The 101,945-nt window shown below is 71.9% G+C and carries 89 protein-coding genes and 1 tRNA gene (1 of these 90 only partly in view); 50 read left to right on the top strand and 40 right to left on the bottom strand.

The genetic code is table 11. The features are described from left to right. The 3 genes from P3X83_RS30890 to P3X83_RS30880 form a co-directional block, all read left to right on the top strand. On the top strand, nucleotides 1-666 hold a 666-nt coding region (locus P3X83_RS30890), incomplete at its 5' end, for a trypsin-like peptidase domain-containing protein (RefSeq protein WP_277308810.1). Between the two features lie 9 nt (nucleotides 667-675). Next, nucleotides 676-1,350, top strand: coding sequence for a response regulator transcription factor (locus P3X83_RS30885; protein ID WP_277308809.1), 675 nt, complete (start codon nucleotides 676-678; stop codon nucleotides 1,348-1,350). Next, the gene (locus P3X83_RS30880) at nucleotides 1,347-2,567 is read left to right on the top strand and encodes a HAMP domain-containing sensor histidine kinase (protein ID WP_277308808.1); all 1,221 of its coding nucleotides are present in this window, start codon (nucleotides 1,347-1,349) and stop codon (nucleotides 2,565-2,567) included. Before P3X83_RS30885 ends, P3X83_RS30880 begins: the two co-directional genes overlap by 4 nt. Nucleotides 2,568-2,570: 3 nt before the next feature. On the opposite strand, the gene P3X83_RS30875 is transcribed toward P3X83_RS30880, so the two are convergent. Genes P3X83_RS30875 through P3X83_RS30860 form a run of 4 tightly spaced genes read right to left on the bottom strand, consistent with a single transcriptional unit; the run spans nucleotide 2,571 to nucleotide 6,244 of the window. Beyond that, entirely contained in the window at nucleotides 2,571-3,221 is a 651-nt protein-coding gene (locus tag P3X83_RS30875) for a response regulator transcription factor (RefSeq protein WP_277308807.1), read from the bottom strand. Next, nucleotides 3,214-4,536 (bottom strand): sensor histidine kinase, encoded by a 1,323-nt coding sequence (locus tag P3X83_RS30870; RefSeq protein ID WP_277308806.1) that lies wholly within the window; start codon nucleotides 4,534-4,536, stop codon nucleotides 3,214-3,216. The genes P3X83_RS30875 and P3X83_RS30870 overlap by 8 nt, the downstream gene beginning before the upstream one ends. Continuing rightward, the gene (locus P3X83_RS30865; RefSeq protein WP_277308805.1) at nucleotides 4,533-5,273 is read right to left on the bottom strand and encodes an ABC transporter permease; all 741 of its coding nucleotides are present in this window, start codon (nucleotides 5,271-5,273) and stop codon (nucleotides 4,533-4,535) included. Before P3X83_RS30865 ends, P3X83_RS30870 begins: the two co-directional genes overlap by 4 nt. Beyond that, the gene (locus tag P3X83_RS30860) at nucleotides 5,270-6,244 is read right to left on the bottom strand and encodes an ABC transporter ATP-binding protein (RefSeq protein ID WP_277308804.1); all 975 of its coding nucleotides are present in this window, start codon (nucleotides 6,242-6,244) and stop codon (nucleotides 5,270-5,272) included. Before P3X83_RS30860 ends, P3X83_RS30865 begins: the two co-directional genes overlap by 4 nt. 317 nt (nucleotides 6,245-6,561) lie before the next feature. Between P3X83_RS30860 and ppdK the strand changes: the two genes are divergently transcribed. The 3 genes from ppdK to P3X83_RS30845 all read left to right on the top strand — a co-directional run bounded on the left by ppdK (nucleotide 6,562) and on the right by P3X83_RS30845 (nucleotide 11,782). Continuing rightward, nucleotides 6,562-9,207, top strand: a complete 2,646-nt coding sequence (gene ppdK, locus P3X83_RS30855; RefSeq protein WP_277308803.1) for a pyruvate, phosphate dikinase — start codon at nucleotides 6,562-6,564, stop codon at nucleotides 9,205-9,207. A 58-nt stretch (nucleotides 9,208-9,265) separates the two neighbouring features. Further along, the gene (locus tag P3X83_RS30850; protein WP_277308802.1) at nucleotides 9,266-10,498 is read left to right on the top strand and encodes a deoxyguanosinetriphosphate triphosphohydrolase; all 1,233 of its coding nucleotides are present in this window, start codon (nucleotides 9,266-9,268) and stop codon (nucleotides 10,496-10,498) included. Between the two features lie 90 nt (nucleotides 10,499-10,588). Next, the gene (locus tag P3X83_RS30845) at nucleotides 10,589-11,782 is read left to right on the top strand and encodes an FAD-dependent oxidoreductase (RefSeq protein ID WP_277308801.1); all 1,194 of its coding nucleotides are present in this window, start codon (nucleotides 10,589-10,591) and stop codon (nucleotides 11,780-11,782) included. A 27-nt stretch (nucleotides 11,783-11,809) separates the two neighbouring features. On the opposite strand, the gene P3X83_RS30840 is transcribed toward P3X83_RS30845, so the two are convergent. Further along, the gene (locus P3X83_RS30840; protein ID WP_277308815.1) at nucleotides 11,810-12,760 is read right to left on the bottom strand and encodes a M23 family metallopeptidase; all 951 of its coding nucleotides are present in this window, start codon (nucleotides 12,758-12,760) and stop codon (nucleotides 11,810-11,812) included. Between the two features lie 171 nt (nucleotides 12,761-12,931). Here P3X83_RS30840 and dnaG point away from each other — a divergent pair, with 171 nt between their 5' ends. Next, on the top strand, nucleotides 12,932-14,854 hold the full coding sequence (gene dnaG, locus P3X83_RS30835; RefSeq protein WP_277308800.1) for a DNA primase: 1,923 nt from the start codon (nucleotides 12,932-12,934) through the stop codon (nucleotides 14,852-14,854). A gap of 956 nt (nucleotides 14,855-15,810) precedes the next feature. Here the strand turns inward: dnaG and P3X83_RS30830 are convergent. After that, nucleotides 15,811-16,746 carry a LysR family transcriptional regulator gene (locus P3X83_RS30830; RefSeq protein ID WP_277308799.1) on the bottom strand — a complete coding sequence of 312 codons (936 nt, stop codon included), beginning with the start codon at nucleotides 16,744-16,746 and terminating at the stop codon, nucleotides 15,811-15,813. A 139-nt stretch (nucleotides 16,747-16,885) separates the two neighbouring features. Between P3X83_RS30830 and P3X83_RS30825 the strand changes: the two genes are divergently transcribed. Beyond that, a complete protein-coding gene (locus tag P3X83_RS30825; RefSeq protein WP_277308798.1) occupies nucleotides 16,886-18,133 on the top strand; it encodes an MFS transporter in 1,248 nt (415 codons plus the stop codon). Between the two features lie 64 nt (nucleotides 18,134-18,197). Next, complete coding sequence (locus tag P3X83_RS30820; RefSeq protein ID WP_346742764.1) at nucleotides 18,198-18,425, top strand: isochorismatase family protein; 228 nt, start codon at nucleotides 18,198-18,200, stop codon at nucleotides 18,423-18,425. 427 nt (nucleotides 18,426-18,852) lie between these two features. On the opposite strand, the gene P3X83_RS30815 is transcribed toward P3X83_RS30820, so the two are convergent. Continuing rightward, the gene (locus P3X83_RS30815) at nucleotides 18,853-20,127 is read right to left on the bottom strand and encodes an erythromycin esterase family protein (RefSeq protein WP_277308797.1); all 1,275 of its coding nucleotides are present in this window, start codon (nucleotides 20,125-20,127) and stop codon (nucleotides 18,853-18,855) included. 503 nt (nucleotides 20,128-20,630) lie between these two features. On the opposite strand from P3X83_RS30815, the gene rpoD reads away from it, so the two are divergent. The 3 genes from rpoD (at nucleotide 20,631) to P3X83_RS30800 (ending at nucleotide 24,061) form a co-directional block, all read left to right on the top strand. Then, a complete protein-coding gene (gene rpoD, locus P3X83_RS30810; protein ID WP_277308796.1) occupies nucleotides 20,631-21,734 on the top strand; it encodes an RNA polymerase sigma factor RpoD in 1,104 nt (367 codons plus the stop codon). 498 nt (nucleotides 21,735-22,232) lie between these two features. Then, nucleotides 22,233-23,591, top strand: a complete 1,359-nt coding sequence (locus tag P3X83_RS30805) for a hypothetical protein (RefSeq protein WP_277308795.1) — start codon at nucleotides 22,233-22,235, stop codon at nucleotides 23,589-23,591. Continuing rightward, entirely contained in the window at nucleotides 23,588-24,061 is a 474-nt protein-coding gene (locus P3X83_RS30800) for a hypothetical protein (protein WP_277308794.1), read from the top strand. Before P3X83_RS30805 ends, P3X83_RS30800 begins: the two co-directional genes overlap by 4 nt. Here P3X83_RS30800 and P3X83_RS30795 read toward each other — a convergent pair. Next, nucleotides 24,049-24,396: a YtxH domain-containing protein gene (locus tag P3X83_RS30795; protein ID WP_277308793.1), complete on the bottom strand. Its 348-nt coding sequence runs from the start codon at nucleotides 24,394-24,396 to the stop codon at nucleotides 24,049-24,051. The genes P3X83_RS30800 and P3X83_RS30795 overlap by 13 nt on opposite strands. Before the next feature lie 159 nt (nucleotides 24,397-24,555). On the opposite strand from P3X83_RS30795, the gene P3X83_RS30790 reads away from it, so the two are divergent. From P3X83_RS30790 to P3X83_RS30780, 3 genes are all read left to right on the top strand, one after another. Further along, nucleotides 24,556-24,628 (top strand) — tRNA-Asn (locus P3X83_RS30790). A 277-nt stretch (nucleotides 24,629-24,905) separates the two neighbouring features. Beyond that, a complete protein-coding gene (locus tag P3X83_RS30785) occupies nucleotides 24,906-26,129 on the top strand; it encodes a nitric oxide synthase oxygenase (protein ID WP_277308792.1) in 1,224 nt (407 codons plus the stop codon). 104 nt (nucleotides 26,130-26,233) lie between these two features. Beyond that, complete coding sequence (locus P3X83_RS30780; protein WP_277308791.1) at nucleotides 26,234-28,777, top strand: M14 family zinc carboxypeptidase; 2,544 nt, start codon at nucleotides 26,234-26,236, stop codon at nucleotides 28,775-28,777. Nucleotides 28,778-28,793: 16 nt separating this feature from the next. Here P3X83_RS30780 and galK read toward each other — a convergent pair whose 3' ends face one another. After that, nucleotides 28,794-29,915, bottom strand: coding sequence for a galactokinase (galK, locus tag P3X83_RS30775; protein WP_277308790.1), 1,122 nt, complete (start codon nucleotides 29,913-29,915; stop codon nucleotides 28,794-28,796). Nucleotides 29,916-29,962: 47 nt separating this feature from the next. On the opposite strand from galK, the gene P3X83_RS30770 reads away from it, so the two are divergent. Then, nucleotides 29,963-30,880, top strand: coding sequence for a pyridoxal-phosphate dependent enzyme (locus P3X83_RS30770; protein WP_277308789.1), 918 nt, complete (start codon nucleotides 29,963-29,965; stop codon nucleotides 30,878-30,880). A 67-nt stretch (nucleotides 30,881-30,947) separates the two neighbouring features. Continuing rightward, nucleotides 30,948-31,937 (top strand): acetylxylan esterase, encoded by a 990-nt coding sequence (locus P3X83_RS30765; RefSeq protein ID WP_277308788.1) that lies wholly within the window; start codon nucleotides 30,948-30,950, stop codon nucleotides 31,935-31,937. Here the strand turns inward: P3X83_RS30765 and P3X83_RS30760 are convergent. Continuing rightward, entirely contained in the window at nucleotides 31,899-33,437 is a 1,539-nt protein-coding gene (locus P3X83_RS30760; protein ID WP_277308787.1) for a fatty acid--CoA ligase family protein, read from the bottom strand. The genes P3X83_RS30765 and P3X83_RS30760 overlap by 39 nt on opposite strands. Nucleotides 33,438-33,569: 132 nt before the next feature. Here P3X83_RS30760 and P3X83_RS30755 point away from each other — a divergent pair, with 132 nt between their 5' ends. Both P3X83_RS30755 and P3X83_RS30750 read left to right on the top strand, forming a co-directional pair. Then, complete coding sequence (locus P3X83_RS30755; protein WP_277308786.1) at nucleotides 33,570-34,988, top strand: MFS transporter; 1,419 nt, start codon at nucleotides 33,570-33,572, stop codon at nucleotides 34,986-34,988. 82 nt (nucleotides 34,989-35,070) lie between these two features. Continuing rightward, nucleotides 35,071-35,487 carry a hypothetical protein gene (locus P3X83_RS30750; protein WP_277308785.1) on the top strand — a complete coding sequence of 139 codons (417 nt, stop codon included), beginning with the start codon at nucleotides 35,071-35,073 and terminating at the stop codon, nucleotides 35,485-35,487. Between the two features lie 25 nt (nucleotides 35,488-35,512). Here the strand turns inward: P3X83_RS30750 and P3X83_RS30745 are convergent, their stop codons facing one another. The 3 genes from P3X83_RS30745 to P3X83_RS30735 form a co-directional block, all read right to left on the bottom strand. After that, nucleotides 35,513-35,746, bottom strand: coding sequence for a hypothetical protein (locus tag P3X83_RS30745; RefSeq protein ID WP_277308784.1), 234 nt, complete (start codon nucleotides 35,744-35,746; stop codon nucleotides 35,513-35,515). Nucleotides 35,747-35,935: 189 nt separating this feature from the next. Then, nucleotides 35,936-36,685: a lytic polysaccharide monooxygenase gene (locus P3X83_RS30740; RefSeq protein WP_277308783.1), complete on the bottom strand. Its 750-nt coding sequence runs from the start codon at nucleotides 36,683-36,685 to the stop codon at nucleotides 35,936-35,938. An 88-nt stretch (nucleotides 36,686-36,773) separates the two neighbouring features. After that, entirely contained in the window at nucleotides 36,774-37,304 is a 531-nt protein-coding gene (locus P3X83_RS30735) for a GNAT family N-acetyltransferase (protein WP_277308782.1), read from the bottom strand. 81 nt (nucleotides 37,305-37,385) lie between these two features. Here P3X83_RS30735 and P3X83_RS30730 point away from each other — a divergent pair, with 81 nt between their 5' ends. Together P3X83_RS30730 and P3X83_RS30725 are read left to right on the top strand one after the other, a co-directional pair. After that, nucleotides 37,386-37,979 (top strand): GNAT family protein, encoded by a 594-nt coding sequence (locus P3X83_RS30730; protein ID WP_277308781.1) that lies wholly within the window; start codon nucleotides 37,386-37,388, stop codon nucleotides 37,977-37,979. Next, nucleotides 37,976-38,821 carry an aminoglycoside phosphotransferase family protein gene (locus P3X83_RS30725; protein ID WP_277308780.1) on the top strand — a complete coding sequence of 282 codons (846 nt, stop codon included), beginning with the start codon at nucleotides 37,976-37,978 and terminating at the stop codon, nucleotides 38,819-38,821. Before P3X83_RS30730 ends, P3X83_RS30725 begins: the two co-directional genes overlap by 4 nt. Here the strand turns inward: P3X83_RS30725 and P3X83_RS30720 are convergent. Further along, complete coding sequence (locus P3X83_RS30720) at nucleotides 38,791-39,645, bottom strand: helix-turn-helix transcriptional regulator (protein ID WP_277308779.1); 855 nt, start codon at nucleotides 39,643-39,645, stop codon at nucleotides 38,791-38,793. The two genes, P3X83_RS30725 and P3X83_RS30720, sit on opposite strands and share 31 nt — an antisense overlap. A gap of 578 nt (nucleotides 39,646-40,223) precedes the next feature. Then, the gene (locus P3X83_RS30715) at nucleotides 40,224-40,814 is read right to left on the bottom strand and encodes a YbhB/YbcL family Raf kinase inhibitor-like protein (protein ID WP_277308778.1); all 591 of its coding nucleotides are present in this window, start codon (nucleotides 40,812-40,814) and stop codon (nucleotides 40,224-40,226) included. Nucleotides 40,815-41,198: 384 nt separating this feature from the next. On the opposite strand from P3X83_RS30715, the gene P3X83_RS30710 reads away from it, so the two are divergent. From P3X83_RS30710 to P3X83_RS30700, 3 genes are all read left to right on the top strand, one after another. Further along, nucleotides 41,199-41,783 (top strand): MFS transporter, encoded by a 585-nt coding sequence (locus P3X83_RS30710; RefSeq protein ID WP_277308777.1) that lies wholly within the window; start codon nucleotides 41,199-41,201, stop codon nucleotides 41,781-41,783. Nucleotides 41,784-41,951: 168 nt separating this feature from the next. Next, on the top strand, nucleotides 41,952-42,578 hold the full coding sequence (locus tag P3X83_RS30705; protein ID WP_277308776.1) for a copper resistance protein CopC: 627 nt from the start codon (nucleotides 41,952-41,954) through the stop codon (nucleotides 42,576-42,578). Nucleotides 42,579-42,713: 135 nt separating this feature from the next. Beyond that, entirely contained in the window at nucleotides 42,714-44,051 is a 1,338-nt protein-coding gene (locus tag P3X83_RS30700; protein WP_277308775.1) for a hypothetical protein, read from the top strand. 19 nt (nucleotides 44,052-44,070) lie between these two features. Here P3X83_RS30700 and P3X83_RS30695 read toward each other — a convergent pair whose 3' ends face one another. Further along, nucleotides 44,071-45,375: a serine hydrolase domain-containing protein gene (locus P3X83_RS30695; RefSeq protein ID WP_277308774.1), complete on the bottom strand. Its 1,305-nt coding sequence runs from the start codon at nucleotides 45,373-45,375 to the stop codon at nucleotides 44,071-44,073. Nucleotide 45,376: 1 nt separating this feature from the next. Further along, nucleotides 45,377-46,597, bottom strand: a complete 1,221-nt coding sequence (locus P3X83_RS30690; protein ID WP_277308773.1) for an MFS transporter — start codon at nucleotides 46,595-46,597, stop codon at nucleotides 45,377-45,379. Nucleotides 46,598-46,669: 72 nt separating this feature from the next. Here P3X83_RS30690 and P3X83_RS30685 point away from each other — a divergent pair, with 72 nt between their 5' ends. Further along, nucleotides 46,670-47,719 (top strand): ROK family transcriptional regulator, encoded by a 1,050-nt coding sequence (locus P3X83_RS30685; RefSeq protein ID WP_277308772.1) that lies wholly within the window; start codon nucleotides 46,670-46,672, stop codon nucleotides 47,717-47,719. 105 nt (nucleotides 47,720-47,824) lie between these two features. Then, nucleotides 47,825-49,030: an endonuclease/exonuclease/phosphatase family protein gene (locus P3X83_RS30680; RefSeq protein ID WP_277308770.1), complete on the top strand. Its 1,206-nt coding sequence runs from the start codon at nucleotides 47,825-47,827 to the stop codon at nucleotides 49,028-49,030. Between the two features lie 192 nt (nucleotides 49,031-49,222). On the opposite strand, the gene P3X83_RS30675 is transcribed toward P3X83_RS30680, so the two are convergent. The 4 genes from P3X83_RS30675 to P3X83_RS30660 all read right to left on the bottom strand — a co-directional run bounded on the left by P3X83_RS30675 (nucleotide 49,223) and on the right by P3X83_RS30660 (nucleotide 53,593). Further along, entirely contained in the window at nucleotides 49,223-50,395 is a 1,173-nt protein-coding gene (locus P3X83_RS30675; RefSeq protein WP_277308769.1) for a DUF6585 family protein, read from the bottom strand. A gap of 72 nt (nucleotides 50,396-50,467) precedes the next feature. Continuing rightward, nucleotides 50,468-51,217: an IclR family transcriptional regulator gene (locus P3X83_RS30670; protein WP_277308768.1), complete on the bottom strand. Its 750-nt coding sequence runs from the start codon at nucleotides 51,215-51,217 to the stop codon at nucleotides 50,468-50,470. Next, a complete protein-coding gene (locus P3X83_RS30665; protein WP_277308767.1) occupies nucleotides 51,214-52,647 on the bottom strand; it encodes an MFS transporter in 1,434 nt (477 codons plus the stop codon). Before P3X83_RS30665 ends, P3X83_RS30670 begins: the two co-directional genes overlap by 4 nt. Nucleotides 52,648-52,699: 52 nt before the next feature. Further along, entirely contained in the window at nucleotides 52,700-53,593 is an 894-nt protein-coding gene (locus P3X83_RS30660; RefSeq protein ID WP_277308766.1) for a TIGR03620 family F420-dependent LLM class oxidoreductase, read from the bottom strand. 78 nt (nucleotides 53,594-53,671) lie between these two features. On the opposite strand from P3X83_RS30660, the gene P3X83_RS30655 reads away from it, so the two are divergent. Together P3X83_RS30655 and P3X83_RS30650 are read left to right on the top strand one after the other, a co-directional pair. Further along, nucleotides 53,672-54,241 carry a TetR/AcrR family transcriptional regulator gene (locus P3X83_RS30655; RefSeq protein WP_277308765.1) on the top strand — a complete coding sequence of 190 codons (570 nt, stop codon included), beginning with the start codon at nucleotides 53,672-53,674 and terminating at the stop codon, nucleotides 54,239-54,241. Between the two features lie 87 nt (nucleotides 54,242-54,328). Next, nucleotides 54,329-54,592 (top strand): hypothetical protein, encoded by a 264-nt coding sequence (locus P3X83_RS30650; RefSeq protein ID WP_277308764.1) that lies wholly within the window; start codon nucleotides 54,329-54,331, stop codon nucleotides 54,590-54,592. Nucleotides 54,593-54,601: 9 nt separating this feature from the next. On the opposite strand, the gene P3X83_RS30645 is transcribed toward P3X83_RS30650, so the two are convergent. Beyond that, on the bottom strand, nucleotides 54,602-56,815 hold the full coding sequence (locus P3X83_RS30645) for an alpha-galactosidase (RefSeq protein WP_277308763.1): 2,214 nt from the start codon (nucleotides 56,813-56,815) through the stop codon (nucleotides 54,602-54,604). Nucleotides 56,816-56,908: 93 nt separating this feature from the next. Between P3X83_RS30645 and P3X83_RS30640 the strand changes: the two genes are divergently transcribed. Then, the gene (locus tag P3X83_RS30640; protein WP_277308762.1) at nucleotides 56,909-57,730 is read left to right on the top strand and encodes a hypothetical protein; all 822 of its coding nucleotides are present in this window, start codon (nucleotides 56,909-56,911) and stop codon (nucleotides 57,728-57,730) included. A 567-nt stretch (nucleotides 57,731-58,297) separates the two neighbouring features. Then, entirely contained in the window at nucleotides 58,298-58,612 is a 315-nt protein-coding gene (locus tag P3X83_RS30635) for a hypothetical protein (protein ID WP_277308761.1), read from the top strand. On the opposite strand, the gene P3X83_RS30630 is transcribed toward P3X83_RS30635, so the two are convergent. Beyond that, nucleotides 58,596-60,428, bottom strand: coding sequence for a M14 family zinc carboxypeptidase (locus tag P3X83_RS30630; protein ID WP_277308760.1), 1,833 nt, complete (start codon nucleotides 60,426-60,428; stop codon nucleotides 58,596-58,598). The genes P3X83_RS30635 and P3X83_RS30630 overlap by 17 nt on opposite strands. Nucleotides 60,429-60,798: 370 nt before the next feature. On the opposite strand from P3X83_RS30630, the gene P3X83_RS30625 reads away from it, so the two are divergent. Beyond that, a complete protein-coding gene (locus P3X83_RS30625; protein ID WP_277308758.1) occupies nucleotides 60,799-61,110 on the top strand; it encodes a hypothetical protein in 312 nt (103 codons plus the stop codon). 54 nt (nucleotides 61,111-61,164) lie between these two features. Here the strand turns inward: P3X83_RS30625 and P3X83_RS30620 are convergent, their stop codons facing one another. Genes P3X83_RS30620 through P3X83_RS30610 form a run of 3 tightly spaced genes read right to left on the bottom strand, consistent with a single transcriptional unit; the run spans nucleotide 61,165 to nucleotide 63,554 of the window. Continuing rightward, nucleotides 61,165-61,626, bottom strand: coding sequence for a hypothetical protein (locus P3X83_RS30620; RefSeq protein WP_277308757.1), 462 nt, complete (start codon nucleotides 61,624-61,626; stop codon nucleotides 61,165-61,167). Next, a complete protein-coding gene (locus P3X83_RS30615) occupies nucleotides 61,619-62,215 on the bottom strand; it encodes a sigma-70 family RNA polymerase sigma factor (protein WP_277308756.1) in 597 nt (198 codons plus the stop codon). The genes P3X83_RS30620 and P3X83_RS30615 overlap by 8 nt, the downstream gene beginning before the upstream one ends. 52 nt (nucleotides 62,216-62,267) lie before the next feature. Beyond that, nucleotides 62,268-63,554, bottom strand: a complete 1,287-nt coding sequence (locus P3X83_RS30610; protein ID WP_277308755.1) for a S8/S53 family peptidase — start codon at nucleotides 63,552-63,554, stop codon at nucleotides 62,268-62,270. 101 nt (nucleotides 63,555-63,655) lie between these two features. On the opposite strand from P3X83_RS30610, the gene P3X83_RS30605 reads away from it, so the two are divergent. The 3 genes from P3X83_RS30605 to P3X83_RS30595 all read left to right on the top strand — a co-directional run bounded on the left by P3X83_RS30605 (nucleotide 63,656) and on the right by P3X83_RS30595 (nucleotide 69,001). Then, nucleotides 63,656-66,301, top strand: a complete 2,646-nt coding sequence (locus P3X83_RS30605) for a CHAT domain-containing protein (protein WP_277308754.1) — start codon at nucleotides 63,656-63,658, stop codon at nucleotides 66,299-66,301. Nucleotides 66,302-66,391: 90 nt separating this feature from the next. Continuing rightward, on the top strand, nucleotides 66,392-66,817 hold the full coding sequence (locus P3X83_RS30600) for a hypothetical protein (protein ID WP_277308753.1): 426 nt from the start codon (nucleotides 66,392-66,394) through the stop codon (nucleotides 66,815-66,817). Nucleotides 66,818-67,105: 288 nt separating this feature from the next. Continuing rightward, entirely contained in the window at nucleotides 67,106-69,001 is a 1,896-nt protein-coding gene (locus P3X83_RS30595; RefSeq protein ID WP_277308752.1) for a hypothetical protein, read from the top strand. Between the two features lie 101 nt (nucleotides 69,002-69,102). On the opposite strand, the gene P3X83_RS30590 is transcribed toward P3X83_RS30595, so the two are convergent. The 6 genes from P3X83_RS30590 to P3X83_RS30565 all read right to left on the bottom strand — a co-directional run bounded on the left by P3X83_RS30590 (nucleotide 69,103) and on the right by P3X83_RS30565 (nucleotide 74,353). Continuing rightward, a complete protein-coding gene (locus P3X83_RS30590; protein ID WP_277308751.1) occupies nucleotides 69,103-69,390 on the bottom strand; it encodes a Dabb family protein in 288 nt (95 codons plus the stop codon). Nucleotides 69,391-69,451: 61 nt separating this feature from the next. Continuing rightward, on the bottom strand, nucleotides 69,452-71,149 hold the full coding sequence (locus P3X83_RS30585; protein ID WP_277308750.1) for a methyltransferase: 1,698 nt from the start codon (nucleotides 71,147-71,149) through the stop codon (nucleotides 69,452-69,454). A gap of 37 nt (nucleotides 71,150-71,186) precedes the next feature. Next, nucleotides 71,187-71,906 (bottom strand): HAD family hydrolase, encoded by a 720-nt coding sequence (locus P3X83_RS30580; protein ID WP_277308749.1) that lies wholly within the window; start codon nucleotides 71,904-71,906, stop codon nucleotides 71,187-71,189. A 7-nt stretch (nucleotides 71,907-71,913) separates the two neighbouring features. After that, nucleotides 71,914-72,453, bottom strand: coding sequence for a DJ-1/PfpI family protein (locus tag P3X83_RS30575; protein WP_277308748.1), 540 nt, complete (start codon nucleotides 72,451-72,453; stop codon nucleotides 71,914-71,916). Nucleotides 72,454-72,468: 15 nt separating this feature from the next. After that, a complete protein-coding gene (locus P3X83_RS30570) occupies nucleotides 72,469-73,143 on the bottom strand; it encodes a cupin domain-containing protein (protein WP_277308747.1) in 675 nt (224 codons plus the stop codon). A gap of 298 nt (nucleotides 73,144-73,441) precedes the next feature. Continuing rightward, entirely contained in the window at nucleotides 73,442-74,353 is a 912-nt protein-coding gene (locus tag P3X83_RS30565) for a LysR family transcriptional regulator (RefSeq protein ID WP_277308746.1), read from the bottom strand. Between the two features lie 194 nt (nucleotides 74,354-74,547). Between P3X83_RS30565 and P3X83_RS30560 the strand changes: the two genes are divergently transcribed. Genes P3X83_RS30560 through P3X83_RS30530 form a run of 7 tightly spaced genes read left to right on the top strand, consistent with a single transcriptional unit; the run spans nucleotide 74,548 to nucleotide 80,168 of the window. After that, complete coding sequence (locus P3X83_RS30560; RefSeq protein WP_277308745.1) at nucleotides 74,548-75,234, top strand: type 1 glutamine amidotransferase domain-containing protein; 687 nt, start codon at nucleotides 74,548-74,550, stop codon at nucleotides 75,232-75,234. Nucleotides 75,235-75,268: 34 nt separating this feature from the next. Next, nucleotides 75,269-76,003, top strand: a complete 735-nt coding sequence (locus P3X83_RS30555; protein ID WP_277308744.1) for a DJ-1/PfpI family protein — start codon at nucleotides 75,269-75,271, stop codon at nucleotides 76,001-76,003. Continuing rightward, a complete protein-coding gene (locus P3X83_RS30550; RefSeq protein WP_277308743.1) occupies nucleotides 76,003-77,148 on the top strand; it encodes a ferritin-like protein in 1,146 nt (381 codons plus the stop codon). The genes P3X83_RS30555 and P3X83_RS30550 overlap by 1 nt, the downstream gene beginning before the upstream one ends. A gap of 2 nt (nucleotides 77,149-77,150) precedes the next feature. Then, on the top strand, nucleotides 77,151-77,924 hold the full coding sequence (locus P3X83_RS30545; protein ID WP_277308742.1) for an antibiotic biosynthesis monooxygenase: 774 nt from the start codon (nucleotides 77,151-77,153) through the stop codon (nucleotides 77,922-77,924). Nucleotides 77,925-77,928: 4 nt separating this feature from the next. Then, complete coding sequence (locus tag P3X83_RS30540) at nucleotides 77,929-78,600, top strand: SDR family oxidoreductase (RefSeq protein WP_277308741.1); 672 nt, start codon at nucleotides 77,929-77,931, stop codon at nucleotides 78,598-78,600. Continuing rightward, nucleotides 78,600-79,430, top strand: coding sequence for an oxidoreductase (locus tag P3X83_RS30535; protein ID WP_277308740.1), 831 nt, complete (start codon nucleotides 78,600-78,602; stop codon nucleotides 79,428-79,430). Before P3X83_RS30540 ends, P3X83_RS30535 begins: the two co-directional genes overlap by 1 nt. Nucleotides 79,431-79,469: 39 nt before the next feature. Further along, nucleotides 79,470-80,168: a type 1 glutamine amidotransferase domain-containing protein gene (locus P3X83_RS30530; RefSeq protein WP_277308739.1), complete on the top strand. Its 699-nt coding sequence runs from the start codon at nucleotides 79,470-79,472 to the stop codon at nucleotides 80,166-80,168. A gap of 96 nt (nucleotides 80,169-80,264) precedes the next feature. Here P3X83_RS30530 and P3X83_RS30525 read toward each other — a convergent pair whose 3' ends face one another. Both P3X83_RS30525 and P3X83_RS30520 read right to left on the bottom strand, forming a co-directional pair. Further along, a complete protein-coding gene (locus P3X83_RS30525; protein WP_277308738.1) occupies nucleotides 80,265-83,180 on the bottom strand; it encodes a BTAD domain-containing putative transcriptional regulator in 2,916 nt (971 codons plus the stop codon). A gap of 233 nt (nucleotides 83,181-83,413) precedes the next feature. Then, nucleotides 83,414-84,208 (bottom strand): enoyl-CoA hydratase/isomerase family protein, encoded by a 795-nt coding sequence (locus tag P3X83_RS30520; protein ID WP_277308736.1) that lies wholly within the window; start codon nucleotides 84,206-84,208, stop codon nucleotides 83,414-83,416. A gap of 273 nt (nucleotides 84,209-84,481) precedes the next feature. Here P3X83_RS30520 and P3X83_RS30515 point away from each other — a divergent pair, with 273 nt between their 5' ends. From P3X83_RS30515 to P3X83_RS30500, 4 genes are all read left to right on the top strand, one after another. Further along, entirely contained in the window at nucleotides 84,482-85,003 is a 522-nt protein-coding gene (locus tag P3X83_RS30515; protein ID WP_277308735.1) for a hypothetical protein, read from the top strand. Nucleotides 85,004-85,133: 130 nt separating this feature from the next. Next, nucleotides 85,134-85,682 carry a snapalysin family zinc-dependent metalloprotease gene (locus tag P3X83_RS30510; RefSeq protein WP_277308734.1) on the top strand — a complete coding sequence of 183 codons (549 nt, stop codon included), beginning with the start codon at nucleotides 85,134-85,136 and terminating at the stop codon, nucleotides 85,680-85,682. Between the two features lie 102 nt (nucleotides 85,683-85,784). After that, entirely contained in the window at nucleotides 85,785-87,113 is a 1,329-nt protein-coding gene (locus tag P3X83_RS30505; RefSeq protein ID WP_277308732.1) for an MFS transporter, read from the top strand. 106 nt (nucleotides 87,114-87,219) lie between these two features. Next, a complete protein-coding gene (locus tag P3X83_RS30500) occupies nucleotides 87,220-88,461 on the top strand; it encodes a M28 family metallopeptidase (protein ID WP_277308731.1) in 1,242 nt (413 codons plus the stop codon). 6 nt (nucleotides 88,462-88,467) lie between these two features. Here P3X83_RS30500 and P3X83_RS30495 read toward each other — a convergent pair whose 3' ends face one another. The 4 genes from P3X83_RS30495 to P3X83_RS30480 are packed head-to-tail and all read right to left on the bottom strand — an operon-like array spanning nucleotide 88,468 to nucleotide 93,042. Further along, nucleotides 88,468-89,673, bottom strand: coding sequence for an Nramp family divalent metal transporter (locus P3X83_RS30495; protein ID WP_277308730.1), 1,206 nt, complete (start codon nucleotides 89,671-89,673; stop codon nucleotides 88,468-88,470). Next, complete coding sequence (locus P3X83_RS30490) at nucleotides 89,670-90,635, bottom strand: amidohydrolase family protein (protein WP_277308729.1); 966 nt, start codon at nucleotides 90,633-90,635, stop codon at nucleotides 89,670-89,672. Before P3X83_RS30490 ends, P3X83_RS30495 begins: the two co-directional genes overlap by 4 nt. Continuing rightward, complete coding sequence (locus P3X83_RS30485; protein WP_277308728.1) at nucleotides 90,632-92,065, bottom strand: 4-hydroxyphenylacetate 3-hydroxylase N-terminal domain-containing protein; 1,434 nt, start codon at nucleotides 92,063-92,065, stop codon at nucleotides 90,632-90,634. The genes P3X83_RS30490 and P3X83_RS30485 overlap by 4 nt, the downstream gene beginning before the upstream one ends. Further along, nucleotides 92,062-93,042 carry a flavin reductase gene (locus P3X83_RS30480; RefSeq protein WP_277308727.1) on the bottom strand — a complete coding sequence of 327 codons (981 nt, stop codon included), beginning with the start codon at nucleotides 93,040-93,042 and terminating at the stop codon, nucleotides 92,062-92,064. Before P3X83_RS30480 ends, P3X83_RS30485 begins: the two co-directional genes overlap by 4 nt. Before the next feature lie 210 nt (nucleotides 93,043-93,252). On the opposite strand from P3X83_RS30480, the gene P3X83_RS30475 reads away from it, so the two are divergent. Genes P3X83_RS30475 through P3X83_RS30455 form a run of 5 tightly spaced genes read left to right on the top strand, consistent with a single transcriptional unit; the run spans nucleotide 93,253 to nucleotide 99,210 of the window. Then, nucleotides 93,253-94,272: an amidohydrolase family protein gene (locus tag P3X83_RS30475; protein ID WP_277308726.1), complete on the top strand. Its 1,020-nt coding sequence runs from the start codon at nucleotides 93,253-93,255 to the stop codon at nucleotides 94,270-94,272. Further along, nucleotides 94,265-95,266 (top strand): hypothetical protein, encoded by a 1,002-nt coding sequence (locus tag P3X83_RS30470; protein WP_277308725.1) that lies wholly within the window; start codon nucleotides 94,265-94,267, stop codon nucleotides 95,264-95,266. The genes P3X83_RS30475 and P3X83_RS30470 overlap by 8 nt, the downstream gene beginning before the upstream one ends. Next, entirely contained in the window at nucleotides 95,257-96,990 is a 1,734-nt protein-coding gene (locus tag P3X83_RS30465; protein WP_277308724.1) for an iron ABC transporter permease, read from the top strand. Before P3X83_RS30470 ends, P3X83_RS30465 begins: the two co-directional genes overlap by 10 nt. Nucleotides 96,991-96,994: 4 nt before the next feature. Then, nucleotides 96,995-98,104: an ABC transporter ATP-binding protein gene (locus P3X83_RS30460; RefSeq protein WP_277308723.1), complete on the top strand. Its 1,110-nt coding sequence runs from the start codon at nucleotides 96,995-96,997 to the stop codon at nucleotides 98,102-98,104. Continuing rightward, nucleotides 98,101-99,210: an extracellular solute-binding protein gene (locus P3X83_RS30455; RefSeq protein ID WP_277308722.1), complete on the top strand. Its 1,110-nt coding sequence runs from the start codon at nucleotides 98,101-98,103 to the stop codon at nucleotides 99,208-99,210. The genes P3X83_RS30460 and P3X83_RS30455 overlap by 4 nt, the downstream gene beginning before the upstream one ends. Before the next feature lie 59 nt (nucleotides 99,211-99,269). Here the strand turns inward: P3X83_RS30455 and P3X83_RS30450 are convergent, their stop codons facing one another. Next, nucleotides 99,270-100,886: a thiamine pyrophosphate-dependent enzyme gene (locus P3X83_RS30450; RefSeq protein WP_277308721.1), complete on the bottom strand. Its 1,617-nt coding sequence runs from the start codon at nucleotides 100,884-100,886 to the stop codon at nucleotides 99,270-99,272. A 319-nt stretch (nucleotides 100,887-101,205) separates the two neighbouring features. Next, nucleotides 101,206-101,945, bottom strand: the 3' portion of a protein-coding gene (gene hisC, locus P3X83_RS30445; RefSeq protein WP_277308720.1) for a histidinol-phosphate transaminase. 313 nt of this gene lie beyond the right edge of the window; the window shows 740 of its 1,053 coding nt (coding positions 314-1,053); the start codon falls outside the window, past its right edge; it ends in the stop codon at nucleotides 101,206-101,208.

Below are 101,945 nucleotides of genomic sequence, written 5' to 3'. Positions count from 1 at the left end.
GCCGGGGCCCGCCTCACCGGAGGCCCGCCGTCCCCGGCCGCGCTGCCGAGGTCCACGGCCGGGCCCGTGGCCGCCCAGGCGGGCGGGCTCGGCGCGGTCGCCGCCAGGGTGCTGCCCAGCGTGGTCTCGGTGGAGAGCGGCCGGGGCGCCGGCTCCGGCTTCGTGATCGACGCCGCCGGGCACGTCCTCACCAACGAGCACGTGGTCTCCGGGCGGAGCCGGGTCACCGTCGTGTTCGGCGACGGCCGCCGCGCCCCGGCCAGGGTGGTCGGCTCCGACGCCGGGAACGACCTCGCCGTCCTCGCCGTGGACGGCACGACCGGCCTGACCCCCGCCGTGCTCGGCCGCTCGGCCGATGTCGCCGTCGGCGACCAGGTGCTCGCCGTCGGCTCGCCGCTCGGCCTGTCCGGCACCGTCACCTCCGGCATCGTCAGCGCGGTGGACCGGCGGGTGCCGTTCGGCGCGGGCGGCGAGACCACCGCCGTGCAGACCGACGCCTCCATCAACCCCGGCAACTCCGGCGGCCCGCTGGTGAACGCCAGGGGCGAGGTGATCGGCGTTAACACCGCGATCCTGTCATCAAGGAGCGGCGGATCCATCGGCATCGGGTTCGCCATCCCCATCGACCGCGCCGCGGACGTCGCGGAGCGCATCATCCGGAACTAGGTTCATGCCATGCGACTGCTTGTGGTCGAGGACGAAGAAGACCTGGTCGACGCGCTGCGGCTGGGGCTGGTGCGCGCCGGCTACGCCGTGGACGTCGCCTACGACTTCGCGGAAGCCGAGGAGAAGCTCCAGATCAACTCCTACGACCTGGTGCTGCTCGACCTGAACCTGCCCAGCGGCGACGGCTTCGAGCTGTGCCGGATCGTGCGCGCGGGCGAACAGGGCCAAAGCGTGCGGATCATCATGGTGACCGCCCGCGACCGGCTCGACGACCGCGTCCGGGGGCTCGACGAGGGCGCCGACGACTACCTGGTCAAACCGTTCGCCTTCCCCGAACTGCTGGCCCGCGTGCGCGCGCTGCTGCGCAGGGACGCCGTGGCCGGCCGCACCGCGGTGCTGGAGGTCGGCGCGCTGCGGCTGGACACCGCCAGGGTCGAGGCCCAGCACCGGGGGCGCCCGCTGAGCCTCACCCCCAAGGAGTTCGGCGTGCTGCACTACCTGATGACCCGGCCGGGCCACGTGGTCTCCACCGAGGAACTCCTCGAACACGTCTGGGACGAGCACACCGACCCGTTCACCAACACCGTGCGGGTCACCGTCGGCAACCTGCGCCGCAAGCTGGGCGCCGACGGGGTGATCGAGACGGTCATCAGCCGCGGCTACCGGCTCAGGGAGGCCGGGTGAGACACCTGCCGCCGTTCATGCAGACGATCCGCTTCCGGCTGACCGTGCTGTACTCCGGCCTGCTCTTCCTGCTGGCCGCCACCGTGCTCGGCGCGGTCTACTACGGCGTGGCCGCCTCGACCGACGAGCGGCCCGTGTCCAAGGAGTACGCCGAGGTCGTCAGCAAGGAGACCGGCACCGTCCTCGGGCGCGAGCCGGTCGTGCGGGTCAGGGAGTGGGAGAACCTGATCAACCTGAAGACTTTGGCCACGCTGCGGCGCTACGCCTTCGTCACCCTCGGCGGGCTGCTGGTGGCGAGCCTGGGCATCGGGTGGATGCTGTCGGGGCGGGTGCTGCGCCCGGTGCGCTCGATCACCCGGGCCGCGGCCGAGATCCAGGCGACCGATCTGTCGCGGCGCATCCGCCTGCGCGGGCCCAAGGACGAGCTGCGCGACCTCGCCGACACGGTGGACACCATGCTGGACCGGCTGGAGGCCGGGTTCCGCGCGCAGCGGCAGCTCATCGACGACGCCTCGCACGAGCTGCGCAGCCCGCTGGCGATCATCCGGGCCAACGTGGACACGGTGCTGACCTCGCCGGACAGCACCGAGGAGGAGCGGGCGCGGGCCTCGGCGATCGTGGACCGGGCGACCACGCGGATGACCCGCCTGGTGGAGGACCTGCTGGCCACCGCCCGCCGTACGGCCCCGGCCCTCGCCGACGCCGACGTGGACTTCGGCCGGGTCGCCCTGGAGGCGTGCGACGACTTCGAGACCCTCGCGGCCGGGCGTGCCATGCGGATCGTCCGCGAGGCGCCCACCGGGCTGATCGTCATCGGCGATCACGACGCGCTGCGCCGCGCGGTGGGCAACCTGCTGTCCAACGCGGTCCGCCTGGCCCCGCACGGCAGCGCCGTGGGCGTGGCAGCGGGCCGCGCCGAAGGCTGGACCTGGGCGGCCGTCCGCGACCAGGGGCCAGGCCTGGCCGAGGACGACCGCCACCGGGTCTTCGACCGGTTCTGGCGCGGCGAGACCGGCAGGCGAGACCGCCACTCCGGCCTCGGCCTGGCCATCGTCCGCCAGATCGCCGAGTCGCACGGCGGCCACGTGCGGCTCTTCTCCCGCCTGGGCGTGGGCAGCACGTTCGTGCTGTGGCTCCCGGACCGCGACGCCAAGGCCAGAACCCCTGTCGTGCCCGCCTTCGACCCGACCGAACCCGCCCGCACGGCCCCCCGGTAGTGCTCAGCCGCCGGGGGTGGACGGGCCGAGGATGCCACGGTCGTAGGCGGTCGCGACGGCGGCGGCGCGGTCCTTCACCCGGAGCTTGCCGTAGATGTGGGTGAGGTGGCTCTTGACCGTGGCCTCACTGATGAACAGCACGGCGGCGATCTCGCGGTTGGAGGTGCCCTTGGCGACCAGGCGCAGCACCTCGCGCTCGCGGGTGCTCAGCGCCTCGTTGCCGGGGGCGCGCACCCGCGAGACCAGCCGGGCGGCGATGGCGGGAGACAGCACCGTGCGCCCCTCGGCGGCGGCCCGGACGGCGGCGAACAGCTCGTCGCGGGGGGCGTCCTTCAGCAGGTAGCCGGTCGCGCCCGCCTCGATGGCCGGAACCGTGTCGGAGTCGGTGTCGTAGGTGGTCAGCACCAGCACCTTGGCCCGGACACCGCGTCGCGACAGCTCCCCGATGGCGGCCACGCCGCCGCCCCCGGGCATGCGCAGGTCCATCAGCACCACGTCGGGGTCGAGCCGGACGGCCAGCTCCACGGCCGCCACGCCGTCCGCCGCCTCGCCCAGCACGGTGAAGCCCGGGGCGGCGGCGAAGATGCCGAGCAGGCCGTGCCGCACGATCGGGTGGTCGTCCACGATCACGAGTGTGATCGGCCGCTCAGTCATGGCGCACCAGCGGCACCCGGGCCGAGACGGCGGTGCCCGCCCCCGGCTCGGACTCGATGTCCAGCTCCCCGGCGATGCGCTCGGTGCGGGCCCGCATGCCGCGCAGCCCGAAGCCGGACACGGGCACGCCGTCCGCCGGGCGGACGGCCGCGAGGTCGAAGCCGCGCCCGTCGTCGCGGACGTCGAGGCTCACCTCGTCGTCCATGTAGGAGAGCGTGACGCCGGCGCGGGTGGCGGCGGCGTGCCGTCCGACGTTGGCCAGTGCCTCCTGGGCGATGCGTAGCAGGGTGGCCTCCACCTCGTCGAGCAGCGGCTCGGCGTGCCCGGTGACGGTGAACGCGGCGGGAACCCCCGTCTCCGCGGACCAGGCCACGACGATCTTCTCCAGCGCCTCCGGCAGCGCGTCATGTTCGAGCTGGCCGGGGCCGAGGTCGTGCACGGAACGACGGGCCTCGCCGAGGCTGTGCCTGGCCAGCGCGGTGGCGCGGGCGATGTGGTCGCGGGAGGCGGCCTGGTCGGCGCTGTCGGCCGCCGCCTCCAACTGGGTGACGATGCCGGTCAGCCCCTGCGCGATGGTGTCGTGGATCTCGGCGGCCAGCCGGGTGCGCTCCTCGTTCACCCCGGCCTCCCTGGCCTGCGCCAGCAGGCGGGCCTGCAGCCCGGCGTTCTCGGCGAGCGCCTGCTCCAGGCGGGCGTTGGCGAGCCGCAGCTCGGAGATGGTGGCCGCACTGGCCGCGGTGTGCTCGGTCTCCTTGGCGGTGAGGCCCTCGAAGAACAGGGAAAGCGAGGCGTTGATCACGAAGATCGCGGCCAGGGCGGGCCACTGGCGGTCGCTCGGCGGCAGCCCCCCGGACTGCGAACCGGACATGGTCACCGCGGTGGCCACCAGCCCGGCCCGGACCAGGCGCCGGGGCAGCAGCGGGCCCGCGTCGAAGTAGCCGAGCAGCGCGTAGATGGCGAAGAACGGGTTGAGCCAGGTGAGGGCGAAGCCGATCAGGTAGCGCAGCGCGTAGTAGACCTGGCTCGCGGCGGAGGGCACCGGCCGCCGCTCGGGGCCGGTGCTCCACCACACGTGCAGGGTGAGGGCGAGGGCGATCAGCACCATGGCGATGACCACTTCCGTGCCGGTCATCAGCAGGTCCATGGTGAACGCCGCGCTCACCGAGGCGAGCGCCAGCAGCACGTACGGCCCGCGGCGCAGGAAGTACCCCCACCAGGTGTCGGCCACCGACGGCGCGTCCTCCGGCCCCCGCACGCCCGGGGCGGGCGGCGCGGCGCCGTACGTGGCGCGCTTCGGCGCCCTCGGCAGCCTCACTCCCAGCGGAACCATCGGGCCGCCGCGGCCGACAGGACCACCGTCCAGGTCAGCATCACCACGATGTGGGCGAGCCCCGGCCACGAACCGCCGGCCGCCTCGTCGAGGGCCTGGGTGGCGGCGCCGAACGGGGTGAACTCGATCACCCGCCGCATCGTCTCGGGCAGGACCTGGATCGGCACGTAGACGCCGACGCTGAACATCGCGGGGAAGAAGATGATCGTGCCCACCGCGGTGCTGACCTTGGTGTTCGGCGTCACGGCGGAGATGGCCGCGCCCAGGGCGAGCGCGCAGAGGATGGTCAGGAGCAGCACCAGCAGGCTGCCCGGCAGGTGGCCGGTGGGGCGCACGCCGTACAGGATGCCGCCCACCGCGACCACCAGGGCGCACGCGACCAGGGCGGCGGCGCCGTGCAGCACCATCTGCGCGTTGAGCAGCGCGGACGGCCGCACCGGAGTGGTGGACATGCGGCGGAGAATACCTTGTTCCCGGTATCCGGTGAGGACAGGTGGCATGGCCTGAATCCCGGCCATGATCGCGCCGAGCAGCGCGGCCACCGGCATGTAGAGGTCGATGACGCGGCGTCCGCCGAGGCCGGGGTCGGCCACCTGGAACGAGGGGATCAGGCCGAGGATCCCGAGGAGCAGCGGGGGGAAGGCGATGATCCAGAAGATGGCGGACGGCTCGCGGGCGAACAGTCGCGCCTCCGCCCTGAGCACGGCACCGGCCCCGGTCATCGGGTGACCTCCTTCGCCTTGTCGTTCGCCTTGTCGTTCGCTCTGTCGTTCGGGTCGTCGTTCCCCTCGTCGGTCAGGTCGAGGAAGGCGTCGTCGAGGGTGCCCGCCTCCACGCGCAGCCGCCGCGGGGTGACACCGCGCCCGGAGAGCAGCGCGATGACCGGCGCGGCGGTGTCGTCGGTGCCGGTGATGCTCACCCGCCCTTCACCGTCGGTGCGCGTCGGCCCGGCGCCCGGAAGGGCGGCCAGCTCTGCCAGCTCGTCCCCGGTCAGCGGGCGCGACGGGACGAAGGAGATCTCCGTGCCCCCGGCCGCGGCGTCGATCAGCCCGGTCGGGGTGTCGAGCGCGATCACCTTGCCCGCCCGGATGACGGCGATGCGGTCGCACAGGTGCCGGGCCTCCTCCATGAAGTGGGTGACCAGCAGCACGGTGACCCCGGTGTCGCGGATCTCCTCGATGAGCTTCCAGGTGTCGCGGCGGGAGCGCGGGTCGAGCCCGGTGGTCAGCTCGTCGAGCACGACCACCTTCGGCGCGCCGACCAGCGCGAGCGCGATGAACAGGCGCTGCTTCTGGCCGCCGGAGAGCTTGCCGAACCGGGCGTCGAGCCGGTCGCCGAGCCCGAGGCGCTCGGCGAGCGGACGCCAGTCGGCGGGGGTGGGGTAGAAGGCGCTGTAGAGGGTCAGCGCCTCGCGCACGGTCAGCTTGGCCTGCAGGTGGCTCTCCTGGAGCTGCGCGCCGAGCACCTCGGTGAGCCGGGCGCGGTCGGTCGCCGGGTCGATCCCGGCCACGCGCACTCGCCCGGCGTCGGGGACGCGCAGGCCCTCGACGCACTCCACGGTGGTCGTCTTGCCCGCGCCGTTCGGGCCGAGGACGCCGAAGATCTCGCCCTCCTCGACCGCGAAGGAGACGCCGTCGACCACGGGCCGCCCCGCGTAGGACTTGCGCAGTCCGTCGACTTCGATGATTGCCATACGAAGAGCTTCCCGGCCGGGCGCCTGGCGCCGCATCGCCCGACCCGCTCGGACGTGCATCATCCGATCGGTGGATACGGGCCCTGGACCATCGGCTGCACCGGGGCGGGCCCAATTGGTTTACACCAATTGGTATAAACCAATTCGCTGGAGCTCTCGGATTTGATCCAACTTGAATTGGATTAGACCTCCTTGAGTGCTCTGACCTGGGTAAACGTATTATTTCCAGATGGGTGACGTTTCGTCATCAACTTCATCGGTACAGTCCCACTAAGGCGGATCGATGCGTTCACAAGACGCGCGTAGAAGGAGTCGCGGTGCCGAAGTTCGTCTACGACTTCACCGAGGGCAACAAGGATCTCAAAGATCTTCTTGGGGGCAAGGGGGCCAACCTGGCCGAGATGACCAACCTCGGGCTGCCCGTCCCTCCGGGCTTCACGATCACGTCCGAGGCGTGCCGTGGTTACCTCGCCGACGGCGCGTTCCCCGCCGGTCTCGACGACGAGATCGCCGCCCACCTGTCGGCGCTGGAGACCCGGATGGGCAAGCGTCTCGGGCAGCCGGACGACCCGCTGCTGGTGAGCGTGCGCTCGGGCGCCAAGTTCTCCATGCCGGGAATGATGGAGACCGTCCTCAACATCGGCCTCAACGACGAGTCCGTCCACGGGCTGGCCAAGCAGGCGGGCGGCAACGACCGCTTCGCCTGGGACTCCTACCGTCGCCTGGTCCAGATGTTCGGCAAGACCGTGCTCGGCATCGACGGCCGCTTCGAGGACGCCCTCGACGAGCTGAAGGGCGGTCGCGACGACCTCGACCTCACCGCGGCCGACTTCCAGCGCCTGGTCGAGGTCTACAAGGGCATCGTGCGCGAGGAGACCGGCCGTGACTTCCCGGCCGACCCGCGCGAGCAGATGCGAATGGCCGTGGAGGCCGTCTTCGAGTCGTGGAACGCCCCGCGCGCCGTCCTCTACCGCCGCCAGGAGCGGATCCCGGCCGACCTCGGCACCGCCGTCAACATCTGCACCATGGTCTTCGGCAACCGGGGCATGGACTCCGGCACCGGCGTCGCCTTCACCCGCGACCCCGGCAGCGGCCACCAGGGCATCTACGGCGACTATCTGCAGAACGCCCAGGGTGAGGACGTCGTCGCCGGCATCCGCAACACCATGCCGCTCGAACGGCTCGGCACGATCGACCCCGACTCCTACGCCGAGCTGCTGGCGATCATGGAGAAGCTGGAGAACCACTACCGCGACCTGTGCGACATCGAGTTCACCATCGAGCGCGGCAAGCTGTGGATGCTGCAGACCCGGGTGGGCAAGCGCACCGCCGCCGCGGCCTTCAGGATCGCCGTGCAGCTCGCCGACCAGGGCCTGATCGATATCGACGAGGCCGTGCTGCGGGTCTCCGGCGGGCAGCTCGCGCAGCTCATGTTCCCGCGCTTCGACACCGACGTGGCCGCGAAGAAGATCACCAGCGGCATGAACGCCTCGCCGGGCGCCGCCGTCGGCAAGGCCGTGTTCTCCACGCCGCGCGCCGTCGAGCTGGCCGCGCAGGGCGAGGACGTCATCCTGGTCCGGCGTGAGACCAACCCCGAGGACCTGGCCGGCATGATCGCCGCCAGGGGCATCCTGACCAGCCGGGGCGGCAAGACCTCGCACGCCGCCGTGGTCGCCCGGGGCATGGGCAAGACCTGCGTCTGCGGCGCCGAGGAGCTGGAAGTGGACACCCGCGCCGGCCGTGTCACCGCCCCCGGCGGAGTGGTGATCGAGGAGGGCGACGTGCTGTCCATCGACGGCACGAGCGGGGCCGTCTACCTGGGCGAGGTGCCCGTGGTGGACTCCTCGGTGGTGGAGTACTTCGAGGGCGCCGAGCCGTCCGACGAGCTGGTGCGGGCGGTGGACCGGATCATGCGGCACGCCGACTCCGTGCGCGCGCTCGGCGTGCGGGCCAACGCCGACAACCCCGAGGACGCGGCGCGCGCCCGGCGGTTCGGCGGGCAGGGCATCGGGCTGTGCCGCACCGAGCACATGTTCCTCGGCGACCGGCGGCGGCTGGTCGAGGACCTGATCCTGGCCGACGGCGACGAGGAGCGGAAGGCCGCGCTGGACGCGCTCGAACCGCTGCAGCGGTCCGACTTCGAAGAGATCTTCGAGGCCATGGACGGCCTGCCGGTGACGATCCGCCTGATCGACCCGCCGCTGCACGAGTTCCTGCCGGACATCGTGGACCTCTCGGTGAAGGTCGCCAGGGGCGAGGGCACGGACAAGGACACCAGGCTGCTGGAGGCCGTCCGCCGCCTGCACGAGCAGAACCCGATGCTCGGCCTACGCGGCGTACGGCTCGGCCTGGTAGTACCCGGCCTGTTCGCGATGCAGGTCAGGGCGATCGCCGAGGCCGCCCGCGCCCGTCAGGCCAAGGGCGGCGACCCGCGCCCGGAGATCATGATCCCGCTGGTCGGGGCCGTCCAGGAGCTGGAGCACGTGCGCGAGGAGGCCGAGGGCATCCTGCGCGAGACCGGCGTGGACGCGCTGATCGGCACGATGATCGAGGTCCCCAGGGCCGCGCTCACCGCCGCGCAGATCGCCGAGGCCGCCGACTTCTTCTCCTTCGGCACCAACGACCTCACCCAGATGACCTGGGGCTTCTCCCGCGACGACGTCGAGGCGGCGTTCTTCGGGAAGTACCTGGACCTGGGCGTCTTCGGGGTGTCGCCGTTCGAGACGATCGACCGCGACGGCGTCGGCCGGCTGCTGCGGATCGCCGCGGAGGAGGGCAGGCGCACCCGCCCCGACCTCAAGCTCGGCATCTGCGGCGAGCACGGCGGCGACCCCGAGTCGGTGCGGTTCTGCCACGAGGTGGGGCTGGACTACGTCTCGTGCTCGCCGTTCCGGATCCCCGTCGCCCGCCTGGAGGCCGGGCGCGCCGCGATCAGCGGCGCGACGACATCCGACACCCGCTGATTGTTACGTTCCTGTTGGTCATGTGATGTCGGTAATGGGGAATAGTCTCCAGTTACCGATGAGTCAGTACAACGAGCACGACCAGGAACGATGGGCGCCGGAACCTCCCGGCAACCCGGAACGAGGCGTGTTCGAACGCGACCGCGCGCGGGTGCTGCACTCCGCCGCGCTGCGCAGGCTCGCGGCCAAGACCCAGGTGGTCGGGCCGGGGGAGACGCTGGGCAACGGCCAGCACATCCCCCGGACCCGGCTCACCCACTCACTGGAGTGCGCCCAGGTGGGCCGGGAGATGGGCAAGGCCCTCGGCCGCGACCCCGACCTCGTCGAGACCGCCTGCCTGGCCCACGACCTCGGGCATCCGCCGTTCGGGCACAACGGCGAGGCGGTGCTCGCCGACCTGGCCACCGGGTGCGGCGGCTTCGAGGGCAACGCCCAGAGCCTGCGGCTGCTCACCCGGCTGGAGGCCAAGGTCGTCACCGAGGACGGCCGCAGCGCCGGCCTCAACCTGACCAGGGCCGCCCTCGACGCCGCCACCAAGTACCCCTGGCCCGCGCGCGGCGAGGGCCCGTTCGGCGTCTACGAGGACGACCTGCCGGTCTTCCGGTGGTTCAGGGACGGCCTGCCGGACGGCAGGGTGAGCTTCGAGGCGCAGATCATGGACTGGGCCGACGACGTCGCCTACTCCGTGCACGACCTGGAAGACGCGCTGCACTCCGGGCACGTCACTCTCGACGCGCTGCGCTCGCCCGTGGAGCGCGCCGAGGTCTGCGAGCGGACCGTCGGCTGGTACGCCCCCGGCGCCGACCCCGCCGCGCTGGAGCCGATCCTGGCCAGGCTGGTGGCCCAGCCGTACTGGCCACGGCACTTCGACGCCTCGCTGGCCGACCTCGCCGCGCTGAAGGGCCTGACCAGCGCCTTGATCGGACGCCTGTGCCGGTCGGCCCAGGACGCCACCGTCCACGCGTACGGCGAGCGCACCGGGCGCTACGACGCCGACCTGGTAGTGCCGGAGACCACCCGGCTGGAGTGCGCGCTGCTGAAGGGGATCACCGCGCACTATGTGATGTGCCGCGCCGACCACAACGCCAACCAGGCCAGGCAGCGCGAACTCGTCGCGGAGCTGGCCTCGGCGATCACGCTGGGCGCGCCCGGCACGCTGGAGCCCGCGCTGCGGCCCGCCTTCACCAGGGCCGGGACCGACGCGGGCCGGGTGCGGGTGGTCATCGACCAGATCGCCTCGCTGACGGACACCTCGGCCGTCGCGTGGCACGCCCGGCTCTGCCGGGGTTGAACCCCCGCTCTGGGGGATATGAGGGATACCCGGCCATCGGATGGCGTTCGGCCGTGCGTCTGCTCACGCGGAGGAAGCGAGGAGGTCCCAATGGCGGGACATGTCATCATCGGTGCGGGCCTGGCGGGGGCGAAGGCCGCCGAGACGCTGCGCGAGGAGGGCTACGACGGGCCCGTCACGCTGATCGGCGCGGAGGAACTGCGCCCCTACGAGCGGCCCCCGCTGTCCAAGGACTACCTGCTGGGCAAGAGCGAGCGCGAGGCCGCGTTCGTGCACGAGCCGGGCTGGTACGCGGCCAACGCCGTCGATCTCCGGCTCGGCGACCCCGTCGTCTCGATCGACCTCGACGGGCGCACGGTGCGGCAGGCGGGGGGCGCGGTCATGCCGTACGAGCGGCTGCTGCTCGCCACCGGCTCGTCGGCCAGGCGGCTTCCGGTGCCCGGCGGGGAACGCGCGATGACGCTGCGCACGTTCGGCGACAGCGACCGGCTGCGCCGCGCGTTCGCCGGGGCCGGCCGGGTGGTCGTGGCCGGGGCGGGCTGGATCGGCCTGGAGACCGCCGCCGCGGCGCGCGAGGCCGGGTGCCACGTGGTGGTCGTGGAGCCGGAGCCCGGCCCGTTGAACCGGGTGCTCGGCCCTGAGGTGGGCGCGGTCTTCACCGCCCTGCACCGCCGTCACGGCGTGGAGTTCCGGTTCGGGACGGGCGTCGAGGAGATCACCGCGACCGAGGTCCGCACCGCCGAGGGGGAACGCCTGCCCGCCGACCACGTGGTGGCCGGGATCGGCGCGGCCCCCAACGTGGACCTGGCCCGCGAGGCCGGGCTGGCGGTGGGCGAGGGCGTCCTGGTGGACGCGTCGCTGCGCAGCACCTCCCACCCCGACGTCTTCGCGGCGGGCGACATCGCCGAGGCCGAGCACCCCCTCTACGACCGGCCGGTGCGGGTCGAGCACTGGGCCAACGCGCTGCACGGCGGGCCCGAGGCGGCCCGCTCGATGCTCGGCCGTACGGTCGCCTACGACCGGGTGCCCTACTTCTTTACCGACCAGTACGAGCTGGGCATGGAGTTCAGCGGCGACGTCACCGGGTACGACGAGGTGATCTTCCGGGGGTCCGTGGACGACCTGGAGTTCGTCGCCTTCTGGCTGAGCGGCGGCAGGGTCGTGGCCGGGATGAACGTCAACGTCTGGGACGTGGTCGACCCGATCCAGGACCTGATCCGGCGGGGCGGCACGCCCGACCCGAAGTCTCTCGCCGACCCCGGCGTGCCGCTCGAATCCCTCTGACGATTCTGTCTCGGCTCTTCTCGGCCGCTACGGCCGGGTCGCGCCGATCGTGGCGTGCGGCGGCGACGGGTGGACGACCGGCGGCGTCGGGTCCGGCTTGCGCTTCTTCTTCCGCTCCTGCGGCTGCGGGGTGCTCACCGTCGGGGCGTTGCCCGAGCAGAGGATCTGGCAGGCGGGCTCGGCGCCCGCCTGCTTCCGGACGGCGAGCATCTCCTCGCGGGGCGAGAGGGTGCGGTTGCCGTCGCGCCAGGCGTCCAGGTAGTCCCACGGCCTGACCATGCCCCGGCGCACCCACCACGCCCCCGGCGACGCCTTCCAGGAGATGGCGAAGTAGAGGTTGGTGGCGTCGCCCGCGGCGTTGCCCGAGTTGCCGACGCGGCCGAGGGTCTGCCCGGCGTTGACCTTCTGGCCGGGGGTGAGGCCGGGGGTCACCGAGTCGAGGTGGCCGCCGAGGTAGCGCACGCCGTCCATGCCGATGATCGACACGAAGCGGCCCTCGCGGTCCTTGCCCTGGTTGGTGGCGGCGCTCCACGCGTCGCCGTAGGAGACCTCGTCGATCGTGCCGTCGATCGGCGCGATGAAGGCGCAGCCGCGCTCGGCCCAGATCGTGGTCTTGGTCAGCACCAGCAGCTTGCGCGCGTACTTGGCCTCGCAGTCCTTCACCGGGAAGGCGTAGGTGTACTTCGAGATCTTCGGCGGCGGCACGCGCACCGGCTCGTAGCCGGGCGGGCGGTTCACGCCGGAGCCGGGCCCGGTCGTCGCCGTACCGCCTTCGGCGGCCCCACCGGCCGCTTCCTCCGCCGGGGCGGGGATCGTGGCGATGACGCCAGGCGAGGACGCCGGTTCGGCCGTCGGCGAGACCGTGGCGACGCCCGCCACACCGCCGGCCGAGGCGCAGGCACCGGTCAGGAAGGCCGCACCGGCCGCCGTGGCCGCTGCGGCCAGACGTCCGAAACGTCTGTTGTGCCCCGATCTCATCTTCTCCACCCGCGTACGGTATCCGGAAAGGCCCCGCCGAGGGGCCACTACCTTTCTAACTGACTGCCACATTCGTCATGGGCGGTTCGGAAAAGTGGGTAGACGTCCCTCCGCCTCGCCAATCGGGGAACCCGTGCGCGATCTGTCGGTCCCCGCCAATAGACTCGCGGCGTGGCAGGCCGGATCAGCGACGACGACATCGCGCACGTCAGGGAGCGTTCACCGATAGCCGACGTGGTGGGCGAGCACATCCAGCTCCGCAACGCCGGCGGAGGCAACCTCAAGGGCCTGTGCCCCTTCCACGAGGAGAAGAGCCCCTCCTTCAACGTCACCCCAGCCCGCGGCTACTGGTACTGCTTCGGCTGCGGTGAAGGCGGCGACGTCATCACCTTCGTCCGGCGGCTGGAGCACCTGAGCTTCTCCGAGGCGATCGAGCGGCTGGCCCAGCGGGCCGGCATCCAGCTCCGCTACGAGCAGGGCGGCTACGTCCCCGGCCGGGAGCAGGGCGAGCGCACCAGGCTGATCGAGGCCCACCGCGCCGCCGCCGAGTACTACGCCGAGCAGCTCGGCGGCCCCGAGGCCGCCCCCGGCCGCAAGTTCCTGTCCGAGCGCGGCTTCGAGCGGGTCGACGCCGAGCACTTCGGCGTCGGCTTCGCCCCGCCCGACTGGGACCGCCTGGCCAAACACCTGATGGGCCGGGGCTTCACCGCCGCCGAACTGATCAAGGGCGGCCTCGCCAAGGAGGGCCGCAGAGGCCCCATCGACCGGTTCCGGGCCCGCCTGGTGTGGCCGATCCGCGACATCACCGCCGACGTGATCGGCTTCGGGGCGCGCAAACTGCTCGACAACGACGACGGCCCCAAATACCTGAACACGCCGGAAAGCCCCCTCTACAAGAAGAGCGAGGTCCTCTACGGCCTCGACCTGGCCAAGCGCGAGATCTCCAAGCGCTCCCAGGCCGTCGTCGTCGAGGGCTACACCGACGTCATGGCCTGCCACCTCGCCGGGGTCCCCACGGCGGTGGCGACCTGCGGCACCTCCTTCGGCGAGGGCCACATCAAGGTCCTCCGGCGGCTGCTGCTCGACCAGGCCGAGTTCCGCGGCGAGGTCGTCTTCACCTTCGACGGCGACCCGGCGGGCCAGAAGGCCGCGCTGCGCGCCTTCGCCGAGGAGCAGAAGTTCGTCACCCAGACCTTCGTCGCGGTCCAGCCCGACGGGCTCGACCCGTGCGACCTGCGGGTCAAGCACGGCGACGCCGCGGTCAGAGACCTCGTCGCCAGCCGCGAGCCGCTGTTCGCGTTCGCCATCCGCAGCGTGATCGCCCGCTACGACCTCGCCACCAACGAGGGCAGGCTCGCCGCCCTCGACGCCGCCGCGCCCATCGTGGCCTCCATCAAAGACCGCGCGCTGCGCCAGATGTACGCGATCGACCTCGACCGCTGGCTCGGCTTCCTCAACGAACAACTCGTGATCGGGCGGATCTCCGAGATGGTCGGCCAGGGCGGCGGCGCTTCCGGTGGTCCGGGCGGGGCGGGGCAGTCGCGGCGTGGCGACCAGGCCGGTCGGCGCGGCGACCAGGCCCAGCGGCCCGCCCGGCAGACCGAGCGCGTCCCCGATCCCGGCGACCCCGGGGTGCGCGTCGAGGCGGAGGTCCTCAAGCTCGCCGTCCAGCGCCCGGCCCTGCTCGGCCCCGGCTTCGACGCCCTGGGCCCCCAGGCGTTCACCCTCCCCGAACACGTCGAGCTCTACGCCTGGCTCCTCGGCGCCGGCGGCACCGCCCAGGCGGGCCCCGGCGGCCGCGAGTGGATCGACCGCCTCCTCGACGGCGTCTCCGACGCCATCCGCCCCATGATCACCCGCATGGCCGTCGAGGCCCTCCGCATCGACACCGGCGGCGAGGAACGCTACGGCGCGGCCATGCTCGCCGCCCTGGAGGCCATCGCGGTCGACCGCGCCATCGCCCAGTCCAAGTCCCGCCTGCAACGCCTCAACCCCGTGGAGCAGCAACAGGAGTACAACCGCCTCTTCGGCGAACTGGTCGCCCTGGAACAACAACGCCGAGTCCTCCGCGACCGAGCCGCCGGCAGCGCCTAGCCCACCCCTCCCGCCACCGGGCCTCGCTGCGCTCGGGCTGTTCCTCTTGGGGCCGGGCTCCGCCCGACGCGTCCCACGCTGGTCACCGCACCGCCCGTCCAGGTCGCGTTCTGGGCAGGGGGAAGGCGGCCTGCCAGAAGCCGCCGACTTGTACTTGAGCTGTAGGAACCGCCACCATTTACGCGACCTGACGGGCCACCAATCGCCGTCCTCCGCTGTTTCGTCGCGTTCCGGGCGGGCGTGTACGGCATGCGGTGGCAGTCGCCGACGCCGATCCTGGGTGCCATGGGTGTGTCCACCGTCGGGGTCGTGACGGTGACAGGCCGCGCGTTTGCGCAGATCACGGCGCTCAACTCAGGGTTCGCCCAGCAGAGCCACCGTTCCTTGAACACTCCCGGTGCCGTCGGTGCCCGGCGCGTGCAGGGTGCTTGTGGTGCTCGCCGTTGCGTCGTCGGCTACCAGGGCCTTGCCGCTGCTGCTGCCGCTGGTGCCGTCCGTTCGCTCAGGGCCAGGTGCACCCGGCCGTGCCTTCTGTTGGCTGGGCCGGGCGAAATGGCCCTCGCGATCGCGGCACGCCGTACATGCGGGGGAGTACGGCATGCGGCGGTAGCCGCTCTCGATCTTTCGTGCTCGCCGTCACGTGTGCGGCCGGCAGGGGCTTCGCACGGCTGCCGGTGCCGGCCCTTCGCTTAGGAGCAGGGCGCCCTCCGCTGATTCCGGGTGCAGTTTGCGCGCCGGCGTCGGTCGCCTACCTCCGATGGACGGAGAGGCGGGGAATCACGGGGCACCGCCCGACCTGAGGCGTGCGATGAGCGGGGGTGAGAGGGCCGCTGGTCGTGGGGGCTCGGCGGCGAGGAGCGGTGAAGGGGGCCGCGCTGGTCGGGGCGGGCGTCGGCCGTCGCGGCACCCATCCGCCTCGGCATGGACGAGAGCCTCGGTCTCGGTCCGGTCTGGGGTCAGTGGGGGGTGGCCCAGGCGGGTACCCAGGTGTCAGGCGCGCTGTGGCCAGGGGTTGTGGTGGCGAGGTGGTCGCGGAGGGTGGGGAGGGCCGGGTGGGAGTTGTCACGGTGCCATAGGAGGGAGTGTGGGTAGACGGGCGTGGGGCCGGTCACCGGGATGCGGCGCAGGCCGTAGCCGGTGGGCCAGACGAGGCGGGTGTGCTCGCCCATGAAGGTGGCCAGGGCCGGGGTGTCGGCGATCGTGTCGAGGAGCGCGTCGGAGCCGAAGTTGGGCCCCGTCGCCTCGATGGTGAGGTCGAACTCGGCGACGAGGTCGTCGTAGTAGGCGGCCCACTCCGTGCCCTGGACGATGCCGGGCATCCAGATCCGGTGCCCGGTGAGCCGGGCCAGGGGCACCGACCGACTGGACGCCAGCGCGTGCGCCGGGCCGGTGAGGAGCTGGAGCGGTTCGTCGAGGACCCTGACGGACCTGATGTCGTCAGGAAGGGGCCGGCCGGGCACGGCGACCGCGCGGAAGGACGCGTCGATCACGCCCGACCGAATGGCGGCGACGGCCGTGTCGATGTCGAACAGCATCACCACGTCGAGTTCGATCTCCGGGTGCGCGCGGTGGAACTCACGGAGCAGCCCCGACTGCGCGCCGCGTGAGGCGAGGACATCGACGCGCAGCGGACGGCTGCCCGCGCGGACGGACGCGACCGCGCGCTCGGCGACCCGGAGCAGGTCGCGGGCGTGGGGCAGGAACGCCTGCCCGTCGATGGTGAGCTCGGCGCCGCGCGGAGTGCGGGTGAACAGCCGGACGCCGAGGTCGCGCTCCAGCGCGGCGATGCGCTTGGAGACGGCCTGCTGGGTGATCGCCAGCTCGGCGGCGGCCTCCTGGAACTGCCCCGTGTCGGCGGCGGCGAGGAAGGTTCGGACGGTGTCGAGGTCCATGCGGACACCCTATCGATACAACGTTTGGTTGTGCAGAGGTGGCCTGTGGTTGTTTGATCCCCTGATGCACCGCGCGCTTTGATGCCTTTCGATCGCGAATCGGTTGTGCGGGCGAGGCGAGTGGCGAGGGGCATCGGGCATGCGGAGCGGGCATCGGCTGGGGCGGTCGTTCGGGTGGTTGTGGGGAGCGTACGCGACCAGTGCGCTCGGCACCTGGCTCGCCTTCGGCGCGTTCCCGCTGATCGCCGTCCAGGTGCTGGACGCCGGTCCGGCGGAGGTCGCGGCGTTGTCCGCCGTGGCGGCGGCGGTCGGCGCGGCCGTGGCGGTGCCGCTCGGCCCGTGGGTGGAGTTCCGCCGCAAGCGGCCGGTGCTGATCGGAACGGACCTGGTGCGGTTCGCGGCGCTGCTGACCATCCCCGCCGCGTTCGCGCTCGGGGTGCTCTCCTTCGTTCAGCTCCTGCTGGTCTCGGTCGTCGTCGCGGCGGCGGACATCACCTTCCGGGCCGCCTCCGGCGCGTACCTGAAGACGTCGCTCCCGGTCGGGGACCTGCTCGTCGCCAACGCCCGGTTCGAGTCCACGGCCTGGACGACCACGATCATCGGCCCGCCGCTGGGCGGTGCCGCGATCGGGCTCCTCGGCCCGGTCGCGACGGTGGTGGCCGACGCGGTCAGCTACCTGCTCTCGGCGCTGGGCATCCGCGCGATGGGCGGCCAGGAGCCGCGGCCCGTGCGCCGGGACGGCGTGCGCACGCGCCCCCGCGACCTGCTCGACGGCTGGCGGCACATCTTCGCCGACGCGACGCTGCGCCCGTTGTTCTTCAACACCACCGTGTTCAACGGGCTGGTGATGGCCACCGACGCGCTGCTGGCCGTCCTGATGCTCGGCGAACTCGGGTTCACGCCGTGGCAGTACGGCCTCGCCTTCGCCGCGCCCGCGATCGGCGGGCTGTTCGGTTCGCGGCTGGCCCGCCCCCTCGTCACCCGGTTCGGGCAGCACCGGGTCCTGGTCGTGGCCGGGACGCTGCGCGCGCTCTGGCCCCTCGGCCTGGTCTTCGTGGGGCCGCCGAACGCAGGGGGGCTGCCGCTGGTGATGGGCGTCGAACTCGGGCTCATCTTCTGCTGCGCGGTCTTCAATCCCGTCTTCGCGACATACCGGCTCGAACGCACCCCGGCCGACCGGGTCACCCGCACACTGTCCGCCTGGACGGTGACGACCAGGGCCTCCACCGCGCTCCTGACGGCCGTCTGGGGCGTCCTGGGCGGCCTGTTCGGGGCGCGCACGGCCATCGGTCTGGCCGGGGTGCTGCTCCTGGCGACCCCGCTGTTGCTTCCCCGGCGCGCGCCTTCGCCCGCCAGGGCGTCCTCATCACCGAAGGAGAGAACGTGACCGCCACGCCCGCGTCGCTGGACCCACGGACGGCCGCGCTGCTCGTCATGGATTCCAGGAGGGGATCCTGGCCTCGGTCACTGACGCCGCCGACCGGGACTACCGGCTCTACGTCCTCTCCGACTGCGTCGCCGGCCCGGACCCGCAGGTCCACATGGTTCTGATGACCAGCGTCTTTCCGAGGCTGGCCGACATCGTCGACACCGCCGAACTGCGGTCGTTCCTGGAGGGGAGCCGCAATCCCGACGGGACGCGGCCGGGGCTCGGTTCCGGCCGCCGACGGATCATCTGATCGCTCTCGCTCTCAGGGCCTGTTCGGCGCAAGGGTGGCCGTGCCGTCGTTTATCGACATTCGGGTGGATGCGGCGCGCCGAGTCTGGAAGACGGCGACCGAAGGCATCCCTTTCACGCGGTTCACAGCACTCACGCCCAGCCCTGGGGCGGAAGATCCATTGCCGCTCGGCAGGGGATCCGCTCCAGCCTGCGGTTCGGGGGGATCCCGAGGGTGTCCAGCGCCGGGGGCGCGGCGGGGGAGGAAACACGTTTGCGCGGATCGCGGCACCCGTCTCAGCATCCTCCCCAGCAGAGCCACCGTTGCTTGCGCGCCGCCCGCCCAGGCCAGAGCATCCGGATGTGCTGCTTACCTGTGTGGATGCACTGCAATTCGGGGATTTACTCTACTTTGTAAAGGCATGCGGTGGATGGGCGGGCGTGGGCGGTCAGCGCTGGACCACGTAGTCGGTGCCGGTTGTGTGGGATACGTGGGCGATGGCGTCGAAGGCCGCGAATACCGGCATGTCGAGGAAGTAGTCGGCCATCCGGGAGTGCTGGAAGGTGTCCGCGTCATGGATGTGGGGGCGGGCCGCGCGGAGGTCGGCGAGGGTCCAGAGGGCGTCGGTGGGGAAGGCGGCCTCGATGCTGTGGTCGGCGGGCGGCGAGAGCGGTGCGTCGTACCAGGTGCCCTCGGGGTGTTCCGGTGTCGCCTCGCCCACCGTGGTGGTGCGGCCGTGGCTCGCGGTCACGCCGATGGCCCGGTAGTCGTCTCCAAGGGCCGCGGCGAGGTGGGCTCCGGCCGGCAGCAGCGGGCGGTCGTCGCTCTCGGCCGCGGGAGTGCGCTGGATGTGCCAGTTGTGCGCGGCCAGCACGACACGAGCGCCCGGGTCCTCCTCCAGCAGGCGCAGGACCGACTCGGCCATGTAGACGTCGCGGAACGTCGACGCGGCCTCGAAGTCCTCCTCGGTGGTGGCGCGGTGGAGCTGGTCCAGGTACCAGGCTCCGCGAAGGTGCCACATCGCCGTGTCGTGCTCGCCCCCGTGGCCCCGGCCGCGCCGGACGAGGCTCAGCCGTCCCAGCCGGGCCGTCAAGCGGCTCAGTGCGCTGGTCAGCGTGTCCCGCTCGCCGGGGCCGAGTTCGTGGTAGCGGGCGAAGGCCCGCATGGTGACGGGGTCGTGGAAGCTCCGGGCCACGCCGGTCGCCGCCTCCAGGGCGGGCAGCGCGTCGGGGCAGGCCCGGTTCACGTATTCGGTGATCGCCTCCAGCGCGGGCAGGGGCGATCCGAACGCGCCGGGCAGGTCGGTGCCGGCGCACCTGAGCGGCCGCCCTTCGGTCTTCTCGTTCCGCTGCCGGATCCAGGTGAGCGCCTCGTGCATCTCCCGGCACTGCCCCAGGGACATGGCGATGCCGCTCTCGGCGATCTGTTCCACCGTCCCGGGGCCGCCCCGCACCCACTCCTGCAGAACCTGTCCCTGGGTGAAGGGGGCCTCCAGGGCGTACACCTGGAAGCCGCAACGTTCGACCAGGAAGCGCAGGATGCGGTGGCGTACCTGGTAGAACTCCCGAATGTGGTGCGAACTCTCTCCCAGCGCCACCACCCGCGCGTCGCCGACGACGTCGCGGAGCGGTTCGAGGTCGTCCAGGCGGGCGTCGAAGTCCAGGGTGTCGATGGCGGTCCCGTGGTCACGGATCCAGCTCGCCATGTTCATCCGCCCGGTCATCTATCGCCTCCATGCGCTCAGGTGTCCGCACGTCCTGCTGTCTGAGAAGACGGTTTCACGGTGCGACGGCGGCGTTCGTCCCCCTGGGAGAGGGTGTTCGCCCTACGCCGTGGGGACCGGTCGCGTCGTGGACTACTGCGCCGGTAGTAGTGCGGGGGACCAGAGGGATGAGGGAGGGCGATGGTGACGACTCCCGTGTATACGGGGTTGACCGTACTCCCGTGTAGGGCTGGGGAGCAGCAGGTGGATTAGGGGTGATTTGCGGTGAAAGTTGGGGCACCCTGCCCTGCCCGAGCGGCCAGGCCGCTCGGGAAAAGATCGCGTAATGGGCATTACTTTCCTGAAGGCGCTTGAGCCAAACCTATAGCAGATCTCGTTTTGGTAATGACCTCCGCCTTACCATCGGTGACAAAAATAGGTCTGCCGTTTTACGGGCCCAATACAGCAGACTGTGTTCCGTGGGTGCATCGGTTCTGCCAAGTGGGCCGCCATCGGTAGACCAGGTGGCGGACCTCGTCGCGAAGGGAAGGGAGCGCGGAAGCGTCACTGTCGACGACGTGGCCGCCGCGCTCGACCGATCCGAGCTGCCGTCCGACGCGCTGGAGCGCGTCGTGCGGATGCTCGCCGAGCAGGGTGTGGAGGTTCTCGAACCACAGGGTGACGAGGACACCGCTCGGGTCGATGACGAAGACACCGTCAAGCGGGCGCCAACGAGCGATCTGGTCCGCATCTACCTGCGGGAGATCGGCAGAGTGCCCCTGCTGACAGCGGAGGAGGAGGTGGAACTGGCGAAGTCCATCGAGGCCGGGCTGTTCGCGGAGGAGAAGCTGGCCGGCGGTGTCCTGCGGCTCGCTCACCCGGAGCTCCAGGAACTGGTCTGGGACGGGAACCGGGCCAAGCAGCGGCTGATCGAGGCCAACCTGCGACTGGTCGTCTCGATCGCCAAACGCTACGTCGGGCGCGGCATGCTGTTCCTGGACCTGATCCAGGAGGGCAACCTCGGCCTGATCCGCGCGGTGGAGAAGTTCGACTACACCAAGGGCTACAAGTTCTCCACCTACGCCACCTGGTGGATCCGCCAGGCGATCACCCGGGCCATCGCCGATCAGGCGCGTACGATCCGGATTCCGGTCCACATGGTGGAGACGATCAACAAGCTCGTGCGCGTCCAGCGTCAGCTTCACCAGGATCTCGGCCGCGAACCCGCGCCGGAGGAGATCGCGGTGGAGATGGACCTCCCCGTCGACCGAGTGGTGGAGATCCAGCGGATCGCGCAGGAACCGGTGTCCCTCCAGTCGCCGATCGGCGAGGAGGACTCCGACCTCGGAGACTTCATCGAGGACGCGGACGCGGTGGTGCCCATGGAGGCCGCCGCGTTCATCATGCTGCAGGACCAGCTCGACGACATCCTGGCGACGCTGTCCGAGCGTGAGCAGCGCATCATCCAGTTGCGGTTCGGTCTGTCCGACGGGCACCCTCGCACCCTCGAAGAGGTGGGCAGGGAGTTCGGCGTGACCAGGGAGCGGATTCGGCAGATCGAGTCGAAGACCCTCGCCAAGCTGCGCCACCCCACCAGGGCCCAGATGCTGCGCGACTACCTCGATTGACATCTGACATCGCGATCACACCGGTCGCGGCGATCACGACCTTTTCGTGATCGTCGCCACCGGTGCGATCGGTCGGGCCGGACACCCGGCGCACCCGGACGGCCCCTTCCGGGCGTTCGGTTGCGCGGGATCCGACACACCCGCCCTGACCAGCGGATATGTGGGTGGAAAAGCCTTGCCCGGCCGCCGTATTGGTGATCATCGGTGCGATCTTCCTTGCGATGAACCGTGCGATCATCCGCATTGATCGACGACCGTACGGCGGGACCCTGGGCGTGGGTGTAGGAAAACCAGCGGGCAATTCCCACAAATGCATGGGTATATACCGATCTTCTGTGTGTGTATTTCGGAATGTGCGGCCAGGGGCGACGGATCCGGCCAGGACGGCCGGGAGGAGGGGCGTGGCGGGTGCTTGTTGGGGGTTCGCTGACCGGTTCTGGGTGAACGCGCCGCTACGCAGGGGTGTTCACCTTGAACATAACAACGCAAACTGGATGGATGGAGGCGCGGCCCGCGGTTGACGACGCCGCGCTCGGGCGCGAGGCACTTTCCGTGCTCGACGCGAACTGGACGGGTACGGCCACCGTGCCCGCACCCGGGCTCTACCCGCACCAGTGGAGCTTCGACTCCGCCTTCGTGACGATCGGCCTGGCGCGGGCCAACCCGGGCAGGGCCAGGGCCGAGCTGGCCGGGCTGCTGGGCGGCCAGTGGCGGACCGGCATGGTGCCGCACATCCTCTTCCGGACGGCCGGCGGCTACTTTCCGGGCCCCTCGGTGTGGCGGTCGCACGACAACGCCGCCGCCCCGAGAGACGTGGCCACCTCCGGGCTGACCCAGCCCCCGCTGCACGCGCTGGCCGTCTGGTGGCTGTGGCGGTACGCGGACGACCCGGAGACGGCCGAGGGCTTCGTCAGGCAGGTCTACCCGATGCTGATCGCCCAGCACGACTACCTGGAGACCACGCGCGACCTGGGCGGCGCGGGGCTGGCGGCGATCGTGCATCCGTGGGAGTCGGGGATGGACGACAGCCCGGTGTGGGACTCCCCGCTGGCGGCGCTGCCCGCCGTCCGGTACGCCTACCACCGCGAGATGCTGCCGGGCAGGCACCCGGACAACCACCACGACCGCTACGTGTCGCTGGCGCTGAGCTACCGCGACTCCGGATACGACACGAGATATCTGCGGCAGGACCATCCGTTCGCGGTCGAGGACCCGATGTTCAACGGGATCTGGCTGGCCTCCTGCGAGGCGCTCGCCGAGCTGGCGCCGGTGGCGGGCGCCGATCCCCGGCCGCACCTGGAGGCGGCCGAGCGGATCAGGGGCGCGCTGGCCGCCCGGCTGTGGAACGGCTGGGACGGCCTCTACTACGCCCGCGACCTGCGGGCGGGGGCCCCGATCCCGATCGCGACCGTCGGGTCGTTCGCGCCGCTGCTCGACCCGCGCATGCCCGGCGAGCAGGTGTCGGCCCTGGTCGCCACGCTGGAGTCGGGCAGGTTCATGGGCGCGGCCGGATATCCGGTGCCGAGCATCGACATCCGGGCCGCGCAGTTCGACCGCTCCCACTACTGGCGCGGCCCGTCGTGGGTGAACACCAACTGGCTGCTGTGGCACGCGGCGGGATCGCACGGCTTCACCGAGCTGGCCCAGGTGCTCTCTGCCTGCACCCTGCGGCTGGTGCGGCAGGCAGGCTTCCGCGAGTGCTTCGACCCCTTCGACGGCAGCGGCCGGGGCTGCCGCGACTTCTCGTGGTCGGCAGCGCTGACGCTCGACCTGCTGGCCGACGCGGCGCTCACCGCCGGAACCGGGCCCGAGCCCGAGTCGGGCGCCGGACCCGGCCTGGGTACGTTGGGGGCATGAAGCTGCCTTTCGGCTCGCGCCGCCTGCCCGCCGGCGTGTCCGTCGACGACGGCGAGCGCGTGCTCACGCACGCCGGGACCGACGACGACGGTCACCTCGTGGCCACCGACCGCGCGCTCTACCTGCCGGGCGGCGCGCGGCTGCCCTGGTATCTGATCGACCGGGGCGAGTGGGGCGAGGACGGCCTGCGGCTGCTGACCACCGAGGGCAAGCGTCACGTGTTCCGCGTCCCCGTCCCCGGCCGCCTGCCCGAGGTGGTCAAGGAGCGGGTGACGTCGTCGATCCTGGTCAGCCGGCACGTGCCGCTGCCCGGCCGGGGCGGCGTGCGACTGGTCGCCCGCCGCGTGCCCGGCCAGGACGAGCCCATCTGGGAGTTCCTCTTCGACGAGGGGCTCGACCCCGACGACCCGGGCCTGCGGGCTCTCGCCGAGCAGGCCCTGGAGGGCGTGCGGCGCAGCTATGGGATCTGATTCCGGCTGGTTCCGCCGCCGCGGCGCCCGCTCGTGGTGTTCTCCGGCCCCCAGGCGTCCGTTCCGCCGTCATGGCCGCCCGTGTGGTCGTCGCGGTGGCCGTCACGGCCGAGGAACGGCACGTGGTCGCTCAGGACGCCGCCTGCCTTGTCCTTCGCCGCCCCCGCGGCCTGTGAGACCCGCGCGCCGAACAGGCCCGCCGCCTCCTGCACGGCGGGACTGTCCACGACCCGCTGCGTGGCCCGCTTGATCTGCTCGTAACGCTCTCGCCCGGCCCGGCTGCCCAGGACGTATCCGACCGCCAGCCCGACGGCGAACGTCACTCGATAACGCACCTTCTCCACCTCCGCCTGTCGTAGGTCTCCCCGCTACCCCGCTATCAGGCTCCCTACCCCGAGGCGCGGTTGGAGCACGCACCCGTGGATGTGCGCTAATCTAGTGCCGCGCGGTGCGAACAGGGCCGAAGGGTTTGAGATTCGCAGGTGCGCACGCGGTCCCGCGTAGCTCAATCGGCAGAGCGTCCGGCTGTTAACCGGCAGGTTACAGGTTCGAGTCCTGTCGCGGGAGCGTTGATGGCAAGGCCCTCGGGTGATCCCGGGGGCCTTGTTCGTTTGCGTGAGATCATGCCCTGGATCGCGGATTTAACCGATTAACCTGCTGTTTTCCGGGTTTGCAAGACAGATCAGAGATCATCACAGAAGATGTCATATGCCTCGCGTATGTCACGTGAGGCGTTCGCGGAATCGGATTCGGACGCGGCGGGGCAGGGCCGTCGCGTGCAGGACGCGCTCGCCGTCCCGGAGCGGCGACGCCGTCCGTGTGTCGACAGTGGGCGGTTTCTCACGTGCTGACCTGGCGAAGGTCCCGGCCGTTCGGCCCGGACCCCGACCAAGGCTTCCCAACGGACGCAATCGGAGCGGAACACGGGTGTCCCGTCACGGGCGACCCGCCGGACACGCATCCGCCCGGGACGGCCGACCTGATCGAAGCCGAGGGCTTCCTGACCTCCTACCACCGGGAGAACCCCCACGCCGGCTCGATCAGGCCCCGGCTGCGCGAGGTGCGCGCCGAGTTCGAGTCCACCGGCACCTACACGCACACCCCGGAGGAACTCGCCCACGGCGCGAGGGTGGCGTGGCGCAACAGCGGCCGGTGCATCGGGCGGCTGTACTGGAAGTCGCTGCGGGTGCGCGACCGGCGCGGGACCTCCACCGCCGAAGGGGTGGCGGTGGAGTCGGTGGAGCACCTTCGCCAGGCGGCGCCGGGCGGGAAGATCCGGCCGACCATCACCGTGTTCGCCCCCGACCGGCCTGGCAGGCCCGGGCCGCGGATCTGGAACGAGCAGCTCATCCGCTACGCGGGCTACCGCAAGGCGGACGGCTCGGTGGTCGGCGACCCCCGCAACGCGGACCTCACCGACGCGGTGCGCCGGATGGGCTGGCGCGGCGGTGAGGGGACCGCGTTCGACGTCCTGCCGCTGGTGGTCAGGGGAGCGGAGGGCGCGCCGCTGCTGTGCAGCGTGCCGGGCGACGCCGTGCTGGAGGTGCCGCTGACGCACCCGTCCTACCCGTGGTTCGGACGGCTCGGCCTGCGCTGGCACGCCGTCCCCGCGATCTCCAACATGGCCCTGGAGATCGGCGGGATCCGCTACCCGTGCGCGCCGTTCAACGGCTGGTACATGGGCACCGAGATCGGCGCGCGGAACCTGGCCGACGAGGACCGCTACAACCTGCTCCCCGCGATCGCCGGGCAGCTCGGCCTGGACACCTCCACCGACCGCTCGCTGTGGCGCGACCACGCGCTGGTGGAGCTGAACGTGGCGGTGCTGCACTCCTTCGACTCGGCCGGGATCCCGATCAGCGACCACCACACCGAATCGCGGCGGTTCCTGACGCACCTCGCCCGGGAGGAGAAGGCCGGGCGCGTGTGCCCGGCCGACTGGAGCTGGATCGTCCCGCCGATGTCGGGGGCGGCGACGCCCGTCTTCCACCGGTACTACGAGGACGTCGTGCTGTCCCCGGCGTTCGTGCCGCACGCCGATTCGCTGCCGCCGGAGCCGGATTCCTAGCCGGAGCCGAATGCGCAGAGGGTGTTGCTATTTCGAAGGGCTTTGGGATCATCTCGTGGTATCGAAGGCCTTTACCCCCCTTTGAAGGCTCTCCGGAGGTTCGCGTGGGCGGCAGGGCAAGCGTGTGGGCGGCGCTGGGCGCCGTGACGGTCGCCGCGGCGCTGCTGGCGGCCACGCCGCCGGTGGTGGCCGAGCCGGAGCCGGGGCCGCTCAACGGCCGCGAGGAGACACACGGCAACGGGCCCGATCGCAACGAGCGGGCCGCGCTGACGCGTCAGCTCCAGACGCCGGGAGTCCACCAGGGGGTGGACCGGAAACGTGGCTATCCCCGGCGGAACGTGTTACCCGTGCCGCCCGTCGTGCCGGACGACCGGTCGATCAAGCTCGGGCTGGTGCCGTACCACGGGATCGCGGCCCGGCTGAACGAGCTGCAGCGGCTCGGCGACCGGGTCAGCGCCGAGGTGGTCGGGCGCTCGGCGCAGGGCCGCGACCTGTATCTGGTCACCGTCACCGCGCCGGAGAGCGCCGCCGAGGCGGCCCGGCAGGAGGCGATGCGGGAGAAGATCGAGAACGACGCCGCGCGGGCGGCGGGCGACCGGCGGATCGCCGCCGGGTACAAGGCCCCGGTGTTCGTCAACGCCAACATCCACGGCGACGAGTGGGAGGGCACCGATGCCGTGCTGCGGATCGTCGGGGAACTCGCCACCGCGACCGACCGGGCCACCGCCGAACTGCTCGGCTCGACCCGGCTGTACTTCCACGTGACCGCGAACCCCGACGGCCGCGTGGCGGGCGCGCGGACCAACGGCAACGGCTTCGACCTGAACCGCGACTTCGTCACCGCCTCCCAGCCGGAGGTCAGGGCGATGCGCCAGATCGTGATCGACACCCAGCCCGTGGTCATGCTGGACCTGCACGGCTACGTCAACGGCACGCTCATCGAGCCCACCACGCCGCCGCACGGCCAGAACTACGAGTACGACCTGTTCATCCGCAACGCCTACGACAACGCGCTCGGCATGGAGGCCGCGGTCAAGGCGCTCGGCACCGGCGGCCCGGACGGCGTGCTGCCGCCGCAGATCCCGTTCCGCGACTCGGTGGACGGCTGGGACGACTGGCCGCCGATCTTCGCCCCGCAGTACGCGCCGTTCCACGGAGCGGTCGCCTCGCACACCGTCGAGATCCCGTTGCAGGTCAACGGCGGGGAGTACACGGCCCGCCCGGAGTCCGTGCTGCGCCGACGGGCCGCGTTCAACACCGGTGTGGCCGCCGCCGCGACGCGGGCCGCGCTGGCGTTCACCTCAGAGCGCCGGGCCGACCTCGTCGCCGACCAGATCGAGGTGTTCCGGCGTGGAGCGGCCGGTGAGCCGCGCCGCAACCCGCCGATCGGGGAGATCCCGGGGTGGGGGCCGGAGGACGTCTACTCGACCGTGTTCCCGAGGGCGTACGTGATTCCGTCGGGCGCGGGGCAGGAGTCGGCGGTGGCCGCCGCGCGGCTGGTGGACCATCTGGTCGCCAACGACGTGGGCGTGGAGCGGACGGTGCGCGACGTCACGGTGGGGGCGAGGCGGTATCCGGCGGGGTCGTACGTGGTGGACATGCACCAGCCCAAGCGCGGGCTCGCCAACGTGATGCTGGAGCCGGGGCGCGACATCAGCGGAAATATCGAGGCCATGTATGACATATCCGGTTGGAGCCATGCCCAGCTCTGGGGCGCGACCGTGGACCCGGTGCAGGGACCGCTGCCCCGGCTGCGGACCGTACCGGTGACGACGGCGTCGCCCACCGGCGACGTTGCGGGCAAGGGCGACCTGGCGCTGCGGCTCGGCGACGGCCGGGAGATCGCCGCGCTCAACGACCTGCTCGCCGCAGGCGCGGAGTTACGGCTGGCGGGCGCCTCGGCCGTGCTGCCCGCCCGCCGTCGCAAGCTGGCCGTCACCCTCGCCGACCGGTACGGCGTGCGGTTCCGCCCCGCCGCCGCCCCCGGCGAGATCCCGCTGCGCCGCCTGCGGATCGCCGCCGCCGCCGGTCCCGACGAGCTGTTCACCCTGCGCGAGATGGGCTTCGAGGTCATTCCGGTCTCCACGGCCTCGCTCAACGCGGGCGGCTTCGACTGGTCGGCGACCGACGTGCTCTACGTCTCCAGCGGCCTGTCCTACACCGCGCTCACCCCGGCCGCCAGAAGCGCCCTGGACGGCTTCCTGCCCCGCGCCGGGGTCGTGGGCAGGGGGTCGACCGGTTCGGCCTTCAACGCGGCCACGGGGCTCCTCCCGGTCACCTCGGTGGCCGGGCGCAGGGACGCCAACGGTGTGGTCCGCGTGACCGGCCAGGACGCTCCGCCGTACTCGTTCGTCTACTCGCCGCGCTGGTTCACCGGCCTCGGCCCCGGCGTCACCGCCGTCCAGTCCTACGCCACGGACGGCCCGCTGGTGTCGGGCCACTGGCGGGCCGGCGAGGACGGCAGGGGCGGCCCCGCCGACGCGGCCGGTCAGGCGGCGGTCGTGCGGGGCACGGCCGGGACGGGCGCGGCCGTCGTGCTCTTCGGCACCGAGCCGCTGTTCCGCAACCACCCCAAGGGCCTGTTCGCCCAGGTCGGCCTGGCCCTGCACTGGACGGCCGCCATGGCCGCCGCCACGGCCCCGCGCTGACCCGATGGGCCCGCCGTCAGGCCAGACGGCGGGCTCCCGCCGAGGGAACGGCGGGAAGGAACCGGGGCGCGGCCCAGCCGCGCGAGGCGTACGCGCCCGCCACGCTTTCGCGCACGGACGGCAGGCGCTCCTCCGGCACCAGGGCCACCACCGAGCCGCCGAAGCCGCCACCGGTCATCCTGGCCCCCCGCGCGCCCCCGCGCACGGCCGACTCCACCGCGACGTCGAGCTCAGGGCAGGAGACGCGGTACTGGTCGCGCAGCGACAGGTGCGAGGCGTTGAGCATCGCCCCGAGCTGGTCAACGGCGCCGGCGCGCAGCAGCCCCACGGTAGCCTCCACCCGGTGGTTCTCCGTCACCACGTGCTGCACCCGGTCGCGTTCCGCGCCGGACAGACGGCCCAGCGCCCCCGCCAGGTCGGTGACATCGCGCAGCGACTCCACGCCCAGCCGCCGCGCGGCGCTCTCGCACTCGGCCCGCCGTTCGGCGTAACGGCCGTCGGCCAGCTCGTGGCGGACCCCGGTGTCGATGATCAGCAGGCTCAGCCCGTGGGCCGCCACATCGAGCGGGATCGTGCGCCCGGCCAGCGCCCGGCAGTCGAGGAACAGCGCCCGGCCCTCCTCACACAGCGAAGAGGCGGCCTGGTCCATGATCCCGCATGGCATCCCGGCGAAGTCGTTCTCGGCCCGCCGCGCCGCGACCGCGAGGTCCATCCGGCTCAGCCCGAGGCCGTGCAGGTCGTTCAGGGCCAGCGCCACCGACATCTCCAGCGCGGCGCTCGACGACAGCCCGGCCCCGCGCGGCACGTCGCCGTCGATCACGACGTCGGCCCCGCCGACCGCGTGCCCGGCCTCGCGCAGCGCCCAGAAGACGCCCGCCGCATAACGGGCCCAGCCCCTGGCTGCCTCCGGCGTGTCGAGGACCTGTGCTTCCTCCTCGACCTGGAGCGACATCAGCCGGATCACGCCGTCGCCGCGCGGCGAGACGGCGGCGCCCACCCCCCACGGCACCGCGAACGGCAGCACCAGGCCGCCGTTGTAGTCGGTGTGCTCGCCGATCAGGTTGACCCTGCCGGGCGCGTGCCATACGCCATCGGGAGCGGCCCCGTAGGCGTCGCGGAAAGCGTCGGCAAGGCGCATGGGCGCACACTCCTCATCTGCGGGGACGTCACGTAGGTTAGCGTGCCGTGGACCCGATCCCCCTGCCGGCGCCGACGCCGGTGCCGCCCTCGGAGCTGGCCGACGACCGCCTCGGCGGCGTGCGGCTGTGGCTCAAGCGCGACGACCTGATCGATCCGGAGATCACCGGCAACAAGTGGCGCAAGCTGCGGCACAACCTGGCCGGGCTGTCCCCGGACCGGCCGCTGCTGACCTTCGGCGGGGCCTACTCCGGGCACATCCGCGCCGTCGCCGCCGCCGGGCGGCGGCTCGGCCTGGCCACCGTCGGCGTGATCAGGGGTGAGGAGCACCTGCCGCTCAACCCCTCGCTGGCCTGCGCCCGGGCGTACGGGATGCGCCTGGTCTACCTGGACAGGTCCACCTACCGGGCCAAGGACACCCCGGAGGTCGTCGCCGCCCTGCGCGCGCGGCACGGCGACTTCCACCTGATCCCCGAGGGCGGCAGCAACGCGGCGGGGGTGCGGGGCTGCGCCGAACTTCCGGCCGAGCTGGGCATGGACTACGACCTGATCTGCTGCCCGGTCGGCACCGGCGGCACCCTGGCCGGGATCGCCGCCGGGCTGCCCCCGGGGCCGCGCGCCGTGGGCTTCGCCGTCCTGAAGGGCGCCGCGTACCTGTCCGGCGAGGTGGCCCGCCTGCAGCGTGACGCCCACGGCGAGCCCACCCGCAACTGGACGGTGGACCACGGCTTCCACTTCGGCGGCTACGCCAAGGTCCCCCCGGACCTCGCGGCGTTCGCCGCCGACTTCGAGGACCGCCACGGCCTGGAGGTGGAACGCGTCTACGTGGCCAAGATGCTCTACGGCGTCTACGCGCGAGCCCGCGACGGCCACTTCCCCCCGGGCACCCGGATCGTCGCGGTCATCACCGGCAGACGCACATTCCCTCAGCCCTCCTCACCGGTGGCCCCCACCGTCCTGGACTGAAGCCTCGCCCGGCCGTCGTGGGCACCCTCCGGGGCGTGCGCCGGGCGGGGTGGACGATCATTGCGGGATGGCCCTGTTCGACATGCCGCTCGCTGAACTGCGGGGATTCGCCCCGCCACGTGAAGAACCAGCCGGGTTCGAGGAGTTCTGGGCGGAGACGCTCGCCAATACGCGGGAGCATCCGCTCGACCCCGAGCTGATCCCGCAGGATGTGCCGCTCGACCTGGTGGACGTGGCGGAGGTCCGCTTCTCCGGGTTCGGCGGGCACCGGATCGGCGGCTGGTTCATCCGCCCGCGCGGGTTGCCCGGCCCGCTGCCGTGCGCGGTGCGATACCTCGGCTACTCCATCGGGCGGGGGCACCCGCACCAGTGGCTCGACTATCCGGCGGCCGGGTTCGCCACGCTGGTCATGGACACCCGGGGACAGGGCGGCGGTTCCGGGACACCCGGATACACGGCTGACCCGGCGGGCGGCGGCGGGCCCGAGGTGGCCGGGTTCCTCACCCGGGGGCTCAACTCCCCGGAGGACTACTACTACCGGCGCGTCTACGCGGACGCGGTGCGGGCGGTGGAGACGGCGGCGGCGCTGCCCGGCGTGGACCCGGGGCGGATCCTCGTCGCCGGGGGAAGCCAGGGCGGCGGGATCGCGCTGGCGGTGGCGGGGCTGGCGCCGGGCCTGCCGCGCGCGGTGCTGCTCGACGTGCCGTCCCTGGCGCTGTTCCGGCGGGCCACGGAGATCAGCAACGTGGGGTCGCGCGCGGAGATCGCCGAGTACCTGCGCACCCACCGCCGCGACGTCGACGAGGTGTTCGGGGTGCTCGCCCACTTCGACGGCGTGCACTTCGCGGCGCGGGCCACCGCGCCCGCCTGGTTCTCCGTCGCGCTGATGGACCAGGTGTGCCCGCCGTCCACGGTGTTCGCCGCCTACAACCACTACGCGGGGCCGAAGGAGATCACGGTCTGGCCGTACAACGGGCACGAGGGCGGGGGAGGGGAGCAGGAGGCCGCGAACCTGGCGCTAGCCCGCCGGATCGCCTCCGGCGGCAAGGACGGCTAGCGCCCGCCGATCCGGTTTGCCCGCCGCCGTGAGCGGGACCTCGCGCAGCACCGTGACCGTGCGCGGCACGCTCGCCGCGCCCAGCGCCGCGCGCACCATCCCGGCCAGCACCTCGCGGCCGGGCGCGTGCGCGCCCCTGGGCACCACGAACGCGTGCACCGCCTCGCCGGTCTCCTCGTCGGGCACGCCCACCACGTACGCCTGGTCCACGTCGTCGTGGCCGCTCAGCACGCGTTCGATGGCGACGGCGTGGCAGGTCTCGGCGTTCACCATGATCACGTCGCGGGTGCGGCCGGTCAGGTGCAGCAGGCCGTGCCGGTCGAAGTGGCCGAGGTCGCGCGTGCGCAGCAGGCCGCCGTCGAGCACCTCGGCGGTCGCCGCCCGGTCGTTCCAGTACTCGCGCATGATGTGCGGGCCGCGCACGTGGATCTCCCCGATCTCGCCAGGGGGCAGCGGCTCGCCGCCGGCGTCGCGGATGGTGACCTCGGCGGCGGGCAGCGGACGGCCCACCGAGCGCAGCGCCTCCTGCCGGTGCTCGGCGATGTCGCCGGGGGTGAGCAGGGAGATCATGCCGGACTCGGCCTGGCCGTACCCCTGCCAGACCACCTCGCCGAGCAGGTCCACGGCCTCGGCCAGGCGGCGCGGGGCGGCGGGGGAGCCGGTGACCACCAGGGCGCGCAGGTGGCTAACGTCCGCGCCGGTGTCGCGGACCGCGGCCAGCAGCCGGTGCAGGCCGGGCACCGGGGTGATGACGGCGGTGATCCGGTGGCGCTCGATCACCGGCGCGAGCGCCGGGTACGGATCCCCTTCGGGCAGCACCACGGTACCGCCGGTCAGCAGGCAGCGGCCCGCGAAGGTGGTCATCACCGGCAGTGACCAGGAGCCGAAGGCGAGGAACCGGGTGAAGTGGCCGAGCAGGACGGCCAGACCGGGCGCCCACCGGCCGTGCCGGTACGCCAGGCCGATCGCGCGGTAAGTGAAGGAGCACCCCTTGGGATCCCCGGTGCTGCCGCTGGTGTAGTTCACCCGGGCGATGTCGTCCGGCCCGGCGCGGGCGGGCGGCGGCTCGTCCCGGCCGCCCGCGAGCAGCCCCGAGTGCGGGAACCTGCCGAGCGGCAGCAGGACGGCCCGCCCCGCGAACCGCCGGGCCGCGACCCCGGCGGGCGAGCCGTCGGCGATCACGGCGTCGATTCCCCGCCCGAGCACGGCGGCGAACTGGCGCTCGCTCCAGCCGGGACGCACCCCCACCACCCGGCAGCCCAGCGCGTGCGCCGCCAGCGCGGCCGCGTAGCCCTCCGGGGTCAGTGCGGTGGCGATCGCCGTCGCGCGCCCCGGCCCGAGTCCCGCCGAGGCCATCCCTCGCGCCGCCGCGCTGACGAGCGCGAGCAGCCCGCCGCGCGAGACCGTGCGCGATCCCTGCTCGAACGCCGGCGCACGTGGTGCCTCGCGCAGAGCGTCCAGCACCGGCCGCGGGTACACCGGTTCGGCGAGATCGCGCACGGCCCCTCCTCCGGAACGGCAACCTTGCCGATAGGTGATACGGCATGCGGCTTACGCCGGGATTCACCCCGTTGTCACGAGCGACGCGCCAGGGTAGGAGTTGAGCACATGGAGGTCAACCAAGCACGCTCCGTGACCGATCGGGGTCACGAGCGGCGTCGCTGGGCCGCGCTGGGCGTGGGCCTGATGGCGTCGTTCATGTCCCTGCTCGACGTCAGCATCGTCAACGTCGCGCTGCCGTCCATCCGCGCCGGGCTGCACGCGCCGGAGAGCGCGCTGCAGTGGATCGTCTCCGGCTACGCCCTCGCCTTCGGCCTGCTGCTGGTCCCCGGCGGGCGGCTCGGCGACGCGCGCTCCCGGCGCACCATGTTCATGACCGGGCTGGCGCTGTTCATCACGGCCAGCGCGGCGGCCGGTCTGGCGCAGAACGTGTGGTGGCTGGTCGGCGCCAGGTTCGTGCAGGGCGCGGCCAGCGGGCTGATGAATCCGCAGATCTCCGGGCTGATCCAGCAGTTGTTCCGCGGGGCCGAGCGCGGCCGGGCGTTCGGCGCGCTGGGCACCACGATCGGCATCGCCACGGCGGCGGGGCCGGTGCTGGGCGGGCTCATCATCGGCGTGGCGGGGGCCGAGGAGGGCTGGCGGTGGGTCTTCTACGTCAACGTGCCGGTCGGGCTGGCGGCGCTGGTGCTGGCCAGGACGCTGTTCCCGGCGGGTGAGATCAAGAAGTGCGAGAGCCTCGACCCCCTCGGCGTGGTCCTGCTCGGCATCGGGATGGTCTCGCTGCTGCTGCCGTTCGCGCAGGCGCGCCAGTGGGCGGGCTCGGGCAAATGGCTGCTCCTCGCGGTCTCGGCGGTGTTCCTGATCGCCTTCGTGCTCTGGGAGCGCCACTACGCCCGGCACGGCACGCCGCTGGTGAACCTGTCGCTGTTCCGCAAGCGCTCCTACGCGCTGGGCGCGGGGCTGATCATGCTCTACTTCGCCGGCTTCACCGCGATCTTCTTCACCTTCACGCTCTACCTGCAGAGCGGCCTCGGGTTCAGCCCGCTGGCCGCCGGTCTGGCGATCACCCCGTTCGCGCTCGGCTCCGGCACGGCGTCCATGATCGGGGGACGGATCGTGGCCAGGTACGGCCGGACCCTCGTGGCCGCCGGGCTGTGCCTGGTGCTCGCCGGGCTGCTCGGCGTGCTGGTGGCCGTCCAGTTCGCCAGCGGTCCCGACGTCGCCTACGCGATGCTCCTGCCGCTGCTGGTCGGCGGGATCGGCAGCGGCCTGGTGGTCTCGCCGAACGCGACGATCACGTTGTCGGAGGTGCCGCCCGCGGGCGGCGGCAGCGCGGCGGGCATGCTGCAGACCGGGCAGCGGATCGGCGCGGCGTTCGGCGTGGCCGCGGTGGGCTCGCTGTTCTTCGCCACGGTGGCGCAGACCGGCGGCGACTGGGCCTCGGCCTTCGAGCACGCGCTGCTCATGCTGTGCGTGTTCGTGCTGGCGGCGCTGAGCCTGGCCGGGGTGGATCTGGTCAAGGGTCGCCGGGAGGCGCGTGCGGGCGGATAGCGGAGGCTCCGGAAGCGGTCACTGACCAGCAAACACGCGACAAGGACGGCATATGCCCATATGTGGCGGGCACCGAGCCGTCATGAGGATTCTGGCTCGCGTCCACCAGCTTCCCGTCCGATGGGCGACCGGCGCCTACATCCTGAACGCCGGGATCACGATGGCGGACGCCGACGAAGAGCGGGCGCGCGGAAACGGCATGGCCGCCGGGGCCTTTCCGTTTCTGAAGGAGCTGGAGCCTCGCGACTTCGTGCGCAGGCTGTCGTTGGGGGAGATCGCGCTCGGCGCGGCGCTGCTGCTGCCGGTGGTTCCCTCGCTGGTGGCCGGGGCCGCGCTCACCGGGTTCGCCGCGGGCCTGCTCGGGATGTACTACCGGACGCCGGGCATGCGGCGCGAGGGCAGCCTGCGGCCCAGCGAGCAGGGCGTCGGGCTCGCCAAGGACGTGTGGCTGCTCGGCATCGGCCTGGGGCTGGTCGCCGAGGAGCTGCTCGCCGACTGACCCCAGGGTCCGGCCGGTCGGAGTGCTACCTGGTCTGCGTGGACAGACGGTCGAACAGGTCGAGCGCGGCCTGACGCACCGGAGCGGGCGTGAGCCCCTGGAGTACGTCCCTGGCCTGTGGGATCGTGCGCGTGGTGGCGCACGTGATGGCCACCGACGCGGCGGCGGCGTGGTCGAGCGAGCCGGACGGCATGTTGTCGGCCAATTCCCGGGCACTCGAAGCGAGGTCGAGATTGTCCCTCATAGGCGAGGTGGTCACGGGCCCTCCTTGACTTGCGGCGGCTCAGGGCCATTGTCGGCCACGTATCTCTCCAGGATCCCTTACCCAGGAGAGCGGGTCGTCGGCAGGTCCCTGGTTAGGCTCATCCGCGCACTGAACGGACGGACCCGCACCGGATCGATGCGGGTCCGCGCCAGAGCTTCACTTGGGGGTCATGGTAGCCGTGGGTTACACACGTTGCCAGAGGGAGGGAACGTTCGGCGGCTCCCAGCCGGCCAGTGCGGTGTGCCCCTGGAGGCAGCGGTAGGTCGAACCGCCGTAGGTCACCGTGGCGCCGGCCTGGTAGGCGGTGCCGGCGGCCCAGGTGCCACCGGGGTTACCGGTGGGGCCGGTCGTGGGGCCGGTGGTCGGACCGGTGGTCGGACCGGTCGTGGGGCCGGTGGTCGGGCCGGTGGTCGGGCCGGTGGTCGGGCCACCGCCGACCTGCAGGTCGACGCACGAGTAGAACGCGTTGGCCGTGTCGGCGATGTTCCAGACGGCGAGCAGCTTGATCCGCCCGCTTCTACCGCCGAGGTTCACGTTGTGCGTGACCGTCGCGGGCGGCTGCCTGCCGCTGTCGTTGATGGACGCGATCTTGGTGCCGCCGATGAAGTATTCCCACGTGCTGGTGGCGTGGCGGGCGGTCAGCGTCCAGGTGAAGGTGACGTTGTCGCCGACGGAGGTGGCGGGCCATGCCTTGCTCTCGTCGTCGAGCGGGGCCCAACGTCCGGCGCCGCAGCTGCGAAGGCCCTTGGGGCCTTCCACGCTCTGCGGCTCGTAGATGATGGGTCCGCAGTTCGACACGCGCCCTTGGGCGCACATCGCCTGCCGGCTAGGGGGCGAGGAGATGTAGCCGTGCGCCATCGCTGGTGAGGCGATGAAGACGGTCGAGCCTATGGCTATCACCGCCGTCGCCAGGAACGTGAGCGCTCTTCGCATTACTGCTCCTTTATGGCTGGGGTAAACCAAACATAAAGGAAAGTTTCCTAACAGTAAATCCCCTGGCAACCACATTTACCGCAGCCTGTCAGGGGTGATCTTCGTGGTCGGACGTGGTGTGGGCCCAGGAGTAGATGCGAACCGTACGGTCCCCCTCCCACGTCTCCGTGCGATCCAGCCGGAACCCGAGGCCCTCGGCGATCCGCCACGACGCCACGTTCGGCTCCTGGACCAGGCACACCAGCCGGCTGATCCCCAGCTCGTCTCGCGCGTGCGCGAACACCGCCTGCGCGGCCTCACGGGCCAGCCCGTTCCCCCAGTGCTCGCGGGCGAAGCGCCAGCCGATCTCGATCTGGCCGTTCTCCCACGGCGCCAGCCCGCAGTCGCCGACCGGCCTGCCGTCCGACCTGCGCTCGACGGTGTAGAGGGTGTGACCCCGCTCGCGCTGCGCGGCGATCTTCCGGTCGAGCTGCTCGCGCACGCGCTGCTCGCTCCACGTCTCCCCGCGGGCGATGTAACGGGTGACCTCGGGATCGGCGAACATCCGCACGAAGAAACCGAGATCGTCAGGCCGCGGAACCCGAACCTGGAGGCGTTCGGTGGACAAAGGCAGAGGCATCCGCCCATTCTGCCGGTCTCGCCTGCCCCCGCCCGAAATATCGACGCGACAGGGGGCGGTGGGGGCGGAAAGAATGCGGCAATGTCCGATCACGAGCGCACCGCGCGTCCCGACTTCCTCAGCAAACCGACCCTCGGTGGCGACCTCGTCGTGCTCCGGCCGCTCACCGCCGGCGACCTGCCCGCACTGATGCCCATCCTGGCCGACGCCGGGATCGCCCGGCTGACCGGCAGCCACGCCGGCGCCTTCGACCCGGACAAGCTGCGCACCTGGTACGCCACGCGCGCCGAGTGCGACGACCGGCTCGACCTGGCCGTCGTCGAGCGGGCCACCGGCGAGTGCGTCGGCGAGGCCGTCCTCAACGACTGGGACGAGCCGAACGAGAGCTGCAACTTCCGCATCGCCCTCGTCCCCTCCGCGACGAGCCGGGGACTCGGCACCGAGGCGACCCGGCTGATCGTCGGGTACGCGTTCGAGAAGCTGGGCCTGCACCGGGTCTCGCTGTGGGTGTACGCCTTCAACCCCCGCGCCCGGCGGGCCTACGAGAAGGCGGGATTCGTCGCCGAAGGAGTGCTCCGCGACTCCCTGCTGTGGGAAGGGGAGCGCGTCGACGCGACCATGATGTCGATCCTCGCCCCCGAGTGGGCCCGCCACCACGGACGGCCCGAGCTGTGAGCGACCCGCTGCCCGGCGAGTACCCCGAGGTGCGCGAAGGACAGTTCCACCGGGTGCTGATGGGAGCCGACCAGGTGGTCCATCTCGCCCGCACCGAGGCCGCCGCCGCGCGGCTGCCCCGGCGGGCGGCGGTGCTGCGGACGCTCGCCGCGCTCGGCCTGGGCTTTCGCACCCCCGAGGTGCTGGGAGAGTACGGCGGGCGGGGCGACGGCGCGCCGCCGTACCTGCTGGTGCGGCGGATTCCCGGCGCGCCGCTGCCGCGCGCCGCGCTCGCCGCCCCCGCCTTCGCCGAGGCCGTGGCCGCGGGGCTTGCCGAACTGCTGGCCGAACTGGAGGCGGCGGGCGCGACCGATCACGCGCGGCGGACGCTCACCGAGGAAGAGCCCGGACGCTGGCCCAGCTTCGCGTCCGACGTGCGGGCCGAGCTGTTCCCGCTGATGACGGCGGCCGGCCGGGAGCGCGCCGGGCGCGAACTGGCCGCGCTCGACGGCCTGCCGCACATCACCAGGGCGGTGGTGCACGGCGACCTCGGCCCGGAGAACGTGCTGTGGGAGACGGCCGACGGCCCGCCCCGGCTCAGCGGCGTGATCGACTGGGACGACGTACGCCTCGGCGACCCAGCCGAGGACCTCGCCGCGATCGCGGCCGGGTATGGCGACCGGCTGCTCGGCCGGGTGCTCGCGCTGGGCGGCGGGTCGTCCGGCACGCTGCCCCGCCGGATCGCCGTCATTCGCGGCACGTTCGCCCTGCAACAGGCGCTCCAGGCGCACCGCGACGGCGACGAGGAGGAACTGGCCGACGGCCTGGCCGGTTACGTGTCGTCGGCGAGTTCGGAAAGGTAGGCGAGCGACGCCTCCGCACTGAGCGCCGACGCCGTCAGCCGCTCGAAGATCCCCCGGAACCGGTCGAGCTGACCCGTCTCCTCCAGGTAGAGATCGTCGGCCGCCGTCTCCAGGTAGACGACGCTCCCGTCGGCCGGATCCGGGAAGTCGAGGATCACGAACTGCCCGGTGAGCCCGGCGTGCGGCCCCGCCGACATCGGCAGCACCTGCAGCTTGACGTGCGCCAGCGGGCTCGTCTCGATCAGCCGCCGTAACTGGCGCTGATGTATCCGGGGCCGATGGACGGTGCGCAGCAGCGCCGCCTCGTCGATGACCGCCCACAACCGGGTGGGATCGTCCTTCTCCAGGATCCGCTGCCGCGCCATCCGTCCCGCGACCCGCCGCTCGATCTCCGCCGGATCGTCCGCCGGAACGGTCGCCCGGGTGACCTCGCGCGCGTAGTCGGGGGTCTGCAGCAGCCCGGGGATGAGCCCGAGCTGAAAACACTTGATCGACGCGGCCTCGGCCTCAAGACCGACGTAGGGCCCAGGAAAGACGTCCTGGTAGGAGGCCCACCAGCCACGACGCCGGGCCTCTCGCGCGAGCGCCACCAGACGCCCCGCGACCTCCTCGTCATCCACCCCGTACGCCGCGCACAACACCCGGACCACGTGCACATCGGGCCGCCGCGTCAGCCCGTTCTCCAGCCGCGAGATCTTCGAAGTGGACCATTCGAGCTCACCCGCGACATCCTGGATGGTCCGCCCCGCCTCCTCCCGCAACCTCCGCATCTCCCGCCCCAGCCGCCGAAGCCGAACCGTGGGACTGGGCTCCCCGTCACTCATGCGATTTCCTCTCGTCGGCCACCCACCGAAAGGCAGGCGGTTGGGGGCAAGTGGCGCATGATAACTCTGAGTATATGCCGTCATGCCGTCGGTGATCGGTTGTCGCCTCGGCATTGTCAGCGGCATGGCGGTACCGAAGAGATGCGACATCGCCCATCCACCCAGGACACCGCCCCACACCGCCCCGGCCCGCAGGCACCACCGGTCCCCAAGAACGCTGCGGCGCCGGCCTTGCCCCCCGTCGCGGTGGCGGTTCCCCCGGACGGTACCGCGCTAGAAAGCGAGCCCCCCGGGCAGCGGCTGTCGGTGGTCGTGGGGTTGGGACGGTGCTCGGGTGGAGGGGGGCGGGGGGTGGCGGGGGGTTCGTCGGTTGGGGTGGTGCCGGGGGATGGGCATCGGCGTTTCGGCCGTGGGTCGCGCCACACAGGCTGACGGTCGGGCGGAGCCGGAGGGCATTGCCGGCGTGGATAGGGGCGCGAGTGCCGCCGTGCTGTCTTTTCCCCGTTCGGGCGGGGGGAAAGAGACGGCCGAGGCGGGTTTGGGGGACCCGCTCTCGGCCGTTGGGTGGGGTGGTGAGGTTATGACTCGCCGGTGATTCTCGCGGTGCCGAGGGAGGCGTTGGAGATGACTCGGGCGGCGGTGGAGGTCGAGGAGTTGGAGTTCAGTTCGGTCAGGCGGGCCCGGTTGAGGGCGTAGACCACGAACTCGTAGGTGTTGATCGTGCGCGGGGAGCACGGGCCCTGGTAGCCGAAGAGGCTGGCGCTGCCCCGGTAGTAGACCTGGCGGGATCCCGCCGGGACGGTGGGCTGGTAGACGTGGGCGACGTTCTGCGGCAGGGCGGTCGTGCCGACCGGGATGTCGTAGATCACCCAGTGGATGAGGTTGAAGTTGTCCAGGTCGCGCATCACGATCGCGTAGCTCTGGGCGCCGGCCGGTCCGCCCGCCCAGGACAGCGGCGGGGACTCGTTGCGCTGGCGGGGGTCACCGGTGCCGCTGCTGGTGCACTCGTGTTCCTTGGGGATCAGCCCGCCGGGCGCGAAGGCGCTGCTGCTGATCGTGAAGGCGGCCCGGTTCGTCTGGTGGGCGGCGGAGGGGCTGGCGGCGGCGATCGTGGAACCGGCGCTCAACGCGATGAGCAGGGTTCCGAGCATGACTCGCTTGATGGTCACTGAAGGCTCCTAAGGGGGGTTTCGGGCCTGATATTCCATCCGTTTTGCTATTGTTGTTTACCCGGATTGAGGTGACATTGTACGGATCGCAGTTGCTCTCGGGTACCATCTGATTTATCCGTCATCTCATGAATTATCGGCCCTGTAATTACAATGCTGACCTGCGGCATCGCGCGGCAGGCGAATCGGCAACCCGGTCTCCCTCACCCGCCGGGGGCACATCGAGGGCCGTTCCAGATCGGCGACGAGGCCGATCCGGATATCCGGTCCGACTATGGAACGTACTAATCTCAATGCCCGTAAACATGCTTTCGGTCAAATCGACCGCCGACCGAAAGGTCGTGGGCGGGGCCTGCTGGACCACCGATCAGGTGGGCTGGGAGGATGGCTGACGTGTCCCCGTGGCTGTCCTCGACGCGCCTGGCGCGGGCCGCCGTCTTCGCGGCGGTGTGCGTCGTCGTGTCGATGGCGGGTCACGCCTTCGCGGGGGGCGGGATCGTCACGTTTCCGCTGCTCGCGGTGGGCGCCGCGGGCGCGTTCACGCTGGCCTGGGCGATGGGCCGCCGCGAGCGCGGCCCCGGCGTGGTGCTCGCCGCCACGGTAGGCGCGCAGGTCGTGCTGCACGAGCTGTTCGACCGCTCCCCGGGTGCGCCCGACGGCCCGCCGCTGGTCGTGTTCGACACCGGGCACGGGCATCCGGGCGGCGGCATGACGCTGGCCCACCTGGTGGTGGCGCTGCTGACCGGCTGGTGGCTCTATCGGGGCGAGAGCGCCCTGTGGCTGATGGCGAGGCTGTGGCGGATGCCCCTGCCGGCCGTCCCGCGCGGGGCCTTCGCGCCCGTGCGCGTGCCGCCGGTACGGCAGGCCGTACCCGCCGCCGCGCCCCCGCCGTCCGTGACGCCCGAGGTCACGGCCCCCATTCACCGTCGCGGCCCGCCGATGCTCCGCCGCGCCGGTTCGCCCGCCTGACCCCTGGCCCCTGATCAGGAACGACGGCGACCGGCACACCCCCGGCCCGGACGCCCCGGCCGCGTGAGAGGCGGCCACGGGATCGTCGCCGGGCCCGTGTTCACCCCGGTCCTGTCATGCCCAGGAATCACCTGGGCCGTCCCTGTTTGGAGCACACCAATGACACTCGTGCGGAGAATCGCACGCGACGGCCTTGTGGTCGCGCTCGGCTGCGCGTTGTCCCTCGCTTTCACCGCGGCCTTCGCCGCGCCCGCCGCGCTGGCCCACGACCGCCTCAAGAGCAGTTCGCCCGCCAAGGACGCCAAGGTCTCCGAGCTGAAGGAGATCAAGCTGGACTTCACCTCCGGCATCAAGTTCCCCGTCGTCGTGCTGCACGACACCGGCGGCGAGCAGGTGAAGCTCGACAAGCCCGAGGCCGACGGCCACACGGTCGTGGCGACCGTGCCGGAGCCGCTTGCCTCCGGGCGCTATGTGATCGCCTGGCGCGTGGTCTCGACCGACGGTCACCCGATCGAGGGCGAGATCCCCTTCAAGGTGGACGCCCCGAAGAGCGAGAGCCCCGAGGCCACTGCAATTCCCGAAGCCACCGAGAGCGCCGAGACCACCCCGAGCGACGCGGCGAGCACGTCCGCCGCGCCTCCGGTCTCCCCGGTGGATGCGTCCGGCGAGCTCCAGTCCGCGGAGCAGGGCGTGCCCGGCTGGGTGTGGCTCGCGGGGGCCGCGGTCGTGGTCGTCGGCGCGGGAATCTGGGTGGCCGCCGGACGGCGTCGCGGCGGTGCCCGCCCGGAGGCGTGAGCACGGTCGCGGGCGATATTCATCCGACTCCGTGTGGAATGGTGTGGACGGCGGCTTCGTTCCGGACGTATTTATCTATACAGGAACAGATCAGGCGACAATGCCCAACTGCCCCCCTGACCGGCGGGAGATTTCGTGAAGATCGCACTCATCGGAGCCGGGAGCCGTTGCTTCGGCCCCGCCACGCTTCGCGACCTCTTCCTCTCCCGGCCCCTCGCCGCCCGTCCGTTCGACGTGTGCCTCATGGACGTGGACGCCGAGGCCGTGGACCGCACCCTCGGCTACGCCCGCCACCTCAACGACCGCCTCGGCCGTGCCGTCCAGGTCACCGCCACCGCCGATCTCGACACGGCGGTGCGCGACGCCGCTTTCGTGGTGACCTGCTTCGAGCACCGCCGCGAGCACTACTGGGCGATGGACTTCCACGTGCCGAGGATGTACGGCTTCAAGCAGCCCTACGGTGAGAACGGCGGCGTCGGCGGCATCTTCCACACCCTGCGCAACATCCCGCCGCTGATGGAGGTGGCCCGCGCGATCGAGCGCCTGGCCCCCGACGCCTGGCTGCTCAACTACACCAATCCGGAGAACCGCCTGGTCGAGGCGGTCGGCGCGCTGACACAGGTCAGGGCCGTGGGGTTGTGCCACGGCATCGTCAAGGGGCGCGAACAGGTCTGCGCCCTGCTCGGCATCGAGGACGAGCACCTGGAGGCGTGGGCGGCGGGGATCAACCACTTCACCGTCTTCGAGTCGCTGCGCGACGCACGCACGGGGGAGGACCTCTACCCCCGCCTGCGTGAGGCGGAGGCGCGCGGCGACGAACTGGTCCGCTGGCACGAACTGGCACTCGGCAGGGTGATCCTGCGGCGGTTCGGCCGCTGGCCCTCGCCCAGCGCCAACCACTACGGCGAGTACCTTGCCTGGGGGCACGACTTCGTGCTGTCGGGCGTGCAGTACTACTACGACCCCGCCAGGGGCCACCCGTGGGAGACGGGCGCGGCCCCGAGGTTCATCTACGAGATCGCCGACGGCGACACCGACCGGCCCTGGTCGGAGCCGCCGCCCGCGCCGCCGCCGGACCCGCGCGAGGCCGAGCTGGTGCCGTCGATCGAGCACGGTGTGCCGGTCATCGAGGGCCTGAGCGGCGACGAGCGGATCATCCACGCCGTCAACGTGGTCAACGGCGGGGCGATCCCCAATCTGCCGGCCGACTCGGTGGTCGAGGTCCCGGCGGTGGTCGGCCCGGACGGCGTCCGCCCTCGCGAGATGCGCCCGCTGCCCGAGGCCCTCGCCGCCGTCCTGCGCACCCAGCTGTCGGTGCACAAGCTGATCATCGAGGCGTATCGCGAGCGTTCGAAGGACGCGCTGATCCAGGCCGTGCTGCTCGACCCGACCGTCGACTCCTATCCGCGCGCCATCGCGATGACCGACCACCTGCTCACCCTGCAGAAGGACGTGCTGCCCCCGCTCGGCTGAGCCTGCCGAGGGGCAGGGGTCAGCCGGCCCGGCCCCACAGCCGGCTGGTCGGGAACACCTGGACGGCCGGCGCCGACCGTGCACCCGGTGCCTCCGGCGCGACCGCGCTCCCCGGCCCGCACAGCGCCTGGAGCAGGTGATCGGCGCTCGCGAAGTCGATCGGGTGCGGCTGGATCCGGCCGTCCTCGCCGATCCGCTGGTACTTCATCAGGTTGACCCCCATGGAGATCTGCCGCCGGCCGTCCTCGCTGGACAGCGACATGGTGCCGTGGCCGAACACCGCGCCGTCGTGCCCCCAGAAGCCGCCGCAGGGGGTGGCCTGACGGTAGAGGCCCAGGCCGTAGTCCAGGACCACGTTCCCCTGCTCGTCGTACACGGGCACGGTGCGCCGCATCTCCGCCAGTTCGCGCTCGCCGAGGATCCTGCCGGTGAGCAGCGCGCGGTAGAAGGCGTTGAGGTCCTCCATGGTGGAGACCACCGCGCCCGCCGTGCCCGCCCACGACATGTCGTAGACGCTGAAGTCGCGCGGCGGGTCGATCAGCCCGTAGAGGTTCTCGTAGGCCTTGGAGTGCGGCCCGGGGATGACCGGCGTGCGCGGGAAGGAGGTGTGCTTCAGCCCGGCCTTCCCGATCACGTTCTTGGTGATGTAGACCTCGGCCGGGGTGCGGGTGACCTTCTCCAGCAGCAGCCCGGCGATGATGTAGTTGGTGTTGGAGTAGGACCACCTCTCGCCGGGCGCGCCGGTCGGCGGCGCGTCCAGGCCGAACCGCACGAGTTCCGCCGGCGTGCGCCGCAGGAAGCGGTTGTCGAAGAGGCTCGCCGGGTCGTTGCGGGCGAGGGAGGGGAAGGCGGGGAGCACGTAGTCGCCGATGCCGCTGGTGTGGTTGAGCACCATCCGCACGGTGACGGTGCGGCCCCGCTCACCCAGGTCGGGCAGGTAGCGGGCGATGGGGGCGTCGAGGTCGACCGCGCCCCTGGCCACCTGTTGCAGCACGGCCACGGCGGTGAAGGTCTTGGTGATGCTGCCGACGCGGTGCAGCAGGCCGGGGCGTACCGGACGCTTGGCATGGACGTCGGCCACGCCCGCCGCGCCGCGCCACTCCTCGCGGCCTTCCCGCACGGTCGAATATGTGCCGTACATGCCCGCCTCGACCACCGCGCCGAGCGTCCGGCTGAGGGCGGCGCGGTCGATCGCGGACAGGTCGGACGACTGGGTTTTCGTCGTGGCGCTCTCGGGGGCCGGGACGGCGGCCATCGCGGGCACCGGGGCGGTGACGAGGGCGGCGGCGAGCCCGGCGGTCACGATCCTGCGGACTAAAGGCATCTCATGTCTCCGAATCCTGGACAGGTGACGCGTTGATTCTCGCAACGGCCCGGTCGTCTTTCATCGTCGTACCGGATGATCGCCCTCCGCCTTGATGACGAGGCCGGAGTACGCCCGCCGCACAGGCCATGGCCGCCATCAGCGCCGTGACCAGCGCGAACGCGAACGGGAAGGCGACGGCTCCGGCCAGCCACCCGGTCACCGGGGGAGCGATCAGGCCGGAGAGGTAGGTGATCGTGGCGACGCCCGCGACCCCCTGCGCCGGAGTGGGACCGGCTCGCCCCGCCGCCGCGAAGACCAGCGGCACGATGACCGCGAGCCCCAGGCCCATCAGCGCGAATCCGGCGATGACCACCGCCGGGACGCGGCCGGTCACGATCAACAGCCCGCCGAGCACGGCCGTCGCGCCACTGGCCCGTACCGCCGCGACCGGGCCCACCTTGCGGACCAGCCCGTCACCGCTCAGCCGGGTGGTCACCATGAACAGGGCGAACACCGCGTATCCGGCCGCGGCCACGCCGGGGCTCGCGCCCGTGACGTCCTTCAGGTAGAGCGCCGCCCAGCCGCTGGCCCCCCATTCGGCGAACGTCGCGCAGAACCCGATCAGCCCCACGGCCAGGACGGCGCGCGGCGGCACGGCGAAGCGCGGCGGGGCCTGCTCGCCCGGCGCGGGCCGGGCCTCGGGCAGCGGACGGCTCACCCGAAGACCCGTGGCCACCAGGGCCGCCGCCATGACGGACAGGTGCAGCCGGGCGTCCACGCCGAAGTGCGCGGCCACCGCGCCGATCCCGGCTCCGGCCAGGTTGCCCACGCTCCACATGCCGTGCAGGCCGGACATGATGGAACGGCCGAGCCGCCGTTCGATGGTCACGCCCTGGGCGTTCATCGCGACATCGGACATGCCCGCCGAAGCGCCGCACAGCAGGAAGACCATCCCCAGCCAGATCGGGCCGGGGGCGAGCATGGGCAGCGCCAGCAGCGCGGTCCACATGGCGAGCAGCGCCCGGGTCGTGGCCCGGCCGCCGAACCGGTAGGCCAGGCGTCCGGCCAGCGGCATGGCGACGAAGGCGCCGATGGGCTGGCACAGCAGGGCGAAGCCCAGCGCGCGGGTGTCGATCGCGAGGTGTTCCTGCAGCCAGGGGACGCGGGTCGCGAACGATCCGCCGACCGCGCCGTGCACGGCGAAGACCGCGGCGATCGCGCGTTGGTGCCGATCTCTCATGCTGGTAAATTAACAGGAAGGGTTCCTGATGAATAGTCAGGCCGATGAACCACAGAACGGACAGAGGGTGCGATGAGGACGGCGACCCCCAAACTCGCGCGGGCGATCAACGACCGGCTGGTCCTCGACCTGCTGGTCGAGCACGGGTCACTGACCGCGCCGCAGCTCCGCGCGCTCACCGGGCTGTCGCGGCCGACGGTGTCCGACCTGATCGAGCGGCTCCAGGTGAACGGCCTGATCGAGGTCACGGGCGAGAGCGGGGGAGACCGGCGCGGGCCCAACGCCCGCCTCTACGGCGTGGTCGCCGCCCGCGCCCACGTCGCCGGGGTGGACGTGCGCCGCGACGTGGTCCACGTGTCGGTAGCGGACATCACCGGGGGAGTGGTGGGCACCGCGACCCGGCCGCTGTCGGGTGACCCGCCGAGTGATCTGCCCTCGCTGATCGCCGCCACGATCGCGCGGGCGGCCGGATCACGCGCCCTGCGCGCGGTAGTGGCGGGCGTCCCAGGCCTGGTGGACCCCCGCACCGGCGACCTGCAGGGGGTGAGCGAGGTGCCGGGGTGGGGGCCGGGGTCGCTGGCGGCGCTGCGGCACCTGCTGGACGTCCCGGTGATCCTGGAGAACGACGTCAACCTGGTGGCCGTGGCCGAACACGCCGAAGGGGTCGCCGAGGGGCGCGACGACTTCGTGCTGCTGTGGCTGGACGAGGGGCTCGGCTCCGCCGTCGTGCTCGGCGGGCGGTTGCGCCGGGGGGTGTCCGGCGGCGCGGGCGAGGTCAGCTTCCTAGAACCGGGCGGCGTCCCGAGCTGCGACCTGGTCGCCCCCGGGGTGCTCGGCGCCCTGCCGCCGGACGAGGTGGCGGAGCGGATCGCCAGTGTGGCGCTGGCGCCGGTCGCGGTGCTCGATCCCGGCCTGGTCGTGCTGGCCGGTGACACCGGCGTCGGGGGCGGCGAGGAGATGGCCGCCATGGTGGCCGGGCGGCTGGCGGAACGGTCACCGGTACCTGTCCAGGTCAGGGTGAGCACCGTCGCGGGCAACCCGATCCTGTCGGGTGCGGTCGTCACGGCGCTGACCCTCGTCCGCGACGAGGTCTTCGGCGCGGGCGCGGCCGAACGCGTCTGAGTCGACGGACCTCCACGAAAGCTGCACATACCCCGCACACCGCGTCCGATATCGCCGCTTAGGGTCGGGCGGGGGTTATCAAAGAGCGAAAGGACGGGGTACGGGGTGAGCGTTGCGGAACCGCCCAACGGCACGGCGGACGACACCGAACCGACGCCTGCCGCCGAAGCGGCCGACGACAGGCCGCCGATCGCCGGCGGAGCGGCCGGCGGCGGGTCGGGGGATGGCCGGGCGGTGGACCGCAGAGCGGCGGTCGGCGGTGGCGTGGCTGGCGACGGAGTGATGGGGGGCGCCGGGGCGGGGGAGCGTGGCAGGTCCGTTCGGCGGCGGCGGGTGCGGTGGGTTGCCTGGGGGCTCGTCGTGGTGCCGGTGGGATGGGCGGTGGTCAGGGGGACCGGGCTGGAGCGGGGGTCCATGGTCACGTCGGTGATCACGCTGACGCCGTACGCTGCGCTCGGGGCGGCGTTGCTCGGGGTGCTCCTGCTGGTGGCCCGGCGGCGTGCGCAGGGTGTGGTCGTGTTGCTGGCCTGTGCCGTCCTGGTGAGCTGCGTGTTGCCGCGTGCGCTGAGCGACGCGTCCGCCTCCTCCGGGACGGCGGCGGCCCCCACGGGGGACGCCGCGACGCGTGGCCGCGCGGAGGGTACACCGCTGCGTGTGCTCGCGCTCAACGTGATGTACGGCCAGGCCGACCCGCGCGCGGTCGTCGAGCTGGTCAGGAAGTACCGGCCGGAGGTGTTCAGCGCCCTGGAGCTGACCCCCGAGATGGTGACGGCGCTGGACGCCGCCGGTCTCGCCGAGCTGATGCCGTACCGGGTGCTCCAGGCCGCGGCGGGCGCGTCCGGCAGTGGGCTCTTCGCCGCCCGTCCGCTGGCCCCGCGCGAGGGCCTGTTCACGCCGGTCGGGCACAACATGCCCGCGGCAACGCTGACGCTCGCGCCGGGGGTCCCGGTTGAGGTCGTGGCCGTGCACCCGTTCACGCCGCTGGGCCGCCGCCTGCGCGAGTGGAAGGACGGCCTGGCCGCGCTCCCGTCCGCGTCCCCGCAGGTGGTGCGCGTGCTGGCGGGCGACTTCAACGCCAGCCTGGACCACCGGGCGCTGCGCGACGTGCTCGCCAGGGGTTACCTGGACGCCGCGGACCAGGCGGGCAAGGGCCTGACCCCGACGTGGCCGGCCAACCGGGACATCCCCCCGATGATCACCATCGACCACATCCTGGCCGACCGTTCGGTGACCGTGCGGCAGGTCGAGATCCTCGACGTGCCGGGCACCGACCACCGGGGCGTGTTCGCCGACCTGCGCCTGCCCGCCTGACGTCCCGCGCCGGGGCTCAGCCGCGCCCGCCCCGGTGGCCGATCGCCTGGCTGATCGAGCGGGCCGCGCCCCCGCCACCCGTCCCGAGACGTCGAACACCGGGGCCGCCACCGCGCTCACCCCCGCGCTCACCCCCGCGATCGCCTTGTCGTGGGCGCGGTCGTGCCGGCGAGTGAGGCGGCGCGGCCATCCTCACCTTCGAGCACGCCTCCGCCCGCTCATGTAGTACATGATCACCGGCGGTCGCAGCAGCATGACCAGGCCCAGTGCCACCGGGGTGGCCGCCAGCAGCTTGACGGCCATGCCGTCGTCGAACGTTCCGGTGAAGAGCAGGGCGTAGACGAGGGCGGCCAGCGCGCCCACCGACACCAGCCAGCCCCACCAGGTGGGGCGTCTCAGCAGCCACCACGAGCCGAGGCAGATGAACGGCGAGGCGACCAGCGTGCCCGCGAACCAGGCGAAGTCCGGTTCCAGCGGATCGATCAGGAACAGCATCAGCGCGCCCGCCAGGCCCGCCAGGCCCATCGCCCCGAGCAGGATGAGCATGCATCCCGCGCTGTTCTCCTCGGGGCGTGCGGGTGGAGTCTCCGGGCTGGCCTCGTAGCCTCCGCCCGGCGGGACCGGGCGGGCGATCATCAGCCGGGGGAGCAGCTCCTCGAACACGTCCAGGTGATTGGGGGTCAGCGGGACGAAACGGTCCTGCCCGAGGTCCAGGCGCAGCGGATCCCGCTTCAGCTCGGGTAATCGCGCCCAGGGGAACTTCATGCCTCCGGCGTACAGCGCCTCGCGGTTCACCGCCACGGCGGGGCCGAACCGCACGATCTTGCCCGAGTCCAGGTCGCGGGGCACCTTGGCGCGGAACGCGGCGGCGGCCCGCTCGGCGATCACCGGGCCCAGCACCTCCACGTGGGGCGTCAGCCCGTCCATCCGGACCACACGCCCGTCGGTCCCGACGACCTCGGCGGTGAACTCGTGGCCCAGCAGGCGCCGGAGCCCGCTGACCGTCTCGCGCAGGGCGATCGCGGTCTCGATGTCCTCCCACGCGAACACCTCGCGACGCCCGCCCGCCTCCCGGACGAAACCGCCGTCGTACAGCTCGAAGCGCTCGCCCCGGCGTCGCCAGGCGCCGGAGAGGAAGACCACGGCGTAGATCCCGGCGAAGATCGCCAGGGCCGCCGGGATGAGCAGCGGCTTCGGCACGTCCTCCCACGGGTCGAGGGACCAGGCCAGCGCGATGCCCCGGATGCCGGGGACGCCGAGGATCAGCGCCACCCCGAGCAGCATCAGGCCGATCGCCAGCCGCCTGCCGGGACTCGCAGGATATGAACCGAGCGTGTTACCGAGCCCAGAACCATTTCCGCTCATGAGCATCCGCCTTCGGTCGGCCTTCGTGACGATCATGCTCGGTGCGGATGCCGCCGTCAACGCGTTCGACGATCAAGGGTCGAGGGCGGTCGTCAGGGTCGCGGCGGCCTGGCGGACCAGCCGGCCGTACTCCGGGCGCAGCCGGTCGCGCATCCGGCCGGGGCGGGCGGAGACGCCGAGGGCGGCCACCGGCCCGCCGTCCGAGAGCACGGCGGCGGCCACCGCCGCGATGTCGGAGCGCCATTCCCCGCGGTCGTCGGCGTAGCCGCGCTCCTTGACCTCGGCCAGCTCGGCCAGCACCTGCGCGGGGTCGGTCACCGTCGCCTGGGTGTAGCCGTCGAGCCCGGCCGCCAGCAGGTGCTCGACCGTCGCCGTCGGGTGGTGCGCGAGCACCGCCTTGCCGCTGGCCGACGCGTGCAGCGGGAGCCGGACGCCGAGCGGCAGCGCGATCCGCAGCGGCTCGCCGGCCTCCAGCCGTTCGACCAGCACCACGGCGTCGCCGTCGGGGACGCCGAGGTGGACGGTGTGACCGGTCAGCGCGCGCAGGCGTTCCAGCACCGGGCGGGCGGCGTCGCGCAGTGCGAGCTCGCTGGTCGCGCGCCGTCCGACGTGCAGGGCCCTGGCGGTCAGCACCCACCGGGTGACCTCGTCACCCGACGGGCGGATCCAGCCGGCCTCGTGCAGGGTGCGCAGGCAGCGCTGCACGGTGCTCTTCGGCAGCCCGACGGTCCTGGCCAGCCCGCTGACCCCGGCGGGCTGGCGGGCGGCGAGCTGTTCGAGCACCCGCAGCGCGTTGACCACGTTTCGCATGGCGGCCGTCACGTCCGGCCCGCGCCGTCCTGCGCCGGGCTTACGGCCAGGTCGCCGGCGGGCTCCTCCCGGCGCTCGCCGGACGGCCCCGGCCGCAGCAGCACGGCGACGGCCACCAGCGTCACCAGGGACAGGCCCGCCATCGACCACAGCACCGCGTGCATGCCGTCGGTGAAGGCCGGACCGGCCAGGCGGTCCCCGGTGACGGCGGCGATGACCGCGCCGAACACCGCGATCGCGATGGTCTCCGAGACCAGGCGGAAGGTGTTGAACATGCCCCCGGCGGTGCCCACGCGCCCGGCCGGGGCGCTGCTGATCGCGATGCCGTCCACCAGCCCGATGGACATGCCCATGCCCGCGCCGATGGTGAGCATCGGCCCGGCGATCGACGCCGTGCTCGCCCCGGGGCCGATCGTGGTCAGCCACACCGCGCCCACGCCGGACAGCGCCACCGCCGCCAGCACGATCGCGGACGGCGGGACCCACCGCGCGGCCAACCCGGTCAGCGTGGGCAGCACCAGTGTCGGCCCGGTGAGCACGATCAGCGTGATCCCGGCCTGCCCCGGCGTCATGCCGAGCACGGCGGTCAGGTACGACGGCAGGTAGACCAGCAGCGGGACGAGCACGCACACGATCGCGCCCGCCGCCAGGCTGACGCCGAGGAACCTGCGCCCGGCGAGCAACTGGAGGTCCAGCATCGGATGCGCAGCCCGGCGCTCGATCACCACGAAGGCCGTGAACAGGACGGCGAAGGCGGCGAAGGCCGTCAGGACGACCGGGGAGTCCCAGCCGAGCGAGGGGCCCTCGACGAAGCCGGCGATCAGCAGCACCAGCGCGCCGGTGAAGGTGATCATGCCGGGCAGGTCCAGCCGCCGGTCGCCCGGATCCCTGGACTCCGGCAGCAGCGGGACCAGGAAGAGCACCAGGAGACCGGCCACGGCGGTGGAGCCGAACACGGCCCGCCAGCCGTAAGCGTCGACGATCAGGCCGGAGATGCTCGGCCCGAAGGCCAGCCCGAGGCCGAGCGTGGTGCCGAACAGGCCGAACACCCGCGTGCGGGCGGCCCCGTGGAAGGAGGCCGCGAGCAGCGCGCCACCGGCGGCGCCGGCGGCGGCGGCCCCGATCCCGGCGGCGGCGCGGGCCAGGTTGAGCAGCAGGATGTCTCCCGCGAAGGCGCTGACCAGCCCGCCGGCGGCGAACAGGCCGACCCCGGCGGCGTAGACGCGCCTGCGGCCGAACAGGTCGGCGAGTGAGCCGCCGGCCAGCATGAACCCGGCGAAGGTCGCGTTGTAGCCGTTCACCACCCACTGGACGGCGGCGAGGTCCGCGCCGAGGTCGGCGGTGATCGGGGAGAGCGCGATGGACGCGCCGGTCAGGGTGATGGGCAGGCACACGCTCGACAGCAGCACGGTCGCCAAGACCAGGATCGGATTTTTTCGCACTCCGTCAGTGTGCAACCTCAAGTAATATCGAGGTCAATCGCCGGCCCCCCGCTCACAGCAGCGCGGACGCGAGTTCGCGCAGCTCAGCCAGGGCGAGGGCGGGTTTCGGATCTTCTGTCGCCACGCCCACGCACACGTGGTCCGCCCCGGCCGCGAGCTGCGCCCGCACCCGTTCGGCGACCGTGTCCAGATCGCCGTGCGCGACCATCGCGGCGACCAGCCGGTCGCTGCCGCCGTCGGCGAGGTCGGAGTCGTCGAATCCCAGCAGGTCGCGCACGACGTTCCAGCGCGATGGGACGACCTGGACGTGCGCGATCCACTGGGCGATCATCTGGCGGGCGATGCCCCGCGCGGTCGCGGGATCCTTGTGCAACGCGACGGCCTGGTGGACGGCCAGCAGCGCGTCCGGCCCGACGATCTTCCGCGCGTGCGCGGTGTGCTCCAGCGGGAGCAGGAACGGATGCGCGCCCCAGGTCCGCTCCGCGGAGAGGGCGAGCATCTTCGGGCCCAGCGCCGCGAGCACCCGGCGGGGCGGCGCCGGTGCCGCCGGGGCGGTGAGCGTCGCCGTGTCCATCCGGTCGAGGAAGTCGCGCATGGCCTCGATCGGCGGGCGCCACGTCTTGCCCACGCTCGTGGCGAGGGTCTCCGCGCCCACGCCGAGCCCGAGCAGGAACCGGCCGGGGAACGCCTCGTTCAGCGTGCGCTCGCTCTGGGCGAGAGTGCCTGGTTCGTGCCGGTAGATGTTGGCCACGCCGGGGGCCACCACGATCCGGCGGGTGGCCGACAGCATCAGCGCCGCCTGCGTGGTGGAGTCGCGGCCCCTGCCCTCCCCGAACCAGACCGTGCCGTAGCCGAGGTCCTCGATCTCGGCCACCGCCTCCCGTGCCGTGTGCCACGGCTGCTCGTCGAACGCCCACGTCCACACGCCGATCGAACCCAGTTCCATCTGTCGCTCCCGTTAAGCTGAGGGTGCCTCCGGATGCAAGTTTCGGAGGGTGCCTCCGCTTTTGTCAAGGAGCCGTCCATGAGCTCGTCCCGTCCGATGCGCGCCGACGCCCGCCGCAACTACGAGAAACTGCTGGCCACCGCGCACGAGATGTTCACCGAGCACGGGACCGACGCGTCCCTTGAGGAGATCGCCCGCCGCTGCGGGGTGGGCATCGGCACCCTCTACCGGCACTTCCCGACCCGGGACGACCTGCTGGAGGCGCTGCTTCACGACCGCTTCGAGTCCCTGGCGGCGGAGACGGAGGAACTGCTGCGCGCGCACCCGCCCGGCGAGGCCCTCACCCGCTGGCTGGGCCGTCTCACCGCCCGCGCGTTCATCTACCGGGGCCTGCCCGACTCCGTCATGACCACCATGGCGGACGAGGACTCCCGGCTGTACGCCTCCTGTCACCGGATGCGCGACGCGGCGGCGGGCCTGGTCGTCGCGGCGCAGCGGGCCGGGGCCGTGCGCGCGGAGGTGGATCCCGACGACGTGCTCGCCCTGGCCGGCGGGGTCGCCTGGGTCGGCGAACGCACCGGCGGAGACACGGCGCGCGTGGAGCGCCTCCTCGAACTGGTGATGACCGGCCTCCGGCTGGAGAGGTGACGGAAGTGGCCTCCGGGGCGGCCTTTTGGGCGGTCCTCGGGGCGGGCTGAACGTCTCACGCGCGGCGTCGGTCGGGCATCCCTGGCGATGATCGCGCTGCTGCCGCCGTTCGGGCGGCGGCTCATGGAGGGCCGCCGCCCCTGGGCGGGCGCGACCACGGCCCTGCGGCTGGTGCTGCTCGCCGGAGCCATCATCGGCGCCGCCGGATGGCTGCTCGAGGATCGCGCGCCGGACGTGGATCCGGGGTGGGTGTCGGAGGGGGCCGGGGCGCGGCAGGCGGGCCGGGCTCCGGTCGTGCCGCAGGGGGCGGCCGAATCGGACGCCCCCTCGGCCGACGGCGGGCCGTCCTGACCTCTCGGGTCAGCCCGCACGCCCCCCGATGCCCGCCCTGCGCACCTCGATCAGCATCGCCTGCTGCGGGTCGAGCGTGGGCATCGGCAGGCCCGCCCTGGTCAGGACCGGGCCCGGCACGTCGATCCACCCCGCCAGGGCCGCCGACACCCAGGCAGGGGGGAACCGGTGCCGGGCACTGAACGGCCCGAGGTCGGTGCGGATCCGCACCCGGTAGTCGTGCGACGGCACCAGCCCCGGCAGCGCCACCCGGCCGTGCTGGAGGTCGGGCGAGGTGCCCGTGCGGGCCCAGCAGTACAGCGCGGCGGCGCACCCCGGCGCGAGTACGCCGTGCAGGAACTCCCGCTCGTCCTGCAGGTCGGCGCGCACGACCTCGCCGCTGTGCAGCAGCGGGCGGAACTCCTTGTACATGTTCGCCCACGTGGTCACCTTGGCGAGCTGCTCGGGAGTGAGTTTGCCGAGGTCCTGCTCGATGCCCGCGTGCCCGAACAGCGCGGTGATCAGACGGAAGGTGTCGCTGGTGAACCGGCGCGTGCTCGGCGCGCGCTCCGTGCCGAAGTGCGCGCCGATCAGCTCCAGCGGCAGGAGCTGGCCGGTCCAGCGCTGGATCGCCTGCCGCTCGACCGGGTCGCTGGAGTCCGACGCCCACACCCGGTCGGTGCGGCGCAGCACGCCGAGGTCGATCCGCCCGCCGCCGCTGGCGCACGACTCGATCTCCAGGTTGGGATGCCGGGCGCGCAGCGCGTCCATCAGCCGGTAGGCGGCGAGCGTCTGAGCCCGGACCCCCGGACGGTCGCGGCCCCCCGGCCTGCGCCGCACCGCCTCGTGCAGCTCGCGGTTGTGGTCCCACTTGATGTAGTCGATGCCGTACTCGGTGACCAGCGAGTCCATCCGCCCGAGCAGGTACTCCCACGCGTCGTCGTCGGCGACGTTCAGCACGTACTGGTGCCGGGACGGCGGCCCGAGCCCCTCCGTCGGGGCGAGGATCCACTCCGGGTGGTCGCGCGCCACGTCGGAGTCGAGGTTCACCATCTCTGGCTCGAACCAGAGCCCGAACTGCATGCCCAGCTCGTGTACCCGATCGACGAACGGGGACAGCCCGTTGGGCCAGACCGTCTCGTCCACGAACCAGTCGCCGAGCCCGGCGGTGTCGTCGCGGCGGCCCCGGAACCAGCCGTCGTCCAGCACCACCCGCTCGACGCCCACCTTCGCGGCCAGGTCGGTCAGCTTGAGCAGCCGGTCCAGGTCGTGGTCGAAGTAGACGGCTTCCCAGGTGTTCAGCAGAAGCGGCCGGGGCGAGACGGGGTGGCCGGGGCGGGCCCGCAGCAGGCGGTGGAAGCGGTGGGCCAGGCCGTCCAGCCCGTCGGCTGACCAGGCGAAGTAGCAGGTCGGGGTCTCGTAGAACTCGCCGGGGCCGAGCCGTACCTCGCCGGGGCGCAGCAGCTCGCCGCCGCCGATCGCCCCGCCATGCGCGCCCGCGCCCTCCGGCAGCGCCTCGGCCAGGTAGCGCTGGTCACCGCTCCAGCCGACGTGCAGGCCCCAGACCTCGCCCGCCCGGAACCCGAACCCGGGCACGCCCGCGGCCAGCAGGAACGGCGAGTCGGTCCCCGGCTTGCCCCGGCGGACCTCGCGGACGTGCGCGCCATGCGTGAGCGGACGGCGCTGCGGGGAACGCTCCCTGAGCCACCGGCCGGTGAAGTCGAGCACCTCCGAGGCGCGCCGGGGGAGCGGGAGCTGGGTCGTCACCCCCGTGAGGTCGTAGCGCTCCTCGCCGTGGTGATGCTCCGGATGGCGCGCGGTGAGGCGGGCCCGGACGGCCAGCACCCCGAAGGCGTCCAGCCGGTATGTGAGCTTGATGTCGAGATCGGAGATGTCGTCGTCGAGCATCAGCACCAGCTCGCCGCCCCCGCCGGGCAGGTCGCGCACCTCCGACCTGGCCAGACGCGGCCGGGGGGTGGTGGCGGTGCCGCCCCGGTGCCCCGAATGCCCCGGCGTGCCCGCCCAGCCCTCGAACTCCGTGGGCCAGACCGAGAGCAGCCTGGGCACGTCGATCGAGTTGATCGGCACGGCGGGGCCACCGGTCAGCGCGAGCGTGGCGAGCCCTTCCTCGGAGAGTTCACCGAGATCCTCGCCCCAGTGCAGCACGGTCGGCACCGGAGTGGTCAGGTCCACCGCGAACCCGACCCCGGCCGAGCGCAGATACGCGACACCGTCGCTTGACATCGAGGTTTTCCTCCTTCGGACACGATCTGTGGAATCATCATCGCGCCCGGTCGTGTTGCAGCGCTCGAAGGCGACTCGATCGCCATCGGGGCCGTGCTGGAGCGGCCGCCGGCCGGGGCGGTGAACCAAGGGCGGCCCGCCGTACGTCTGGAGGACATGGTGGTGTTACGAGTGCTCGCGGTGGCGGCGCTGATCTCCGCGCTGCTGGTGACCGGCGCCGGTACGGCGTGCGCCTGCACGTGCGCCGAGGTCCCCCCAGCGGAGGCGGTGCGCTCCTCGTCCTCGGTGTTCACCGCGACGGTCGAGGGCGTGCGCGCGGACGGCCCCGAATTCGTCGGCGCGACCCTCCGGGTAGATCACGTCTACAAGGGCGACCGCGCGGCGAAGATCGAGGTCTTCACCCGCACGAACAGTGCCGCCTGCGGCTACACCTTCGAGCCCGGCGTCCGCTACCTGCTCTTCACCCGCACCGAGAACGGCAGGCTCACCACGATGCTGTGCTCGGGCAACCGCCGCGTCCCCGACGGCACGCGCGCCCTGCGGGCGGGCGACGACACGGACGGCATGGGCCCGCTCAGCCACGAACTCATCGCGGCCCTCGGCGACCCGGGCCCGCCGATCGCCCCCGGCCCGGCGTCCCCGCCCCCGGCGAGCGGCGACCCGGACGACGGCACCGCCCCGCCCGCGACCGGGGCGCCGGAATCCGAGGTCGCCCCGCCTGTGTCCCCTGTGTCCCCTGAGACCCCACGTACTCCGCCGGTCGCCACCCCGGGCCTGTCGCCCCGCGCCCACCAGACCCCGACGCCCCCGGAAGGCGTCCCGGCCACCGTCATCGCCGCCGCGGCGGGCACCGCCCTCGCCGTGGCCGCCCTCCTGGCCCTCCTGAAGGCCCGCCGCTCCCGCCGCCGCCCATAGCCGCGCCCTCTTTTGCCGAGCCCGCATATCTTGTCGGCTTCGATAAACGGAACCAGCGTCAACAATCAAGGCGCTGGGGCGGCTCAACCGCGGCGACGGGGAGATGGGCACGGCTGCCTATCGTCCTCCGCCCGCCGCCTACATCCTGGCGATGCGACCCGGCGGTCCCCCCTTCCTGCACCGCTTCCACCACGGCGGTAGGCCACGGCTGCGCGCGTCGCCCGACGACGCCGACGGCGGCGTCGAGATCTACTACCGCTCGCCGTCCTTCCCCCTGTCGGCCGGTGGGATGTTCCTGAAAGCGGCTACGGGAACGACGAGATCGACATCTTCAAGGAGGCGTGGGAGCAGACCTCCCGCGCTCAGGCGACGACCCTGATCCCGTCCCGTGCCAACACGAGTTTCGCGACCCTGGACGCCCGGGCGGTCAACGTCGGCGTCCACCGTGGGCTCATCGCCGGGGCCAACCTGCGCCCCGCCGAGAAGAAGATCGTCTACGAGCACACGACGGCCGCCGCGCCCGCGCTCGCCTCGCACAACGGGCGGCTGTGGCCGTGGCTCGACCGCGTGCGGGCGCTCGTCGCCATCGCCCAGAAGTTCGACGCGGAGGGCCGGACGAAGGACGCGCAGACCGCGATCACGGACGCGACACGCCTCTACGGTGAGTTCGTCACCCTGAACCCGCTGAACGGGCCGTCCCTCGCCCCCATCGTGATCGCGGCGCTGAGCGGGATGGGGGTCGACTTCAGCGTCTCAGAGGCGGACCTGCGCGCATGGCTCGCCGACCCGGTCTACACGCCCTATCCGGCGATCTCCCAGGGGGACGGCCGCCGCCGTCCTTCGGACGGCGGCGGGGGAGGGGAGGTCAGGGGCGTTGGGTGATGGAGACGTCGTCGATGCCGGCCTCTAGGAGGGAGGCGGTGGAGGCGTCGGCGGCGTCGATGAGGATGCGGACGGATTGGCCCCGGAAGGCGGACAGGTCGGCTGTGGCGACGTTCCAGGAGCCGTCGCGGTTGGAGGCCGCGCCCAGTTGCTGGAACACCTGTGTGGTCGTGTTGCCGACGACTCTCACCCGCAGGTAGTCGCTGCTCGATGAGTTGGAGCCGTGGGCGAGGTACCACGAGAAGGACAGGCCGAGCGTTCCGGTGGAGGGGAGGGCGATCGGGGGTGACTGGATGGAACTGACGCCGCCGTCCAGGTCGTAGTCGCCCGCGCCCGCTCCCGCCAGCCGTCCCGTCACCAGGTCGTTGCTGCCGCTGACCGTGGTGCCGAGTTGTTTGGCGCCGGAGGAGTTGGTGGCCTGCGGGACGCCGCGCTCCCACTGGCCGAGGGTGGCGGTGTCGGTGCCGGACGGGTTGACCGTCCAGCCGGTGGCGCTCTCGAAGTTGTCGGAGTAGACGCTGACCGGCGGGTCGCCGCCGCCCTGGCAGTACTGGGTCTCCTTGCCGATGATCCGGTAGACGCAGTCGCCGTATTCCAGGAAGCGCAGCACGGCCTCCCGGTTGCGGGTGGTCTGCGGGACGATCTGCTCGTCCGGCGGGTAGAAGCCGGGGCTGGCCGATCGGGGATACATCTCGAAGGTGTAGCTGAAGATCTTGTAGACGCCCCACAGCCAGTCGTTGATGGTGCCGTCCGTGATGTAGAGGTCGCTGGACTGCTCCGGCGTGTAGGAGTTGGTCCCGGCCATGCTCTGGCCGAGCGAGGCGTGCGCGTTCCGGTCGTCGAGGGTGAGCCCGGGGCCGGTGTCGTCGTAGGTGTAGCCGTACGGCCAGAGCACCAGTTCGCTGTAGGTGTGCCAGTCGATGTGCGCCTTGATCTGCTGGACGCCGCCGACGACCCGGCTGCGCACCCAGTTGGCGGTGGCCCGGACCTCCGTCGCGGATTCGCCCGCGGATCCCCGGTAGGTCTCGCTGGACGTCGAGCCCGACGACCCGCCGCAGCAGCCCCAGCGGTAGTTCCAGTTGCGGTTCATGTCGGTGCCGACGGCCGACGACCCGGAGTTGGGCTGGCGGTTCTTGCGCCAGGAGCGGTAGCTGCCGCTGGCGATGTCGTATTCGCCGCCGTCCGGGTTGAGGTCGGGGAGGATCCAGATCTCCCGGTTGTTCACCAGGTTGGTGATCCGGGAGTCGGAGCCGTAGTTGTCCGTGAGCAGATTCATGATGTAGAGCGCCATCTCCACCGTGAGGTGCTCACGCGCGTGCTGGTGCGCGGTGAAGAGGATCTCCGGCTCCGTCTCGTCGGTGCCCACGTTGTCGCTGATCTTGACGCCGACGAGCTGACGGCCCTCGTAGGACGTGCCGTAGGTGAACTTGGTCGCCAGCGTCGGGTGTGACGCGACGATCGAGTTGATCTCCGTGTTCATCTCGGCGTAGTTGTGGTAGCCGGAGTCCGACGGGGGGAAGTCAGCGATGCCCACGCCGGACGGGGGTAATGGGCGTGGCGTCTCCGTGACGGTGTAGCCCAGTCTCTTGATCGCCGCGACCTCGGCCGGGGTGGCCGTGATCAGCAGCGTGGTGCCCTTGACCTCCTCGATCGCGGCACCGGTGGCCGCGACCGCGCTGCGCTGTCTCGCGTCGGCCGGTCCTTGCACGTGGTACTGCCGGTTGGGCGGCGGCTCGGAGACGGCCCCGGCACCGGTTCCACCGGTCAGGCAGAGCAGTGCGAGGACGGCCAGCAGGATCCCTGCTCGGTGTCTCACCTCATCCTCCTCATGAGCGCGCGGGTTCGGGTGCTACGCGCGCCTGCACTGAGAGTGAAGAACACGGGTGAACCGAAAAAGGCCCAAATTTCGGCAGTGTGGCGGGCGTATCCGCCCTCGAAGGCGGACCCGATCGGGCGGCCACCGCCGCGCCGTCCGGCCCGCGCCGGATCGGCGAGGTGAACCCTACGGTGATCGGGGCAGGTCGGCGGGGTGCCACGCCCGGCCGCCCGCGACACCCCGGCCACCTGCCGTCCCGCTCCGGCCAGAGGCGCGGACGAGACCCGTAACTCTCATTACGGCCCGCCCGTACCGTGGACCGAAACCAGCGGGCCGCCGGGAGCGCCGGGAGCGGTCCACCTCTCGCGTGATGCGCGAAACGGTTGGTATAACGTCGCCCCGGCCAGGACCTGCTGGTCCAGGCCATGTCGGGGCTCGCCGCCGCCGGTGGCCGGGCCGGGGACCCGCCCACCCCGGCGGGCACCTCGATCGTGGACGCCTCGACGGCGCTCTGCCTGGCCAAGCCAAGCGGCTGATCGACGACGGCGTCCAGCAGGCGCTCGGCGCGGCGCTCACCACCGAGCAGGCGGCGCTGTCACGCCTGTTCGCCACCACCGCCGACGCCGCCGAGGGGATCGAGGCGTTCGCGGCCAAGCACGAGCCGGTCTTCTGCGGCCGGTGAAGTCGGCCGGTGAAGTCGGACGGGGCCCGGGACGGCGTCAGCCGTCCCGGGCCGTCACAACGTGACCCAGCCGGTCGAGACCGAGATGCCCGTCGTGGTACGGCAGTGCAGCCGGAACCGCTCGGCGGGTTTGGCCCGGATGGCGAAGAACCCGATTTCGTCCACCGCCGCCTCGCACACCTGGCCCGCCTCCACGTGCAGGTGGATGCGGCCCGGCTGCGGCGGCACGAGCTGGCCGAGCAGGGTGTCCTCGGTCACCTCGATCTCGATGGTCAGCTCGGGCGACACGAACGTCAGCGCCCGCAGCGCCGCCGAGTCGGCGGCCCTGGTCAGCGCGAGCGTGCGTTCGTCCTGGAACTCCGAGTCGTAGGCCAGCTCGGCCAGCTCGGCGTCGATGTTGTGCCAGGCGAAGGCGGTCTTGGCCGCCTCGACGAAGTCGCGTGGCACGCTGTCCGCGGCGCGCAGCGCCGCGCCGAGCCTGGCCAGCAGCTCTTCGTCGCTCCACTGTTCAGACATGGCGCTCACCTCCGGACGGCTCTGTCTCGGATTCCATCAGAGCGACCAGTGCGGGATGGCTGCGGAGCTTGGCCAGGCATCGTGCCCTGGTGGGTCCGACGCTGCCGATCGGTATCCCCAGGCGCGCGCTGATCTCGTTGTACGGCATCTCCTCAAGGAGGAGCGAGAGCATCCGGCGGCACGGCGGGGACAGTGCCGTGAACGCGGTGCGGAGTACGGCGTTGCGTTCCGCCGCCTCCACCTCGTCCTCGATCAGGATCGACCGGTCGTCCGCGGTCATCTCGAAATCCAGTGGATCCTCGACTGTCTCGTGCTGGCGTCCTGCCCGCAGGACCCGAGAACATTCCCGTTTCGTGGTGGTGGCGAGCCAGGACCCCATCTTGCCGGGATCATGGAGTTCGCCCAGGTGCTCGACCGCCGCCATCCAGACCTGCTGGGCGACGTCGTCGACGTCGCGCCGGTCGAGCCGGTACTGGCGGCAGATCGACCAGACCATCGGCGCGTATCGCTCGACCAGGTCGTTCCAAGCGCCCTGGTCGCCCGTGCTCGCCCGTTTGACCAGGGCGGAGACCGCCGGATCCGCCGGCATGACACGCCTCCCTCGCTCGATCCGCCGTTCGCCGCCGTGCGTCGCAAGTGGCTCAGCCGCCGGCCAGGTACAGGCGTGCCGCCTCCTTGGCGCTCACGCCACGGCGCTGGGCGATGCCGGCGATGGCCCCGCCCACGTGGGCGGTGGCGAAGGAGGTGCCGTCCCACTCGGCGTATCCGAGGCCGAAGTCGGTGATCTCTCCGGTCCGCTCGACGGTGCCCGAATCGTAGTTCATCCGAACCATCTCCACATCCCCCGGAAGGAACAGACCGCGGCGGTTGGTCCCCGGGGCCATGCAGTCGGTCCAGGGGGCCTCCTCCATACTGGGGGAGAAGAACGCCCGGCCGCCCTCCTCGTTGAGCGCGCCGACGCCGATCACGCTGGGGCTGGCCGACGGCCACATCGGCACGGTCGGCTCCAGCGGCGACCGGTTGGCCTCATCGCCCACGAACGCGCCGCTCCACCAGTCGTCCGGGCGGCCGTGGTTGCCGATCGCGGCCACCTTCACCAGGGCGGGGGTGCGCTCGCAGGCGCGGGCCAGGACCAGCGGCTCCTCGCCGTCGGCGGTGGGGCCGCCGAGGGCCATCACCAGGATGTCCAGCTCGTCGTTCTGGGCCTCGACCATCTCCTTGGCCAGCGCCCAGGAGGTGGTGGTGAGCGTCGCGGGGTCGAGCACCGGCCGGACCACCAGCTCGGCGTCGGGCGCCTGCTCGGCGGCCAGCGAGCAGACCAGCAGGCAGTGCCCGCCGAAGGACACCCAGTCGGGGGTGCGCGCCAGCAGCCCGTCGTGGGCGGCCAGGTAGCGCCCCGCGAGGTCCTGGTGGGCGAACAGCGGGGTGTCGATCACCCCGATCCGGATCGGCGTCCGGTCGGACTCCGCGCGCCTGGGCAGCGCGAAGGTCTCCCCGGCCTTCAGCGCCCTGGGGTTGCCGGTGTTGCCCCCGCTGTACGGCGAGCCCTCCGGGTTCTCGTAGAAGCGCTCCTTGGCGAGCGTCGGCCGCCACCCTGAATGAGACGCGGCGTACTTGCGCCGGATATAGAACAGCAGCATGTCGAGGGGGGTCAGGTCGTCGTCCGCGGAGTAGGTGCCCTCGCCCTCGCGCCTGGCCAGGCCGACCAGCTCGGTGCGGTTGGCCAGGCCCTCCATCGCCGCTTCGAGCCCGTGCAGCTCGCGCATCGCGAGGCCCAGCGGCTCGCTCTCGTCACGGCTCACCGTGGCGATGTGAAGGTCGGTCAACTCCTTTTCCAGCAGGCTCTCGTCTTTGAGGTCGACGACCACACGGGCGCCGTGGAACGCCTCGGTGTCGCGGCGCACTATCCCGTTGAGCTGGGTGGCCATGCCTATGCCCTTCCTGTGACGCAACCGTCGTCGTGTTACAGAGACGGGTTGTCGCCCGGTTGATACATCACACGCAAAAAATCTTGCGAAAGACTGCGGGGGTGGACACGAGCCCCTCCGACGTCGCCGCCGAGTTGCTGCGGCTCGCCGAGGCCGACCCGGCCAGGCTGACGATTATGGCAACACAGATCGCCGACCGGGCACGGGCCCGCGGCGATTTCGTCCTGGCCTCCGTGGCCGCTCGGGCGCTCGGCGTGGCCGCCGTGCACCTGGAGGACCTCGGGGTGGCGGCGCGGCACCTACGGTCGGCGATCAGGCTGGCGGAGCGCGCCGGATCGGCCGACCTCGCCGCCGAGGCGCGGATCCGGCTGGCCTTCGTGTGGTGCGTGCGCGGGCGCATCCCGCAGGCCATGCGCGAGATCGACGAGGCGCTGCCCGACCTGCACGGGGTGGGGCGGGCGCGGGCCGAGGCGCAGCGCGGGGTGATCTTCAACCACCTCAAGCGCCCGGAGGAGGCCCTCGCCAGCTACCGCCTGGCGGTGCCCGCGCTGCGCCGCGCCGGGGACCGCCTGTGGTTGCAGCGGGTGCTGTCCAACCGGGGCGTGGTGCACGGCTACCGCCAGGAGTTCACCGCCGCCGAGACCGACCTGCGCGAGGCCGAGATGCTGTGCGAGCAGCTCGGCCTGGGGCTCTCCCTGGCGATCGTGCAGCTCAACCTGGGGTGGGTCAGCGCCACGCGCGGGGAGGTCCCGGCCGCGCTGCGCTACCTGGACCTGGCCGAGCGGCGCTTTCGCGAACTCGACACCCACCAGGTCTGCTGGACTCTGGTCGACCGCAGCGAGCTGCTGCTGTCGGTCGGGCTGACCGCCGAGGCCAGGGAGGCCGCGGAGGAGGCCGTGTCGGAGTTCGAGCGCAGGCGGCGCGGGATCGGGCAGCCCGAGGCCAGGCTGCTGCTGGCCAGGGTCGCCTACCTGGAGGGCGACCACGCCAGCTCGGTCCGTGAGGCGCGCACGGCGGCCAGCGGGTTCGGCAGGCAGCGCCGTCCGCAGTGGGCGGCGATGGCCAGGTTCGTCACGCTGCGCTCGCGGGTGGCCGGGGGAGAGGCGGTCACCGTCCAGCGGATGGAGCGGTGCGCCGCCGACCTGGCCGCCGCCGGATGGCCGGGCTCGGCGGTGGAGGCGCGGATGATGGCCGGGCAGCTCGCGCTGGGCCGGGGATGGACCGAGCGCGGGCGTCGCGAGCTGGAGCGCGCCGGGCAGGAGCGCAACCGGGGGCCCGCCGTACCGAGGGTGCGGGCCTGGCACGCCGAGGCGCTGCTGCGCCTGTCGCGCGGCAACCACCGGGGCGCGGCCGTCGCCATCGGCACGGCGCTGCGCATCCACGACGAGCACCGGGCGACCCTCGGCGCCACCGACCTGCGCGCGCACGCGTCCAGGTACCGCGTGGAGGTCGCCGACCTCGGGCTGCGGATGGCCTTCGACAGCGGTGACGCCGCCCGGGTGCTGACCTGGGCGGAACGCGGCCGGGCCAGGCACCTGCTGACCAAGCCGCCCCGGCCGCCGGACGACCCCTACCTGGCCGAGTCGCTGACCCAGCTTCGCGCGGTGTCCGGCGAGATCCACGAGCGCCGCGCCGCCGGGGTCGCACCCGGCCGCCTGGTGCACCGGCAGGTCACCCTGGAACGGGAGATCCGCGACTACTGCCGCAGGCTGGGCGGGCGCTCGGCGGAGGCGGCCACGGCGGTGTCGGCGAGCGAGGTTGCCGACGTGCTGGCGGGGCGGGCGCTGGTGGAGTTCGTGCACCTGGACGACATGCTGCACGCCGTCACTGTGACCGGCGAGCGGGTGCGGCTGCGGCGGCTCGGGCCGCTCGCGCCGATCAGGTCGCTCGTGGACCGGGTGCCGTTCGCGCTGCGGCGGCTGGCCAGCCACCACGCGGTGCCCGGCAGCCGGGCCGCCGCGGCGGCGATGCTGCGCGACGCCGCCGCCCGCCTCGACGACGCGCTGCTCCGCCCGCTGGCCGCCGACCTCGGCGACCGTCCGCTGGTGCTGATCCCCAGCGGGCCGCTGCAGGCGCTGCCATGGTCGACCCTGCCCTCGTGCTCGGGGCGCACGGTGAGCCTGGCGCCGTCGGCGACGCTGTGGCACGCGGCGGGCCGCGCCCCCGCGTCGGAGGGGCCGATCGTGGCCGCGTCCGGCCCCGGGCTGCCCGGCGCGCGTACCGAGGCCGAGGGGGTGGCCTCCATCCACTCGGTGCCCGCCATGGTGGACGGCGCGGCGACCACCGAGGCCGTCATCGGCGCGCTGGACGGCGCCCGCCTGGCGCACCTGGCCGCGCACGGCCGCCTGCACGCGGCCAACCCGCTGTTCTCCTCGCTGCGCCTGGCCGACGGGCCGCTGACCATCTACGACCTGGAACAGCTGAACAGCGCCCCGCAGATGGTCGTCCTGGCCGCCTGCGACAGCGGGCGGTTCGTGGTCCGCGCGGGCGACGAACTGCTCGGGCTCAGCGCGACCTTCATGGCGCTCGGTTCGCGCGCCATCATCGCCCCGGTGCTGTCGATCCTGGACACCGAGACGACCACGCTGATGATCGCCCTGCACAAGCTGCTCGCCGCGGGCCACTCCGCCGCCGCGGCCCTGGCCCAGGCACAGCGGCAGATCGCCGGGGAGGACTTCGAAGCGTCGGCGGTGGCCGCCGGTTTTGTGTGTATGGGAGCGGATTTCGCGCTGACCCCGCCCGGTTGACGGGCGGTCAATCGGAAACACGATGTATCAGATCCGCCGATCGGCCCTCTGTTGAGGTGTGGAAGCACGGTTCCACACGGGAGGGACGACATGAATCCCAAGAACGCGCGGATCGCCAGGATCTACACCACGCAGAAGGGCGGCAGGGTCGCCGACACCACTCCCAACGCCCCGGACGTCGCCGGGGAGATGCCCGGCACGAGCTTCGACCTCGTCGTGGAGATCGAGGCCGGGCCGGAGACCATGACCAAGGCGCCGTACACGCTCGCGGTGTCCGCGATCGACGACAGCACCGGGGGCGGGGCCTCGACGCTGGAACCCGACATCCCACCGCAGAGCTTCAGCACGCCGCCGTTCCGCTGCGTGGGGCCCGACTTCGTGCTGGTGCAGAACTTCAACATCCCGGTGCCCGCCACGGGGGTGCGCGGCCACCTGTTCCACTACACCGCCGTCCTGCACAACGCGAACTTCCAGATCGTCTCGATGCAGAGCAGCGAGCGATTCCTGCTGGTCTGAGCCGCGACACGGGGGCGTTCGCGGACGGCCCGGCGGTCATCGTCCGCCGGGGAGATCGGCACGACCAACACCACGACGTCGGCCACCGCTCGCGCGTGCGGGCCGGGCGGTTACCGAACAGGGGCCGGTATCCGCGGCGCCGTCGTCGTAAGGGGGCCCGAGTTCGAGAGAACCAAGCGGGCCGGGCGCGCGTCTCCTCGCGCCCGGCCCTCCCGGACGGTCCTCGCGGCCACGGGGACCGTCCACTCTCGGGAAAGCCGCCCCTTCCAGGGCAGAGAGCATGTGATCATGGCAAAAGAGGCTGTCGCGTCGCTTCCGGTGTACTCCCTCACGGCAGGCGAGCGCGCGCTGTTCATCGAGGGCGACCTGCGGGCCGGGCGGCTCTGGTTCGACACCGCTTACCGCGACGCCGAGCGCAGGAACGACGCGCCCACGATGGCGCGCGCCGCGCTCGGCCTCGGCGGGCTCTGGGTCCACGAGCACCGCAGCGCGGCCGAGGCGGCGCTGCTGCGGGAGCGCCAGCGGCACGCGCTGAAACTGGCCGACCCCACCGGCGCGCTCGCGCTGCGGCTGCGCGCCCGGATCGGCGCCGAAGAGGACTACGGCGCCGGCCGGCACGACACGATCTTCGACGTACTGGCCCAGGCCAGGCGCAAGGGCGACCCGATCGCGCTGGTCGAGGCGCTGAGCCTGGCCCACCACTGCGTGCTCGGCCCCGAGCACGGCGAGGCGCGGATGGCGCTGGCCCACGAACTGATGGGCCGGGTCGCGGCGACCGGACGGCCCGGCGACCTGCTGATGGCCCTGATGTGGCGCACCGTGGACCTCTTCCTCGCCGGTGACCCGCACGCCGAGCGGTCGCTCGCCGAACTGCGTGAACGGCTCTCCCACCGCGCGCACCTGGCGGTCGGCTTCGTGGTCAGCGCCATGGAGGTGATGCTGTGCGTCCGCGCCGGACGGCTCGCCGAGGCCGAGACGCTCGCCGCCGTCTGCGCACGGCGCGGCGCCGCCGCCGGTGACGTCGACTCCACCGGCTGGTACGGCGGGCAGCTCGCCGCGATCCGCTGGTACCAGGGCCGGATCGCCGAACTGGTGCCGGCGCTGTCCGGGCTGGTCCACTCCCCGGAGCTGAGCGCGGTGGACAACTCCTACACCGCCGTGCTGGCCGTGGCCGCCGCCGAGGCGGGCGACCGGCGGCTCGCCGTCGGCATGCTGGCCCGCCTGCGCGGGCGCGACCTGGCCGACCTTCCCCGGTCGAGCAGTTGGCTGACCTCGATGCACGCCGCCGTGGAGGCGGCCCACCTGCTCGGCGACACCGAGACCGCGGCCCGCGCCTACGAGCTGCTGCTGCCGTTCGGCGGGCTGCCGGTGATCGCCAGCCTCGGCGTCGCGTGCCTCGGGTCGGCCTGGCACGCGCTGGGCGTCGCGTCGATGACGACGGGCGACCTCGACCGGGCGGTCGAACACCTGCGGGCGGCGGTCCGCGACAACCTGGCGCTGGGGCACTGGCCGGCGGCCGTGCTGTCGCGCTGGCGCCTGGGGCAGGCGCTGGCGCTCCGGCACGGCCCGAGAGACGCGCGGGCCGTACGCGAGACGGCGCAGGCGGCCAAGGAGGCGGCGGAGCTCGGCATGGCCCTGCCGGTCGAGCCGGAGCGCCCGCCGTCCGCGTCGTGCGTGCGCCGGGGGCGGCAGTGGCAGGTGGAGCTGGGCGCGCGGAGCGTGCTGGTCGACCACTGCGTGGGGATGGAGCACCTGGCGGTCCTGATCGCCAACCCGGGGCGCGAGGTCCGCGCGGCCGACCTGGCGGCGGGGCCGCTGCCGTCCGGCGCCCCGGCGGGCGAGCTGTCGGCGCAACCTGTGCTCGATGACGAGGCCCTGCGGGCGTACCGGAGCAGGCTCATGCGCCTGGAGGCGGAGATCGCCGACCTGGAGGCGTGCGGCGAGCCCGAGCGGGCCGAGGCGACGCGCGGCGAACGCGACTGGCTGGTCGGCGAGCTGTCCGCCGCCGCGGGCCTCGGCGGACGCACCCGCCGCTTCACCGGCGGCGACGAACGCGCCCGCATCGCCGTGGGCAAGGCCATCCGCCGCGCCCTCACCCGCATCACCACCGCCGACCCCGCGATCGGCGGCGAACTCCGCGCCACCATCCATACCGGCCTCCGTTGCACCTACCGCCCCCGCTGACCGCGAAGAAGAGGACGGCCGCCCGGGCGGGGCGGGGGGCCCGGGCGGCCGTCCGGCGGCGGTGCCGTGTCCTGGTGGGGGACGGCCGCCGCCGGTCTGGGTCAGAACTCGTACTGGATCGCGGTACGGCCCGCGATGATGGGCCGGATGTGGTCCGCGACCACCTTCTGGTGGGCGGGGTGCTCGACGTAGACGGCCCAGTCCGACTTGGTGGCGAAGTCGGCGAGCACTCCGAAGTCGGCGTTGCCCGAGGTGGTGTCCGCGCCGAACTCCAGGCGGCGGATCTCGGGGATCAGCGCGGGGAGCTTGGCCAGTTCGGCCGCGACCGCCGCGCGCTGTTCCTCGGTGGCGCTCTCGGTCCAGGTGAACAGGATGATTCTGCGGAACATCACGAGTCCCTTCGGCTTGTCAGGGGGTCAGGGGGGTCAGGGGTGGACGGCGCCGCCGCGGTCAGCGGGCGACGGCCTCGATGACGGCCACCGGCGCGCCGGTGCGGACGACGCGGGTCAGGCGCAGCCCCGCCTCCTCCAGCAGGCGGCTCAGCTCGGCCTCGGTGCGCTCGCGGCCGGTCAGCAGCATCATCATGATCAGGTCGTGGATCTTGGACGCGTCCGGCGTGTTGCCGGGCGGGATGACCGGGTCGATGACCAGCACCCGCCCGCCGGGCGCCATCGCCTCGCGGCAGTTGCGGAGGATCCGCACGCACTCCTCGTCGGACCAGTTGTGCAGGATCCGCTTGAGCGCGTAGACGTCGCCCCCGCCCGGGACCTCGGTGAAGAAGTCGCCCGCCACGGTCTCCCAGCGGGAGTCGTCGCCGACCTCTCCCAGCCGGTTGCCGTCGAGCACGTGCCGCTCGTCGAACAGCACCCCCCGCAGGCCCGGACGGGCGAGCAGGGCCTGCACCAGCAGGCCGCCGGTGCCGCCGCCGACGTCCACGACCACGCCCTCCTGCGGCCAGTCGCAGCTGCCCACGGCGAGCTGGTCCACGGCGGCCGAGAAGCTCGCCATGCCCTTGTGGAAGACGCCGTCCACCGACTGCTCGCCCTTGATGTGCTCGTAGTACGGCAGGCCGAACAGCCGGTCGAACACCGGTCCGCCCTCGCGCAGCGCGGTGACCAGCTCGCCCGCCGACCGCCAGTGGGTGTGCGCCGAGGTCATCAGGATCGCGTCCCTGACCGACACCGGGTTGTCGGTGCGCAGCGCGTCGCCCTGCGGGGTCAGGTAGAACCGGCCGCCGTCCTCCTCGCGGACGATCTGGCGGGTGGCCAGCAGGCGCAGCATCCGGTAGAGGAAGTCGGCGTCGGTGCCGGTCGCCTCCGCCAGCTCGGCGGCGGTGCGGGGGCCGTCGGCCAGGTGGTCGGCCACGCCTATCTGCGCCGCCGCCCGCAGCGAGGCGGCGTACAGGTAGCCCACGGACTCGTCGAGCAGGTAGATGGCGGACGCCTGGGCGGCGGACATGCGCGGCGCCTCGCCGGAGCCGTCGGCCAGGCGCAGCTCCTCGACCACCAGCTCGGCGACGCGGACGGCCGAGGCCGGGTTCTGGCCGGTGACCAGACGCCGGTCGGCGACGGCGTGCGCGCTGAAGTTCGCCGCCTTGGTGAACCGGGCGCCGCGCTCGATCAGCTTGCTCTCCAGGGCGAAGGGCACCTTGTCGATCAGGCCGACGGCGGTCTCCTCCTCGTTGGTGAAGGCGCTGACCAGCTTGCCGTCCACGAGGTGGGAGCCGTCGCCGAGCCGTACGTTGACCAGACCGGCCGGTCCGTGGCAGACGCCCGCCACCACGCCGCCGTTCTCGTAGATGGCGGCGGCGAAGCGCGCCAGCTCCTTGGAGTCGGGGAAGTCCCACATCGTCCCGTGCCCGCCGACGAACAGGATGGCCTGGTAGTCGTCGGCGTTGAGCTGGTCGGTGGTGGGGGTGGCGGCGAGACGCGCGCCGTGCTCGGCGAGGAAGGCGGCGGTCGCCTCGTCGCCCGGCTTGACGCCGTCGCGCGGCGGCTCGCCCCCCTGGACGGAGACGAAGTCCACGTCGAACCCGGCCTCGGTGAACACCCGATAGGGGTGCGCCGCCTCCGGCACGTAGAAGCCGGTGGCCCGGCCGGTGTCGCCTAACTCGCCGTGGCTGGTCAGGGCGAGGAGAACTCTGGGCATGGGAGTACCTTTCTGGTGTCTCGGTGGTCCGGTCCGCTCAGAGGTCGAGCCCGGCCGGTACGGCCGGCAGCCGGGCGACGCCCAGCCGGTCGGCGTTCGCCATGTCCTCAGGCGTGTGGTAGCCCCACTCCGCCCACATGGCGCGGACGCCCACCGCGGCGACCCCGCGGACGTTCGCCAGGTTGTCGTCGATGAAGGTCGTGTCGGCGGGGGAGATGCCGTGGCGGCGGCACAGGTCGCGGACCGCGATGGCCTTCTGCCCGCATTCGCCGATGACCTCGGCCACGGTGCCGTCCAGCCCGTGCCGGCGCAGGATGTCCCACACCGACCGCTCGTCCTTGGCCGTCACGATCATGGTCTTGCCCGCCTGCCCGAGGAGCAGCGGTGCGATGCCCGGGTAGAGGGTGTGCAGGCCGAGCCAGAAGTCCGGCTCCTCGGTGCGGAGCCTGCCGCGGGCGGCCGAGGCCGCCCGCGTGAAGTCGCTCACGTAGCCGGCCGGGAGGGTGCGGAAGATCCGGTCGAAGTCCTTCCGCCCCCTGACCCAGTCCGCGTACGGCAGGTGCGCAACGACGAAGTGGTCGAGCACCCGGGAGTAGTCGCGCACCTTGCGGAATCGGCGCACGAACGACGCCGGCACCCGCCGCAGCACTCCGGCGCCCGAGTTCCACCGGGCGACGCCCTCCGCGCCCAGCCAGGTGACCAGCGCGCACTCGGCGAGCGCGTCGCAGACCACCCCGTCGAAGTCGACTACCAGCACGGGATTCTCACGCCGCCAGCTTCTCGACGGTCGAGAAGACGGCCCGCATGAAGGCCCCCACGTAGGCGTAGTAGGAGCAGGTGATGATGTTCCCGTCCACGATGACGTCGCTGTCCACCACGTCCGCGCCGGCGTTGATGACGTCGTCGCGCAGCCCGATGTAGGCGCAGGCCCGCCGGCCCTTGAGCACCCCCGCGCTGACCATGATCCAGGGACCGTGGCACAGGCCCGCGACGACCTTGCCCGCCGCGTCCATGCCGCGCAGGAAGTTCAGCACGTTGGCGTCCTGCCGGACCCGGTCGGGGGCCTCGTGGCCGCCGGTGAGGATCACGGCGTCGTAGTGGGAGACATCCAGGTCGTCGAAGGAGACAAGTGGCTTGGCGGTCTTGTCCATGGGGAGCGGCACGCCGTACTTGCCGATGACCCCTTCGCCCCCCTTGGTGGCGACGTCGACGTGCCACCCCTCCTCGATGAGCCGGTAGTAGGTGTAGACCACGTCGTGGTCCTGGAACCCCGGGCCGGTGATGATGACGGCGCTGTGGGACATGACGATCCTTTCGCTTCAGTGCTTGCGCGTGACGGAGAGGTAGAACTTGTCCACCTGGGGCCTGCGGTCGTCCTCCGGGAGGCTCGTCAGGATCTCCACGTGCGAGTGGACGACCCCGGAGAGGCAGAGCGGGATATAGAACACGTCCGCAGGTCGGCGGCGGTAGAAGATATCCGTGCCTGTCCGGATATCGAAGAGAAACCGGCCGTCGGGGGTTCCCCCGCGCATTCGCGCGTGCGGCAGGTAGGGCACCCGCCGCATCGGATGTTCGGGCTCCTGAAGTGAGACGGATTCATACGATGTGCCGGCACGGTTGTAGTCGTCGCTCAACCGGATCAGGTCGAACTTGTTCCTCGGCGCCTCCACCTCGATGAGCTCAAGCGGTTCGTCCCCCGTGTTCCTCGTCGAGTGGAACGCTCCCGGCGCGATCCGCAGGATCGTGCCGGCCTCGACCTTGACATCGCCGCTGAGCGTGGACGTGACGCCCTGCCCGGCAAGGCAGAGCAGGTACGTCAGCTTTCTCGGATGTACGTGCATGGACGTCCCGTGCGGGGCGTTGACATGCAGGGCCCAGAAATCGAAGAAGTCGTCGACGTAGGCCCGGTACTCGTATCCCCACGGTTTCGGTATTACCTCGTTGAGATGCGAGTCTTCGTCGAACTGCTCATTGAACGGCCGGATCCCGTTCATGACCAGTCTGTTCAATTCTTTCATATCGGCTGGCCCGGCATCGATGCGGATCGGGTGAGAACCACCCGTCCTGGCCGGTGAGGATATTCCCCCGTCGGCCGATAGAACCGACATGCAAACCCCCTGTGGTCGACCGCTTGTGCGGGTTCGATCAGATTCGACGCGGCCGAGAGACAATAAACCGGACTTATCATCCGGCTATCAAATAAGTATCCGTGGGGGCTGACATAGGTTTTCGTATGCCCTGGGGAAAGCAAATCTTGGGATAAAACGGACGCAGTGCCAACAAGCGGGACGCTCACCCCACTGAGGCGCTCCAGAGCTGCGCCTTCATCAGCAGGTGCGAATGGACGGTGGAAAGCACCACGTTCGAAGTGGCCCCCGAGCGAGTGGCCAGAAACAGCGTGTTGAGCGGTGGCATGTCCGGCTCGTGCAGCGCCCTGATCTCACCCCGGTCCAGTTCGTCCGTGCACAGGTACGAGGGCACCACCGAGATGCCGCCGCCGGCCTTGACCGTGGCCAGTACGGCGCGCAGGTCGGGCACCACCACCTGGGCGTCGAACGCGGGGCGCTCGGAGAAGACGGTCTGCCAGTAACGCCGCACGATGGGCAGGTTGTCGGCGTAGGCGATGATCGGGATTCCCTTGAGCGCCGCGGGCCCCCCGCTCGCGATGCGCTCCGGCGGCACCTTGGCCGCCTGGTCCGCCGACCCCACGAGGAAGAACTCCTCGTCCATCAGCGGTGTGGAGACGATGCCGTGCCGCTTGGGACGAGCGGTGGCGATCACCAGGTCGTGCAGGCCGGCGGACAGTTCGTCCAGCAGCTCGTCGGTCAGTCCGAAGCTCACGCGTAATCGGAGCCCGTCGTGGATCAGGTCGGCCAGCGCCGGCAGCAGCCTCGTCGAGATCATCTCCGCCGGGCCGGCCACCGACAGCGTCCGCTCGCTCAGGTCCAGCGGATCCTGCCTGCGCAGCACCGCCGCCTCCAGCGCGTCGATGTGCACACCCGTCTCCTTGGCCAGCTCCTCGGCCGCCTCGGTCGGGACCGCTCCACGCGGAGTCCGCAGGAACAGCAACTGGCCGATCTCCTTTTCCAGGTTCCGGATCTGGCAGGTCACGGCGGGCTGCGAGATCGACAGCAGCCCGGCCGCCTTCGTGAACGATCCGGTTCGATACACCGCGAGAAACGACCGGAGCAATGTCAGGTCCACGGATCTCGCCCCCCCTTGATTGTTACGGTCCACCCATTCGAAGAACTATGGCACGTATCAGCGAACGAGTGAATATCCACTCGCGCGTTCCATAGAGGAACCTATGGCCGGGATTGCCGAAGGGATTGGCACATAGTTGAACGCTGGATCTACCGTCGGACGAGTTGACTCCGATCCTACGGGGAGATCGAATGATGTCTGCGTATTCCAGGCGCATTCTGCTGGTGCTGAGCAGCCACGACGCGCTCGGCGACACCGGAAAGGGCACCGGCTACTACGTGCCGGAGGCCGCCCATCCGTGGCGGGTCTTCCGCCGTGCCGGCCACCAGGTGGACTTCGTCAGCGTGCGGGGCGGGACGCCGCCCGCCACGGGATACGACCCCGAAGACCCCGTGCAGCGGGAGTTCCTCGCCGACCCCGGGGTGGCCGCCGCGCTGCGGAACACCCCCAGGCCAGGCGAGGTCAAGGCGGCCGAGTACGCGGCCGTCTTCTACGTGGGGGGCCACGGGACCATGTGGGACTTCCCCGATGACGCCGACCTGGCGGCGCTCGGGCGCGACGTGTACGAGGCCGGGGGCGTGGTCGCGGCGGTGTGCCACGGACCGGCCGGACTGGTGAACCTGACCCTGTCCGACGGCGCCTACCTGGTCGCCGGCAAGGAGGTCGCGGCCTTCACCGACGAGGAGGAGGCGGCCGTGGGCCTGGACGGCGTCGTGCCGTTCCTGTTGCAGACCCGCCTCGTCGAGCGCGGGGCCGCGCACACCGCCTCCGCCGAGCCGTTCGCCCCGCACGTCGTGGTGAGCGAGCGGCTGGTCACCGGGCAGAACCCGGCCTCGGCCGCCGGAGTGGCCGACGCGGTCGTCCGGCTGCTGGCGGCGTGAACGACGACACACTGACGAAAGGAAACACACGGACATGACGAACGTGCAGTCCATCGCCGTGCTCGGCTACGAGAAGGTCAGCGAGCAGGACATGATCACGCCCCTGGAGATCTTCAAGGGGGCCGCGATGGTGGTGGGCGGGCAGATCGCCCCCTGGCAGCGCGAGGTGCCCCCGGGCAGGCTGGACGTGAAGCTGGTCGGCGACAAGCCGGGCGTGATCACCATGCAGATGGGCACCCAGGTGGTCCCCGACGCGGCGCTGGACGACGAGGAGACCTTCGACGTCCTCTATGTGCCCGGCGGCGTGGGCTCCGGCGCGGTGGCCACCGACGAGCGGCTGCTCGAAGTGATCCGCAGGCACCACGAGGAGGGCAAGGTGGTCGCCGCCAACTGCTCGGGCGTCGGCGTCCTGGCCCGCGCGGGCATCCTCGCCGACACCCCCGTGACCTGCGTCGCGGCCGTGGCGCGCGGGCTGCGCGCCGAGGGCGTGAACGTGCCGCAGGCCCGGCGCATGTGGGTGGGCAGGCCGGAGGAGCGGATCTGGACCTCCACCGGTTCGTACGGCGTGCACGGCGGCGCCGTCGCCCTCGTCGCGCACTACCTCGGCCGCGAGGTCGGCACCATCGTCTCGATGATGTTCGACACCCTCGGCGGCCTCGGCGAGGCCATCTTCGAGCCGGTCGGCCCCGAGTTCTACCAGCACCTCGACCTGGAGACCACCTTCCAGAACTACTTCGAGGAGATGCTGCTGCCGAAGGTCGCCGCCTGATGACCACGCCCAGGGAGTTGCGCGACATCAACTGGATCCGCGGGGCCCTGCAGGCGGCCGTCGCGCTCGAACACTCCACGATGCCGCTCTACTCGGCCGCGATGTACTCCCTTGAGGTGCAGAACTACCCCTCCTACAACACGATCCGCAGTGTCCTGATGGAGGAGATGCTGCACATGGCCGCCGTGTGCAACATGCTCGCCGCGCTCGGCGGATCGCCGCGGATCAGGGGCCTGGACCCGGGGTTCCCCAGCACGGGGCTGCCCGGCAACGTCGCGCCCGACCTGCGCGCCGTGCTGGCCCGGCTGTCCCAGCGCCAGCTCGACAACTTCATGCGGATCGAGGCCCAGCCCGCGCTGCTCACCCGCGACCAGCGTGCCGCCACCTACCCCACCATCGGCGAGTTCTACCAGGCGATCAAGGACGCGATCACCGGCAACGCCGCCGCCGTGCGGCGGGCCGTCCGCGACGGCGGGCCGGCCAACCAGGTGGGCGGCAACCTCGGCTACCAGACCATCCAGCCGGGCTCGCGCGAGGACCCGGTCGAGCGGCTGCTGAAGATCATCGAAATGATCACCGACCAGGGCGAGGGGGAGAGCGCGGCCAGCATCGAGGCCGGGGCGGAGTTCCAGAACGAGGGCTCGCACTACGCCCGGTTCGCCGAACTGCGCTACGGGCGGCGCTACCTGGCCCCCGCCGCGCCCCCCGCGGAGCTGAGCCGCGACACCGTCGCGGCCTATTTCCGGGGCGACGACATCGCCTGGCCGGTGGTGATCAACACGCTCGCGGTGCCCGCGGACGGCTACGCCGCGATCCTCGCTCTGGACCCCGACGCCTCCTCCGTGCGCAAGGAACTGGAGGCGTTCGACTCCGCGTACACCGCGATGATGGTCGCCCTGGACCACGCGTGGAACGGCCCGGAACGCACCTCCTGGCCCAGCCTCGGCGAGGCGGTCATCCAGATGAACGAGATGCGGGTCCTGTCCTGCTTCAACATCATGCGCCACCGGGTGCCCGCCGACGTCGTGGCCAGGCTCCCCGAGCTGTACCCGGCCGAGCACCGGACCCTGGCCGCCTACACCGACCTGAAGAGCCCGGTGTTCTACGGGCCCCGATTCGTCAACAACGCCGCCGGAGGGCGCTGACCATGATCACCGTTACCGCCGTGCAGACCGTCAAGCCGGGCATGGAGCCCGAGTTGGACGAGCTGATGCAGGACCTGATCGACAAGATCAAGGAGAACGAGCCGGGCTGCGTGCGCTTCGACTACGTGCGCGCCGACGACGACGGCAACACGCGCCTGGTCTACGAGCAGTACCGCGACCCGATCGCCTTCGAGTACCACAAGACGACCCCGTACCTGCAGGAGTTCATCCCCAAGCTGCTCCGCTGCCTGGAGGGGTTCCCCGAGGTCAGGACCTACGGGGACGTGCTCGCGCCGATCGTCCCGCCGTCGTTCTTCCACGTCGGGATGGTCGTGCCCGACCTCGACGCCGCGGTCGCCCGCTACTCCGACGTGCTGGGCATGGAGTTCACCGAGCCCGCCGTGTTCGACGTCCCCCGGCTGGAGGACCCCGACCCGCACCCCTTCAAGCTGACCGCGGTGTTCTCGCGGAGCGAGCCGCCGTACTATGAGCTGATCCAGGCCGAGGGCGACGGCATCTGCTCCGTGGCCCACGCCGGGAAGATCCTGTACTACGGCGTCTGGGAGCCCGACATGGCCGGGCGGCTGGACACGCTCCGGGCGCAGGGGGTGGGATTGGACGCGCTGTTCCGAGCCGACGCCGACGCCGTGCCGTTCGCCATGATCACCGCGCCCGACCTGCTCGGCGCGCGGATCGAGTACGTCGGCGTGGACAGCATGGGCCCCATCGAGGAGTGGGTGCGCACTGGCGTCTACCCGGGCGGGATCGGAGGCTAGCACCATGACCGTGACACTGATCACCGGCGGGTCCAGCGGCATCGGCGAGGCCACCGCCCGCCGTCTGCTGGACCGAGGTCACCGCGTCGTGGTGACCGGCAGGGACGAGGACCGCCTGGCCCGCGTCGCCAAGGAGCTCGACGTGCTGACCGTCGCGGGCGACACCACCGACTACGAGTCGGTCACCGCCGCCGTGGACACCGCGCTGAACGCCTACGGCAGGCTCGACAACGTGGTGGCCAACGCCGGCTTCGCCACCCACGACACCCTCGCCGACGGCGACCCCGAGCGCTGGCGCGGCATGCTGCTCACCAATGTGCTCGGCCCGGCCTACGCGGTCCGCGCGGCGCTGCCCGCGCTGCGCGAGTCGCGGGGCCGCGTGGTGCTGGTGGGCAGCGTGGCGGGGGTGAAGAACACCCCGGGCAACATCTACTCGGTGACCAAGTGGGCCGTGACCGCACTTGCCGAGAACACCCGGATGCTCGTCACCGGCTGGGGGATCGGGGTGACGCTGATCGCTCCCGGCAGGGTGGACACCCCGTTCTGGCCGGGCCCGGTGAGCGGCCCCGCGCTCAGCGCCGACGACATCGCGGGGACCATCGACTGGGCGCTCGGTCAGCCGCCCGAGGTCGATCTCAACACCGTCGTCGTCCGGCCCAAGGGGCAGGCCGTCTGATGCGGATCTGGCTGATCACGGGAACGAGCACGGGCCTCGGCCGCGCACTGGCCGAGGCGGTCATCGACAGTGGTGACGCCCTGGTGGCGACCGCGCGTGAGGCGTCCACCGTCAAGGACCTCGCCGAGCGGGCGCCGGAGCGCGTGCTCGCACTGCCGCTCGACGTCACCGACCCGGGTTCCGTACGGGCGGCGGTGAGCGCGGCGGTGACCGCGTTCGGCCGGATCGACGTACTGGTCAACAATGCGGGCTACGGCCTGCGCGGCGCCATCGAGGAGGCCACCGAGCAGGAGCTGCGCGACCAGTTCGAGACCAATGTGTTCGGCGTGCTCACGGTCACCCGCGCCGTGCTGCCCGTCATGCGCCGCCACCGCTCCGGGCACATCGTGCAGATCTCCTCGGTCGGCGGAGTGATGGCCATGCTGGGCGGGGCGATGTACGCGGGCACCAAGTTCGCCCTGGAAGGGCTCTCCGAAGGACTCGCCGCCGAGGTCGCCCACCTCGGCATCAAGGTGACCATCGTGGAGCCCGGTCCGTTCCGCACCGACTTCGCGGGCCGGTCGATCCGCTGGACCGGCCCGATGGAGGACTACGCCGCCGTGATGGAACCGGCCAGAAGCGCCTTCGGCGCCCTGGACGGCACGCAACCCGGCGACCCCGCGCGGGCCGCCGGAGCAGTGATCGACGTGACCCGGATGATGAACCCCCCGCTTCGGCTGCCCCTGGGAGCCGAGGCGTTCACCCGGATACGTGACCGATTCGAATCCCGTCTGCGCGAGCTGGACGCCACGGAGCCGATCGGGCTCCATACCGCGTTCGACGACGACTAGGTCCTCGCGCGGGCACCGCTTTTCAAGGAGGTGGCAGTGGTGAACCCCACGCTCGCCATCGTTGCACTGACGGCCGTGGACACGCTCCCCGACGGGCGGAGAACCGGCTACTGGCTGGCCGAGGCGGCCTACCCGTGGATCGCGCTGCGTGACGCGGGATGGACCGTCCTACCGGTCAGCACCTGTACCGGACGCCCGCCGTGCCACGGGATCGACCGATCCGATCCCGTTCAGCGCCGGTTCATGGACGATCCAGAGGTGCGCCGTGCCCTGGAAGACACCCGCCGCCCGGAGTTCTACGACGCCGCGGACGTCGGGGCGGTCGTCTTCGCGGGCGGCCTGGGCGCCATGTGGGACCTCGCGGGTGACGCCGAACTGGCGGCCCTGACCGGCGAGGTCTGGGCCAGGGGCGGCGTCGTCGCCGCCTGCTGCCACGGCGCCGCCGGGTTCCTCAACGTCACCACCCCGGACGGCGGGCCGCTGGTGGCGGGGCACGACGTCACCGCGATCTCCAACGAGGAGGAGTGGCTGCTCGGTCCCGACCGGGCGCTGCCGTTCCTGCTCGCCGACCAGCTCGCCGCACAGGGCGGGCGCTACAGCGCGGGCCCGCCGTTCAAACCGCACGTGGTGAGCGACGGCAGGCTGCTGACGGGACAGAACCCGGCGTCGGTGCCGCGACTGTCCCGGATGCTGGTCGGCGCCGGCCTCGCCGTGCGCGAACTGGAGGAGGTGGACTGACCGGACGGCTCACCTCCCTCCCGGTGAGCCGTGGGGTCAGCCCGGCCCGCGACGCGACGACGGCGGGCTCGTCGTGGCCGTGCCCGGCGGCCGGGGTCAGCGGGTGATCACGTCGTCCTCCCCGGTGCGGGCGTCCAGGGTGGCCCGCAGGTCGGCCGCCTCGGGGGCGTCGATCTCCTCGAACATCTTCAGCGCGCGCTGCCAGGCGTCGTCGCCGTACTCCTGCTCGCCGAGCCCGTGCCGGATGTGGCCCAGCTCGCGCAGCGTGCGGGCCTCCGCGTACGGCGCGCGCAGATCGTGGCTGATCCGCAGCGCCGTGACGCAGTGCCCGAGCGCCGCGCCCAGGTCGCCCCGGCCGCGTTCCGCCGCCGCCAGATCGACCCTGGCCAGCATCTCCACCCTGGCCAGCGACATCCGGCGGCAGATGTCCAGGCACCGCTCGTGGTACTCCACCGCCTCCGCGAAGTCGCCCTGCTCGTGGCGCAGGTTGCCCAGTGAGTTGAGGGTGTTGGCCTCGGTGTAGTGGTCCTGTTCGGCGCGGGTCATCCCCAGGGCGTCGCGCAGCGTGACGTCGGCCTCCTGGTAGGCCCCCATCTTCACGTAGACCGTGCCCAGGTTGTTCAGCACCGCGCTGACGCCCAGCGGTTCCGGCCGGGCGAGCCTCAGCGCGAGGCTCTCGCGCAGGTAGTCCACCGCGTCCCGGTAGCGGCGCCGCATGGTGCACACCGCGCCGAGGTTGTTCAGCGCGCGGGCGAGGCCGTCGCGGTCGCCGAGGTCGCGGCAGAGCCGCCAGGCCCGGTGCAGGTGACGGCTGGCGGTCGGCAGGTCGTGGCGCCGCTCGGCGGCCAGGATGCCGAGCGCGTTGCGGGCCAGGATCTCGGCGGGCTGGTCGTGCTCGCGCAGCGCGGCGTCGAGCACGGCGCCCGCCGCCGCCTCCCAGTCGTCGAAGAAGCCCCGGCCGAGGAAGCCGCCCATGCAGTCCACGAGCTGCGCGATCGGCAGCACCCGGATCGACGCGCAGCCGGTCGTCTGCAGGATGGTGCCGACCAGGTTGGCACGCTCCTGCTGGAGCCAGCGGGTGGCCGGGGCGGACTGGCTGAGCGGGTCGGGACGGCGGTCGCCGCCGGTCTGGCCCGCCGGGGTCAGCCCGACCACCTTGTCCACCTGGCGGGCCGTCGCCAGATAGTGCTCAAGCAGCCGTTGCAGGGCCGCCGCCTGCTGCTCCTGGGTCTCCGTCTCGCCCGCCCGCTGCCTGGCGAAGGTCCGCATCAGGTCGTGCATCTGGTAGCGGCCCGGCTCGCGGGTCTCGATCAGGTAGGCGTCCACCAGGCTCTCCAGCAGCGCCTCGGCCTCCGGCTCGCTGACGCCGAGCAGCGCCGCACCGGCGCCCAGCGTGATGTCACGGCTGTCGGGCACGCCGAGCATCCGGAATGCCTTCGCCTGGTCGGGCGGCAGCGAGCGGTAGCTCAGCTCGAAGCTGGCCCGCACCCCGAGGTCGCCGATCCGCAGCTCGTCGAGCCGCCTGCGCTCGTCGGCCAGGCGTTCGGCGAGGGTGGCCAGGCTCCAGCCGGGCCGCGCGGCGAGCCGCGCCCCGGCCACCCGTACGGCCAGCGGCAGGTTGCCGCACGCCCCGGCGACCTCCAGCGCCGCCTCAGGCTCGGCCGCCACCCGGCGCGGCCCGGCGATCTTCCCCAGCAGCTCCACGGCCTCCGCCGCCGGGAGCACGTCGAGGTCGACCAGGTGCACGCCCTCCAGGTCGGCCATCCTGGCCCGGCTGGTGACCAGCACCGCGCAGGTGGGACTGCCCGGCAGCAGCGGGCGGACCTGCGCGGCGTCGCGCGCGTTGTCCAGGACCACGAGCACCCGCTGACCGGCCAGCATCGAGCGGTAGAGGGTGGCGCGCTTGTCCTCGGCCTCGGGTATGTGGGCGCCGTCCGCACCGAGCGCCCGCAGGAAGTCGCCGAGGATCTCGGCCGCCGACGTGCTGCCGTTGCTGCCGTGCAGGTTGGCGTGGAGCTGGCCGTCGGGGAAGCGGTCGCGCAGCAGGTGTCCCACGTGGATGGCCAGGGTCGTCTTGCCGACGCCTCCGCCGCCGCCGACCGCGGTGACCACGACGGGCGAGCCGTCCACGTCTCCGCGCAGCATCTGGACCAGGCTGTGCACGTGCGCGGCGCGTCCGGTGAAGTCGGGGACATCGGCGGGGAGCTGTGCCGGGACCTGCAGGGTCAGCGCGGTGCGCGGGGATCCGGCCGCGCCCAGGTCTCCGGCGAGGACCTCCCGGTGGGTGCGCTGGAGCGCCTGCCCGGGTTCGAGGCCCAGCTCCTCCACGAGGTGGCCCCTGGTGCGCTGGTATACCTCCAGGGCTTCGGCCTGCCGTCCGCAGCGGTGCAGCGCCACCATGAGCAGGCCGACCATCCGCTCGCGCAGCGGGTGGTCGGCGACCAGTTCGCGCAACTCGGCGACCAGCGGCTCCTCGGGGCCGGACGCCAGGTCGGCCTCGATGCGGTCCTCAAGGGCCAGCAGCCTGGCCTCCTCCAGCCGCGCCGCGGGCACGTCGCGGACGCCGTCGGCCACGCCGACCAGCGCGGGGCCGCGCCACAGCCGCAGCCCTTCGCCGAGCAGCGTCGCGGCGAGAACGTGGTCGCCCTCGCGCTGTGCCGTACGACCCTGCTCGATCAGAGACTCAAAGCGATACAAATCCACGGTACTCGGGTCGGCGCGCAGCAAATAGCCACCCGAATGCGTCTCAAGGGCGGGCGGGCGCCCGTCCGTCGGCGGACGCTCTTTACCCGCCTCGATGACGCGGCGCAGGCGCGACACCAGGCGCTGGACGGTGTTCCTGGCGTCGGGCGCCCGCGTGCCCCACACCTGGTCGATCATGCGCTCGAAGGTCACGACCCGGTTGAGGTTGAGCACCAGCAGCGCGAGCACGCTCCGCTGCTTGAACCCACCTGTCGCGACCGGGCCACCGGGCTGCCATACCTCGACCGGCCCGAGAACTCGAAACTCCACGGCGCCCTCTCAGGATACGTAGCCCATAATCAAATTACGGGCACAACCCCTCAAATGGATGCAGGGGGGGTGTCTAATAATTAAAAGGCATATTGCGTGGCATTTGCAATCCCGCTGTGTCAATAATATTTCACCAGGCCGATTGTCGTGGTTCCGGGAAATTCGGCGGGCGGAAACACCCGGATGATTCCAGCGGGGCGACACCGGCCGGTGGCACTGGTCAGTGGCGTTGGTCAGTGGCGTTGGTAGTGGCCGGGACGGCGGGCGAAGAAGGCGTCGAGCGCCTCCCGATGGTCGGCGGTGCGGACCATCGTCTGGAAATACCGCGCCTGCAGGGCCGTCGCCTGCTCGCGGGTGAGCCCGTGCGCCAGATTGGCGCACGCCTTGGTGGCCTCGGCGGAAAGCGGCGGCCGGGAGGCGACCCGCTCGGCCTTGGCCAGCGCGGCGGGCAGCAGATCGGCAGGGGCGTGGACCCCGGTGACCAGCCCCCAGCGCAGCGCCTCCTCGGCGCCGTAGCGCTCACCGGTCAGCAGGATCTCCTTGGCGGGCCCCAGCCCCACGATGCGGGTGAGCCGCCAGAAGTTGGCGATCAGCCCCACATTGACCCCCGCCGCGACGAACACCGCGTCGCTCGCGGCCAGCCGGATGTCACAGGCCATGGCCAGCTCCAGCCCTCCGCCGACGGCCGCCCCGTTCACCGCCGCGATCACCGGAGTCCGGAAGTCCTCGACCGCGCACAACACCCGGTCGAAGTCACCCAGGAACGCCTCCACCCGCTCCCCGTCGGCGTCGGCGGGGGAGTGGAGGGCGCGGTTCTCGCGAAGGTCGGCTCCGGCGGTGAAGGTGGTGCCCGTGCCGGTGAGGACGAGGCAGCGGATCTCGGGGTCGCGGTCGAGCTCGGTCAGCAGCTCGACGAGCCGTGCGCGCATGGCCCGGCCCAGCGTGTTGGCCGGTGGGTGGTTGAGGGTGATCAACCCGACGTGCGGTGATGGACGGTCCAAGCCGACGCTGGGGGCGGCGCTGCTCATGGATCTCCTCGCTGGGGCGGGCAGGGCGTGATGGCACGTCCGAAATGTGGCTACTCGCTACCGTTGCCCGGTGATGGACACGGCACCCTCACTTCGTACGGCCGCCCGGCTGCCGCTGGACGCGCTGCGGCTCGCCTGGCGTTACATTCTCCCGCTCGCGCCGGCCTATACGGTCGGCCGGGTCGTGCACGATCTGATCTTGGTGGGTGCGGTCTACGCGGGCGACGTCGAGGCCCCCGCAAGTACGTCGGGTTCGCGATCACGAGCTTCGCCGTGCTGGCCACGCTGGCCGCCTACATCCTGATGATCCAGGTGATCAAACGGGGCGAGGCCCGGCGGACCGGTGCCGTGCCGGACCTCGCGTCCGGGGGCGAAGGGGACGAGGAGGACGAACGGCTGCGCGGCGTCATCGCGCACACCGCCCTGCCGTTCCTCATCTTCTACGGGGCCTGGGGCCTGTTCACCGAGGACGTCCGGCAGTACAGCGTGCTGGCCCAGGAACTGGGCGGGGTCCAGCAGATGTACAACCTGAAGTTCGATCCGCTGCTGGTCGCCACCCTGTACGGCGCGGCCCGGATGACCGCCGTACGGCGGCCCGCCCCCTCACGGAGGCGTCAGCCTGACGAAGTCCGCCGTATCGTCCAGGCGGACCTCCACCCGCAGGCCGACCGCGCCCGACGGCACCACGAAGCCGCCGTCCCATGCGGCGCGGGACCGGAACGGCGGGTGGGAAACTCACTTACCGCATGGTGTCGGGACTTATATCACTATGTAGCCCGGTCCGATGCTCTATAACGCCGCGATAGGGGGAATGTGCGTCATCCCTGGCAGGCGGTGGCGCGCGTACCTTGACACCATCCCTTACTCGGGATACCCCCGCCGGTTCCGCCGGCGCACCCCCGACTCCCCGAGGAGAGAGGTCCACGTGTCAAGGTTCCTCCGTTCCATCGTCACACTCGTGGCGGGCTTCGCCATGCTCGCCGTGCTGTCGCCCGCACCGCAGGCGTCCGCGAACATGGTCAGGACGCTGCGGTACGACGCCAGCCGCGCGGCCGAGTTCCGCGGCGTGATCGACCAGGCCGCGCAGATCTGGAACTCCAGTGTGCGCAACGTCCGGCTCGTCGCGGGCACCCCGGCCGACTTCATCGTCTACGCCGACAACGGCTGGCCCCGGGCGCAGCCCACCAGCCTGGGCCGCGGCTACGTCTGGATCGGCCGCCAGGCCACCTCGCAGGGGCACAACCCGCTGCGCATCTCCACCCACGAGATCGGTCACATCCTGGGCATGCCCGACCGGCGGACCGGGCGCTGCACCGACCTGATGTCCGGCGCGAGCGCGGGCACGTCCTGCACCAACCCCAACCCGAGCGCGGCCGAGCGTGCCGAGGTGGACCGCTACTTCGCGGGCTGGCTGGCGCCCAAGGTCCAGTTCAACCAGCTGCACGTGGACCAGAGCCTCGAAACCGTGAAGTGACCTGACCCCTGTCCGGGACCCTCCGTCCTAGGTCCATGCGCGTGCATGTTCTAGGGCTTTCGTCCGATGTGTACGCACATAGGCGGTCATATCGTCTTCGTCATGAAGAGTAGATCCCTGACCGTCGGCCTGGTGGCGATGGTGTCACTGGTGGCATTCGAGTACCTGGCCGTCGCGGTCGCCATGCCCGTCGTGGCCCGTGAACTCGGCGGCGCCCACCTCTACGGCCTCGCCTTCAGCGGGGCCATGGCGGCGGGCGTGGTCGGCACGGTGATCGGCGGACGATGGGCCGACCTGCGCGGCCCGGCCGCACCGCTCTGGAGCGGGGCCGTCGCCTTCGGCGGCGGCCTCCTCCTCGCCGGACTCGCGCAGAACATGGAGACCCTGATCGCGGGACGGCTGGTCCAGGGCCTCGGCGGCGCGCTGATCAACGTCTCGCTCTACGTGCTGGTGGCCCGGGTATACCCCGAGGCGCAGCACCCGAAGATCTTCTCGCTGTTCGCCACCGCGTGGGTCGTGCCGTCCATGGTCGGCCCGGCGCTGGTCGGCGCCGTCGCGGCGGCCGGGCACTGGCGCCTCGTCTTCCTCGCCGTCCCCTTCCTCACCGTGATCGCCGGGATCTTCCTGGTGCGCGGCCTGGCCGGTCAGCCGATCTCCGGGGGACAGGCCGAACCCGCGCCCGGACTGCTCCGCAAGACCGGGTGGGCGGTGCTGACCGCCGTCGGCGCGGGCCTCATGCAGTACGGCAGCGACGGCGAGCCCGTGCTCCTGGCGGTGGGCGTGCTGGTGCTCCTCCTGGCGCTGCCCCGCCTGCTGCCCAAGGGCACCGTGCGGGCCGCGCGGGGACTGCCCGCCGTCGTGGCGCTGCGCGGGCTGACCGCGGGCGCGTTCTTCGCCGCCGAGGTGATGGTCCCGCTGATGCTGGACGCCAAGTACTTCCTGTCGCCGCTGACCGCCGGCCTCGCCCTCACCGGCGGCGCGCTCTCCTGGTCGTTCGCCTCCTGGCTGCAGGGCCGCGAGGTGTTCTCCCGGATGGTCAACCTGGTCGCCGGAACCGCGTCGATCTCGGCCGGCATCGCGCTGATGGGCGTGGTGAGCTTCGGCCTGGGCCCGGTCGCGCTGGCCTACCCGTCGTGGATCGTGGCCGGGTTCGGCATGGGCCTGGTGTACCCGACGCTGTCCGTCCTCACCCTGGAGCTGTCCGCACGGGGCGAGCAGGGCGTGAACAGCTCCGCGCTCCAGGTCGGCGAGATGGTCTTCTCTGTGGTCGCGGTCGCCGTCACCAGCGCGCTGTTCATCGCGACGGCCAACGGCCACTGGTCGGTGTTCGCGGCGACGCTCGTCCTGACCCTGCTCGGCCTGGCGGTCGCGCCCCGCACCACGCGCCGGATCGTGGCGGACGTGCGCGAGGCGGTCGGGGCGCGCGGCTAAAGCCGGTGCTCCAACCGGCCTCCGCCGTGGCCGTCAGGGTATTTCCGTGCGGGTCACGCGCTCACACTGACGAAGACCCGTGCGGGACACCAGGAGGGAACCCCCGATGAGACTTGGCATCGTACGCACACCCGGCGAGCCCGCCCCCGGCACGGGGCGCGTCGCCGCCCCCGGGCTCGACTGGGCCCGGCTCGGCGACACCCTGGTGTACTGGACCGGCGACGACGACCTGTGGGCCTCCGCCAGGGGCCGCGCCCGCGAGGCGGGGGTCACCGTCGAGGAGCTTCCCGCCCCGGCCGCGCCCCGAGACCTGCACCTGGTCACCCAGGTGGGCCGGGTGTTCCAGCAGGAGCACCCCGACGTCCGCGTGCTGGTGGACAAGGGCCGCTACCTGGTCGCCGCCATCGACGCCGAGCGCCTCTCCGGAATCACCCCGCGCGAGGAGGTGTGCTACCGGGTCGAGCCGCTGCCCACCGGCGAGGTCGTCTTCGGCGCGGCGCCCGCCGTCGCCCGCACCCCGGTCGCGGAGATCCAGCGGCTGGTGGACGAGGTGTCGGCCGAGGGGTTCGGGTCGCTGCTCGGCGAACTGGTGGGGTTCGGCACCCGGCACTCGCTCAGCCCCGGATTCCGGGCCGCCGCCACGATGGCCGCCGACCTGCTGACCCAGCATGGTTACATCGTGCGGACCGATCCGGTGACCGTCGGATCCGGCCAGAGCGGCAACGTCGTCGCCGAGCGCGTCGTGCCCAGCCGGGCCTTCCGCGACGTGGTGCTGCTGACCGCCCACCTCGACTCGGTCAACCTGTCCGGCGGGCCGTCGGCGCCCGCCCCCGGAGCCGACGACAACGGCAGCGGCGCCGCCGGGCTCCTGGAGATCGCCCGCGTGCTGGCCGGGCTCGACGCCCGGCACGACATCCGCGTCATCCTGTTCGGCGGCGAGGAGCAGGGCCTGTTCGGCAGCACCCAGTACGTGGCCGGGCTGTCCCCGCGGGAACGCCACCGCGTCCGGGCGGTCGTCAACATGGACATGATCGCCACGCTCAACACCGCCGTGCCGACCGTGCTCCTCGAAGGGGCCGAGGTCTCCAAGGGGCTCATCGACGACCTCGCGGCGGCGGCCGGCACCTACACCGGGCTCGCCGTCCAGACCTCGCTGCGGCCGTTCAACAGCGACCACGTGCCGTTCATCGACGCCTCGATCCCGGCTGTGCTCACCATCGAGGGAGCGGACTCCGCCAACGAGCACGTGCACACCGAGGGCGACACGCTCGACCACATCGACCACGCCCTGGCCCTCGGCATCCTGCGGATGAACGTGGCCACCCTCGCCGCCGCGGCAGGGGTCTGAACGCGGTCACGACAGCAGCAGGTCGGCGATCAGCCCGACGTTGGCCGCCGTCACCAGGGTCAGCACCGCGTAGGCCGCGCGGCGGGTAGCCGGCCCGTTCGCCATCGCGCCCATGACCTCGGTCGAACTGGTCAGCCGGATCAGCACGAGCACCACGATGGGCAGCGCCAGCCCCAGCACGAGCTGGCTGACCAGCAGCGCCTCCACCTCGCCCACGCCCGAGGCCAGCAGCAGCACCGCGGGCACCAGCGCGACGGCCCGCCGCAGCAGCAGCGGCGGGCGCAGCCGGGTCAGCCCCTCGATCATGAACTGACCGGCCACCCCGCTCGTCGTGGTGGAGGCCAGCCCGGCCGCCAGCAGCCCCAGCCCGAACCCGGTGACCGCCATCGGGCCGAGGGCCGGGGCGAGCGCCCCGGCGGCCTCCGTCATCCCCGAGGGGACCTCGCCGTCGCCGGTCGCGGCGGCGACGATCATGATGGCGGCGTTCAGCAGCAGCGCCGCGTTGAGCGCCACCGCGCCGCACACCATGGCGGTGCGCAGCGCGGCCGAACGGTCCTCCAGGCGGTCCAGCCCGCCGTCCGTGTTCCAGCCGACCACGCCGGAGTGCAGGAACAGGTTGTGCGGCATGATCGTCGCGCCCATCAGCGACACCGCGATCAGCGCGGAGCCCGGCGGCAGGCTGGGGGCCAGCCCGGACAGCGGCTCGGCGCCCGGGGCGCTGAGCCAGATCCCCATCACGTAGACCGCGGCCACCACCGCGAGCAGCAGCCCGATGCCCCGCTCCAGGGCGCGGTTGCCCCTGGCCACGGTCAGCATGCCGAGCACCAGCGCCGCGCCGATCAGCACGGAGAGCACCATCGGCCCGCCGAGCAGCAGGTGCAGCGCGATGACCACGCCCAGGAACTCGGCGACCTCGGTGGCGATCAGGATCGCCGTCACCACCGCGAGCACGCCGAGCCTGGCCGGGCGGGACAGCCGGGTGCCGAGCAGGGCCGCCAGGTGCGAGCCCGTCGCGATGCCCAGCTTGGCCGCCAGGTACTGCAGGAAGAGCGCGACCCCGTTGGCCGCGACCAGCACCCACAGCAGGCGGTAGCCGTACTGCGAACCGGCCGCGATGTCGGTGCCCCAGTTGCCGGGATCCACGTAGCCGACGGCCACGAGGAAGGCGGGGCCGGCGAACACCAGCGGCCGGTGCAGGGTGAGCGTGGTCACAGCCGGAAGACCCGCGCCGCGTTTCCGCCGAGCACGCGTCCGGCCTGGTCGCCGGGCAGGCCCCGGACCAGGCCGATGATCTCCTCCATGTGGCCGTTCCTGTGCGGGAAGTCGCTGCCGTACAGCACGTTGTCCGGGCCGAACACCGAGACGGTCAGCTCCAGCGCGCGGGGGTCGTAGCAGATCGAGTCGACCAGGATCCGGTCGGCGTAGGAGCCGGGCAGGTCGCTGATCGACGCGCGGACGGACTCCCACGACCGGTGGCCGGCGTCCAGCCGTCCCATCAGGAACGGCAGGCAGCCGCCCGCGTGGCCGCCGATCACCTTCAGCCGGGGGTAGCGGTCGAAGAAGCCGGACAGGATCATCCGCGACAGCGCGAGCGTGGTGTCGAACATGAAGCCGACGCTCCACACCAGGTGGTAGCCGCCCATGTCCTGCGCCTCGACGCCGGGCGGGGTCGTCGGGTGCAGCAGCACCGGCAGTTCCGCCTCGTCGATGGCCGCCCAGATATCGGCGAACCGGGCATCGGTGAGGCTCACGCCGTCGATGTTGGCCAGCACCATGACGCCGACCGCGCCGAGGTCGGTGGCCCGCTTCAGCTCGGCCACCGCCCGCTCCGGGTACTGCCAGGGCAGCGTGGCCAGGAACCTGATCCGGTCCGGATGGCGCCGCTGCGCGGCGGCCATCTGGTCGTTGGTCAGCCGGGCGGCCCGCTCGCTCACCTCGGGCCCGCCCCAGTACACGCTGGGGCAGGTGAGGGAGACGATCGCGATGTCCACACCGGCCCGGTCCATCGCGGCCAGGCGCAGGTCGTAGTCGAACATGCCGGGGGTGAGGGTCAGGAACGAGGCTCCGGCGCGGTGGACGACCCCGCCGGACAGGGTGTACGTGCCGCTCTCCGCGACGAGCAGGTCCACGTACTCCTGGCTGAGCATGTGGGTGTGCACATCGATGATCGTCATGGCGTCAGCGGCTCCGAGATCAGCCGGTTGATCCGCTCGTCGATCTCCGTGCGGTCGTACCGGTTGTGCAGGTTGATGAGGTTGCGGGCAGGGTCGCCCCGGTGCAGGTACTCGTACAGCTCCTGGCGCTGGCCGAAGCCGCCGCCGACCAGGTCCCAGGCCAGGCGGAACAGCCGCGCCTTCTCCGGGGCGCCGATGTCCTTGCCGCGCATGTACCGGTCGAGCAGCGGGCGCAGCTCGGCGTTGTCCAGGTCGGCCTCGCTCGGCTGCATCAGCAGCCCGGAGGCGGTGATCTTGCGCAGGATGTCGGCCATCTTGCCGGAGTTCGTCGCGGAGAAGTAGCCGATGGCCTGCGAGCCGACCGGCTGCACGAGACCGCCGGGCGAGGTCTTGTGCTGCGCCTCGGTGGCGACGGTGAGCAGCCGGCTCAGCTCCACGATGGCGGTCATCTCGCCGAGCTGTTCCTGGACGTTGCGGAACCCGGCGACGCCGATCGCCTCGGCGCAGCGGGTGGCCACGCCGAGCGCGGTCTTCATGCGCTCCTGGAAGCGCACGTGGGAGCTGTAGGACGCCCACGGGGTGATCCGGCCGAGCCCGCGCATCGCCAGTTCGCCGTCGTGCAGCAGGAACACCCGGTCCCACGGGATCACCACGTCGTCGAAGAACAGCATGGCGTCCTGCTCGTCGTACAGCCGCGCGAACGGGTGGGAGTGCCCGTGGGCGTGGTCGCCCAGCGGCTCGCGGCAGAGGATCTTCAGGCCGGGGGCGTTCATCGGCAACGCGAACCAGATCACGAACTCCGGCGCGCCGCGCCGGGCGAACGACGCCGACAGGTAGCACAGCACCTCGTGCGCGAACGGCGCGAGCGTGGCGAGCTGCTTGGCGCCGCGCACCACCACGCCGTCCTCGCGCTCCTCGATGATCCGCAGCGCCATGTCGGGGTCGTCGAGCGGGGTCTTGGAGCGGTCGATCTGGGGGTCGCCGATCGCGTGGGTGATCGCCAGGTCGTTCTCCATGCAGTACCGGTGGTAGGCGACCGCGTTGTCACCGAATCCGGCCCTGCTGGCGTTCAGGTCGTCGCGCATGTCGTACAGGCCCACGGTCACGTTGGCCATGTAGTCGGGGGAGCGGCCGAGCTGCCCCCAGCTGTTGCGCATCCACGCCTGGGTGTTGGCGTACTTCTCCTTGAGCTGGTCGAACGTCCGGGGGAGCAGGTACGACTTGCTGACCCGGTTGCCGGTCTCAGGAGACTCGAACGTCATCACGTCGTTGTGCTGGGCGTCGTAGAGCTCGGCGAAGCGGTCCACGGTGCCGCGGAACGCCGGGTGCTCGGTGACGTCGTCGATCCGCTTGCCGTTCAGCCACACCTCGCGGCCGTCTCGCAGCAACTCCCTGTAGCGCTCGCCGGTGAGCGCGCCCTGCATGCTCATGGTGCCTCCGCTGGAACATCGATGGGGACCTCGGCGGGAACCTCGACGACCTGGGCCGCGACCTTGCGGACGTGGCGGGTCATCAGCTCGCGCGCTCCGCCTGCGTCGCGAGCGCGGATCCGGTCGAGGATCCGCTCGTGGAAGTGATGGGCGCGGCGGGCGCGCTCGACGGTGTTGCGCCGTTCGAGCAGCGCCTGCTTCTCCAGCCGGAGCGCTTCGAGCGTCCCGGCCAGCGCGCGGTTGCCGGACGCCTCGCCCACGGCGACGTGGAAGGCCACCCCGAGGGCGGTGAAGCGCGCCGCGTCGTGCATGACGTCCTCGGCCTGGGCGAGGATTACGGTGAGGCGGGCCAGGTCCTCGGCGGTCGCGTTGACCGCCGCGAGTTCGGCCGTGGCGGGCTCGATCGCGGCCTGGGCGTCCAGGATCTCCCGGCCGGTGATCCCGGCCAGGTGCATCTGGACGGCCAGCCCGTCGCCCAGCCTGCGCGGGTCGGTCAGCTCGCGGTAGCCGCCGTCGTAGTACAGCAGCGGCGCGCCGCTCGTGCCTCCCGCCGACACGACCCTCCCGACGAGGATCGTGTGGTCGCCGCCGGGCAGGAACTCGTGCACCTCGCAGTCGAAGTAGCTCAGGCAGTCGTGGATGATGGGCGCACCCGTGACGGCCCGCGCCACCGCGATGCCGGGGAACCCCGGCGACGGGTCACGCCCCTGCGTGGAGAAGAACCGCGACACCGTCTGCTGCTCGCTGCCGAGCACGCTGACCGCGAACCTGCCCGACTCCCTGACGTAGTCCAGCAGCCTGCTGTACGAGGCGAGGGACACGGTGACCAGCAGCGGGTTGATCGACAGGGACGCGAACGAGGAGACGGTCACGCCGTACACCGCGTCGGCGCCGACCGTCGTCGTCACCACTGTGACGCCTGAGGCGAACCGCCGGGCCGCCTGCTTGAAGTGGTTCGGGTCGACTTGATCGCTCATCGGACCTCCCAAGGGAGAACATATGAATATATGACCTTTTCGTCAAGCGACTCTTCCCCCGGCGGCCGACGCCGTGACATGCTGCGTAATCTGCTATTGACACGGCCAAAACCTAGAACAAATAATGTTTATACATTAGCGCCAAAGCCGTACGTCGGGGGCCCTGCGGTCTGGCATCAGCCGGAGTCCGGAGAGGTGGTTTCACTCCAGATGATCATCGATATCCATGCTCATGTGAGCGCCCCGATCGAACTGGCTGCCTACAAGGCGAGCCTCCTGTCGCACCGGGGAGCGCACGGCAGGGGCAAGGTCGGGGCCAGTGATGATCAGATCCGCGCCGCGATGGAGGAGCCGAGCCGGTTCTTCGGCGGGATCTCACATCTCGCGCACCTCGACGACGCGGGCATCGACCTGCAGGTCCTATCGCCCCGCCCGTTCCAGGCGATGCACAGCGAAGAGCCGGCCAAGCTCGTGCGCTGGTACACCGAGGAGACCAACGACATCATCCACCGGGTCTGCCAGGCCTATCCCGGCCGCTTCCGCGGCATGGCCGGCCTGCCGCAGAGCCCGTCGCTGGATCCGCGCGAGTGGACCCACGAACTGCGCCGCTGCGTCGGCGAGCTGGGCTTCGTCGGCGCGATGCTGAACCCGGACCCGATGGAGGGGACCTCCCCGCCCAAGCCGCCGCTCGGCGACCGCTACTGGTATCCGGTCTACGAGGTGCTGTGCGAGCTGGACGTGCCCGCGCTGGTGCACTCCGCCGGATGCAGGCCGCCCGCCCGCGAGTCCTACAGCCTGCACTTCATCGTCGAGGAGACGATCAACACGATCAGCCTGATCAACTCCCAGGTCTTCAAGGACTTCCCGGATCTGAAGCTGATCATGTCGCACGGCGGCGGGGCGGTGCCGTACCAGGCGGGCCGGTTCATGCCGGGCGCGCTGCGCCGTCCAGAGGACGGCACCTTCACCGACCGCCTGCGGCGGCTGTACTTCGACAGCTGCCTCTACACCCAGGACGCGCTGGAGCTGCTGCTGCGCACCGTCGGCGCCGACCGGTGCCTGTTCGGCTCGGAGAAGCCCGGCACCGGATCCGCCCGCAACCCCGAGACCGGCCGCTGGTTCGACGACATCCACCTGCTGATCGAGGACATCGGCTGGCTGTCCGGCGACGAGCGCGCCGACCTGCTGGAGAACAACGCCCGCAAGCTGTTCGGAGGGCTCGATGACTGAGATCGTGCTGGGGGTCGGCACCTCGCACGGCCCGCTGCTCAACACCCCGCCCGGCGACTGGGACCAGCGCGCCGCCGCCGACCGGCGCAACCCGGCGCTGATGTACCAGGGGCGGCCGTGGTCCTACGACGACCTGCGGGCCGCCAGGGACGACTTCGCGCCGCAGGTCGAGCCGGCCGTCCGCGAGGAACGGCACGCCAGGTCGCGCGCCGCGCTGGCCGCGCTGGGCCGGACCATCGCCGAGGTCGATCCCGACGTGCTGGTCATCGTCAGCAGCGACCACAAGGAGCTGTTCGGCGACGAGCTGCTGCCCGCCTTCGGCGTCTACTGGGGCGCCGAGGTGGACCACCAGCCGCTCGGTGACGACGAGCTGGCCGCGATGGGGCCCGGCCTCGCCGTCTCCGCCAGGGGCTACGTACCCGACGTGCCGACCAAGCGCGCCTGCGCGCCCGAGCTGGCCGCGCACCTGATCTCCGAGCTGATCGCCGGCGGCTTCGACGTGGCCGCCTCCGAACGGCTGCCGCCGGGCAAACACGGCGACCACGGCCTCCCGCACGGCTGGGGATTCGTCTTCCAGCAGGTGCTGGAACGGCCGCTGCCGATCGTCCCGGTCTTCGTCAACACCTTCTATCCGCCCAACCAGCCCACGCCCGCCCGCTGCTACGCGTTCGGGCAGGCGCTGCGCCGGGCGGTGGAGGGCGCGCCTGGCGGGCAGCGGGTGGCGTTCGTGGCGTCCGGCGGGCTCACCCACTTCGTCGTGGACGAGGAGTTCGACCAGGCGTTCCTGACCGCCCTGGCCGAGGACGACGAGCGACACCTGGCCGGCATCGACCCGGCCTGGCTGGAGTCCGGCAGCTCGGAGATGCGCAACTGGATCGTGGTGGCCGGGGCCATGTCGGGCACCGGCACCACCTTCAAGACGGTCGACTACGTGCCCTGCTACCGGGCGGAGGCCGGGACCGGCAACGCGATGGGTTTCGCGACGTGGCTGTAGGACGACGCGTCCTGATCTACGCGCTCGTCGCGGGCGTGTTCGTACTGTGCGTGTCACCGGTGGTGATGCTGGTCGTCGGCGCGTTCCGGACCTCGCCCCCCGGACTGCCCGGCGAGTGGTCGCTGGAGCCGTTCGCGGAGGCGTACGGCGACCCGGTCACCTACACCACACTGCGGAACTCCGCGATCCTCGCGGTCTCCACCAAGCTGATCTCCACCGCGCTCGCGGTGTTCTTCTGCTGGGTCGTCGCCCGCACCACGACGCCGCTGCGCCGGCTCGTCACCCCGATGATGCTGTTCGTCTTCGCGATGCCCACCCTGTTCTTCGCGCTGAGCTGGGGAATGCTGGGCAACCCCGACGTGGGCCTGCTCAACAAGCCGTTCGAGGCCATGTTCGGCGCCCACCCCATCAACATCAACTCCTGGTGGGGCCTGATCTTCGTCACCGCGCTGAAGTCCACGGCCTCCTCCTACATCCTGCTGCTCGGCCCGTTCCTGGCGCTGGACCGATCCCTTGAGGAGGCGTCCTTCGTCTCGGGCGCGGGCAGGCTCCGCACCTTCCTGCGGGTGGACCTGCCGGTGCTGGCCCCCGCGATCACCGGCATCATGATCCTCGGCTTCGTGATCGGTCTCGGCTCGCTGGACGCCGCGCTGATCATCGGCGTGCCCGCCGGGATCATGGTCTTCCCGACCCAGCTCTTCGGCTACCTCTACAACTCCGCCACCCCCGAGTACGCCCAGGCCAGCGCGCTGGCACTGCTGCTCGTGCTGATCACCGTGGTGCTCGTCCGGCTGCAGGGCAGGCTGCTCGGCAACCGGCGGTTCACCACCGTCACCGGCAAGGGCTACCGGCAGGAACCCTGGGACATCGGCCGCTGGCGGTACGTCTGCACCGGCGGGATCGTGCTGTACGGGCTGTTCGGGCTGGTGCTGCCGCTGTCGCAGCTCGTGCTCGGCTCCCTGCAACCGGTCTTCGGCCTGTACGGCGCGCTCACCCTGGACAACTACCGCGAGCTGTTCGACCAGCCGGACATCGTCGCCGCCTTCCAGGCCACGATCGTCATCGCGCTGCTCGGCGGGCTGCTGGCCATGCTCCTCGCCGTCTCCCTGCAGTACCTGATCAGGCACCACCCGAGCCGGATCACCCGGCTGATCTCGATGGCCACCTGGCTGCCGTGGGCGCTGCCCGGCATCGTGCTCGGCCTGGCCATGTCCTGGGCCTACCTGTCGCTGCCCGGCCTCCGGGAGCTGTACGGCACGGTATGGATCCTGATGATCGCGCTGATCGTCACCGTCACCCCGATCGCCGGGCGGGTGGCGGAGGGCGCGGTCGTGCAGCTCGGCAGGGAATTGGAGGAGTCGGCCAGGACCAGCGGGGCCAGCTCGATGCGCGCCCTGGTGGGAATCGTCGGGCGGCTGATCCTGCCCAGCTTCGTGAGCGGCTGGTTCGTCACCGCGATCGTCATCTCGGGCAGCTTCGACGTGCCGATCCTGATGTCCACATCGACCAACCGGACCATCCCGGTCGTGGTCTACGAGCTCTACACGCTGGGCCAGACGCCGATGGCGGCGGCGGTCTTCTGCCTGCTGCTGGGCGGCGTCGGAGTGGTCTACGTGGCGGGGCTCGCCCTGCGGCGGGTGGTGAGCGGGCGCCGTCCCAAGAGCGGGAACAGTCCCGCGGTACGTCCGGCCGGCGCCGAGTCGCCGGTCATGAGTGTGAGGTGACGTCATGGCCAGGGTCGAGATCAGCGGGCTCACCAAACGGTTCGGGGACACCCTCGCCGTGGACGGGCTCGACCTGGTGGTCGAGGAGGGCGAGTTCCTGACCCTGCTGGGGCCGAGCGGCTGCGGCAAGACCACCACCCTGCGGTGCGTGGCCGGGCTGGAGAGCCCCGCTGCGGGCGAGATCTCCATCGGCGGCGAACCGGTCGTCTCGCCGGCGCGCAAGATCTTCGTCCCGCCGGAGCGGCGCAGGCTGGGCATGGTGTTCCAGAGCTACGCGCTGTGGCCGCACATGACCGTCTTCGGCAACGTCGCCTACCCGCTGCGCATGCAGCGGCGGAGCAAGGAGGAGATCAGGGCCCGCGTCTCGGAGACGCTCGCGCTGGTCCGGCTGGAGGCGTACGCCGAGCGCGACTGCTCCCAGCTCTCCGGCGGCCAGCAGCAGCGGGTCGCGCTGGCCAGGGCGATGGCCGCCGACCCCCGGCTGCTGCTGTTCGACGAGCCGCTGTCCAACCTCGACACCAAGCTGCGCGGCCGGATGCGCGACCTGCTGCTGCGGCTGCACCGCACGATCGGCACCACGTCGATCTACGTCACCCACGACCAGTTGGAAGCGCTGACGCTCTCCGACCGGATCGTGGTCATGAACCAGGGCAAGATCGAGCAGATCGGCTCGCCGCACCGCCTCTACACGGCACCGGTCAGTCGTTTCGTGGCCGACTTCGTGGGCTTTGAGAACATCCACGACGCGGTCGTCTGCGGCACCTGGGACAAGGGATATCAGGCCCGGCTGGACGGCGGTCCGGTCGTCGGTTTCCACCACGAAGGAGGGCTGGAGGAGGGCGCACCCGTGACGCTCGCCGTCCGCGGATGCCACGTGGACATCCGCACGGAGCGGCCTCCGGAGGGCGCGGCACACGCGCCCGCCACCGTTGTCAACCACGTCTACCTCGGGGACCAGGTCGAATACACCGTCGAGCTCGGCGAGTCGAGGTTCGTGGCCCGCACGGCGGCGCCCGCGGGCAACGGCTCGGCCGCGGCGCTCGACGGCCAGGTGGGAGCCCGCCTGTGGGCGGCGATCCCACCGGAACACGTTGTTGTGCTGGAGGCACGATGAAGCCATTGAAGTTCGGGATCCTGGCCGCCGCGGCCACGGTGGCGCTGGCGGGCTGTGGCGGTGGATCCGGTGCTGGGGCGCTGGACGCCGCGGCCGTGGATCGGTTGTCCCAGGACGCCACGGCGCTCGGTGGCGCCGAGGCGGTCGCCGCGATGCAGGACCTGTACCGCAAGGCGGTCCAGGCGGGCGAGAGCAAGGTCACCGTCTACGGACCGGTCGAACAGGACCTCAAGCCGGTGTACGAGGCGTTCACCAAGCGGTTCCCCGGCATCTCGGTGCTCGGCGTCCCGGCGTTCGGTCCCGCGCTGGACCAGAAGATCAACTCCGAGCAGGCCTCCGGCAAGCACGTCGGCGACCTCGTCCATACCGGCACGACCGTCATCGACTACGGCAAGACAGGCAAGCTCGAACAGTTCCGGCCGGTCACCACCAAGGACCTGAGCGACCAGGTGGCCGACCCGGAGGGCTTCTTCTACGGCAACCAGTACGGCGGCATCGGCTACGTGATCAACACGGAGAAGATCAGCAAGGCCGACGCGCCGAAGAACTGGCGGGACATGGGCGACCCCAGGTTCAAGGGCAAGATCGTGATGGCCGATCCCCGCAAGCCGGGCGCGCTGGTGGACGGCATGTCGAACATGCTGTTCAGCGGCGACTTCGACCGTCCAGGAATCGAGCGGATCGCGGCCAACGAGCCGCTGATCGTGGACAGCTCCGACCTGGCGCTGCAGGCCGTCGTCACCGGTCAGCGGGCCGTCGCCCCCGGGCTCGGCTTCACCGCCTTCAACCAGGCCAAGAAGAAGGGCGCCCCGGTGGACATGGTCTTCCCGCTCCAGGGCCCCACCCCGATGACCGTCACCTACTACGGGATCCTCAAGGGCGCGCCCAACCCGAACGCCGCCCGGCTGCTGGAGACCTGGATGTTCACCCCCGAGGCCATGTCGATGGTCCCGCAGGCCGGTCTGTGGGGCAGCGCCAAGGGCAGTCCGGGCATGTCCGGCTACCCGGGCATCGACGAGATCCAGGTGGTGAAGAAGCCGCCCTTCGCCCAGTCCGAGCAGCACTTCAACGAGACGATCGAGCTGATGAAGCAGATCTTCCGCTGATCCCGGCGCACTGAGAAGGGCTCCCTCCTGATCGGAGGGAGCCCTTCTTCTTGTGGGGTTCAGGCCCGGGGCTTGGCCAGGAAGTCGTGGATGAGGTGCCAGGCGCCGTCCATCTCGCCGACGGGCACGTGGATCAGCGCGGGCTCGCCGCCGTCCAGGGCGTCGGCGATCAGGTGGGACAGCTCGGCGGGCGACCCGGCGCGCTCGCCCCGCACGCCGAACGCCTCGGCCAGCCGGACGAAGTCGGGGTTGGCCAGCTCGGTGCCGTTCAGCCTGCCCTCGAAGCGGGTCTTCTGGGTGCGCCTGACGTTGCCGAAGGCCCCGTCGTCGAAGACCACGGTGACCAGGCCGATGCCGTGCCGGCGGGCGGTGGACAGTTCCTGCAGGTTCCAGCCGAAGCCGCCGTCGCCGGTGATGGAGACGACCGTCCGGTCGGGGAGCGCGGCCTTGGCGCCGAGCGCGGTGGCGAAGCCGTAGCCGAGCGTGCCCTGGTAGCCGGGCCACACGTAGGTGCGCGGGCCGTAGACGGGGAAGGCCACCTGGGCGAGGTAGCCGACCTGGGTCAGCTCGTTGACCAGCACGCCGTCCTCCGGCAGGGCGTCGCGCAGCGCGCGCACCCAGGAGAGCTGCGGCTCGACCTCGGAGATCTGCTTGGCGCAGTGGTCGCGGATCTCGTCCAGGTCGGCCCAGCAGGGGCGGCGCTCGCCGTCCGTCAGGTCGGCGAGCGCGGCCAGGCCGAGCCGGGCGTCGCCGTGCACGGCCACGGCGGGTTCGCGCGGCGCGTCCAGGTCGGCGGCCTCGGCGTTCAGCAGGACGACCCGCCCGCCGGTGGCGACCGGGCGGCCCATGCTGGTGAGGAACCTGCTGCCGACGGCGAGGACCACGTCGGCGTCCGGCAGCACCTCGCGCCCGCCGAGCGCGGTCAGCGCCAGCGGGTGGCGGTCCGACAGCGAGCCCCGCCCGTTGTGGCTCATCACCACGGGAGCGCCCAGCGTCTCGGCGAGCCGCCGCAGTTCCTCCCAGGCCGCCCCGGCGAGGACGCCGCCGCCCGCGTAGAGGACCGGCTTGCGCGCGGCGCGCAGCAGCTCCGCCGCCCGGCCGAGCGCCTCGGGATCGGGCTGGACGCGGCCGTCCCCCTCGGACGGCACGCACATCTCGACGTCCGCCTTGGCCGACAGCACGTCCGGTGGGATCTCGATGCCCACCGGCCGGGGCCGCCCCTCGCGCAGCCGCCGGAACGCCTCGCTGACCAGCTTCGGCACCTCCTGCGGCGTGCGCGCGGCGCCCGTCCACTTGGTCACCGTGCCGAGCGTGCGCGTCTGGTCGGGCACCTCGTGCAGCATGCCCAGCCCGCGCCCGAGGGTGGCCGAGGGGATCTGCCCGGCGACGCACAGCACCGGTGAGGAGCACGCGTACGCTGTGGAGAGCCCCGCCATCGCGTTGAGCAGGCCGGGGCCGGGCACGACCATGCAGACGCCCGGCTCGCCGGTGGTCCGCGCGTAGCCGTCGGCCATGTAGGACGCCGCCTGTTCGTGCCGCGTGTTGCGGAACTCCGGGCCGCTCCTGGCCAGTCCGTCCACGGCGAAGTCGAGCTGGACCCCGGGAACACCGAAGACCTGGCTCACTCCCTCCGTGACGAGCTGGCGGGCCAGGGCCTCGCCGCCGGTCATCTCCATGTGGCGGTCACCTCCCCAATTGACAGAAGTGTATATGGATAAACATTATATGTTAAGAACGCTTAGGGAGGAAGGCGAACCATGGCCATGACGGGTGGCCGGTACCGCGAGAGCCTGGACGACGGGCGCGAGGTCTGGCTGGCGGGGGAGAAGGTGAAGAACGTCGCCGCACCCGGCTGCTGAACCGGCTCGACCGCTCCGACGTCGACGCCCGCATCGACCGGCCGCTGGCCGCGCCGCTCACCTCCTGACCCGCTGACTCTTGATATGAGAAGGGGCCACCGCGCGCGCCGCGCGGTGGCCCCTTCGCTCACCCGGCTCAGTCCAGCAGGCGGAGCGCGGCGAGGAACCGCTCGTTCTCCTCGCGGGTGCCTATCGTCACCCGCAGGCCGCCCGGCTGCGGCCTGGTCAGCACGGCCTGCGACTCCAGCACCCCGGCGGCCCCGCGCGGATCGGGCATCGGCAGCCACAGGAAGTTGCCGTGCGACGGCGGGACGGCCAGCCCCAGCCCGGCCACCCGCTCCCGCAGCCACTCCCGCTCCGCGACCACCTCGGCGACCCGCTCGGCCAGCTCGTCGTGCGCGCGCAGGCTGGCCACCGCGGCCACCTGCCCCAGGCTGTTGATCTGGAACGGCGTCTGCGCCTTGCGCACCACGTCGATCGCGCCCGGCTGCCCGACGGCGTATCCGGCGCGCAGCCCGGCCAGGCCGTACGCCTTGGAGAACGTGCGCAGCACGACCAGGTTGGGGTGGTCGGGCAGCAGCAGGTGCCCCCGGGCGCAGCCGTCGGGGTCGGCGAACTCGACGTACGCCTGGTCCAGGACGACCAGGCACTCCGTGGGCACCTTGGCCAGGAAGCCGCGCAGCTCGGCCTCGGGGATCGCGGCCCCCGTGGGGTTGTTGGGGCTGCACAGGATGATCGCCTTGGTCCGGGGGGTGATCGCCGCGGCCATCGCGGCGAGGTCGTGCGCGCCGTCCTCGGTGAGCGGCACCCGCACGGCCTTCGCCCCGGACACGCCCGCGTAGGCCGAGTAGCCGGGGAACGACGGCGACGGGTAGA

The organism is Spongiactinospora sp. TRM90649 (assembly GCF_029382225.1).
GTDB lineage: Bacteria > Actinomycetota > Actinomycetes > Streptosporangiales > Streptosporangiaceae > Spongiactinospora.
This window is presented reverse-complemented; position numbering and strand designations above follow the sequence as displayed.

What these genes read in the sequence shown, in the direction of transcription:
- P3X83_RS30840 (WP_277308815.1), bottom strand. Translation starts at nt 12,760, where the DNA reads ATGAGATCGGGGCACAACAGACGTTTCGGACGTCTGGCCGCAGCGGCC.
- P3X83_RS30720 (WP_277308779.1), bottom strand. Translation starts at nt 39,645, where the DNA reads ATGAGTGACGGGGAGCCCAGTCCCACGGTTCGGCTTCGGCGGCTGGGG.
- P3X83_RS30860 (WP_277308804.1), bottom strand. Translation starts at nt 6,244, where the DNA reads ATGGCAATCATCGAAGTCGACGGACTGCGCAAGTCCTACGCGGGGCGG.
- P3X83_RS30550 (WP_277308743.1), top strand. Translation starts at nt 76,003, where the DNA reads ATGACCACGCCCAGGGAGTTGCGCGACATCAACTGGATCCGCGGGGCC.
- P3X83_RS30650 (WP_277308764.1), top strand. Translation starts at nt 54,329, where the DNA reads ATGATCGCGCTGCTGCCGCCGTTCGGGCGGCGGCTCATGGAGGGCCGC.
- P3X83_RS30710 (WP_277308777.1), top strand. Translation starts at nt 41,199, where the DNA reads ATGGCTGACGTGTCCCCGTGGCTGTCCTCGACGCGCCTGGCGCGGGCC.
- P3X83_RS30475 (WP_277308726.1), top strand. Translation starts at nt 93,253, where the DNA reads ATGATCATCGATATCCATGCTCATGTGAGCGCCCCGATCGAACTGGCT.
- P3X83_RS30575 (WP_277308748.1), bottom strand. Translation starts at nt 72,453, where the DNA reads ATGTCCCACAGCGCCGTCATCATCACCGGCCCGGGGTTCCAGGACCAC.
- P3X83_RS30800 (WP_277308794.1), top strand. Translation starts at nt 23,588, where the DNA reads ATGAAGCTGCCTTTCGGCTCGCGCCGCCTGCCCGCCGGCGTGTCCGTC.
- P3X83_RS30815 (WP_277308797.1), bottom strand. Translation starts at nt 20,127, where the DNA reads ATGACCGGGCGGATGAACATGGCGAGCTGGATCCGTGACCACGGGACC.
- P3X83_RS30690 (WP_277308773.1), bottom strand. Translation starts at nt 46,597, where the DNA reads ATGAGAGATCGGCACCAACGCGCGATCGCCGCGGTCTTCGCCGTGCAC.
- P3X83_RS30885 (WP_277308809.1), top strand. Translation starts at nt 676, where the DNA reads ATGCGACTGCTTGTGGTCGAGGACGAAGAAGACCTGGTCGACGCGCTG.
- P3X83_RS30765 (WP_277308788.1), top strand. Translation starts at nt 30,948, where the DNA reads ATGGCCCTGTTCGACATGCCGCTCGCTGAACTGCGGGGATTCGCCCCG.
- P3X83_RS30535 (WP_277308740.1), top strand. Translation starts at nt 78,600, where the DNA reads ATGCGGATCTGGCTGATCACGGGAACGAGCACGGGCCTCGGCCGCGCA.
- P3X83_RS30805 (WP_277308795.1), top strand. Translation starts at nt 22,233, where the DNA reads ATGGAGGCGCGGCCCGCGGTTGACGACGCCGCGCTCGGGCGCGAGGCA.
- P3X83_RS30655 (WP_277308765.1), top strand. Translation starts at nt 53,672, where the DNA reads ATGAGCTCGTCCCGTCCGATGCGCGCCGACGCCCGCCGCAACTACGAG.
- P3X83_RS30615 (WP_277308756.1), bottom strand. Translation starts at nt 62,215, where the DNA reads ATGCCGGCGGATCCGGCGGTCTCCGCCCTGGTCAAACGGGCGAGCACG.
- P3X83_RS30545 (WP_277308742.1), top strand. Translation starts at nt 77,151, where the DNA reads ATGATCACCGTTACCGCCGTGCAGACCGTCAAGCCGGGCATGGAGCCC.
- P3X83_RS30480 (WP_277308727.1), bottom strand. Translation starts at nt 93,042, where the DNA reads ATGAGCGATCAAGTCGACCCGAACCACTTCAAGCAGGCGGCCCGGCGG.
- P3X83_RS30460 (WP_277308723.1), top strand. Translation starts at nt 96,995, where the DNA reads ATGGCCAGGGTCGAGATCAGCGGGCTCACCAAACGGTTCGGGGACACC.
- P3X83_RS30735 (WP_277308782.1), bottom strand. Translation starts at nt 37,304, where the DNA reads ATGCCTCTGCCTTTGTCCACCGAACGCCTCCAGGTTCGGGTTCCGCGG.
- P3X83_RS30500 (WP_277308731.1), top strand. Translation starts at nt 87,220, where the DNA reads ATGAGACTTGGCATCGTACGCACACCCGGCGAGCCCGCCCCCGGCACG.
- P3X83_RS30555 (WP_277308744.1), top strand. Translation starts at nt 75,269, where the DNA reads ATGACGAACGTGCAGTCCATCGCCGTGCTCGGCTACGAGAAGGTCAGC.
- P3X83_RS30560 (WP_277308745.1), top strand. Translation starts at nt 74,548, where the DNA reads ATGTCTGCGTATTCCAGGCGCATTCTGCTGGTGCTGAGCAGCCACGAC.
- P3X83_RS30750 (WP_277308785.1), top strand. Translation starts at nt 35,071, where the DNA reads ATGAGGATTCTGGCTCGCGTCCACCAGCTTCCCGTCCGATGGGCGACC.
- P3X83_RS30570 (WP_277308747.1), bottom strand. Translation starts at nt 73,143, where the DNA reads ATGAACGGGATCCGGCCGTTCAATGAGCAGTTCGACGAAGACTCGCAT.
- P3X83_RS30505 (WP_277308732.1), top strand. Translation starts at nt 85,785, where the DNA reads ATGAAGAGTAGATCCCTGACCGTCGGCCTGGTGGCGATGGTGTCACTG.
- P3X83_RS30490 (WP_277308729.1), bottom strand. Translation starts at nt 90,635, where the DNA reads ATGACGATCATCGATGTGCACACCCACATGCTCAGCCAGGAGTACGTG.
- P3X83_RS30695 (WP_277308774.1), bottom strand. Translation starts at nt 45,375, where the DNA reads ATGCCTTTAGTCCGCAGGATCGTGACCGCCGGGCTCGCCGCCGCCCTC.
- P3X83_RS30620 (WP_277308757.1), bottom strand. Translation starts at nt 61,626, where the DNA reads ATGTCTGAACAGTGGAGCGACGAAGAGCTGCTGGCCAGGCTCGGCGCG.
- P3X83_RS30850 (WP_277308802.1), top strand. Translation starts at nt 9,266, where the DNA reads ATGAGTCAGTACAACGAGCACGACCAGGAACGATGGGCGCCGGAACCT.
- P3X83_RS30825 (WP_277308798.1), top strand. Translation starts at nt 16,886, where the DNA reads ATGCGGAGCGGGCATCGGCTGGGGCGGTCGTTCGGGTGGTTGTGGGGA.
- galK (WP_277308790.1), bottom strand. Translation starts at nt 29,915, where the DNA reads ATGCGCCTTGCCGACGCTTTCCGCGACGCCTACGGGGCCGCTCCCGAT.
- P3X83_RS30625 (WP_277308758.1), top strand. Translation starts at nt 60,799, where the DNA reads ATGCGCGAAACGGTTGGTATAACGTCGCCCCGGCCAGGACCTGCTGGT.
- P3X83_RS30450 (WP_277308721.1), bottom strand. Translation starts at nt 100,886, where the DNA reads ATGGAGATGACCGGCGGCGAGGCCCTGGCCCGCCAGCTCGTCACGGAG.
- P3X83_RS30455 (WP_277308722.1), top strand. Translation starts at nt 98,101, where the DNA reads ATGAAGCCATTGAAGTTCGGGATCCTGGCCGCCGCGGCCACGGTGGCG.
- P3X83_RS30590 (WP_277308751.1), bottom strand. Translation starts at nt 69,390, where the DNA reads ATGTTCCGCAGAATCATCCTGTTCACCTGGACCGAGAGCGCCACCGAG.
- P3X83_RS30730 (WP_277308781.1), top strand. Translation starts at nt 37,386, where the DNA reads ATGTCCGATCACGAGCGCACCGCGCGTCCCGACTTCCTCAGCAAACCG.
- P3X83_RS30645 (WP_277308763.1), bottom strand. Translation starts at nt 56,815, where the DNA reads ATGTCAAGCGACGGTGTCGCGTATCTGCGCTCGGCCGGGGTCGGGTTC.
- P3X83_RS30660 (WP_277308766.1), bottom strand. Translation starts at nt 53,593, where the DNA reads ATGGAACTGGGTTCGATCGGCGTGTGGACGTGGGCGTTCGACGAGCAG.
- P3X83_RS30485 (WP_277308728.1), bottom strand. Translation starts at nt 92,065, where the DNA reads ATGAGCATGCAGGGCGCGCTCACCGGCGAGCGCTACAGGGAGTTGCTG.
- P3X83_RS30540 (WP_277308741.1), top strand. Translation starts at nt 77,929, where the DNA reads ATGACCGTGACACTGATCACCGGCGGGTCCAGCGGCATCGGCGAGGCC.
- P3X83_RS30520 (WP_277308736.1), bottom strand. Translation starts at nt 84,208, where the DNA reads ATGAGCAGCGCCGCCCCCAGCGTCGGCTTGGACCGTCCATCACCGCAC.
- P3X83_RS30610 (WP_277308755.1), bottom strand. Translation starts at nt 63,554, where the DNA reads ATGGCCACCCAGCTCAACGGGATAGTGCGCCGCGACACCGAGGCGTTC.
- P3X83_RS30470 (WP_277308725.1), top strand. Translation starts at nt 94,265, where the DNA reads ATGACTGAGATCGTGCTGGGGGTCGGCACCTCGCACGGCCCGCTGCTC.
- P3X83_RS30600 (WP_277308753.1), top strand. Translation starts at nt 66,392, where the DNA reads ATGAATCCCAAGAACGCGCGGATCGCCAGGATCTACACCACGCAGAAG.
- P3X83_RS30595 (WP_277308752.1), top strand. Translation starts at nt 67,106, where the DNA reads ATGGCAAAAGAGGCTGTCGCGTCGCTTCCGGTGTACTCCCTCACGGCA.
- P3X83_RS30830 (WP_277308799.1), bottom strand. Translation starts at nt 16,746, where the DNA reads ATGGACCTCGACACCGTCCGAACCTTCCTCGCCGCCGCCGACACGGGG.
- P3X83_RS30875 (WP_277308807.1), bottom strand. Translation starts at nt 3,221, where the DNA reads ATGACTGAGCGGCCGATCACACTCGTGATCGTGGACGACCACCCGATC.
- P3X83_RS30585 (WP_277308750.1), bottom strand. Translation starts at nt 71,149, where the DNA reads ATGCCCAGAGTTCTCCTCGCCCTGACCAGCCACGGCGAGTTAGGCGAC.
- P3X83_RS30845 (WP_277308801.1), top strand. Translation starts at nt 10,589, where the DNA reads ATGGCGGGACATGTCATCATCGGTGCGGGCCTGGCGGGGGCGAAGGCC.
- P3X83_RS30865 (WP_277308805.1), bottom strand. Translation starts at nt 5,273, where the DNA reads ATGACCGGGGCCGGTGCCGTGCTCAGGGCGGAGGCGCGACTGTTCGCC.
- P3X83_RS30740 (WP_277308783.1), bottom strand. Translation starts at nt 36,685, where the DNA reads ATGCGAAGAGCGCTCACGTTCCTGGCGACGGCGGTGATAGCCATAGGC.
- P3X83_RS30685 (WP_277308772.1), top strand. Translation starts at nt 46,670, where the DNA reads ATGAGGACGGCGACCCCCAAACTCGCGCGGGCGATCAACGACCGGCTG.
- P3X83_RS30675 (WP_277308769.1), bottom strand. Translation starts at nt 50,395, where the DNA reads ATGAGCGGAAATGGTTCTGGGCTCGGTAACACGCTCGGTTCATATCCT.